The following is a 115,343-nucleotide window of genomic DNA, read 5'->3' as shown; positions in this document are numbered from 1 at the left end:
CGCCTGTGAAGAAGGGGGACGAGTAGACACAGGCCCTGGGGCGTAGCCTCGTCCATGTGTACGTCGAAAGGGCCTCCCGGTTGGACGGGGCGGTGGTGTGGACCAACGCGTCGTCCGGGGGCGGCACCGGGCTCGTGTTGCCCGACGGGTGCATGGATCTGCTCTGGAACGACGGCAGGCTGTTGATCGCCGGGCCCGATACACGCGCGCAGGAACCCGTGGGTTCGCCCAGCTGCTGGGCAGGACTCCGCTTCTACCCGGGTACAGCGCCCGCCTTCCTCGGAGTCCCCGCCCACGAGTTGCGGGACCGGCGTGTGGAGCTGGCGGATCTGTGGCCCGTCTCGCTCGTGCGGCGGCTCACCGCCCGTGTGAACGCGGCCGTCGACCCGGCGAGCGGTCTCGAAGAAGTGGCGCTGGAACGGGCGGACGAGGTCGACGGCCCTGATCCGCTGCTACGGCAGGTCGTCGCCGCCCTCGACGCCGGCCGCCCGGTGGCTGCCACCGCCGATGAACTCGGCCTCGGCGCCCGGCAGTTGCACCGCAGGTCGCTCGCCGCATTCGGGTACGGGCCCAAGACGCTGGCCCGGGTGCTGCGGATGCAGCGGGCGCTCGCCCTGGCCCGTGGCGGTGTGCCGTTCGCCGAGACGGCCGTCCGGGCCGGGTACGCCGACCAGGCCCATCTGGCGCGTGACGTGCGGGAGTTGGCGGGACTGCCGCTCGGTGAGCTACTCGGTGGCGGACGGTAGCGGCGCGAAGAGGTCCACGCCGTTGCCGTCGGGGTCGTGCACCACGGCGTACCGCTGGCCCCACACCGCGTCCCATGGCTTGAGCTCACCGTGGTACCCGGCGGCGACCAACTCCTCGTACACCGCGTCGACTTCGGCGGGACCGTCGCACCGCAGGGCCAGCGAGGCGCCACCGCCCTTCCCCGGCTGGTACTCAGGGAAGAAGGAACGCACGGTCTCCTCGGTGTCGAGCATCAGCCGCAGCCCGCCGGGCAACTCGGCCTCGGCGTGCGGCAGGCTCTCGGCGCCCTCCGGGAAGGCGAAGCCGAGACGGCGGTAGAAGGTGACGGAGGCGGCCATGTCCGAGGCCACCATGCCTATCGCATCGAGTCGTGGAGTCATGCGGCCACCGTAGGCAGGCCCGCGGCGGCCCGTCTTGAAAGAATCGGACACCTCCCTGCCTTGCCCTCTCGTGAAGTGGGAACTCTCGGGAGAACGGACTCTTGGCCTCAGCTGTGGAACAACTGTGCGGCAGGATGGGGGGCATGTTCCGTACCACGCGCGCTCTGCTGCCCCTGGCGCTGCTGCCGCTGCTGCCGCTGCTGCTCACGGCCTGCGGGACCGAGAAGGTCGCGGGCCGTGAGCCCCTGGCACCGCCGCCGGACCGGGCCGAGCTCCAGGCCCGTGCCGAGGCGATGGGCTTCGCCCCCGGGCTCGTCTATGTCACCGAGGCCCCCGGCTTCACGCTCGCCCGGCAGTCGGTCGGCGTGTACGGCGGCGACGGGTTCTCCGCCGCCTACTGGTCCCGGCGGAACAGCGCCCAGCTCCTGCTCCTCGTCGACCGTGGCGTGATGACCGCCGAGAGCTGCCCCGAGCAGCCGCTCGGACAGGGCACGGGCGGCACGGTCACGTGTCAGCGGGACGGGGACGTCTGGTACCGCACCTCGGCGGGGCAGCACGAGTACGCCGTGCCGGAGAAGGACCACGTCGTACGGGTCAGCGCCGTCGCGACCGCCGTCGACCGTGCCGTGCTGCGCTCCGCCGCCCTGGCCGCCCACCGCCCGACCGACGCCGAACTCGCCTACCTCCTCCCACCCCCACACCACGGCAAGCCCTCACCCCCACCCCACGGCATCCCGATCGAACGCGGCGACCTGCCACCGGTGGGGGACGGAGCACCCCGCAACGAGGTGGGAGCCTCGGGCTGAGCCCCTGAGCCCCTGAGCCCCTGAGTCCCTGAGCCCCTGAGTCCCTGAGCCCCTGAGTCCCTGAGTCCCTGAGTCCCTGAGCCCTTGAGCCCTTGAGTCCTGATATCCGAAATTTTCGGTCCTTGGGGTCGGCCCGCTCCCGGAAATAGGCTCGGATCATGCCATCGGCCCGCATCCTCGTGTACTCCCGCACGACCGCCTACCGCCACGACTCCATCCCGGCCGCCGTCGCCGCCGTACGCGCTCTCGACTTCGACGTCGACGCCACCGAGGACCCGGCGGCCTTCGAGGTCCCCCTCGACCCGTACGCGGCGGTCGTCTTCCTCTCCACCAGCGGGGAGGTCCTCACCGACGCCGGGCGCGCCCGGCTGCGGGCGTACGTCGAGGCGGGCGGCGGTTTCGCCGGGGTGCACGCGGCCGCCTGCACCGAGTACGACTGGCCCTACTACGGCGAACTGCTGGGCGCCCGCTTCGCCCGCCACCCCGAGTACCAGCCGGGCAAGGCGATCGTCGAGGACCGCGACCATCTGGCCGTACACCACCTGCCGCCCGTCTGGGAGTTCACCGACGAGTGGTACGACTTCCGCGCCAGCCCTCGCGGTTCGGTGCGCGTGCTAGCCCGCGCCGACGAATCCTCGTACGAGGGCGGCGAGATGGGTGACGACCACCCCCTGGTGTGGTGCAAGGAGCAGGGCGCCGGCCGGGTCTTCTACACCGCCCTCGGACACGCGGCGGAGGCGTACGAGGACCCGGACTTTCTGGCGCACCTGCGGGGCGGGATCAGCTGGACGGCCCGAACGCCGTCATGAAGCGGTCGCGGAACTTGTCCATCCGCCAGACCGGGGTGTCGGCGGCGGGCTTGAGGCCGTCCACCCAGCCCCAGTCGGAGATCTTCTCCAGCACCTCCGGGTCCTGGGCGACGATCGAGATCGGCACGTCGTGGCTCGGGTTGTCGCCGGTGACCGTCTTGTTGGGCTGGTGGTCGCCGAGGAAGATCAGGACGGTGTCCTTCGAACCGTACTTCGCGACGTAGTCGACGAGGCTGGTCACCGAGTACTGGATGGTCTTGCGGTACTCGTCGCGGACGTCCGAGGGGTTCTTCCAGACCTCCTTGGGGTCCTTGCCCTCGGCCTTCTGGAGGGAGTGGTAGACCGAGCCGTCGCCGATCTGCTCCTCGGGGATCGTCCGGGGGATGGGCGCCCACGGGTTGTGGCTGGAGGTCAGGATGATCTCCGCCATCATCGGCCCGCGGCCCTCCTTGCCGTGCTCCAGCTCCTCGAAGGCCTTCAGGGTGTACTGGTCGGGCATCGTCGACCAGCTGAACTTCGGTCCCTGGTAGCCGAGTTCGTCGGAGTCGTAGATGTGGTCCAGGCCGAAGTACTTGCCCTCCGGCCACGCCATCTGGGTGCCCGGCACGATGCCGACCGTGCGCCAGGCCCCGGTACGGCGGAACGCCTCCGTGAGGGTGAGGCGGTCGCTCGCGACGAGGTTGTTGTAACGCGACTGGTTCTTTATCCACAGGCCGGACAGGAACGTGGAGTGCCCGAGCCAGCTGCCGGCGCCGGTGATGGGGGAGCGCAGCCAGCCACTCCGAGCCGCGTACCCGGCCTGCTTCAGCTCCTCCGTCTTCTGGGCGAGCGTCTCGCCCAGCGGCTCACCCAGTTGCGGGTCGTCGATCGCGGAGCGGCCGTAGCTCTCGATGAACGTGATCAGGACGTCCTTGCCCCGCAGTCCCGTCAGCAGCTGGTCCGGCGGTACGTCGGCGAAGGCGTCGACCGCCGACTGCTTCTCGAACGCCTCCTCGTCCTTGAGCCCCGCACGCACCGCCTCGACCCGGTTCTCCACCAGGGTCGCCGCGCTGTGCGAGGCCAGCGGTACGCCGCCGATCTCCAGGGTCAGCGTCGAGCAGGTGATCCAGGCGGTGCCCAGCACCAGCAGCGTACGGCTGGCGGTGTGCCGGTTGCGCACCATCAACCGACTGAGCCGTACGACCGCCAGCGTCATCAGAACCGGCAGGGCGAGCGCCAGCGCGACCACCCCGACCGTGGCGGCCTGCGCGACCGCACCGCCGAGCGAGTCCTTCATGAACGACTGGGCGTCGTCCAGCAGGATCCAGTCCAGCACCAGGTCGAACGGCCGGTCGAGGGTCCAGTACGACCCCATGTCCAGCACCTTGACGATCACCAGCAGCCCGAGCACCACCCCGACCACCACCACCGCCACGCGCCGCGCCCTCGGCGGCAGCACGAGCAGTAGCGCAGCCACGAGGATCCCCTCCGCCGGGATCCGCAGAAAACGACCGAACGTGATCTCGGTGATGTCGCCCGGCACGAGCAACGCGAAGAGGACGAGGAGGAGGGAGAGCCCGGTGACGCTCCAGGCCACCGCCCGCGCGGCCTTGGGGCGCCGGGTACGCCAGCCGGAGGCGGGTGGCGGTTGCTCGGACTCGGACTCGGACTCGGGCTCTGCTTCTGACTCGGGCTCGGGCTCCTTTTCTGCTTCTGCCTTGGCCTCGACCTCGGCCTTCTCCGCTTCCTCGGGGGCCGCTTCCTCGGGGGCCGTTTCCTCGGGGGCCGTTTCCTCGTCCGGTGCCGGTGCCGGTCCCGGAAGCTGCGGAGAGCGTATGTGCGACAACCCGAAGGTCCTTCCCTGTGGAGCATGTGGAGCTCAGTGCTGGTGACACCGCCGGCGCACCCGTACGGCCATTTCTATGCGTACGGTCGCACGCCCCTACCGTTCACCCGAACTCGGGTCCACCACAACCATGTGTACTGGCCCGTTCCACCAGCCGCGTCGACAACTCCGTGCGCGTGCTCTCCGGCCGCTCGCCCTCCATCATCCGTACGAGCAGGCGCAGTGCGGTCGAGGCCATCTCGGAGAGCGGCTGGCGGACCGTGGTCAGGGCCGGTGTCGCCCAGCGGGCCTCGGGAAGGTCGTCGAAACCGACCACGCTGATGTCGTCCGGCACCCTGAGCCCCCGCTCGGCCAGCGCCTCGTACACACCGAGCGCCATCCTGTCCGAGCAGACGAACACGGCGGTCGGTGGCTCGGGCAGGTCGAGCAGCTGGTGCATACGGAGGTGGGCGGTGGTCTCGACGAAGTTGCCGTAGCGGACGTACTCCGGCCGGTACGGGATCCCCGCGGCCGTGAGCGCCGAGCGGTAGCCGGCGACGCGGGCGCTGCTGCACAACTTGCGCCGGGACCCGGCGATCACGGCGACCCGCTCGTGCCCCAGGGCCAGCAGATGCTCGGTGGCGGTCATCCCGCCCTGCCAGTTGGCCGCGCCCACCGAGACCACGCCCGGCGGCGGTTCGAGTACGGGGTCGATCAGCACGAACGGGATGCGGTGCTGGGCGAGCCAGGAGTACTGGGCGGGAGACAGTTCGGCCAGGTTGAACAGCACCCCCGCCGAGCCCCGGGCCGTCAGTTTGTCGAACCAGCCGCGCTCGGGGCGGCCGCCGCGGGTCCGGGTCAGCCCGGCCGAGACCACCAACTCGAGCCCGGCGTCGTGTGCCGCCTGCTCGACACCGTGCAGCACCGCGCCCGACCAGGAACTCTCCAGCGAGTGGACCACCAGGTCGACCATGCGCGACGGCTTCGACGCCTCGAACCTGGGCCTGCGGACATAGCCGAGCCGGTCCAAGGCCTCGGTGACCCGGCGCCTGGTCTCCGGGGCCACGTCCTCGCGGCCGTTGACCACCTTCGAGGCCGTCGGCACGGACACCCCGGCCGCGCGCGCCACCACCGCCAGCGTCGGCCCGGCCGTCGCGCTTCCGCCACGCACCATCGCGACTCCACCTCTCAGGCCCCGTCCCGAGGGCCGGTGAAATTTTCGAATAGCAAGCGCTTCCTACGTTAAGGCCAACTCAAGACGGCGGGAAGAAGCGGTGATTCAAAGGACCGTCCAGGTCAAAACTTTCGAAACCTCGAACAAGAATCGCCCTTCTCGTCCTCACACCTCGGCCGGGCCGAATGTCGCCCGAAAGCCGCTGAAGTCCGCGGTGAACGCCGCGTTGACGAGATCCTGGGCGTGGATGCCCGCGAACGCGCCCGTGAAGCGCAGCTTGGAGCCGTAGTCGTCAGAGAGGCGGCTGAAGTCCAGGACCGGTCCGACATGGGTACGCCGGCCGTCGCGGAGGTACCAGAAGCGGGCCTCGGCGCCGTCGACGGTCGCTCCCAGAGTGATCGGTCGCCCTGGCTCGACCTCGACGACGGCCACCTGCCGGGCGCCCTCCTCGTCGCTCTCGACCAGGCTGAGCACAGTACGGCCGCCGCCCCGCCACTGCTGGCCCCGCTGGGGTTCGCCCTCCGGCTCGGCCCAGGTCAGGTCGAGGGTGAGGTACGAGGTGGTGTTGTACCAGAGCAGCAGACCGGCGGCCTCGGTGAAGGACCGGGGGTTCGCCTCGACCGTCACCTCCACCTCCGCCCGGTGCTCGGTGAGCCGCTGGGCCAACAGGCTCTGGTCCCACAGCGACTCGGGACCCTGCCGCCCACGCAACCGGATCCAGCCGGGCCGGGCGCCGGTGTCGGCCCAGGACGCGTCCGCCTCGGCCCGCAGACTGCTCCACGGCCAGGCCAGGCAGCCGTCGCCATCGGACGGCGTAACTGCGGGCGCCGCGCCCGTGACCGTCGGCACCTCCACCTCGACCGCCGGATGCCAACCCCCCTGCCGCAGCCGGGGCCAGCCGTCGTCGTCCCAGGCCACGGCCTGGACGGCGGTCTCCCGGCCGAGCGGACATCGCATGCCCTGCTCGGTGTGCAGCGGCCGGGCGGTGAGATGGCTGAGGAACCACTCGCCGTCCGGGGTCTCGACCAACTCGGCGTGGCCGGCCTTCTGGAGCGGCACCTTCGGATCGTCCCGGGTCGTCAGCAGAGGCAGATCGTCCAGTTCGTACGGGCCGGTCAGGGCGCGGCTGCGCGCCACGCGCACCCCGTGCTCGAAACCGGTGCCGCCCTCGGCGAGCACCAGGTAGAACCAGCCGTCGCGGACCAGCAGCTTCGGGCCCTCGACCAACTTGCCGTGCTGGAGCAGCAGATGGGTCCTGCCCAGCGGGCGCAGCGTGGCACGGTCCAGCTCCGTCAGGACGATCCCGTCGAACCGCTTGCCGCCCGGGCGGTGGTCGCTCTGCATGTTGAGCAGCCACAGCCGGCCCTCGTGGTGGAAGAGGGCGGGGTCGAAGCCGTGGCTCGCGACCCGCCTCGGCGCGGTCCACTCCGCGTCCACCGCCGAGGCCGTACTGACGTACGTGTCCAGGTCGAAGTACCGCGTGCCGACCGATCGCACGATCGTGTAGACGACCCAGAAACGCTCGCCGTCCCAGCTCAGCGACGGCGCCCAGATGCCCGCCGAGTCGGGGACGCCCGCCAGGGAGCCGCCCGGGACAGCGCCGCGTACATGGCCGGCGTATTCCCAGGTCGCCAGGTCCCTGGAGCGGTGCAGCGGGATCGTCGGGAACCACTCGAACGAGCTGGTGGCGACGTAGTACCAGTCGTCGACGCGGATCAGCGAGGGGTCCGGGGCGAAGCCGCGGATGACGGGGTTGCGCGCCAGGGTCACGTCAACGCTCCCAGACGTCGGTCACTTGAGGGATCCCCAGGGCGGTCACTCGCAGGGCTGCCGGAGCGGCGGTCACTTGAGTGCCCCCATCGTGACGCCCGTCCGCCAGTAGCGGCGCATCGCGACCATCATGATGGCCATCGGGATGATGGACAGCAGCGCGCCGGTCAGGACGAGGCTGGTCAGGTCGATGCCGGACTCCGACCGCTTGCCGGTCCAGTTGTACAGGCCCAGGTTGAGGGTCCAGTTCTCCTGGCCGCGCAGCACGGTCAGGGGGAGGAAGAACGCGTTCCAGGTGTTGACGAAGGCGAGCAGGAACACCGTCGCGCCGCCCGTGGTCATCATCCGCAGCACGATGCTGAAGAAGATCCGCAGCTCACCGGCGCCGTCGATGCGGGCCGCCTCAAGGAGTTCGAACGGAATAGTGGCCTCGGTGTAGACCTTGGCCAGATACACGCTGAACGGGTTGATCAAGCAGGGGATCAGCATGGCCCAGGGGGTGTCGACCAGGCCGATCTTCGAGAACATCAGATACAGCGGCAGTGTGAGCAGGGCGATCGGGATCAGGAAGGAACCCACCACGGCCGCGAAGACCACACCCCGGCCGGGGAAATCGAAGCGGGCCAGGCCGTAGCCGGTCGCGAGGGCGATGAGCGTGCCGCCGAGGGAGCCGACACCGGCGTACAGGAACGAGTTGGCGGTCCAGCGCAGGAAGATGCCGTCCTCGTACGTGAACACCTGCTGCAGGTTCTCCCACAGGTGGAAGTCGGAGAACCACAGGCCGTTGCTCTGGTACAGGCCGACCCGGTCCTTGGTCGCGGCGATGATCAGCCAGTACACCGGGAACAGGCTGTAGGCGCCGGCCAGGACCAGACCGAGGAGGAGGAACCGCTGCCCGCCCCGTGAACGGGCAGCGGGGTCCGGGCGGGTACGCCAGCGGACGGCGCCCCCGCGGGATGGCCCGGCAGCGGTTTCCGCGCCGTTCTTCTTGCCGTTCTTCTCGCCGTTCTCCTTGCGGTTTTCTGTCAGCGCCATCAGTCCGCCTCCCTCGAGGTCAGCCGGTAGAAGAGGAAGGACGCGACACCGAGCATCAGGGCGAGCAGCACAGACAGAGCCGCGGCGTAGTGGTAGTTGGCGGCGTTGAACGCCTGGTTGTAGATGATCATGATCGGGGTGAAGCTGTCGCTGATCGTCTCAGGGGTCACGTTGCGGAACAGCGCGGGCTCGTTGAAGATCTGCAGCATCTGGATGATCGACAGCAGAGCGGTCAGGACGAGCGCGCCGCGCACGAACGGGACCTTGATGCTCAGCGCGATCCGCAGCTCCGAGGCACCGTCAAGGCGCGCGGCCTCGAACAGCTCGCGGGGCACGCCCTGGAGCGCCGAGTAGATGATCACCATGTTGTAGCCGATGCCGTGCCAGGTCAGCAGGTTGCCGATGGCCGGCCACACCATCGAGGGGTCGAAGAAGTTCCAGTCGAACCCGAACAGCTCGCCGAGCGGTGTCAGGGGGCCAACCTCGGGGCTGTACAGGTTGATCCACACGATGGCCGCGACCACGCCGGGGATCATGTACGGGACCAACAGCATGATCCGGAACCGGCCGGCCACCTTCGAGGTGACCGCGTCCAGGAAGAGGGCCAGCACCAGGCTGACGAGCAGCATGAACGGGATCTGGACGCAGGCGAACAGCACCACCCTGAGGATGGAGGTCATGAACGCCGAGTCGGTCAGGCCCTGCTGGTAGTTCTCCAGCCCGACGAACTCCGTGGTCGCGCCGCCGAGCCCCAGCCCGGACTGCTTCTGCAGAAACAGCGACTGGTGGATCGCGTAGCCGATCGGAAGCAGGTAGAGAAAGACGAAGCCGAGCTGGAAGGGCACCGTGAACGCGGCACCCTTCCAGCGCAGTGAGCGAATCATCGGGTCTGCCTCAGCCCTTGACGTTGATGCCGCGCTGCTTCAGGTCGTTGACCGTCCACTCCTGCATGTGCGCGAGGAGGTCGGTGACCTTCTGCTCCTTGCTGACGACCTTGGCCCACTCGTCCTGCATCTGCGTGAACATCGCGGTCCAGTTCGGGCCGAAGGCCCAGTCGCTGGTGACGGTGGACAGGCTGTCCGTCACGACCTTCTTGGCCGGCTCGTAGTTCTCGCCGAGCAGCTTCTCCGAGATCGCCTCGGAGACGTACGACTCGCTGTCGGCCAGCGCCGGCATCACACCGCTGCCGGTCTCCGGGCTCGCCATGGTCTTGACCGCACCGGTGTCGGTCGACATCCACAGCGCCGCCTCGGCGGCCTGCTCCTTGTGCTTGCACTGCTCGCTCACCAGCGTCAGGTTGCCGCTCTGGTTGGTGCCGGCCGGCGTCTTGGGGGCCTCGCCCTTGTACGTCGGCCAGGGGGCGAGCGCCCAGTCGCCGAAGGACTTGGTGAAGTTCTGCACCATGCCGGACATCTGCCAGGTGGAGATCTGCCGGGTCGCGGTGGCGCCGGTGTCGAAGCTGCGCTGCACGGCCGCGTAGTCGGCGAAGGACAACTTGGCGTTCAGGTCGTTGTCGATGATCTCCTGGATCACCTCCGCGGCCTTGAGGCTGCCCTCGTCCTGGAAGTTCACCACCCAGGAGTCGCCCTCGACGGAGTACCAGTGGGCTCCGGCCTGCATGGCGAGCACCTCCAGGGTGCTCGGGTCCTCACCGGCGTAGTTGGTGATCTTGATGTCGTGCTTCTTCAGCACCTTGCCCGCGGCGATGAAGTCGTCCCATGTCTCCGGCGCCTTCAGGCCGTACTTCTCGAAGATGTCGGTGCGGTAGATGGTGAAGGCGGGCGCCGAGGCGGTGGGCACGCCGTAGGCCTTGCCCTGAACCTGGCCGACGGCCCACGAGCCGGGGTTGAACTTGTCCTTGCTGGACTCGACGTACTCCGTGATGTCGGCCAGGGCGCCCTGCGAGACCCAGCTCGTGACGTACTCGCCGGTGTTCTGCAGCAGGCAGGGAGCGTTGCCGGCCTTGACGGCGTTGGTCAGCTGCTTCTGCATGGTCAGCTGGTCGGTGACCTTCGTGTACTTGAGCTGGACGTCCTTGTGGCCGGCGTTGAACGCCTTGACGACGGCTTCCTGGCCGTTGGCCCAGCCCCAGAAGTCGAGGGTGACCGGACCCGAGGAATCGGCAGGGGAGTCGTCAGCGGAGTCGGATCCGCCACACGCGGAGAGCAGACCTGTGAGCGCCAGACCCGCGACAGCGATGCGGGCGAACCTTCTCCGGGGGCTGGTGGAGTTCATCGTACGGTCATCCTTCGAGACGTAGACGAGCGCGGAGGCTGGAAAGAGCGAGGGGCGGCTCGGTGGGGCGACGGCGAGCGAGGCGGACCGTCAGCTCGCGTCTCGGACCCCTGCGGAAGGCGTAGTAAACGGTTGCTGTGAAACGTAGGGTGGCCTGATCGGCTCACGCAAGGGTGCGAAGAGAAATTGTTACGCGGGCTTGTCCCTGGGGTTGCGGGAAGATGCGGGTCGCTGCGTCCGGCGAGGCTGGAGGACGTGCAGGTCAGGGTGGGGATGGGCAGCGCGAAGGCCGCCGCGGGAGCGGGGTTCGCGGCGGCCTTGAAGCCTGAAAACGCTTACGTAACTCTACTCATGGGAGATGACCCACTGCCTCAGCCGACAAGGCGACCCGGACCCCACAGTCGCCGGAGCCGGGCCGGGCTAGCCCGGCCCGGGCCGGGTTGTGGGGGGATTGGCAGATTCGTCTCGCCTTCACCTCGCCCATACGCCGCAAGGCGGACATTTCATCGAGACGAAACTGCCAATTACCGCCTGCCGATTGCCGCCCGCCGAGTGTCGGCTAGTCCCCAGCGCCGGCCCTCACGTCCCACCGCGCCATGTCCCTCAGCCAAGCGTCCGCCGAGCTGTCCGACGGGGCGCGCCAGTCGCCTCGCGGTGACAGGGCGCCGCCGGCCAGGACCTTCGGGCCGTTCGGCATGGCCGAGCGCTTGAACTGGGCGAAGCCGAAGAAGCGGCGGCAGAAGGCGTCCAGCCAGTGCCAGATCTCCGGCAGGTCGTACGCCGTCCGCTCGGCCTCCGGGAACCCCGGAGGCCACGCGCCGGCCTCCTTGTCCCGCCAGGCGTGCCAGGCCAGGAAACCGATCTTCGACGGGCGGAGGCCGTGGCGGAGTACGTGGTAGAGGGTGAAGTCGTGCAGCGCGTACGGGCCGATCTTGGACTCGGTGGACTGCAACTCCTCGCCCGGTACGAGTTCCGGGCTGATCTCCGTGTCGAGGATCGCGGCCAGCGTCTTGTTGGTCTCGTCCCCGAACTGACCGCTGCTGATGACCCAGCGGATGAGGTGCTGGATGAGGGTCTTCGGGACGCCGGAGTTGACGTTGTAGTGGCTCATCTGGTCGCCGACGCCGTACGTGCACCAGCCGAGCGCCAGCTCGGAGAGGTCGCCGGTGCCGAGGACGATGCCGCCGCGCTGGTTGGCCAGGCGGAAGAGGTAGTCCGTGCGCAGGCCGGCCTGGACGTTCTCGAAGGTGACGTCGTACACCGGCTCACCGGACGAGAAGGGGTGGCCCATCTCCTGGAGCATGAGCCGGGCCGTCGGCGTGATGTCCAGCTCGGCCGCCGTCACACCGAGCGAACGCATCAGTTTGTGGGCGTTGCCCTTGGTGTGTTCGCCGGTCGCGAAGCCGGGCAGGGTGAAGGCCAGGATGTCGCTGCGGGGGCGGCCCGCGCGGTCCATGGCCCGGGCCGCGACGATCAGGGCGTGGGTGGAGTCCAGGCCGCCCGAGACGCCGATGACGATCTTCGGGTTGCCGATCGCCGCCAGTCGCTGCTGGAGGGCCGCGACCTGGATGTTGTAGGCCTCGTAGCAGTCCTGGGCGAGGCGTGAGGGGTCGGCGGGTACGAAGGGGAAACGTTCCACCCGGCGGCGCAGGCCGAGGTCGGTCCTGGGCGGGTCGAGCCGGAACGACACCTGGCGGAAGTCGTTGGTGCGCGCGGCGTGGGTACGGCGGTTGTCGTCGAACGTGCCCATGCGGGCGCGGGCCTGGCGCAGCAGGTCGAGGTCGATGTCGGCCACCGCGTACTGGTCGCCCTGCGGGAAGCGGTCGGTCTCGGCCAGGAGGACACCGTCCTCGTAGATCATGGTCTGGCCGTCCCAGGACAGGTCGGTGCTCGACTCGCCCAGTCCGGCCGCCGCGTAGACGTACGCGGCGAGACAGCGCGCGGACGCCGATCGGCACAGCAGCCGCCGGTCCTCGGCCCGGCCGACCGTGATCGGGCTGCCCGAGAGGTTGACCAGGACGGTCGCCCCGGCGAGCGCCGCCTCGGTGCTCGGCGGCACCGGCACCCACATGTCCTCGCAGATCTCCGCGTGCAGGACGAGCCCGGGTACGTCCTCGGCGGCGAAGAGCAGGTTCGTGCCGAACGGTACGGTCGCGCCGCCTATCCGGATCGTCCCGCCGCGTTCGTCGTCGCCCGAGGCGATCTGGCGGCGCTCGTAGAACTCGCGGTAGTTCGGCACGTAGGACTTGGGCGCGATGCCGAGGATCCGCCCCCGGTGCACGACCACCGCGCAGTTGTAGACACGGTTGCGGTGGCGCAGCGGCGCGCCGACGACGAGGACCGTCAGCAGCTCCGCCGAGCCGGCGACGACGGCCTGGAGCGCCTCCTCGACCTCGTCGAGCAGCGTGTCCTGGAGGAGCAGGTCCTCGATCGAGTAGCCGGACAGGCACATCTCGGGGAAGACGGCGACGGCGACCCCGTCCTGCGCGCACTGCCGCCCCTGACGTAGGACCGCCTCCGCGTTGGCGGGCGGGTCGGCGATCGCCGCGTGGCCCGTGCACGCGGCGACTCGCGCGAAGCCGTGCTGATAGATCGACCTGAAGTTCACGATGTGCTGACCGGCCTTTCGAAGAACGTCTCCAGTACCACCGTCGCACGGGTCCCGCTCACGCCGTCGATCGCGTAGAGCCGCCGCAGGACGTCCTGCAACTGCTCCGTGGTGGCCGTGCGCACCTTCACCAGGACCGAGGCGGTGCCCGCGATGACATGGGCCTCCTGAATCTCGGGGACGGCGGCGAAGGACTCACTGGCGTCCCCCAGCCAGGCCGACGACTCGACCATGACGAACGCGAGGACACCCCGCCCGAGAGCGGCCGGGTCGACATCGACGGTCGTGTGCCGGATGACACCGCGCTCACGGAGCTTGCGTACGCGGTCATGTGCCGCGCCGGCCGACAGTCCGACCGCCCTGCCCAGCACCGCGTAGGCCTGAGTGGCGTCCCGCTGAAGCTCCGCGAGCAACGCCCTGTCGATGTCGTCCACGATCCCGTTGACCGTACTCATGCGCTCACCATATACGGTTCGGGTGTGGCGTGATCACTTCGAATAGGGTTCGGCCTATTGGCTCGGTGGGCGCACGGACTGGCGTACGACCACGTGCGTGCCGAGGACCAGATGGTCGGCGTCCCCGACCCGGCGGCGGCCGCTCTCCCGGCGGTCGGCGACGGCGCGCAGGGCGGCGCGGCCCATCTCCTCGTAGGGGACGTGGACGGTGGTGAGCTGCGGCGTGAGCTGGGAGGCGAGAGGAATGTCGTCGTAGCCGACGACGGAGACGTCCTCGGGGACGCGCAGGCCCGCCGCGCGCAGCGCCTGAGCGGCACCGGCGGCGACCACGTCCGTCCCCGCGAGGACCGCCGTGAACGCCGCCCCCTGCCGCAGGCTCTCCTCGACGGCGTCGTACCCGTGCTCGTAGTCGTACGGGCCGTGCCGCACCATTCCGGGATCGAGCGGCACGCCGTACGCCTCGAAGGCTCGCTGGGCACCCTTCAACCGGCCCTGGGCGGTGGTGAGTTCGGCGTGCCCCGGCAGGACGAGGACGCGGCGGTGGCCGGCTGACAGCAGATGGCTCGCCATGGCGTAGGCGCCGCCCTCGTTGTCGTAGTCGACCGTGGTCGCCGGGACCTCGCCCTCCAGCGGGGGCCGGCCCACCAGAACGAGGTGGGAGTCGGCGGCGTCCAGGGAGCGGGCGAAACGGGCCATCCGCAGCTGGTACTCGTCGTAGTCGTACGCGCCGCCGAGCAGGATCACCGCGGCCACGCCCTGCTGGCGCATCAGGTTCACCAGCGCGAGCTCCCGCTCCGGATCGTCCCCGGTGGTGCCGACCAGGGTGAGCCAGCCGCGCAGCGAGGCCGCGCTCTCGACGCCCTTGGCGACATGGGTGAAGGCCGCGCCGGTGATGTTGTTGATGAGGATGGCCACCGTCGGGGTGCCGCCGCCGGCCAGGGAGCGGGCGTGGGCGTTGGTGACGTAGTCCAGGTCCCGGACCACCTTCATCACCCGGCGGCGCAGCTCGTCGGAGACCGGGTAGTTGCCGGACAGGACGCGGGAGACGCTGGCGACCGAGACACCGGCCCGTTGCGCCACATCCCGGATGGTGGCCCGGCCGGAGTCACCCGACGCCTTGCGTTGACTCACCGTGCGGCTCCTTCGGCATCAAGGTTCCCCACCGGGCAGGGGACGAAGCTCGGGCCCGGTGCCGGGCGCTGTAGCAGGCCCGTCCCATGGGTGGGGGAACCGTATCCCATTGTTTCCCGGAGGGTTTCCGGAAGGCGGGGGCGGCGGCGAGGAAGCTCACGGCGGTGGTGCGCCGGGCGGACGACGGGAGGGTCGCGGCGGTGGTGCGTCGGCCGGACCAGGGGGCGCCCGGCTCCACGGCAGCCCGGCCGCCGCGGAGCAGCCCACCGTCACCTCCGCGGCCAGGGGTATCGCCCCTACCACCCACGTCAGCGGCGTGTCCACGCCCCCCGGCACCGCGGCGAGCGACGGCAACGGCGGCAGGGAGGTGGCGGCCGTTGCCGCCATGGCCGAGGGCCCAGCGGTGTGCCCGGCGCCCGGGACGGTCCCCGGGTCGAGTGCCGGGGGTGCGGTTCAGGCGACCCTCGCCAGGTCCGTGTGCCGTACCTGGTGGGCCGGTGGCAGGCCCGCGGCGAGGCGTTCGAGTTCTTCGACGACGGTACGGCCGAGACGCTCCAGCTCGTTGCCGAGTGAGCCCGCGATGTGCGGGGTGAGGAAGACGTTGGGGAGGTGGTAGAGCGGGGATCCGGCGGGCAGCGGCTCGGGTTCGGTGACGTCCAGGATCGCGTTCAGCCGGCCGGAGAGCAGCTCGTCGGTGAGCGCCTCCGGATCGACCAGCGCGCCTCGGGAGGTGTTGATGAGGACGCCGCCGTCCCTGATCAGGGCGAGTCTGCCGCGGTCGAGCATGCGGTACGTCTCCGGGATGTCGGGGGCGTGCAGGCTGACGATGTCGCTGGTCCGCAACAGGTCGTCCAGGGCCATCGGTTGGGCACCGAGCGCGGCGGCACCCGCGGGGTCGACGTACGGGTCGTAGAGCGAGACGGCGAAGTCGAACGGGCGGAGCAGTTCCAGGAGCCGGCGGCCGACACGCGAGGCCCCGATGACGCCCACCCGGCGGCCGACGTTGCCGATGGCCGCGGTCTTGGCGGGGGAGGGGTAGGCGTGCGTCTGCCGGAAGCGCTCGCGGTGGTCGAACGTCTCCTTGCCTGCCAGCAGGATCATCGCGAGCGTGTACTCGGCGACCGGCAGCGCGTTGCCGGCCACCGCGCTGGAGACGGAGATCCCGCCCTTCCACAGCGCCTCGCCGACCAGCGCGCGGACCGAGCCCGCGGCGTGCAGCACGGTGGTCAGCCGGGGCGCCGCCGCCAGGACGTCCGCGTCGAGGTGCGGGCAGCCCCAGCCGGTTATCAGCACCTCGGCCCCGGCCAACGCCGACGCGACGGCGGGATCGGCGAAGTCCCGTACGACGAGCTCGGGATCGATCTCGGCGACCTGCCGCAGCCGCGCCATGAGCGACGGCGGGAACAGCAGGGGGAGGTGCACCGGATCCATGGCGAACACGGCTCGCGGCGACTGGGCGCTGGGCATGACTCTCCTGGGTGCGATGGGTGCGATGGGTGCGATGGGTGCGATGGGTGCGATGGGTCAGGGCCGCGGGGGGTGTGGGAGCAGGCGGCTCGGGAACAGTTTCAGAAAACGTCTTCTACCGTAAGTCGAGGGCCCGGGTGGGTCAATCGTCGTGATCGGACGGCATGTGCGGCTTGACTCGCCCTGTATGGCGCTTTCAAGGCTGGGGGTGGGGTGCGCCGTGTCCCGTAATCGGTTACTCCGTCCTTGAGAAGCCGGTTCCCCCAGAGCAAATCGCCCCACGCCTCGGATGGTGCGCGGAGTTTTCGAAAATTGGCCGAGACTCTTGACGTGGTTTCCGGACAGGAACAAGCTCTGCCTCGTTCCCCCGATAGAAACCGGTTGTTGCGCTGAAGGTGAGGCGTCCAATGCACAGCCCTGCCGGTTCTCCCCCGAGCCGCCGATTCCTGGCCCTCGCCGCGGGCGGTGCCGTGAGCGGTGCCGTGGTGCTGATCGTCACCGCTACCGCGCTGCTCACGTCGTTCGACGCCGAAGGGCTGCCGGACGGCCTCGACGTCGACAAGAAGACGGGCCTGATCTCCGGCGCCCCGAAGGTCCCCGGCACCTACACCGTCACCGTCTCCGCCACGAACACCGTGGGCACGGCGACCAAGTCCCTCACGCTCACCGTGCAGCACCCGTAAGACCAGGAGACACCCGTGCTTCCTCTCAGCCGACGGTCGTTCCTCGGCGCGACGGGACTCACGGCCGTGGCCGGGGCCGGACTGCTGTCCGCCTCCGCCACGGCCGCCTGGGCCCGGACCGCCACCGAAGCGGCCTTCACCTTCAGACACCCCGGCCTCCTGCACTCAAGGGACGACCTGGACCGGATGAAGGCCGCGGTCGCCGCCAAGGAGTCCCCGGTCCACGACGGCTACCTGGCGTTCTCCGCCCACGCCCGGTCGAAGTCGACGTACACGATCCAGAACACCGGCCAGATCACCTCGTGGGGACGGGGCCCCACCAACTTCCAGAACCAGGCCGTCGCCGACTCGGCCGCCGCCTACCAGAACGCCCTCATGTGGTGCGTCACCGGCGACCGCGCCCACGCCGACAAGGCCCGCGACATCCTCAACGTCTGGGCGAGGTCGCTCACCGCGATCACCGGCGCCGACGGCCCGCTCGGCGCCGGACTCCAGGCGTTCAAGTTCGTCAACGCGGCCGAACTGCTCCGCCACACCGGCTACGACGGCTGGACGGCCCACGACATCACACGCTGCGAGCGGTCCTTCCTGGACGTCTGGTATCCGGCGGTCTCCGGTTACATGCTGTACGCCAACGGCAACTGGGACCTGACCGCCATTCAGACGATCCTGGCCATCGGAGTGTTCTGCGAGGAGCCCACCCTCTTCGAGGACGCCCTGCGGTTCACCGCGGCCGGCGCGGGCAACGGCAGCGTCCGGGGCCGTATCGTCACCGCCGGCGGCCAGGGCCAGGAGTCCGGCCGCGACCAGGGCCACGAGCAACTCGCCGTCGGGCTGATGGGCGACGCCGCGCAGGTCGCCTGGAACCAGGGTGTCGACCTGTGGGGCTACGACGGCAACCGCATCCTCGCGAACGCCGAGTACGCCGCCCGCTACAACCTCGGCGGCGACGTCCCCTTCACCCCCGACCTGGACCGCACCGGCAAGTACATCAAGACCACCGTCTCCGCGAAGGTCCGCGGCAACCTGCCGCCGATCTACGAGATGTACTACGCCCACTACGCCGGCGTACGCGGCCTGGACACCCCGTACACCAAGGCCGCCGTCTTCCGTGGCACCGGCGGCGCCCGGGTCGTCGAGGGCAGCAACGACGACCTGCCCAGCTTCGGCACCTTCGCCTACGCCGGGGCCAAGGCCCCCGCGCCGACCGCGCCCACGGCACCGGCGGGCGTCACCGCGGTGGGGGAGGACAAGGCCGTCACCATCGCCTGGCTGCCGTCCGCCTGGGCGGGCGAGTACACCGTCCGGCGGGCCGACCGCCCCGAGGGCCCGTACGACGAGATCGCCTCCGGCGTCGACCGGCCGACGTACACCGACGACGGTGTCCGCCCGGGGCGTACCTATTACTACCAGGTCACCGCCGCCAACTCCCAGGGTGAGAGCGGGAGTTCGGGGTGGGCGTCGGCCACCGCCGGCCTTCCCGAACCCTGGTCGACCCAGGACATCGGGGACGTGAAGCGGGCCGGGTCCGCCGTCTTCGACGGCCGGCGGTTCGTGCTGGAAGCGAGCGGTACGGCGGACACCTACCGGATGGCCCACCTGCCGCTGCACGGCGACGGCACCGTCACCGCGCGGATCGTGTTCCCGCTCAGCTCCCAGTACTCCAAGATCGGTGTCACCCTCCGCGACTCCCTCCACGCGGCCGCCCCGCACGCGTCGATGCTGATCCAGGGCCTGCCGCTGCACACCTGGAGCGGGGTGTGGACGGTACGTCCGTCGGCCGGAGCGGCGATCTCCGCCACCGGCAGCACCCCCGTGCCGCCCACCCAGCAGCAGGCGATCACGACCGCCGCGTCCTTCCCGATCTCCGACCTCGGCGCCCTGCCCGAGTCGGCGACGCCGCTTCAAGCCCCGTATGTCGAGGGCGCGGGCGACGGCTACCGGCTGCGCATGCCGTACTGGGTGCGCGTGACCCGCAGGGGCCGCCGCTGCACCGGCGCGATCTCCCCGGACGGCGTCCGCTGGACCGAGGTCGGCACCACCGAGGTCGACCTGGGGCGCACCGCGTACGCGGGACTCGCCCTGACCTCCTGCCTCGGCGTCGACGAGGAGTACGCCGAGACCGGCACCGGCGCCTTCGACAACGTCACCGTCACCTCGTCGGCCCATGGCGACGTGTGGAGCACCCCGCGCCCCCGGTACACCGCGACCGACCTGCAGGCCTCCGCCGGGCCCGACGCGGTGCGGCTGGCCTGGACAGATCCGGACCTCTCGGGCCGCTACAAGGTGCTGCGGGCCACCGACGCGGACGGCCCGTACGTGACCCTCGCGACCGGCGTCGGCCCGGTCGGGTTCGGCACCCGCATCCGGTACACGGACGCCACGGGCGAGCCCGGCACGACATACCACTACGCCGTCGCCAAGACCGACAGCGGCGGCCGGGGCCCGCTGTCACAGCCCGCCACCGCGACCATGCCGACCCCCTCCGTACCCGAACTCACCTCCACCACCGCTGTGTTCGCCAACATGGGCGTCGCCCTGCGGCACCTGCTGCGGGCCACACACGAGCCCGTACGGTTCACCGCCGACGGACTGCCCGACGGCCTCAGCCTCGACAGACGCACCGGCGTCGTCTCCGGAACCCCCACCCGGAGCGGCGAGTTCACCGTCACCACCACCGCGGGCAACGCCGCCGGGGAAACGACGGGCACTGTGAAGCTCACGGTCGGCGCCCCGCCGCCCGACCCCTGGACGTACGGCGACCTCGGCGACGTGGTCCTCGACGAGCGGGAGTTCGGCACCTTCGGTGTGGTGACCGTCCGTACCCCCGGCAGCACGGCCTACGAGGACGGGACCTTCGTCGTCCGCGGTGCCGGGACCGATCTGACCGTCAACAACCAGGGAATGACAGGGCAGTTCGTACGCCGGCTCGTCACCGGTGACTGCGAGATCACCGCCCGGCTCGACTCCCGCGAGGGCGCGAGCGGCGACCGGGTCGGGCTGCTGATGGCCAAGTCCCTGTCGCCGTTCGACCAGGCGGCCGGGGCGATCGTCACCGGCGGGACCGCCGCCCAGCTCATGCTCCGTACGACCGTGGCGGGACGGTCGGCCTTCACGGGCAACGCCACGGTCACCACCCCCTGCCTGCTGCGGCTGAAGCGCACCGGGACCGCCTTCGCCGCAGCGGTGTCCACCGATGGTGGCGTCACCTTCACCCCCCTCGCCGAGGGACATCTCCCCGGCTTCGGTGACGCCCCCTACCACGTGGGCCTCGTGGTCTGCTCCCGCAGCCCGCTGGTCCACAGCACCACGCGATTCAGCGAGGTGAGCGTCATCCCCATGTAGATCCTCCAGGATTGGAGACGCGCCATGAGCCGCACGTCCCCCCACACCACGCACGGCGACGACGGCGAGCTGAGACGCCGCGGTCTGCTCCGGACCGCCGGCGGCCTCACCGCCGCTCTCGCCCTCGGCAGTGCCTTCGCCGCCTCCACGGCGGACGCCGCCCCCGCCACCTTCACCCACCCGGGCATGCTGCACGCCTACGGCGAACTCAACCGCGCCAAGTTCCACGTCGCCGCCGGTAACAACCCGTGGCTGTCCGGCTGGAACCGCCTGACCGCCAACTCCCACTCCGCGAGCACCTGGACACCGAGGCCACAGGCCACGATCATCCGCGGTGGCACGGGCGAGAACTACACCATCCTGTACAACGACATCCACGCCGCCTACCAGAACGCCCTGCGCTGGCAGATCGCCGGGACCAGGGCGAACGGTGACGCGGCCGTCAGGATCCTCAACGCCTGGTCGTCCACCCTCACCAGCGTCACGGGCAACGCGGACCGCTTCCTGGCCGCCGGGATCTACGGCTACCAGTTCGCCAACGTCGCCGAACTCGTGCGCGGCTACAGGGGGTTCGACCTGGAGCGGTTCAAGAGGATGATGCTCAACGTCTTCTACCCGCTCAACAACCAGTTCCTGAGCAACCACAACGACGCCTGCATCACCAACTACTGGGCCAACTGGGACCTGTGCAACATGAACTCGATCCTCGCGATCGGGATCCTGTGCGACGACGGCGCCAAGTACGACCGGGCCGTGAACTACTTCAAGAACGGCGCCGGCAACGGCGCCATCCGCAAGGCGGTCCCCTTCGTGTACGACAGCGAGGGCCTCGCCCAGTGGCAGGAGTCCGGCCGCGACCAGGGGCACGTCATGATGGGCATGGGCCAGATGGGTGCCTTCTGCGAGATGGCCTGGAACCAGGGCGATGACCTGTACGGCTACGACAACAACAGGTTCATGAAGGCCGCCCAGTACGTCGCGAAGTACAACCTCGGCGAGAACGTGCCCTTCACGACGTACACCTGGGGCAGCGGCCAGAACTGCGCCCAGCAGACCCACACGGTGATCTCCTCCGCGAGCCGGGGACAGCTCCGCCCGGTGTGGGACATCCTCCACTACCACTACGCACGGCGACGGGGTCTGTCCGTCCCGTACATCACCCGCATGGCCGAGCGAGTCCGCCCCGAGGGCGGCGGCGGGGACTACGGCTCCACCAGCGGCGGCTTCGACCAGACGGGCTTCGGCACCCTGCTGTACGCCAAATAGCCGCAGAACCGGAATACCGGGAAGGGATGTGGTGCTGTGGTGTGAACGACGGTTCTCGCGTGGTGTGAGGAGCTGCGCATATGACGGCAGACCGGCAGGGCCCCGTGGTCAGGACGCCGTACGGGGACGTACGCGGCAGCTACGAGGACGGAGAGGCATGTCGGATCGCGGTGTTCCGCGGCATCCCGTACGCGGCGCCGCCCTTCGGTTCCCGCCGGTTCCGGCCGCCGGAGCCGCCCGAGCCCTGGGCGGGGGTGCGGGACGCCGTCGCGTTCGGGCCGACGCCGCCGAAACCGCCGTACTCGGAGGCGTTCGCCCGCTATCTGTCGGACCCCGTCGTGCCGGGTGACGACTGCCTCAACCTCAACGTGTGGACACCGGAGCCGGGCCGAGGGGGCCGGCTCCCCGTCATGGTCTGGATCCACGGCGGCGCGCTCACCCGCGGCTCGTCGGCGGTCCCGGTGTACGACGGCAGCCGCTTCGCACACGACGGCGTGGTCTTCGTCTCCCTCAACTACCGGCTGGGCGTGGAGGGTTACGGCCTCTTCCCGGACGCGCCGCCCAACAACGGACTGAGGGACCAGCTGGCCGCGCTGGAGTGGGTGCGGGAGTCGATCGCCGAGTTCGGCGGTGACCCGGACCGGGTCACGGTCGCCGGCCAGTCGGCGGGTGCCATCAGCATCGGCGCCCTGCTGGCCGCCCCGCGCGCACGCGGGCTGTTCCGGCGGGCCGTGCTGCAGAGCGGGCCGCCGGAGGCCCTGGACCGGGACAAGGTGCGCCGCATGGTGCGCCGGATGGCCACCCGCCTGAAGGTCCCGGCCACCGCCGCGGCCTTCGCCGCCGTGGACCGTTCCGCGCTGGCCGAGGCCCAGGCCGAGGTCGGCCGCCTCAGCAGCCCCGTACTGGGCGGCCCCGCCTTCGGCATCGTCGTCGACGGCGACCTGCTGCCGTACGACCCCCTGGAGGCCCTGGTCGAGCACGGCATGGCCCGGGACATCGACCTCCTCATGGGCTGGACCACCGACGAGCACCGACTCTGGCTGGTCCCCGGCGGCCTCCTCGACCGTTTCGACCGCCTCGGCGCGGTGGCCCTGGCCGGCGCCCGCGCCCGCTGCCACTGCGGCCCCGACGTGCCCCGCGGCTACCGCGAACTCCACCCCGGCAAGGGCACCGCCGACCTCGTCGGCCAACTCGTCACCGACCACCTCCTCCGCGTCCCCCTGCACCGCGTCGCCGACGCCCGCATCGGCCAAGCCCCCTCCTATGTCTACGAGTTCGCCTGGCCCTCCAACCTCCCCGCCCTCGGCTCCTGCCACGCCCTGGAACTCGGTTTCGTCTTCGACACCGGCGACACCCCCGCCGCCGCGAAGCTCGCCGGCGAGGACGCCCCCCACGCCCTCGCCACCGCCATGCACGACGCGTGGGTGCGTTTCGCGACGCACGGTGACCCCGGCTGGGTCCCGTGGGACGCCACCCACCCGGTCCGCGTCTTCGACGCCCCGGCCGACGGCGAGGTCGTGCACGGCCCGTACGACCGCGAACTGGCCCTCTGGGACGCGGACAACAGAAGACCCCGCAGGCCCCAGGGCTCCGGCGCCTTCATCACCTCCGGCGGAACACCCCGCGCGGCCCTGCGCCGCTTCCGCCGCGCCTTGTAGCCCCGGCCCTGAGACCACTGGTCCACACAGGCTGAGGGGCGAAGCCCCAGAAGCCCCAGAAGTCCCCCTGCCCCTACGACCTCACAGCCCCCACGGAATCCCGCACCACCACATGCGTCCCCAGCAAAAGATGCTCGTCGGACGACGACCCGCGCTCCCGCCCCAGTGCGGTCCGCACCGCAAGCCGCCCCAACTCCGCGTACGGCACATGCACCGTGGTGAGCGCCGGATGCAGATCCCGGGCGAACGGAATGTCGTCGTACCCGACCAGTGAAACGTCCCCCGGTACCGTCAACCCGGCCTCGTGCAGCGCGGTCAGCGCGCCGGCCGCGACCATGTCGGTCGCGGCCATCACCGCCGTGAACTCCAGCGCGGCGTCCAGCGCCTGCCGCATCAGCCGGTACCCGGAGTCCCGCGTGAAGTCGCCGGTCAGCCGCAGCGCGGGATCCGTCTCGACGCCCCGCGCCCGATGTGCGGCCAGATAGCCCCGCTCGCGGCCCTGCGCGGTGGTGTGGTCCGGCTTGCCGCCGAGGAACAGGATCCGTCGGTGGCCCTGGGTCAGGACGTGCGAGCACAGGGCGTAGGCGCCGCCCTCGTTGTCGTACTCGATGACCGTGACCGGCGCGCCGGGGTCCAGCGGCGGCCGTCCGCACAGCACGAGCCGTGACCCGGCGGCGGCGAGTGCGTCCGCGACATGGGCGGTACGCGCGCGGTACTCGGGCGTGTCCGCGCCCCCGCCGACCAGGATCACGGCGGCGGCTCGCTGCGCCCGCATCGTCTCGACGAAGTCCAGCTCGTGCTGGGCGTCACCGTCGGTGCTGCACACCAGGCAGAGATGGCCGAGCCGGGTCGCCTCGCGTTCCACGCCGTGCGCCATGAGCGCGAAGGAGGGGCCGGTGATGTCGTCGAGGACGAACCCGAGGGTGGGAGTGCCGACGCCCGCGACCGCCTTGGCCCGGGCGTCGGCGACGTAGTCGAGGTCGCGGACCGCTCGCATGACGCGGGTGCGGGTGGTGGCGCTCACCGGGTAGACGCCGCCGAGCACGCGCGACACCGTCGCCGCAGAGACCCCGGCGCGTGCGGCCACGTCCCGGATCGTGCTGCGGCTGCCGTTGTCGGCGCTCTTCCTCGTCATGGCCCGCCCCTGTCCAGCAACCGGTTTCCCCGCAAGGAGGCTAACAGCGGACCCTGCGCCTTTCGCCCCCGTCGCCCTCATCCGGTTGTCTGAGCGAGGACGGTTTCACGTACCCGATCGCGGAGTACCGGGGGGAGGCGGGGCACCGGGAACTGCGTGGGTCACGTCCGAGGCGCGGGCATCGCGTCGCACGGGGTTGTCGCAGATGTCGCACTGCCCGATGTGGCGGGTGATGCGCTTGCGCATGAGCACGGTCATGGTGCCGTCCCAGCCGTCCAGTATCCGGGCCAGCTCGGCGCAGTCCCTCCGCCCGTGGTGGGCCAGGATCACCGCCGTCACGGCGTTCTCGAACTGTTGCCGTGCTCGGGACAGCAGCGCATGCGCATGGTTGCGCGGTATCCCCAGCGCCGCGGCCACGTCGGCACCGTCCAGATCCTGGCGTACCGACAGTTCCAGCACCTCGCGATCACGCGAGTTGAGCCCTTCGAAGGCCTCCCAGACCAGAGTCCGGATCTCCTCGGCACGCAGGCGCGCACCGAGGTCGACAGCCTCGTCGACCGGCTCGTCGGCTTCTTCGAGCGGGGTGGTGCGGCCCTTGGCGCGCAGCTGGTGCCGGCATTCGTTGCGGGCGATCGCGTAGAGCCATGGGCGTAGCCGCTGAGGGTCTCGCAGCTGGTCGATGCGCTTGCCGGCGAGGACGAAGGTGTCCTGCAAGGCATCGGCGGCGGCGTCGCTGTTGTGAAGGACTGAACGGCAGTAGCCATAGATCTGACCTGCGTAGGCGTCGTATGCCGCTGCCAGCCCCCGGGGGTCCCCGGCCCGGATCGCGGCCACCATCGTGCGGTCGTCCATATAGGCGACAGTAGAACAAAATAGGCATATTTCAAGGAAAAGAGGTGCCGGAAAGGTGTTGGCATGTGCTGCCGTCGCGGCTCTTGTAAGGCGAGCGCGGGGCATCGGGCCCCGCCTGCTGAAGGAGTCCGCATGCATCAGTCGCCTGGCGCCGCCGCCCGGTCGTCCCGTCCAGCCCAGTCGTCACGTCCCGCCCTGTCGTCCCGCGAGCGGCAGATCCTGCGGCACCTGGCAGAGGGATGCACCTATGCCGGAACGGCACGCCGGATCGGTATCTCCGTGCACACCGTTGACGGCTATCTCCGCCGGATCCGCGCCAAGACCGGCGTGCACACCCAGGCGGAACTGATCCGGCTGGCGTTGATGCTCGGGCTGTGACCTCCTGCGGGGCAGCCTCAGGTGCCGGCCGCGAGGAACTGTTCGGCCCAGATGGTCTTGCCGACGGGGTCATGACGGGTACCCCATCGGTGGGCGAGCTGGGCGACCAACAGCAGGCCCCGACCCCCTTCGTCGAACAGCCGGGCGCGCCGCAGGTGCGGGGCGGTGCTGCTGGCGTCGAAAACCTCGCTGATCAGGATGTCGTTGTCGTGAATCAGCCGCAGCTGTATGGGCGGTCGGCCGTAGCGAATGGCGTTGGTGACCAGTTCACTGACGATCAGTTCGGCGATCATGGCGGCGTCGTCCAGTCTCCAGGCGGCCAGTTGCTCGGTGGCATGGTGCCTGGCCTGGGCGACGATCGAGGGGTCGCTGGCCAGGTCCCAGACGGCGACCTGGTCGGCGTGCAGCGCCCGGGTACGGGCGATGAGCAGGGCGATGTCGTCATCGAGGCGGTCGGTCAGCACCGCCGCGAGGACCCTGTCGCAGACCGTCTCCACTCGCGTGGCGGGGCGGGACAGGGCAGTGAACATCCTGTCCAGGGCTTCGTCGATGTCATGGTCGCGGGGCTGGAGCAGACCGTCGGTGAACAGGGCGAGGAGGCTGCCCTCCGGCAGTTCGGTCTCCATGGTCTCGAAGGGCAGACCGCCCAGGCCCAGCGGCGGGCCGGCCGGGACATCGAGGAAGTACACCGTGCCGTCGGGGGTGACCACGGCGGGCGGGGGGTGGCCGGCCCGGGCGAGGGTGCAGCGGCGTGAGACCGGGTCGTAGACCGCGTACAGGCACGTGGTGCCGATGCCTCCGGCGGTCTCGGGGGTGCCTTCCCTGTCGCCCTCCTCGGCGGACAGGTGCAGGACGAGGTCGTCGAGGTGGGTGAGCAGCTCGTCGGGCGGCAGGTCGACATCGGCCAGGGTGCGCACCGCGGTGCGCAGCCGACCCATGGTGGCCGAGGCACGGATGCCGTGGCCGACGACGTCGCCGACGGCGAGGGCCACCCGTGCGCCGGACAGCGGAATCACATCGAACCAGTCGCCCCCCACGCCGGCGCGGGTCGCGGCGGGCAGATAGCGGGAGGCGACCTCCAGAGCCGCCTGCACGGGCAGCGTCCGCGGCAGCAGGCTGCTCTGCAGCGTCATGGTGGTGGTGCGCGGGCGGGGGTGCAGACCGGCTTCGTGGATGCTGACGGCCGCTTGGGCGGTGAGTTCCTCGGCCTGCAGCAGGTCCTCCGGTTCGAAGGGCTCGGGGCGCCGGTTACGGCCGAAGAACGCCACGCCGATGACGGTGCCGTGCGCCCGCATCGGCACCACGATCATCGAGTGTGTTCCGGACCGGCGGATCCATGCGGCTGCCGGGTCCTGCTGGACCCACTGGGCGATACCGGCCTCGGCCGTGTCGTACAGGGCACCGCTGCCCTGGGCCAGGCATCTGGCCGGGGGAGACAGCACCGGGTAGGCGGTCGTCCCCGCCGGCAGTCCCAGGGACTCAGGGCTGTCATCGAGGACCGAGCGCACAGCGACACGACGCACGGTCACCGGCTCCGACGGAGAGAAGGGGAGTGCCTCCACCCGGTAGGGGGCGCCCTGCAGGAGGTCGACGACGGTGAGGTCCGCCAGCCGGGGCACAGCGGTGTCTGCCAGTTCCCGCGCGGTACGGGTGATGTCCGAGCTGGTGCCGATGCGGGTATCGGTGTCGGGGACTGTGTCGTTCGGCAGGAGCGTTCGCGCCTGGGTGAAGTACTCCTGCTCGTGGTGCGCCGTCAGGCACACGGCGCGTACCCGGCCGTCCGGGTCCCTCAACGGGGCAAGCGTGGCCGAACAGTTCTGCCACGCGTTGACACCCACGGGATGAAGACAGGGCTCCACCCGCTGCGACTGGCCGGTTTTCACCACCAGCCGCATTCTCTTCTCGACCTCGTCGTTCTCCGGGCACGGCGCGATCTCCGGCAGACGCAGCCCGAGCATCTGCCGTGCCTCCATGGACAGCGCGCCCTCCATGCCCGCGTTCGCGCGCACCAGCCGCAAGTCGGTGTCGAACACCCCCATGGGGCAAGGGGCTTGAACGAACGTCCACTCCGCCAGCGCCTCACCCCGGAGCGTATGCGCCGGGTCCGCCACCGCGCACAGCACGAGCCACTCGGCTTTCCCGTCGCTCCCCTGTCGGTGGTGCGCGAGCAGCCCCAGCCGCAGCCGGTGGCCGTCGCTGTGCCGCAGCGTCACCGTGCCGTTGAGGCGTTCCTGCCCCGCCGCCGCCCGCCGCACCCGCTCGCCGACGTCATCGGCGAGCAGCCCGGCAGCGGGAGACCCCACCACCTGCGCGGACGCATACCCCAGCAGCCGCCGGGCCTCCTCACTCCACCCCGTCACAAGGCCGTGTTCGTCGATGATGGCCGTGGCCGTGTAGGCCGGCTCCCCAGCGGCCTGTGCCTCGTCAAGCCGCTCCCCGGGATGGGTGCGTCGCTCCATCACCGCTCACCTCACGCCTGCTGATTTCGTATCCGCTTCCCACGGGAACCCGCACGGCCAGCGCCCTCCTCACCAGCATCGACCTGCGGTCCACCGAGCACCAACGCAGCACGTCGACCAGGGGGAACGGCGGGGGACGGGCTCGGGGAGGATGTCAAGCCCCGGCATTACGGGACTACCCCCGCCTCCTCTCCTCACGGAAAGTCGAGTCAACGAATTCGGCATCACCGCCGATTCGGAAAGCCTCCCGATTTCGCGAGGAGTTACCCATGTCCAGAGCAATGTCACATCGTGCCATCGCGAGTGTCCTCGGGACGCTCATGATGGCGACAGCGGTATCGCAAGTGCAGGCGTCTGCGGCACAGCCACAGCCCGTGCCGCTCCCGAATCCGACCAAGCAGGCGACCGCGCAGTGGACACTGAAATTCTCCGGTCCCTCCCATACCAACGTGCCGTTCGCGCTCTACAACCAGCGCGAGAAGGACCATCTCTACTACAAGAAGCGCCCGATAGGGGTCGACCTCAAGTGGAGCAAGTACGCGAAGACCGAGTGGAAGTTCATGAAGTGCGGTAGCCCGGGGACTTCCAGCCCGATCCGCTACGATCAGCAACTCGCCCTCTACAACACTTCGTACAAGCAGTATCTGGTCTACCAGAAGCGGGGTCTTGGGCGCGGCATCAATCTGGGCTGGTCGAAGAAGCTGGACACAAAGACGTGCCAGTGGGTGGTGCACGGCGGCAGGGCTGGAAAGCCCCTGGGCCCATCGCCGGTCAGGAATGTGATGCTCTTCAACACAGTGGAGCGGGACTATCTCATCAACAAGTGGCGCCCGGCAGGGGTCAACCTGCGCTGGTACAGGTACGGCGTCGAGGACCAGATCTGGGACCTGGTCAAGAAGGGAGTCTGCGCGGCGTCGGTCGTGAGCGACAAGGCCAAGGGGGCTTGCGCGGCTCTCAAGGCGCTGGAGGAATTCCAGAAGGCCATGGGGTACTCCCATACGAATCCGAAGCCTCCGTCCACCCCGAAACCGACGTCCACCACGAAGCCGCCGTCCAAGGTGTGACCACCTCGGCGCCCCATTCGGCGACCCAAGAACGCGCCCTCCGGTCCGGCCCGGACCGGAGGGCGCGTTCGCGTAACCGCACGTCACGGCACGGCGGCCGGTGCTGCGCATATGTCTCGCCCGACGTCAAGCCCCGAAGTCTCGGGACTGCACTTCTCGCCTGCTGCCTGTAACGATGGAAAAGTCATCGAAAGGACATGACGAAAATGAAACCTACTTTTCTTCGCCGTTGCGCTCTGCCAACGCTACTTCGACACGGAGAGCAATCCCTGGAGTATCTACACGGAACGGTATTTCCAGCGCGCGAAGGATAAGGACGCGGGACAGCGGAAGGGCCAGGTCTTCGGTCCGCCAGGTCTTATGTCGATCCCGCAAGCGACCGAGACAGGCCGGTCAATGTACATACATGGATGTACGTGAAGTAATCAGAAAGGAGCGAAAATTTGACGGCCGCCATTTCCTTTTCCGGGCTGACCAAGCGCTACGGCCCCTGGACCGCGATCGAGGACGTGACCTTCTCCGTCCAGTTCGGTGAGATCACCGGATTCTTCGGGCCGGATGGCGCCGGGAAGACGACCTGCCTGCGGATACTGGCCGGTCTGGTAGCCCCGGACCGCGGAACAGCTACCGTACTCGGTAAACCCATCGCGGAACTCCCGGGCTCGGCCCGGCGGGTAGGGGTGGCTCTCGACACCGCCGACGCACACCCCGCGCTCACGGGCCGCCGGCACTTGCTGCTGGCCGCCGCCGAGGCGGGTGTCCCGGCTCGGCGGGTGGACGAAGTCCTGGCAGTGACCGACATCGAGGACGTCGCGGGGGAGAGGGTCGGAACGTACTCCCGGTTCGCACGCCATCGCCTGGGCCTCGCCACCGCACTGCTCGGTGACCCGCGCGTTCTCATCCTCGATGAGCCCGCAGCCGGCCTGGACCCGCAAGGCGTCCGTTGGCTGCGGACTCTGCTGCGGGACCTGGCCGATGAGGGATGCGCTGTGCTGTTGTCGAGCCGTGCCCTGGCCGAGGTGGAGCAGACCGCGGACCACGTGATCGTGCTGCGCAAGCGGATCCTCTTCACCGGCCCCGTCGAGGCCCTGCGCCGCCGTTCCTGCCCCGCCGGAGGCGCGCTGCGGGTGCGTACCTCGGACGACGCCCGCATGGCCGCCGAGTTGGCCTCCTCCGCGGGCGACATCCGGTCGGAGACGGCACATGGCGTGCTCGTCCAGGGGACCGGCGCCGAGACGATCCTGGCCACAGCCGCGGCCATCGGTGTCGAGGTGTTCGAACTGGGCGAACCGGTCGCGAGCCTGGAGGAGGAGTTCTGCCGACTCCTCGACGACACCGCTCCCGGACGTGCCCGGTGAACCTCGACTCCCGTCCGACCTGTCAGTTCAACGTCGTCGCGATCGCCGAGATCGCCTCCGGCCCCACCCGACAGCACCCGCCGATCAGCCGGGCGCCGGCTGCCCGCCACCCCTCCACCTGCTCGGTGGTGAAGGTGGAACGCCCGGTCCAGGCTCGGGCCGTCGCGTCCCAGGCCTCCCCGCTGTTCGGGTAGACGACGACCGGCTTGCCGGTGACGCGGGCGGCCGTAACGACCGCGTGGTCCACGTCCTCGGGGGAGCAGCAGTTCACCCCGACGGCGATGACCTCCTCCGCATCGGCCGCGAGGGCGAAGGCATCCTCCAGCGGCTGCCCGGCGCGCGTGCGGTCGCCGGCCACGGTGTACGACAGCCACACCGGCACCCCGAGCCCGCGCACCGCACGCAGCAGCGCTTCGGCCTCGTCGGTGTCCGGGATCGTCTCCAGGGCCAGGGCGTCCGGCCCGACGGCGGCCAGTACCTCAAGACGGGGGCGGTGGAAGGCCTCCAACTCGGCCACGCTCAGCCCGTACCGACCCCGGTACTCGGAGCCGTCCGCGAGCATCGCGCCGTACGGCCCGACCGAGGCTGCCACGTACAGGGGCCGCGTGACGCCCTTCGCCCACGCCTGCTCGGTCGCGTCCAGGGCCAGCTCGACGCTGAGGGCGAGCAGTTCGGCCGCCTTGTCGCGCTTGATGCCACGCTTCGCGAAGCCCTCGAAGGTGGCCTGGTAGCTGGAGGTGATGGCCACGTCCGCGCCCGCCAGGTAGTAGGCGAGATGCGCTTCGGTGATCGCCTCCGGCTGCTCCGCCAGCAGCCGCGCCGACCACAGTTCGTCGCTCAGATCGTGCCCGGCGGATTCGAGTTGGTTGGACATGCCGCCGTCGAGGACCAGGGCGTGTTGCGTCGCGACAAGCCCCGGCGTCCCGGCGGCGAGGGCGTCGGCGAGGAGGGCGTCGGCGAGGAGGGGAGCGGAGAGGCGGGCATCGCTGGTCATGACATGACGCTAGTCGACGGCACCCCTGGACAGCCGAGCGTGTCCACTGTGTGTACAGATTGCCCAGTATGTGGGATGCAGGGTTACGATCACGTGCCCCCTCCCCGCCGCATCTCCCCGGGAACCGCCATGACCGCCCCCAGCACACCCGAACTGGACTCCGGTGGCTCTGGTCACCATGCGTCGATGACCGGCGCGTCGGGCTCGTGCTGCCGCCAGGCCTCGTTGAGGCGCGCGAGCCGGTCCGCGGCGGCGATGCCGCGCAGGGACGCGACCTTGCCGTCGCCGACTTCGAACGCCACGGCGCCCACGACCCGGCCCTCGACCACGGCGAGGACGGCCGGGGAGCCGTTGACCATCGCGATGTGGAACACGGGGGAGCCACCGGCCAGTCGCCGCTTCGCCGGCGTGGGCTTGAAGCCGGCCCGCACGTAGGAGGCGACGCGCTCGCGCGTCGTGTACCGCAGCAGCCGCCTGGCCAGTCCGGCGCCGTCCGAGACCGCCGTCACGTCGTCGGTGAGCAGTGCCACCAGCCGCTCGGTGCGCCCCGACACGGCGGCGGCGAGGAACTCCTCGACGACCCGGCGCGCGGACGCGGGGTCCACCTCGTCGCCGCCGCGGCGCTCGGCGGTGACCCGGCGTCGGGCCCGGTGGACATGCTGCTGGCTCGCGGACTCGGTGATGTCGAGGATCCCGGCGATCTCGGCGTGGGGGTACGAGAAGGCCTCGCGCAGGACGTAAGCGGCCCGCTCGACCGGTGAGAGGCGCTCCATGAGGGTCAGTACGGCCAGGGACACCGATTCGCGCTGCTCGAAGGTGTCGGCCGGGCCGAGCATCGGGTCGCCCTCGAGGAGCGGCTCGGGCAGCCAGGCACCGGCCGCGCGCTCGTGGCGCGCCTGTGCCGAGCGGAGCCGGTCGAGGCAGAGATTGGTGACGACCTTGGTCAGCCACGCCTCCGGCACCTCGATACGTTCCCGGTCCGCGGCCTGCCAGCGCAGGAACGTGTCCTGCACGGCGTCCTCGGCGTCGGCGGCCGAGCCGAGCAGACGGTACGCGAGGGAGGCCAGCCGGCCCCGGCTGGCCTCGAACCGATCGATGGCTGCGCTGTCCATGCGGAACAGCCTAGGCGGCGATCTTCACACCGGCCTGGTCGGACGCGGTGGCCAGGCGGCGCCTGCGCTTCGGCATGCCGAAGGTCGGGTGGGCGATGCCCCACCCGGCCCCCTTGAGCACGCCCGACTTGAGCCGCGCGGCGGTCCGGCCGCCCAGGTACCAGGACTTCGACCGGACGTCCCCGTCCACCATCTGGAAGATCGCGTCCCGCCGCCCGAGGCTGATGTGGTTGCCGTAGTACCTCAGCCCGGTGGTCGGGACCTCGCGGCCCGTCAGGCGCGCGATGATCGCGGCGGTCGCCTGCATGTTGGTGAGGCCGGCCGAGGCGCAGGACATCGGCAGCGGCCTGCCGTTCTCGCCGATCGCGTAGGCGCAGTCACCGGCGGCGTAGACGTCCGGGTGCGAGACCGAGCGCATGGTGCGGTCGACGACGATCTGGCCGGTCTCGGCGACCTCCAGGCCGCAGGCGGCCGCGATGGGGTGCACGGCGAACCCGGCCGACCACACGGTCACGTCGGCCGGGATGGACGGCCCGGCGACACCGCCGGCGATCGCCCGCGTCGGCTCGACGGCTTCGATTCGGGTGTGCTCGTGGACGGTGATGCCGAGCCGGTCGAAGGCCTGGCGCAGGTGGCGGCGGGCCTTCGGGGAGAGCCAGGCACCCAGCTCGCCGCGGGCGGCGAGTGCGACCGAGAGGTCGGGCCGCGACTCGGCGAACTCGGTGGCGGTCTCGATGCCGGTCAGCCCCTCACCGACGACAAGGACGGTGCCGCCCTTACCCAGCCTCGCCAGGCGCTCGCGCAGTCGCAGCGCCGAGGACCGGCCGGTCACATCGAAGGCGTACTCGGCCACGCCGGGGACGCCGTGGTGGGCGACGGAGCTGCCGAGCGCGTAGAGAAGCGTGTCGTACGCGAGCTCGCCGTCGCCGTCCTCGCCGGTCACGGCGACGGTCCTGCGCTCGGGGTCGACGCCGGTGACGCGCGCCAGGCGCAGCCGTACCCCGGTGCCCGCGAACACGTCGGCGAGCTTGCGTACCGCGAGGTCCTGGCCGATCGCGACCTGGTGGAGCCGCATCCGTTCGACGAAGTCGGGCACGGCGTTGACGACGGTGATCTCGATGTCGGCGGGCGAAAGCCGGCGGGCCAGGTTTCCGGCGGCGAAGGCCCCGGCGTATCCGGCGCCGAGGACGACGATGCGGTGCTTCATGGCGTTGCTCCTGTCTCGTTCGCGTGCCCCTTGAACGAGACGGCGCCCCGATTGCTGACAGGAGCCAGGTGTGACGCGGGTCACCGACGGGAGAAAACGACCTCTCACGCACAAGAAGAGGGCGGGCGACCGCTGACCCCCGTACAGCGATCGCCCGCCCGTATCCACCATGTGATACGCCAGGTATCAGCCGGTGGCCGCGTGCCGCCCGCCCCGGCGCCGGTTGTTCCTGTGGCGCCTGGCCACCGGGACGGCGAGGCCGGACAGCATGCCGAGGGCCACGGCGTACGGCCACCAGCCGAGGCCGCTGTCGGACGAGGCGCCGGCGTTCTGGGTGTTGGTGTTCTGGGCGGCGGAGTCGGAGGTGGAGGCGGCGGACTTGGCGGACAGGGAGGAGGCTGCCTTCGCCGCCGTGAGCACGACGTCGTTGCCGTCGCCGCCCTTGTAGGTGATCTTGTACGAGGTGCCGGCGATCTCGAGTGCGGCGCCCTCGCGCAGGCCGCTGAACGTGCCGGTGGTCTTCGCCTTCCCCGTGTGATTGAGGACGGTGACCTTCCGGGCGGGCGCGGTGGCCTTGCTCAGCGCCGAGTGGTCCAGTTTCCCGGCCAGCGCGACCGCGCCGACCACCTTCAACGGCTTGGCGCCCAGCACCAGTCGGCCCTGCTTGGCCTGGGTGTAGCCGCCGGTCACCGTGAGGCCGCCGGTGACCTGGCCCGCGTTGGTCACCGAGCCCTTCACCGTGCCCTTGCCGGACAGCGACTTGGTCACCTTCAGCCCGGCCGTGCCCACGTCGAGCTTGGCCCCGGCCGTGGTGAGCCGGATCGCCTTGCTGCGCGCCAGAGTCGCCCCGCCCCGGAGGGCGAGCGTGCCCTTGGTGACGGTCGTGGTCCCGGTGTACGTCACCGCGCCGCCGGTCAGGGTCGTCGTCGCGGCGCCGGACTGGGTGAGCGAGCCGCTGCCGCCGACCTTCGACAGGGACACGGGCTTCGACACGTTCCGGATCACCAGGGACCCGTTGTTGACCACCTTGTACAGGTCGCCCTTGGTGTACAGCCCGCCGTCCCCACCGGACTTGCCGCTGCCCAGCCGCAGCACGGCGCCCTTCTCGACGGTCGTCGAGCCGTTGTAGTACTGCACGGCGGCGAAGGTGACGTCGTTGCCCTTCGTCCCCTTGATGACGATGTCCCCCGCGCCGGGCCTGGAGAGGGTGTCGTGGAACACCCCGCCGCCGATGGGGGCGCCCAGCGTCACCGGCCCGTTGTAGTTGAACGTGAGCAGTGAACGGAACCGGGCGGCGAGGAGGTTGATGTACACCGTCTCGGCTGTGCCCGGCATGAAGATCTTGTTCGTCGTGCCGTCGCCCCACTGGACGTTGGCACCCTTGATGTTGGTGCCCCGCTTGTTGATGTTCTTCCGCGCGGGCGTCCAGTTCAGGGCGGGATCGCTGAGCGAGGGGTTGGTGTCGCCGCCCTGGTTCGACCAGCTGTACTGGCCGGTGAGGATCACCTTGCTGCCGGGCCGGGACTGGACGTTGACGTCGCTGCCGTACTCGCGCTGGTAGAAGTCCGCGCTCATGGTGACGGTCTGGCCCAGCGGCGTGTCCACGGTCCAGGTGCCCTGGTTGAGGATCTTCCGCACACCCGGCAGCGAGGTCGCGAACTCCGGCGCGCCGCCGTTCACCTGGGTGCCGTTGTCGATCACACCGGTGAAGGGGTGGGTGCCCGACAGATCCCAGGTGGCCCAGAGGAACCTCGGCTGGGTGACGAGACCGGAGCCGCTGATGGTGCCCAGGTTGTACTGGACGGCCTTCAGCGCGAGCCGCAGGGTGCCGTCGACCCGGATGTTGTTCTGGTTGAGCCGGAACGCCGGGGTGTTGTACGGGTAGTGGGCGATCGCACCGGTCGAACCGCTGTCGCCGTACTGGAGGGTCGCGCCCTTCTCGACGGTCACGGCCGGCGGGTCCGGGTTGGTCACGGTGACGTACGGGTGGTTGCCGCCGAGTGTCTTCACCACCTGCCGCTGCCGGGACTTCGGCAGGGTGAAGTCGCTGTCCTTGGTGAGGACGAGCGTCCCGCTGCCGCGCACGGTGAGTGTGCCGGTGCCGCTGAAGACACCGTTGTACTTCGTCGTCCCGGCGGGCACGGTCACCACCGTGTCGCCATTGAGGGTGACGTTCCGGCCGGCCAGTACGTCGGCGGTCACATCGCGGGGGGCGGCGGACGCGGTGGGGGCGCCGAGCATGAGGGCGGTGACCGCCAGCACTCCGGCGGCGGCCGCTGTCTTGTGGGTTTGACTGTGCACGTCGCAGGAGACGGTCCGGGACTCACCCGGATAACAGAAATTTCGCGACCGCCCGGGTTCCACGTGTCAGTTGCCATGTGTCAGTTGGTTCCTGTGAGCCTGTGATCGTCGCGTACGCCCCGTTGACCTCGGCGTAACACACCCTTACCTTTTCGGCGTTCGACATGAACGATCTTGTGCGAAATCTCGAACGATTCTGTTTCTTTCTGTGCCCCACCACCCTTGAGAGGCAGACCGTATGAGCCGCGACAACCTCCTGCCCGAACCCCCCAGCCGCAGGCTGCTCCTGAAGGGCGCCATAGCCGCGGGCGCCCTCACCGCGCTGCCGACGGCCGCCCACGCGGCGAGCTCGCCCGCCGGTCCGGGCGCGGCCGCCCCGTACGTCAACCCGCTGGTCCGTAACCGTGCCGACCCGCACATCCACCGCCACCGCGACGGCTTCTACTACTTCACGGCCACCGCGCCGGAGTACGACCGGATCATCCTGCGCAGATCCCGCACCCTGCGCGGGCTGTCGACCGCGTCCGAGTCGGTCATCTGGCGCAAGCACGCCACCGGCGTCATGGGTGCGCACATCTGGGCGCCGGAGATCCACCACATCGACGGCAAGTGGTACATCTACTTCGCCTCCGCGCCGGCCGAGGACATCTGGGCGATCCGGATCTGGGTCCTGGAGAACTCCCACCCCAACCCGTTCAAGGGCACATGGGTCGAGCGCGGCCAGCTGAAGACCGCCTGGGAGACGTTCTCCCTCGACGCCACCACCTTCACCCACCGCGGCACCCGCTATCTCTCCTGGGCGCAGCACGAGCCCGGCATGAACAACAACACCGCGATCTGGCTGTCGAAGATGGCCGACCCGCTCACCCTGACGGGCCCTCAGGTGCGGCTCTCCACCCCGGAGTTGGACTGGGAGGTCATCGGCTTCAAGGTCAACGAGGGTCCGTCGGTCATCAAGCGCAACGGGCGGCTCTTCATGTCGTACTCGGCGAGTGCGACCGACTCCAACTACTGCATGGGCCTGCTGACGGTCGACGCGGACGCCGATCTGATGAACCCCGCGAACTGGTCGAAGTCGCCGACACCGGTCTTCACCAGCAACGACACCACCAAGCAGTACGGGCCTGGCCACAACACCTTCACGGTCGCCGAGGACGGCTGCACCGACGTCCTCGTCTACCACGCCCGCCAGTACAAGGACATCGTCGGAGACCCGCTCAACGACCCCAACCGCCACACCCGCATCCAGCGCCTCGGCTGGAAGCCCGACGGCACGCCCGACTTCGGCATCCCCGTGGCCGACACACCCGTGAAGGAGAGCTGACATGAGACGCGCCTACGCGATCCTGCTCGCCCTCTGTCTGGCCCTGGTCGGCACGCTCGCGACCGCCGGTCCCGCCCAGGCGGCGCCGCAGACCGTCCCCAACGGCACCCAGTTCACGGACACTTCGGGAGGCGCCCTGCACGCTCATGGCGGCGGGGTCATCAAGGTCGGCTCGTACTACTACTGGTTCGGCGAGAACCGGAACTCCGACAACACCTTCCGGTACGTCTCCGCGTACCGTTCCACGGACCTGAAGAACTGGGAGTTCCGCAACCACGTCCTGACCGAGGCCACCGACCCCGAGCTCGCGACCGCCAACATCGAGCGGCCGAAGGTCATGTACAACGCGTCCACCGGCAAGTTCGTGATGTGGATGCACAAGGAGAACGGCACCGACTACAGCGAGGCGCGTGCCGCCGTCGCCGTCTCCGACACCGTCGACGGGAACTACACCTGGCAGGGCAGCTTCCGTCCGCTCGGCACCCACATGTCCCGTGACATCACCGTCTTCGTGGACACCGACGGCACCGGCTACATGATCTCGGCCGCGCGCGAGAACTACGACCTGCACATCTACCGGCTGACCTCCGACTACACCGGCATCGCCGCCCTCGTCGCCGACCCCTGGCACGGCGGCCACCGCGAGGCCCCGGCCCTGTTCAAGCGGGGCGGCGTCTACTTCATGCTGACCTCGGGCGCGACGGGCTGGTACCCCAACCAGCAGCAGTACGCCACCGCCACCAGCATCGCCGGCCCCTGGACGGCCATGACCAACGTCGGCGACGCGACCACCTTCGGCTCGCAGACCGCGTACGTCCTCCCCGTGCAGGGCACGTCGACCACGTCGTACCTCTACATGGGCGACCGCTGGGGCAACTCCTTCGGCGGCACGGTCAACGACTCCCGCTACGTCTGGCTGCCCCTGACGTTCCCGACCTCCACCACGATGTCCATGTCCTGGTCCCCGGAGATCACCGTCGACACCGCCACCGGCACGATCAGCGGCACCAGCGCCACGTACAACACGCTGATCGCCCGCCACTCCGCCAAGTGCGCCGATGTCACGGATCAGTCGCAGAGCGCGGGCGCCCAGATCAAGCAGTACACCTGCAACGGCGGCAACAACCAGAAGTACTGGTTCAAGTCCGTCGGCAGCGGCTACTACCAACTGATGACCCGTCACAGTTCCCTGTGCGTCCAGGAGAACGCGAGCACGGTCACGCAGCAGAACTGCAACGCGTCGTCCACCGCCCAGCAGTGGTCGCTCACCACGACGGGCGGCCACGTCACCATCAAGTCCCGCGCGACCGGCGAGTGCCTGGACGTGAACGGCGCGTCCACCGCCGACTCGGCCGCCGTCATCACGTACACGTGCAACGGCGGTACGAACCAGCAGTGGACGCACGGCACTTGACCTCGGACGAGTAGGTCGGTCACCGCCAGGAGTCAGGGCCTGTCCAGCGGATCCTGCCGGACAGGCCCCTGGTCCCGAGGAGGGATCAGCGCTTGAGCGTGAAGGTGAAGTCGCCGGAGAGCTTGCCGCTCAGCCGGACTGCCGACACGACCTTCCCCTCCGTGATCAGTCTCTCGACCTCGGCCCGTGACAGACCGCAACCTTCAGCGATCAGCCGCACCGGCCGGACAGGGATCCGCGCCGCAAAGCGGACCGATACATCGATCACCTCGCGGTCCAGGTGATCCGATCCGCCGGTGTCGAGGCGCCAGGCGCCCGCCCAGTCGAGGGCGATGCGATTACGGCGCAACACGACCGGATCCTGGAGCAGCTCAGCTGCCAGCCCAGGGTCGTTGTCATGCATCCGGTCCAGCAGCTCGGGCCGTACGGAGCGCACGTTCATCCGCTCCAGGACCGTGAGCTTTGCCGTGTCCCCGCAAGCGGTACAGAGCACGAGGAGCCAGGCGTCGAGGAGCTTGTGGTTTGCGTTGACACGAAATTTACCGTTTGGCCGGAAACGCTCGGACGCGCACGCGTGGCAACGGCGGAGAACGGTCGGCAGGCAGGTGGGCATGACCACCCAGCTGTTGAGCACAGAAGTACACCGGTTTCAGTGAGAAGTCCGCAGCAAAAAGGAGCGCGGCGCACATGCGCGACGCGCGACAGATCAGCTCTCGGGAGGTCTCACAGGGTGTACAACGGCACGTCCTTGCCTGGATGACTTGGTTCGGCAGCACGGTAACGGCGCACAGCGGCGCCGTTCCACTGGTTTTCGAGCACCGACCCGACACGGCCTAGCCCTTCGAGTCAGGCTTCCAATCCCGGGCGAGGAGCCCGAGCAGCACCTCGTCCAGGAACTCGCCCATCACCCGTGCGCGCCGCGCACGACGAAACCGTAGTGGCACAGCACCGCGACCACGTCGGTGCCGAAGCCCTTGCCGCGCGAGGACGGCAGCAGCCCCAGCCCGATGTGCGCGGACCGGTGGTGATTGTCGATGCCCCACAGCGTCGCGGTGCCGACCAGTGTGCCGCCGTCCATCTCCACCACGGAGAACGGGACGTGCCCCTGCTCCTTGTCGTCCACGACGAGCCGCGGGTCCTTCGAGCCGGGCGTGATCGGCCGCCACGGCCCGCCTTCGGCCCGCGAGGCGTTGACCACGTCGTCGTAGAGCTCGGCCCGCAGGACCGGGATGTCGTCCTCGTGCCGGGTCCTGAGCCCGACCTTGTCGCCCTTCAGCATGCAGGCTTCTTGTACGACCGCGCCGGCCTGCGGCAAACGGGCCCGATGGCCTCAGTGGAGGCAGAAGCAGAACGGATGACCGGCCGGGTCCGCGTAGATGCGCCAGTTGACCCCCGGGCGGAGCTGGTCCGACCGCTCCAGAACGGTCGCACCGAGGGCGAGCGCCCGCTTTTCCTCTCCGTCGAGATCGTCCACGTCGAAGTCCAGGTGTAGCTGCTGCGGGCGTTCCTGGCCGGGCCATTCGGGCGGTCGGTAGCCGTCCACCCGCTGGCAGGCCAGCGGTATGCCCTCGAACCCGTGCACCTCGACCCAGTCGGCATCCTCGGAGTCCGCGACGACCCGGCCGCCGAGCAGCTCAGCGTAGAACTCGGCGAGCCTTACCGGATCAGCGCAGTCCAGCGCGACCATCTGCAGCTTGCGAATCAATTGTGACGCCTCTCAGGCCGGGCCCGCCGCCGATGGGGGTACCTCGACGACGAAGAACAGGAAGCAGGGTTTGGTCGAAAGGTCCAGGAAACCGTCGGGGAACAGTTCACGGGCGGCCGGGTCGGGCTGCGGCTCGCTGATGACGGAAAGGCGGAAGCCGGCGGTGGTGAAGGCATCGGTCATCGCGTGCAACGGCTTGCGCCAGAACCTCATCGGGACGGACTGCCCGTTGATCGTCCAGTCGAAGGTATAGCTGGTGGTCGCGGAGTAGTCGGGCCGGGGATCCTGGAACGTGTAGGCCACGAAAGGGTGATCCACCGACGCGATCAGCCGGCCACCGGGCCTGAGCACGCGCCGCAACTCGGCCAGTGTCGGCCCCCAGTCCTCCAGGTAGTGCAGGACCAGCGACGCGACCACGTCGTCGAACGCGCCGTCGTCGAACGGCAGAGGGTCGCTCAGGTCGACCATGTGCAGGGCCACGTCGTCACCGAGCCGCCGCCTGGCCAGCGCCAGCATCCCGGCGCTGGCGTCGATGCCGGTGACGATGGCGCCGCGGTCGCGCAGTGCGGCGGACAGGGGGCCCGAGCCGCAGCCGGCGTCCAGGATCCGACGGCCGGTCACGTCTCCGGCGAGGGCCAACATCGCGGGCCGCGCGTAGTACGCGTTCACGAGGTTGTTCTCGGTGTCCGCCGCGTACGCCTCGGCGAAACTGTCGTAGTCGTTCACCTGGTCCTGATCCCGGGACCGGGCGAAGCTCGCGGGCACGTCGGTTGCGCGTTCCATTCGTCGCAGCCTAGTAGCCACATGATCCGCCGGAGGAGCCGTTCCGCAATGAGGTAGGAGGTCTGAGTGAACCGTGGGCAGCTCTCCGTGTTCGTCTCCGCTGCGGCTGAGGGCCGGTTCGGCGGTCTTGAGTAAGAGGCCGCGCGGATAGGCGGGAGGCGGATAGGCGGGAGCATGGGGAGGCAACAACTGGTTACGACGGCGTCGGCTCGGCCGGGCGTGACGGGGGACAAGGGCTGGGCATAGTGCGGGGGTGGCTGGTAGATCTGCGGCGGAGTGACGTCAAGGGATCATTTGCCAAGGGATCACTTGCTGTCGACTCCGGCAGCATCGGCTACATGTCTGGTGCTTCGTGCGCGGCTTGTGCCGCGGTGACGAGGACGCTCCGCCAGGGCGTGTTGCGAAAGTCCCGTCGTCCGCCCGGAGGGCGGGCCGAGCGGCGTCATGGGGGTCCCCCCGCTCGAGTGAAGCCGAGAGTGGGGGAGCGTGCCAGGCGTCGGGCGGGAGGCGGGACTTTCGCAACACGCCCTAGCGGCGGGGCGTTCGTTTTACTTTTGTTGAACGTTCTGTCGCTCCGTGGTTGAACCGGAGCGGCACGTTCGTGCCGCTCGGAACTTCTTCTGGGCAACGGAGCACTCGTGGCCCCTCGTCCAGGTCCGCGGCCGTGACCTGGACGAAGCGGGTGATACCGCGACCGGTCAGCCACTGGGTGAAGCCCTTGAGGTAACGGCAGTATGTGACCACGGTGAGGATCGCCGGCCGCGGCATGCCGGGCAGGAAGCCGGTGCCGTCGGCGTCCTTGTCGTTGATCATCAGCCAGACCAGGACCTTTATGCCCGCCGCGCTCCGGCGTCGACGCTCCGGTGTTCGGCAGCTGCGGGGGACTTTCCGCCGAACCCGATGCGTCGACGCCCGCCGTCAGGTGGTCGCGGTACTCAGCCCAGTGCGATTGCGGTCCACGACACCGGCGGCAGTTCGATGGTGAGCACGCCGTCGGCGAGTTTCGCGGTCGTGTTCGCCGCCGGGGTCACGCGGTTCTGCTCCGTGAGTGTGTTCTTCGCGTACACGTCGGGGTCGGCGAGCGTGACCGCCTCGGTGACCTGCGACGAGCCGAGGCCGCGGACGTCGATCGTGACCTGCGCCGCCTCCGCCAGGTCGCGGTTGACCAGGAAGACCGCGGCCCGGTCCTCGTCCACGGTGGCGACGGCGTCGATCACGGATGCCTCGCCGTGGCGCGCCGTCTCGTACACCGGCGCCTCGATCACGGGCCGGATCACCGCACCAGAGGCGAGCCGGCTGGTGATCGAGAACGGGTAGAAGGTCGTCTGCCGCCAGGCCGGGCCGCCGGGCTCGGTCATGATCGGCGCGATCACGTTGACCAGTTGCGCGAGCGAGGCCGAGGTGACGCGGTCGCTGTGCTTGAGCAGCGTCATCAGCAGGTTGCCGACGACGACGGCGTCCGCCACCGAGTAGACGTCCTCCAGCTGCCGGGGGGCGTGCCGCCACTCGTCGTTGACCTCGTCGGACTCCGCGTGCTCCTTTTGGTACCAGACGTTCCACTCGTCGAACGAGATGTTGATCTTCTTCTTGGAGCGTTTCTTGTACCCCACGTGGTCGGCGGTCGCGACGACGGTGTCGATGAAGTAGTCCATGTCGGTCGCCGAGGCGAGGAAGGAGCCGAGGTCGCCGTCGTGCTCCTGGTAGTAGGCGTGGCAGGAGACGTAGTCGACGTGGTCGTAGGTGTGCTCGAGCACCGTGCGCTCCCAGTCGCCGAAGGTCGGCATCCCGGAGTTGGAGGAGCCGCAGACCACGAGTTCGAGGTCCTTGTCGGCCATCTTCATCGCGCCGGCGGTACGGGCGGCGAGCTTGCCGTAGTCGTCGGCCGCAAGGAAGCCGGTCTGCCAGGGGCCGTCCATCTCGTTGCCGAGGCACCACATGCGTACGTCGTGCGGGTCCGGCGTGCCGTTGGCGACACGCAGATCCGACAGCGCCGTACCGGAGGGGTGGTTGGCGTACTCGAGCAGGTCCAGGGCGGGCTGGATGCCCCGCGTGCCGAGGTTCACCGCGAGCATCAGCTCGGAGTCGGTGAGCTTGAGCCAGCGGGCGAACTCGTCCAGGCCGACCTGGTTCGACTCCAGCGAGTGCCAGGCGAGGTCGCGGCGCACCGGGCGCTTGTCTCGGGGGCCGACCGAGTCCTCCCAGCGGAAGCCGGAGACGAAGTTGCCGCCCGGGTAGCGGATGGTCGTGCTGCCGAGCTCCCTGACGAGTGCGACGACGTCCATACGGAACCCTTCGTCGTTCGCGCTCGGGTGTTCCGGCTCGTAGAGCCCGGTGTACACGCAGCGGCCGAGGTGTTCGACGAACGAGCCGAAGGTGCGGCGCCGGACAGGAGCGATGACGGCCTGCTTGTCGAGCTTGATGTGGGCCCGGGGCAATTCAGTGGTCCTTTGCAGTTCAGGACGGGAGTGGGGCAGCGAACGCGTTACTTGACGGCGCCTGCGGTCAGGCCCTTGCGCCAGTACCGCTGGAGGCTGATGAAGGCGACGAGCAGGGGGATCAGCGACAGGAACGCACCGGTGATCGGCAGCAACGGCGGCACTCCGCTGGCGAACTGCGCGCGCCACTGCACGAGGCCCACCGTGACGGGCTGCAGTGAGGGGGTGTTGAGCATGAGCGAGGGCAGCAGGTAGTTGTTCCAGATGCCGACGAACTGGAACAGGAAGACGGTCACCAGTGCCGGGGACATCAGCGGCAGGGCGATCCGGAAGAAGGTGCGCTGTTCGCCTGCTCCGTCGAGCCGTGCGGCCTCGAGGAGTTCGTCCGGGACGGACGCCGCGGCGAAGATCCGGCACAGGTAGACGCCGAACGGGCTGACACAGCTGGGCAGCAGCACCGACCAGTAGGAGTTGGTGATGTCGAGCTTGGCCATGAGCAGGAACAACGGCAGGGCGAACATCGGCGCCGGGATGAGAACCGAGGCGAGGACGACGTTGAACACGCTTTCCCGGCCGCGGAAGCTGAACTTGGACAGCGCGTAGCCGGCCATCGCGGACAGCAGGGTGCCGACGGTGGCGCCGACGAAACTGTACAGCGCGCTGTTGGCGAGCCAGGTGGAGAAGATGCCGCCCTCGAAGCTGAACACGTCCTCGATGTTGGTGACCAGGTCGAAGTGGGAGAACCACAGCGGCGTACCGGTATAGAGGTAGCCCGAGCCCTTGGTCGCGGAGACGAACAGCCACCACAGCGGGATCAGCGTGTACAGGGCCATCAGGCCCAGCATGCCGTTGACGACGACCTTGCTCGCGATGTCGGTGCCGCGGCGGGCCGGTCGGGTCGGGCGGTCGGCCGAGATCACGCTCATGCCATCGCTCCCTTGCGCTGGTTGTACTTGAGAAAGCCGAACGAGAGCACGAGGGTGATCAGCGCGAGCACGACGGACTGGGCGGCGGCCAGGTTCTGGCCGCCCACGTCCATGCCCAGGGTCGCGTTCATGATCGGGGAGAACTTCGGGTCGATGCCCGGGATGCGCGCGCTGACCAGCACCGCCGGCTCGGTGTACAGCTGTGCCGTACCGATGATGGAGAAGATCGTGGTCAGCACCAGCGCGGGACGTACCAGCGGGATCTTCACCGCCCACGCCAGGCGCCATCCGGTGCAGCCGTCGAGCGCGGCGGCCTCCGACACCTCCGCCGGGATCGTCTGCAGCGCGGAGTAGATGATCAGCATGTTGTAGCCGGTCCAGCCCCACGTGATCATGTTCCCGATCGAGAACGGGACCCACGACGGCGACAGGAAGTCGACGTCGATCCCGAGGTGGGACAGCGGTCCGGTGAACGGCGAGAGGTCTTTCGCCAGGAGGAAGGACCACATCAACGCGGCGATCGCACCCGGCAGCGCGTAGGGCAGGAAGAACGTGAGCCGGTAGGTCTTCCGCAGCCGGGCCGAGCGGGAGTCCAGCAGGAGCGCGAGCAGGAGGGCCAGGCCGAGCATGACCGGGACCTGGACGCAGCCCAGCAGCACGACCCGGACGATCGACGCGGTGAAGTCGTGGTCGCCGAAGGCGGCGGCGTAGTTGGACAGTCCCGCGAACTCCGTGGACTGCGCACCGCCGAACAGCCCGGCGCGGCGGACGGTGAAGAAGCTCTGGTAGATCGCGTAACAGATCGGCGCGACCATCATGGTCAGGAAGAGCACCGCGAACGGCGCCAGGAAAGCCGACGCGGTCAACGCGGTACGGCGGCCGGTGCGCCGAGGCCGGCCGGAGGCGGAGCCCCGGGGGGTGCCCGCGGGCACCGGCCGCGGCGGTGACGCGGCCCGGGTGCTGCTGGGACTGCTCATGGAAACCTCGCTGGGCGGTTCGTCGTCAGGGAGCGGGTCCCCGCGGCGCCGGTACGGGCGTCGCGGGGACCCTTCGGGCGGTTGGAGTCCCGCTGACTCAGCCGTTGGTCACGGACAGTCCGAGCTTCTTGATCGCGGCGACCGTCGAGGCCTGGACCTTGGTGACCGCGTCCGGCAGGGTGCCCTTGCCCATGGCGCCGGTGAGGTCCGTCTGGACCTGCTGATAGGTCGGGCCGTTGGTCCAGGTGCTGGGCACCTGCGCGGCGGAGGCCTTGTACAGGTCGCCGACCTTCTGGCCGCCGAAGTACGGGTCACCTGCCGCCAGCGCCGGGTCGTCCTGTCCGGCCTTCGACGCCGGGTACAGCCCGCTTTCGATGCCCGTCTTCACGGCCTGCGGGTCGCTGGACAGGAACGTGGCGAACTGCGCGGCTTCGCGGGGCGACTTGCACCCGGTCATCACCGAGGTGGCCGAGCCGCCGTTGCTGGAGCTCTTGCCGTCGCCGGCCTCCCAGGTCGGCATCGGGGCGACCCTCCACTTGCCGGACAGGTCCTTCAGGTCCGACTTGATGCCGCCGGCGGCCCAGGACGCGTTGACGAACGTCAGCACCTTGCCGGCTGTGGCGGCCTTGTTGAACTTCGGGTCCCAGGCGTTGCCGGACTTCTGCACCAGACCCTTGTCCTGCAGGTCCTGCCAGAATTCGGCGACCTTGCGGGTGCCGGGGTTGTCGATGCTGACGGTCCAGCTGTCTCCCTGGACCGAGTACCAGGACTGGCCGGTCTGCAGGGTGTAGGCCGCCAGATCGTTGCCCTCGCTGGGCGCGTTGCCGAACTTCACGCTCGGATCGGCGGCGGCGACCTTCTTGGCGTCGGCCTTGTACTCGGCCCAGGTGGCCGGCGGCTTGGTGATGCCGTACTTGGCGAACAGGTCCTTGCGGTAGAAGAGGACCATCGGGCCGACGTCCACCGGGACTCCGTAGATCTTGCCGCCGACGCTGGAGGCCGAGACGGCCGACGGGGCGTACTTGGCCATGTCGGCGCTCGCGTACTTCGTGATGTCCATGACCGTGTTCTTCACGAGCATCGACGGGATGGCCTGGTACTCGATCTGGGCCAGACAAGGGCCCTCGCCGGCGGTGATCGCGTTGCTGATCTGGGTGTAGCCGCCCGTGCCGCCCGACGGGATCTTCTTGTAGGTGACCTTGGCGTTCGGGTGGGAGGCGTTCCACTGGTCGACGATCTTCTCGTAGCCGGCCCAGCCCCAGAACTCCATCTTCACCGGCCCGGCCTGGCTCTTCTCGGAGTTGTCGGAGGTGCTCTTGGTGCTGCTGCACGCGCCGAGGCCGGCCACGAGGAGCGCCGCGGTGGTGATCGTCAAAAGTCTGCGGGTGCGTATGGTGGTGCTGTTCATGTGAGGAACCTTCTGTGACAGGGGCGGACTTGCTGGATGGCCGGGGGGCGGGCGGGCAAGGCCCGTCTACCGGCTGGTGCCGAACTCCACGCCGAACGCGGTGGTGACCGCGGCCAGGACGTCCGGTGCCGACGGGCCGGGGCCGCAGGCTGTGCTGCCGAGGCCGTGGTGGGCGTGGTCAAGGTGCAGATGGAGTCTGCCGTCGCGGACCAGGTCGTGCTGGTGGGCCGCGGCGGCCAGGGCTTCGGTGCTCCAGGGGCGCACGGTCAGGTCGATGACCGGGTCGCCGGTGATGAGCAGGGTGCCGCCCGGGGTGGTGATCCTGGCGTGGCGGACTTGGTGGCGGTTGCCGTTCTCCTGCGGGCGGATCTGAGGGATCTGCATCGCCGAGACGGTCGACAGGTGGCGGCCGACGCGGGCCGCGGCGCGGGAGTCGCGGTACGCCTCACCAGGACCGGGACCGAACCACTCGACTTCGGCGTCGGTTCCGGGCAGCGACATCGCGACCCCCAGTCGGGGCAGCGGCACCGACCATGGGCCGTCGGGGGTGACGACGGCTTCCAGCCGGAGCCGGGCCTGGCCCGCGTTCGGTGTGTCGCAGGCCGTCCAGCGGTAGACCACGCCGAGCCCGGAGGAGGACCCGGCGGCGGCCAGCCGGGCGGTGACCGTGAGTCCCGACGCGTCGGGCTCGACACCCAGGACGTCGTGGCGCATCCGGTGCAGTCCGGCGGCGAGCCAAGCGCCGATCTGCGGCTCGCCGAAGGCGCTGAGCAGGTCGTTGTCGATCGGGGCCCGCCAGACGTCCAGTCTCGGACCATCGAGCTCCAGATCGCCGAGCCGTATCAGCACCCCGCTGCGGGCGTCGAACCGCGCGGGACCCAGTGCGATGTACCCGTCGTGGGCGATCGCCGGCGCCGGCGTGAAGGGGACGGGCGAGGCGGCCGGAGCCACGACCAGCCCCTGGGCCCAGGCGATCTCGTGGCCGGCCCCGGCCCAGGTCTCGCCGGCGGCGAGCACCGCGGTCACGGTCAGCCACACCTCGTGGCCGGAGTCGTTCTTGCGGGCCGCGTCGAGTGCGGCGGTAACGTCGGCGGGCCATACGATCGTCGTCGTCGTACCCGGAGCGGTCGCGGGCACGGTCAGGCCGCCGGAGCCCACCGGCTCGCCGCCGTCCTCGACGGTCCACTGGAAGTCCAGGTAGCCGCTGTCGCGGGCGTGGTGCAGGTTGTGCACGCCGATCTGCCGAGTCGCCGGGTCGATGTGGATCCGGACCGGTTCGATGACCTTCTTGTACTCGACCAGGCCCGGCGACGGCGTGCGGTCGGGGAAGAGCAGCCCGTCGGCGACGAAATTGCCGTCGTGGACCTCCTCGCCGAAGTCGCCGCCGTAGGCGTAGAACGAGTGGGGGTCCTCCTGCCCGGTGAGCCGGGCGATCCCGTGGTCGATCCACTCCCAGATGAACCCACCGGCCAGGCGCGGATGTGCCTCGATGACCTGCTGGTACTCGGACAGCCCGCCGGGGCCGGTGCCCATGGCGTGTCCGTACTCGCACAGCACGGCCGGCAGGGCGCGGCGATGTGCGTCGTCGGCCGGATCAGCCGTCGGTGCCTCCTGGCCGCGTCCCACGGTGGCCAGCTCGTCCACCCCGATGTACATGCGGGAGTACAGGTCGACGTACGCGCAGCTCGCGAAGTCGCCCTCGTAGTGGATCAGGCGGCTGTCGTCGCGCTGCCGGATCCACGCGGCCGCGGCGGCCAGGTTGGCTCCGGTGCCGGACTCGTTCCCGAGCGACCAGACGATGACCGAGGGGTGGTTCTTGTCGCGTTCCACCAGCCGCGCGGCCCGGTCCAGGTAGGCCTCGCGCCACGCGGGGTCGTCGCTGGGGTTGCGCTGCCAGCCGCCGGGTTCGAAGCCGTGCGTCTCGAGGTCGCCCTCGCAGAACACCCACAGGCCGTGCTCGTCGCACAGGTCCAGGAAACGGTGGTCGGGTGGGTAGTGGGCGGTGCGCACCGCGTTGATGTTGTGCTGCTTCATGAGCAGCACGTCGGTCAGCATGGTGTCCTCGGTCAGGGTCCGCCCCGTCAGCGGGTGCCACTCGTGGCGGTTGACGCCCCGCAGGGAGATCGGTCTGCCGTTCACGGTCAGGACGCCGTCCACGACGGCCACGGTGCGGAAGCCGATGCGCAGCGGTATCCGTTCCCCGGCTTCGGAGACCAGTTCCCCCGTGTACAGGCGCGGCTGCTCGTCCGACCAGGGCTCTACGCCGTCGATCACGTGCGGGCCGGCCGGATCGGCGCCGGATATGCCGAGCTCGGGCACCGAAAGGGACACCCGGGCAGGGGCGGTGACGTCGACGGCCAGGGTGCCCTGCCCCGTCGTGTGGTCGTAGGCGGTGCGGACGAAGAAGTCCTCGACACCGCGGGCGGCCACGGACACCGACCGGAAGATCCCGGAAAGCCACCACATGTCCTGGTCTTCCAGGTAGCTGCCGGACGACCACTGGTGCACGCGGACCGCGAGTACGTTCCGGCCGGGCCGCAGAGCGGCGGAGACGTCGAACTCGGTGGTCAGCCGGCTGCCCTTGCCGTCGCCGAGCCGGATCCCGTTGAGCCACACCGCGAACGCGGAGTCGACGCCCTCGAACCGGAGCACCGCGGCCGAGGCCGGGAACCCGTCCGGAACGTCGAACTCGCGGCGGTACTCGCCGGTCGGGTTCTGGCGGGGCACCCGCGGCGGGTCGACCGGGAACGGGTACAGGATGTTGGTGTAGGCAGGGGTACCGTAGCGCGGCTCGCCGGGCAGGCCGGTCATCTGCCAGCAGGACGGCACGGCGAGCAGGTCCCAGGCGGTGTCGTCGAAGTCCGGCGCGGCGAAGTCCCCGGTGAGGTCGTCCAGCCCTGACGCCAGCCGGAATCTCCAGTCGCCGTCGAGCGCGATCGTGGGCAGGTCGGAAGCGAACGCGGCGCGCGGCCGCAGCCGTCCGGTGCCCGGCGACCGGTCTTCGACGTAGGCGTTGGGGTCGAGGTCTCTCATCAGTGGAGGTGCTTTCTGTCGCAACTCGTAGCGGTGGCGGGAAGCCGGTCCGGCAGGACCGTTCCGGCCACTCACGGGGGTGACGTGCAGGTCGAGCAGTGCCCGGTGCTATCCGGTCGCCCGGGGCGGGGCGCTGCTGTCCCGGATGGTCAGGGTCGGGCGCAGCAGCGTTAAAACGTTGGTCGGCGGCCGGCCGGAGTCGACGGCGCGCAGCAGCAACTCGACGGCCTGCTGGGCCATCTCCCGCTTCGGGACGGTGACCGTGGTCAGCGCTGGTTGGACCCGACCGACCTGGGCGATGTCGTCGAAGCCGACGACGCTGACGTCGCTGGGGACCCGCCGCCCGGACCGGACCACCGCCTCGACGGCACCGAGGGCCAGGATGTCGTGGGTGGCGAAGATCGCCGTCAGTTCCGGATCCGCCTCCAGTGCCGCACAGCCCGCGTCGAAGCCGCCGGCGGCGTCGTCCCTGGTGCAGGGGAACACCTTGCGGTCGTCGATGGCCAGCCCGTGGTCGGCGAACGCCCGGCGCAACCCGACCACGCGCGGCTCGTGCGCGGGGAGATCGGCGATCACCGCGACGTTCCGGTGGCCGAGATCCCTCAGGTAGCGCCCGGCCAGGAACCCGGCGTGCTCGTAGTCGATGGACACCACCGGCAGCATGGTCGGCGGGTCCCCCTCCCAGGCGAACAGCGCGACCGGGAAAGCGGCCTCGACGAGCATCGGGATCTGCTGTGCGACGCCGTTGTCGCAGGCGACCAGCAGTGCGTCCACCGAGCGCGCGGCGAGGTTCTCCAGGTGGGCCCGGGTGTAGTCGGGATCGTCGCGCGTCGTGGCGAGCAGCAGGTTGTATCCGTGGCCGACCAGGAGGTTCTCCACCTCCTCGACCACCTCCGAATAGAACGGGTTGGCCACCGACGGCACGAACAGCCCCACCGTCGACGTGCTGCCGGTGCGCAGCGAGCGCGCCACCAGGTTCGGCTTGTAGCCGAGGTCGGCGATCGCCTTGTTCACCTTCGCCAGGGTCTCCGGCCGTACCTTCTTGCCCGAAACCACGTTGGAGACGGTCTGCTTGGTGACTCCCGCTCTCGCGGCCACATCCGCCATTGTCACCACGTAGGCCCCCCGAAACTTTTATCGATCCACGAAAGTGGCGTCAGCGTAGGGCGACTGTCGCAGGAGGGCAAGACTTTGCCCCGTGGCCGTGATTCAGCCGTTACGGAGCACGGCGAGGGCGTCATGAGTAGGTCATAACTGTTTCCGCGACTTGAAGTGCGCGGAGCATTGACGGTTCCGGAAATGCGGCAGTAACGTCCCCGCCACGTCGATCTCATGGATCGGTCAATGTGGTGGGTGCCCCCCTGGCCCACCGCGCGCAACAACACTCGATGTCACCTCGCGCTCCCGCCCTAGGTACGTCGGGCTGGTCCTCTCGGCCGCGACGGCCCCCAACGGCTGCGGTCCGGCCGCGGCATCGCGAATGCTCCGCGCCGTCTCCAGCAGGCGGCGAGCGCCTGAACAGACCTGGAGAGGTCTCGTCCTGAGGAGAGACAGACATGATCAGACCGGCCGGCGGCGACGCCGACCCGAACCGCGCCCCGGCGCGGCGCAGTTCGCGCGTGAGACGCATCATCGCGGGCGCTGCCGGCGCCACCATCGCGGTGGCGAGCCTCATGCTCACCGGCGCCGTCCCCGCACAAGCCGCCACCACCGTCCACACGTACGCGCCGACGGGTGTGGGAGGCGGTACGACGACGTCCCCGGACCAGGCGTCCACCAAGTACCAGGTGCAAGTCGCCGGCACGCCCGTCCAGGCTGTGCGGTACACCGCGAACCGCAACAACTTCGACGTCGCGCGCTTCGCGTCGGACTCCCGGACACCGACGATCACGGTCACGCTGCCCAGCACCACGATTGACACGGTGAACGTCTACCCGGCGCGCTACTACCCGCCCGGCAGCGTCTCGGTGAGCGCGGACAAGCACACCCTGACGTTCCAGATGTCAGCCGACGCCGGGTTGAACCAAGCGATCGTGATGGTCAACGGCGACTCGACCAGCGTGACGGGACAGCCCTACCTGGCGGTCATCAACGACCCTCTGGAAGACCCGGCGCGGCGTCCGAACACCACGAGCGCACCGGACGGTTCCGGCGTCAACCTGCAGACCGGTGTCCTCAACTTCCAGGAGTTCGCCGCGAAGTACCTCGCGGCGAACCCGAACAGCACGGCTCAGAAGGCTCCCGCCGCGACGACGAGCTCCATGGCCGGCAAGACCGTCAACGGCACCGCCATCCCCGCCGGTCAGAAGACCTCGCCCGGGACCCTGGTGAGCGCGAGCACCGTCAACGTGCGGTACCCGAATGTGCGGACGATGGCCGCCAACGACGTCACGTACGCCCTGAAGGCCGCCATCGACACCATCAAGGCCAACCCCACGGCGCTCAACACGCTCTACTTCCCGAACGGTACGTACATATCGTCCGGTCTCCTGGTCAACGGTGTGGATGGCAGCAAGCTCAAGGGCGGCAAGCTGAGGATCTACACCGACGAAGGTGCCCTGGTGAAGAACCGCATCCAGGGGTACATGGAGGCGTTCGAGCCGGCGGTCGCAATCGTCAACTCGAACAACATCGAGATCGACGGCCGCGGCATGTTCGACGGCAACGGCGTGGCGAACTACAACGCCCGCAGCGTCGGTGACTCGCACGACGCCTACCGCAGCCAGCACCAGGGCGGCGTCATGGTCATGCACTCGTCGGACATCACGTTCAACGACACCTACCTGCGTGACTCGAAGCAGTGGAACTGGGAGACCCACACCGCCAAGAGGGTGACGTTCAACAACATCAAGGGCCTCACCCCGTACCCCCAGCCGTGGATCGACGGGATCGACTTCGCGAGCGGCCAGGACATCACCGCCAACGGCGTCTTCACCCTCGGCAACGACGACGCGTTCGCCTCCGGCCACTACAACCCCAGCGACGGATTCACCCCGATGGCCGACGGCGTGTGGGGCAACTTCCAGCTCGGCACCTCCACCCCCGACATCCAGGGCTATGCCAACGCGGTGGGCGCCCACGACGCCGTCGCCGACGAGCTCGGGTTCGACAACTACCACTGGGACAACGCGGAGTCGAAGAACATCTCGGTCAGCAACACGCTGAGCTGGTCCTCCGGCGCGGGCAACTCGATCCGCATCGGATGGAGTTCGTGGGGATACAAGCTCAACAACTACACGTTCGACAACTTCAACTCCATCTCGCAGGGGGCCGGCGGCATCTTCACGCAGAACAGCCCCAAGCCGTACCCGCGCATCTCGAGCATCGTGATCAAGAACAGCTCGTTCGACACCTCCCGGTACTCGTCGGGACCGATCAGGCTCAACGGCGGCAACGGATCCATCCAGACCATCACCGCCGCGGACCAGGAGAGGTACGGGTTCGCCCCCAACCCTGACGGGTCGGGCGCCACGTACACGTACACCAAGACCCCGATCAGCACCTTCAAGCTCGACAACGTCTGGTTCTCGCAGCAGAAGGCGAACAGCAGCCCGTTGAACGGTGCCACGAACGTGACGCTGAACAACCTGCGCGTCGCCGGTGAGCTCGTCAGATACTCCAGCCAGTTCCCGCTGGCGCCGAGCGGGATCTCCACGCTGACCAGCACCTACACGGACGCGAACGGCCAGACCCAGAACGTCAAGGCCGGCGCCCTCACCAACGGCGACACCTGGGTGGGTGCGTGGTGGGGCGACCAGACCAAGAACTCCTCCTCGGACCTGACCCTCATCACCCGCAACACCGGGGTCGGCCTGATGGGCGAGCAGTACACCACGGGATCCGGAGACGGAAAGCTCTCCTACATCCAGTTCCCCCTCAACGGCCTCACCAAGGCACCGAGCCAGGCGACACTCCATCTCACCTACGTCGGCCACCGCTATTCGTCGGTCCCGTCGACTGACACCGACCAGTTGCTCGTGCAACCCGTCAGCAACACCACCTGCACCGGCGGCAGCACGTCCTGCCCGATCAACACCATGACCTGGCAGAACCGGCCGAGCTTCACCGCCACGAGCTCCTCCGTGGCGAAGTCGGCCACCTTCACCCTCGGTTCGACCATCGTCCCCGAGGGCGGCGGGACCCACCAGGGCAACGCCATCGACGGCCGCGACATCACCGTCGACATCACCTCCTTCGTCCAGCAGGCCTACGCGGCCAATCAGTCCACGCTCCTGCTCGCCGTCGGCAACGCGGGGGGCACCAACCACGAGCTGCGCTTCGTCAGCTCCGAAGGCGCCACCGGCTCCGGGAAGCTCACCAACGGGACCGCCGAAATGGCGCCCGCGGTGACCGTGACCCCGTAGACACTCGAGGCCGGCCCGTCCCCCGTGGGACGGGCCGGCCTCAGCCGTCCGGTTCTGCCGTCGACGGTCAGTGGCTGGCCGACATCGGCCTCTGACCACAGCACTGCCGGCTCCAGCTGCGGTCCTCGCCCTCGGCGAAGCCGACCTCGGCGGTGAAGCGCTGGTGGGCGCCTGGCAGGGAAATCACGACCTGTTCGTTGTCATCGCAGGCCTGGACCCAGGCGAGGCTCTCGACTCCTGGCCCTTGAGCATCCAGACTTCCTGAACCCGTCATCACCTACCGTGCAACGGCGGAACGAACCAGCAGTGGGGGCAGGATACTTGATTGACCGTCAGGGCCGATGCCTCACGCCAGCAGGTCGATCGCGTCGATCGCCGTGCCGGCGCTGAGGTAGGAGGTCGTCCCCGAACCGCTCACCACGTTGATCTTCAGGATGTTGTACCGGCTCGTGTCCGTCAGCCAGGCGGACGCCGGGACGCTGTAGGTGAACGTGTGGTTGTTGCCCCGGTAGGACCCGTTCGTCAGCGAGCGGGTGTTCGGCTGGGTGGGCGGGGAGGGGATGGCCGAGGTCCAGGTGTCGTTCACGACGACCTGCGGCCGGCCGTTGGCGTAGGCCGTCGTCACGCCGATCCGCAGGGTGTGCGCGGCGGCGGCCTGGGCCGCGGTCAGCCTGAAGTAGACGATCAGACCGCTGTTGACGTCCTTCCAGAGGTAGCAGGGGAAGGCCGAGGTCTCGCTGCCGCTGCCGATCACCACGTTCCCGGTCCAGGACGCGGCCCTGACGTCCGACGGGTGCGCGTACGTCATCAGGTCGGCGTTCTTGAAGCCGCTGGGCGTGCCGTTCCAGTCGTTGATCCGCCAGATCGCGCTCGCGTTGGACGGGTCGTTGGACGACGGGATCGCGATCGAGTTCAGCGTCGTCGTACCGCCCGCACTGACCGACACCGAGGTCGTGTACACGGCCAGCTCGCCCTTGAAGACCGTGAGCGTGTACGTCCCCGGCAGGATCCCCGGGATGGAGAAGTAGCCGTCCGACGCCCGAGCCGAACCCCAGTACTGTGCGGCCGAGTTGGCGAGTCCGACCGTGTACGCGTACGACGTGTTGCGGCCGGTGATGCCGACGCCCGCGACCCGGCCCCGGCCGCTCGCGGGCACGTATCCGGAGATGCCCAGCGAGTCCGCCCACGAGGTGGTCAGCGTGCCCGGGAACAGCGAGGAGGAGGGCGCGCCGCCGTCCGTGAGGGCGATGACGTACGGGCCCTGGAGGCCGAAGCGCTGGGCCTCGGTCTGGTTCTGGCCGTAGTACAGGATCTCGTACAGGCCGCCGCCGTCCGCGCTCTGATGGCGCAGCAGGGAGCGGTAGAAGGGGCCGCCGGAGGCCTTCTCGTGGTTGCTGCGCACGATCCACAGGCCGACGCCGTTCGCCGACCAGCCGACGTAGTTGTAGTCCATGACCCTGAGCTTCGAGAAGTGCTTCGAGCGGGTCTGGCCGTCGGACTTCCTGAACACGTCCGAGGCCTCGATGGTGCTGTTCGTGTACGTGTAGGAGTCGGGCTCGTCGTTGAGGAACAGGCCCGCCCTCACCCGCAGGATGAAGCGGGTCGCCGAGACGGAGGTGTCGGCCTTGTTCGTCCAGACGTAGATGTTGTTCTCGCCGCTGCGGGCCGCGTAGTAGTGCCGAAGCGTGCCGTAGGCGACCGAGACGAGGATCGTCGAACCGGACTGCCGGATCGTCACCGTGGAGTTGCCGAGGCCGGACTCGATGTGCGAGTTCATGCCGCCGTAGCCCTGGTACTCCCTGCCCCGGTAGACGAGCGACGACAGGTCGCCGTTGCTCTTCCTGACCTTGAACACCAGGTTCGCGCCGGTGTCGATGACGTAGTTGGTGCCGTCGTCGGAGTAGCCGAAGGCCGCCGCGCGGGCGGTGCCGGCCAGCGGTCCGGCGAGCGCGGCCCCGGCGGCGGTGGCCGCGGTGCCGACGACGAAGCCGCGACGACCCAGCGCCGGCTGGGACCGCTGGGCCGGTCTGTCGGTGGATTCGGACATGGGGGTCCTCCTCGAAGGGTGTGGGGGGAGTGCGGGTGATTCGGAAGGGTGACAGTTGAATCGATTTCGCGAAAGGGCTTTCGCTGCGGGGAAGTTGGCAATCTGTGAAAACGGTTCAACATCTAGAAAGCGCTTGTCGGACCAGGTACCGTCCTGCCTCCGGGTCTTGCCGTCCCTGTCGTCCTTGTCGAGGAGCCGCAATGAGACGTTTCACCGTCGCCGCGCTGACGGCGGCGACCGTGGGCACCGTCCTCACGGCCGTACCCGCCCAGGCGCACCAGGGTCGGCCCCCCGGGCTGGGCCTGGAGAACTGCACCGCGAACGTCTGCCGCTTCGACGTCGCGCCCGGCACGTACGACGTCACGGTCCGCCTCGGCGGCGACAGCGCGGCGAGCACACGTGTCACCGGTGAGACCCGGCGGTCGCTGCTGCCCGAGACGGCCACCGCGGCCGGGGAGCGGGTGACCCGCAGCTTCACCGTCGACGTACGCACCCCCGAAGGCGAACCGACCGGCGCCGACGGCACCCCCGGACTCGACCTCGTCATCGGCGGCTCGGCGCCCGCGCTGTCCGACATCGGCGTGACCCCGGCCCGACGCGCCCGCCAGATCTTCCTGGTCGGCGACTCCACGGTCTGCGACCAGCCCGGCGACCCCTACTCCGGCTGGGGCCAGCAGCTCCCGCAGTACCTCCGCAAGGGCCTCTCCGTCGCCAACTACGCCGACTCCGGCGAGAGCACCGTGTCGTACCTCGCCGACTCCCGCCTGTGGGCCACCCTCCAGCCGCAGATCCGCCGCGGCGACCTGGTCCTCATCCAGCTGGCCCACAACGACAAGCAGACCGACGAGGCCACCTACCGCGCGAACCTGGAGACCCTGGTCGCGGGCGTCCGCGAGAAGGGCGGCAGGCCGGTCCTGGTCACCCCGATCGTGCGCCGCTGGTTCAACGCGGACGGCACCCTGAACAACAACACGGCCCTGCTGGTCAACGGCCTCGGCGTCGACCACCCGGCGGTCACCCGCTCGGTCGCGGCCGCCCACGACGTCCCGCGCATCGACCTCACCGCCAAGACCAAGGCGCTGGTCGAGTCCCTGGGCACCGAAGACTCCAAGGCGCTCTACCTCTACAACGAGAAGCGCGACAACACCCACACCTCCGTGCACGGCGCCACGGTCTACGCCGACCTCGTCCGCGACGAACTCGTCGCGCAGGGTCTGGTCCCGGAGGGCAGGACCAGGGTGGGATGAGCCCCTGGGGCGCCTCGACCGGAACCGGGGCGCCCCAGGTTCGAACCGCAGCGACGACGAGACAGGAAGCACCACGGCATGCCCCCCGAGGACCGCACCCTCAGCCCGTACACCGGCTACACCCGCGCCCACTGGGAGGCCGCCGCCGACTCGCTGCTGGCGGCGGTGGAGCCGTACGCCACCGAAGACGGCGCCCTGTACCAACTGCCCGGCGACCGCACGAGCTGGTCGGGCAGGCTGTCGGACGGCCTGGAGGGATACGCCCGTACGTTGCTGCTGGCCGCCTTCCGCCGGGACGATAAGGCGCTCGCACGGTACGCGGACGGTCTCGCGGCCGGCGTGTCCGGCGTCTGGCCGCGCATCGAGGACCGCAGCCAGCCCCTGGTGGAGGCCGCGTCCATCGCCTTCGCCCTGCGCCTGACCCGCCCGCTGCTGTGGGACCGCCTCGACGACTCCGTACGGCAGCGCGCCGTGGCATGGCTCGGGGACGCGCTCACCGCCGAACCGTGGCCCTGCAACTGGGAGTTGTTCCCGGTGACCGTCGGCGGCTTCCTCGAAGAGATCGGCCACGAACCGGAGTCGGCGCGCCGGGTGATCGACCACCGCCTCGACCGCATCGAGCAGTGGTACCTGGGCGACGGCTGGTACACCGACGGCGACGGCCGCAAGTTCGACTACTACAACGGCTGGGCGATGCACCTGTACCCGGTGCTGCACGCCTGGCTCGCCAACGACGAGCGGCTGCTGGAGCTGTACGGCGGTCGGCTCTCCCGCCATCTCGAGGACTACGCCCGCCTGTTCGGCGGCGACGGCGCCCCCCTGCACCAGGGCCGCTCCCTGACGTACCGCTTCGCGACGACGGTCCCGCTGTGGCTGGGTGCGCTGACGGGCCGTACCTCTCTGTCTCCGGGGCAGACGCGACGGCTGGCCTCCGGCGCGCTGAAGTACTTCCTCGACCGGGGCGCGGTCGACGACCGGGGCCTGCTCTCACTGGGCTGGCACGGTCCCGACTCGGCTGTTCTGCAAGGCTATTCGGGCCCGGCCTCCCCGTACTGGGCCAGCAAGGGCTTCCTCGGCCTGCTGCTGCCGCCGGACCACGCGGTGTGGACGGCGACGGAGGAGGCGGGGCCGGTGGAACGGGGGGACGAGGTGCGCCCGGTGGGCCCGCCCAACTGGCTCCTCCAGTCGACGAGTTCGGACGGCATCGTCCGCCTCCACAACCACGGCAGCGAGGACGTCCGCTACGACCCGTTCTACACGCGGCTCGCGTACTCGACGGTGACGGAGCCCGTGCCCTTGGCCGAGCCTTCGGGGTCGTACGACAACAGCGTGATCGTCGGCGGCGACGCGAGCCGTACGGACATCGAGCCGCTGGGCGTGGGCGACGGGTGGGCGGCCTCCCGGCACACGGTGGGCGAGGGGGTGCGCGTGACCAGTGTCGTGCTCGCGCGGGGGGCCGTGGAAGTGCGCGCCCATCTGGTCGCGGGGGCGGAGCCGGGGACCGAGGTGCGGGTGACCGGGTGGGCGACGGGGGTCCCACAGGCGCGGGGGAGGGACGGTGTCCGAGCCGACCTCCTGCCGGTCGTCGGCCTCGACGACGACCTCACCGGCGTCACCGCCGACGGCGACACCCTCTTCGTCGCCTTGGCCCGCCTCACCGCCGACCCGGATCCCCGCCCGCTCGCGGACTTGGCGTCCGTGCGTGCGGAGGGGACGGAACTATGTGTGACCTGGGCGGACGGCTCCAAGTCGCGGTTCCGGTGGGAGCGCGCAGAGGGCTGACCGGCCCTCCGGCCGTGGCGGCGTCTCAGGCGCCGCTCGTCGGCCGGAGCAGGAGCAGGGCGATGTCGTCGGTGTGCCCGTTGGCGGGTCGGGTGCGGTGGACGAGGCTGTTGACGAGGTCGTGCAGGGGAAGGTCGCTCGCTTTCCCGAGGTGTTGTGCGAGGTCGTCCGTGGTCCGGCCGATGTCGGTGCCGGGGATCTCCACGAGGCCGTCCGTGTAGAGGGCGAGGAGGGCCCCGTCGGCCAGGGGGAGGGCCGTGAGGGGGTAGGAGGGGGTTCCCACACCGATCCCGAGGGGCGGGCCGGGGTCGAGGTCCACGGTATGGGCCTGGTTGTCGGGGTGGCGCACGAGCGGGGGCGGGTGGCCGGCGCTGGCGAGGGTCACCTGATGGCGGGCGAGGTCGATGTGGGCGTAGAGGCAGGAGACGAAACGACTCGCACGCAGGTCGTTCAGGTCGCGGTCGGTGCGGGCGAGGACCTGGTCGGGCGTGGCGCCGGCGGTGGCGTGGGAGTGGACAGCCGTGCGGACCTGGCCCATGAGGGCTGCGGCTGTCACGTCGTGGCCCTGCACATCGCCGATGATCGCTGCCGCGGTGGTGTCGGTGAGGCGGATGAGGTCGTAGAAGTCGCCGCCGATGTCGATGCCGTGGCTGGCGGGCAGATAGCGGGCGGCGACGTCGAGCCCGGTCACGGCGGGGAGGGCAGGGGGCAGGAGGGTCCGCTGGAGCGCGTGGGCGAGGCTGTGCTTGGCGTCGTAGAGGCGGGCCCGGTCCAGGGCCTGGGCGATCAGCGCGGCGAGCGGAGTGAGGATGGAGCGCTCGGAGGCGGTGAAGCGGTGCGGGCGGTCGTAGGCGAGGACGAAGCAGCCGATGGGGCGCCCGGAGGTGATCAGCGGCAGGAACGCCCAGGCCTGTTTGTCGCTGATCTGGGGCGCCTCGGGGTGGGTGCGGGACAGCTCCGCGCGATCTGCGAAATAGGAAGGCAGGCCGGTGGCCAGAGCACGTCCGGCGGGGGTGAGGTCGGCGTCCGCGGGCAGGCCGTCGAATTGTTCGACCACGTTCGGGTCGTAGCCCTGGTGCCCGATGATCTGTATGCGGTTGGCTTCCACGGTGGACATGATCATGCCGTGGGCGTCGAAGGGCGGAAGGATCTGGTCGGCGACCAGATCGACGACGTCCCGGACGCTTACGGTCTCGGTCAGCGCCGCCGCCAGATAGACCAGCAGGTGGATGCGGTTTCTGCCCGGAGCTCCGGCGAGGGCGTCCCGCGCGTCGGTGGGCTCGGACGGACGGTCGGCGGTGCGGCGCGGGGTGACGAGGATGCTCGTGCCGCTCTCGTCGGTGTGGAGGCGGAGGTCGAGCCACTGCGCCGGCGGGCGCAGGACGGTCAGGGCGAAGGGCTCGCGGCTGGTCACGGCGGCGCGGTAGGCGTCCATGCAGGCGACGGTGTCCAGCCAGGGCAGTGACTCCCACGGCTGGGTGCCCAGCAGCAGCTCCGTGGGCCTGCCCAGCAGCTCCGCGGCAGCGGTGTTGACGAAGGTGATCCGGCCTCCCAGGTCGAGGGCGAGGGCGCCGAGGGGAAGGCGTTCGACCAGGTGGGCCGCGGTGAGCTCCGCGGGCGCCTGCCGTGCGTCGGCGTGGTGCGGGGCGACGAAGCGGGGCCGGTCCGGGATGACCGGTGCCGGAGCGGTCTCGTCCAGGATCCGGGTGATGTGCCGGGCGCCGGAGGTGATGCGTCCCCGCTCGCGGAGGGCGAGCCGGGCCGGACGGCTGGACGGCCACATCAGCAGCAGCGCACCCCAGCGGTGGCGGACACCTCGAAGGGGGGCGACGGCGAACGCCAGTCGGTACGGGGTGACCGCCGCGGCGCGTGGATACCGGCGCGTGAACTCCTCCTGACAGCTCACCCAGACGAGCCGGTCCTCGCGTACCGCGTCCGGCGTCGGACCGGGGGAGGCGAGTCTCACGCGCCACCACGGCCGGAACGTCTCGACCGGCGCGCCGCACATGGCGACCAGGCACAGCACCGAGTCCGCCTGATCCAGCAGATAGAGGCACCCGGCCCGGGCACCCGTGCGGTGCACAGCCGCCGCCAGCGCCTCACCCAGCGGATCAGTCGCAGCCGGCCGACGGTCGGACCCGCTCACTTCGCGCAGCACCTCACGCCCATATCAGGACGGTACGACGGTGAGGCGGTCACGGCATGCGGAGCGTGTCGGCGCGACGGGAGGGGCCCGGCAACCGCCGGACCCCTCCCTTGGCCGTCGTACTGTCTCAGGGCGTGACGCGGGCGATCTTCAGCGTCTTCGTGGTCGGTGACGCCCCGTTGAGGGGGGGCGAGTACGCCGGGGACACAGGGGCGTACGCCCAGGTGAGGGTGCCGTTCTTCAGGACCGCGATGTCGCCGCTGATGCGGGCGTTCACGACCTTGTCCGCGCCCTGGAGCTTGCCGTTCCAGTCGACGAGGCGGACGTGGGTGCCCGTGAAGGTGCCGGTGCAGGTGCCGTTCGCGCACTTGGCGTTCTTCAGGGTCTCGTAGGAGACGAGGAGCCGGTTCTTGCCGTACGGGGCGACGCGGACGTTGACGTGCTCGGTGCCCTTGGCGGAGGTGAGGTAGACCGGTTTGCCGGCAGGCGTGTTGCGGTTCTTGAGGAACGCGATGGCCACCTGGTGGGTGGCGGTCTTCGGCTTGACCGTCCAGCCCCGGCCGCTGGAGTCCTCCGGGTTCTTCTTGGCGGAGGCGGCGCCGCGCGAGGCGAACGCGGTGGCGTAGCGGCCGGTGGCGGACTTCACGATGTCGCCGGTGCGGCCCGCGAAGGTGCCACCGTAGTAGCCGGCCCAGCACTGCTCGCGCTGGACGACGGGCGCGTTGTCCGGGGCGGCGATCCCGGTCGAGACGAAGAGGCCCGAACGCCAGTCGTCGAAGCAGAGGGAGGTGAAGGCGCCGGACGACTCGGCGCGCAGGGCTATGCCCTCGTTGTGCGAGCAGCCCCAGTTCCACCCGCCGTTGAGCTTCTTGCCCATGGGCCCGACGTACGACAGCTTGTCGCCGAAGTGGCCGTCCGCGAAGCCGCCGGCGCCGTGCACGACGAAGTAGGCGCCGTACTTCCTGCCGTTCCAGGCGAGTTGGCCGTCGAGCAGCGGGGCCGTGTCGTTCGAGGAGGTGCCGGTGAGCTTGGTCCGCCAGGCCTGCTTGCCGTTGCTGTAGCGGATCAGGGCGGCGGCGGTCTCCTTCCACTTGTTGCTGTCGGAGACCCGGGTCAGCAGCGCGAACCCGTCGTTGTGCGCGACCAGCCCCCCGACCTCCTTCGTCCCCTTCACGACCGTGTCGGCGCCCGAGCGCCTACCGGCCGCTGTCAGCGGGGTGACGTGGATGCCGTCCGAGGCGGGCCAGGCGACCCGCAGTGTGCCGTTCGGCGCGACGGCCGTCGCCGTCCGCGTCCACTCCCGGCTGTTGTTGTAGCCGGCCGAGAGGTAGGGGAACTTCGCGGGCAGGCTCACGGTCGTGTTGGTGACGGTGAGGCCACCGGCCGCAGCGGTGGTCGTGGGCGCCGCCCCGGCGGTGGCGTACCAGGCGCCGGCCAGCATGGCAGCCGCCGCGAGCGAACCGATGACAGGCTTGCGGAAGACGCGGCGACGACGGTGCGCGGCCGGGGCGGAGGGGGCGGAAGAGGCGGGTGTTGCGGATGCCATGCCCTGTGGTCGCCGTCGGTCGGCGGTGGGTTGCCGCCGACCGGTGACCGGAATGGATCGGGTGCCTTTCCGGTGGGGGAGCCGATGGTTCAAGCGCGGGGCCAGTGCTCCAGCGCCACGTGCAGCGCCTCGACCGCCCGGTCCCAGGACGCCCGTACGTCACGGGGGTGGCCGAAGGCGCCGCTCGACTCCAGGTGGCAGTAGCCGTGGAAGGTGCTCCGCAGCAGGCGTACGGCGTCGGTGAGGTCGGGCTCGTCGAGGCCGTAGGCGCGCAGCATCCCGTAGGTGATCTCGGCGGTGCGGCGCAGGGCGGGGGAGTCGGTGACGAGGTCCTGGTCCACGGGGATCTGGGTGGCCGCGTACCGGCCGGGGTGTGCGAGCGCGTACTCCCGGTAGGCGCCGGCGAACGCGGTAAGCGCGTCCTTCCCGGCCCGGCCGGCCACCGCCTCCGCGATCCGGTCGATCATCTCGCCGCCCGCAAGCAGCGCGACCCGGACCCGCAGTTCCCGCAGATTCCTGACGTGCGAGTAGAGGCTGGCGTCCTTGACGCCGAAGTGCCGGGCCAGCGCGGACAGGGTGACGTTCTCGAAGCCGACCTCGTCGGCGAGATCGGCCGCGGCCTCCACGACCCGGTCGACGGTGAGCCCGGCACGGGCCATGGAGACCACCCTTTTCACGTCTCGAACGCAGAGCCTCAGGCTACCGCCCGGTGATCGGGGAACGGACCGCCTGCCGCGTATCGACGCAGGTCAGCCGATCGGCGCGTACAGCACGCCCAGCTTGTCGATCTCGCTGCCCGCGCGGCCGGTGAAGCCGACGATCTGCCAGCCGGAGGGGGCGGTGAAGGTCTTCGTTTCGGAGGTGGCCGTACCGGCGGCGAGGGTGCGGCCCTTGTCCGTGCCGAACGCGGCGGAGAAGATCCGGGTGTGGCCGTCCTTCTGACCCTGCGTCAGCTTGACCGAGGTGAGGTGCTCACCGGAGGCCAGGGTGAGGGAGGCGGCCGTACCGCCCGTGCCGCCGTGCGTCAGGGTCGTACCGCCGTCGTGCGTGAGCGACACGCCGTCGAGGCGGGAGGCGCCGCGCAGGGTCAGCGTGCGGGGTGAGACCGTCGAGGGGAGGTTGTCCGCGTCGTTGAACGCCGTGCCGTGCGGGCCACCGAAGAAGTCACTGGCCCGGAGCTTCGAGTTCACGGTCCAGGAGAAGTCGACGGTGTGCGGGAAGTGGTCGGAGAGGTTGCCGCCGGCCGAGTCGAGGAACTTCGCCCAGTCGTTGTTGTAGCGGGTGGCGGTCAGGTTCACCACGTTGCTGTCACGGTAGAGGACCTTGTCGACGACCTCGCAGCCGTTGGTCGGGGCCGTCTTGGGGCAGACCAGCGCGTCGCTGCCCTGGGCCGGGGCCGTACCGCCCTTGACCAGGTCCACCCACGGGTCCGTGAGGCCGTTCTCGGTCAGAAGCGTGCGGATGTTGTCGCCGGCGCGTGTGTAACGCGTGTTGGTGTCGCCCATGACGATCACCGCGTTGCCCGCCGAGTTCGCCTTGATGAACTCCGAGAGCTGGGTCACGTTGGCGCGGCGGGCGGCGAGGGCGGCGTCGTCGGAGTCGGCGTTGGTGTGCACGTTGTAGAGGTCGACGAAGACGCCCTCGGCGAGCCGGACCCGAGCCAGCGAGAAGCCCTTCGGGGTCAGGCAGTTGGTGCCGGTGCAGTTGTTCCACTTGACCCGCTGGAAGTCCTCGAAGGCGTAGTCCGAGAGGGTGTTGAGGCCGTCACCGAAGGGCACACCGCCGCTGGTCGCCGTGCGGTACGGGTGGTCGTCGCCCGCGTACAGCGCCGCGTGGTGGTTGAAGTCCTCCTGGACGTTGACGATGTCGTACGCCCCGAGGCGCGGGGAGATCAGCGGGGTGTTCGTCGCCGGTTTGCCGGAGCTCAGCCCCTCCGGCAGGCCCGCGACGTTGTAAGTGAGCACGTTGAACGTGCCGGTGGTGGCGGCCGCGGCGGGGGTCGCACCGGTGGTCGCGAGGCCGGTGACGGCGAGCGCGGCGGCCGCGAGGGTGCCGATCAGTCTTCTCATGGGGGACTCTCCGGGGGCGGGGCGGGGGTGAGGGGAAGATGAGCAGTGTTCAAGTTCAACGTCAACTAGTGTGACGCGCAAGGTAAGTTGGGGAAAGAGTGGGGGACGTGGCGATCCGTCGTATCCGGGGAACCCGGCGGCAACTCCCTGATCGTTCAACGTTCATGTTTCGCTTCGATCCTCCACAGGCGGCGTGGTCGCGTCGCGGAAGGCAGCCGCAGAAGGCAGCGGCATTCAGGAGGCGTTTCATGGGACACGGGCACGCGCACGGCCACGGGCATCACCACCACGGGCACGACCACGAGCACGAGCACGAGACGGCCGCCCTCCCCGCGGCCTTCGACACCTCCGTGCCCGACGAGGCGCTGACCCCCGAGCAGCAGTCCCGACGTGGCCTCCTGCGCCGCGCCGGACTCCTCGGCGCGGGCCTGACCGCCGCGAGCGTCCTCGGCCAGGCGGCGGCCGCCCCCGCGTACGCCACCACGAACAGCCGTAAGCGCGCCGGGTTCCTGTGGCTGGCCGGTGACCACCACATCCACACCCAGTACAGCAACGACGGCAAGTACCGCGTCGTCGACCAGGTCCGCCAGGGCGCCAAGCACGGCATGGACTGGCTGGTCATCACCGACCACGGCAACGAGACCCACGCCAAGATCGGCGTCGAGAAGGTCAACCCGGACATCAAGGAGGCCCGGGCCGCGTACGAGGACACCCTCGTCTTCCAGGGCCTGGAGTGGAACATCCCGGCCGCCGAGCACGGCACGGTCTTCGTGCACCCCGGCAGGAACGAGGTCTCGGTCCTCAAGCAGTTCGAGACCGACTACGACGGCGGTGTGAAGAAGGCGACCGACTCGACGCCCGCCAACGAGGCCCTCGCCATCGCGGGCCTCAACTTCCTTGCGGAGCAGGTCCGTCGGCGCAAGGTCAAGGACATCCTGATGCTCGCCAACCACCCCGCGCGCAAGGGCATCGACTCACCGCACGAGATCCGCGCCTGGCGCGACGCCACGTCCGCGCGCCACCGGATCGCCGTCGGCATGGAGGGCGCGCCCGGCCATCAGGCCGCCGGCATCGAGAAGTCCGTCGGCATGGGTCGCGCCCGCGGTCTCTACGACGGCAGCCCGGGCGCCAACTCCTTCGCCGGTTACCCCCTGGAGAGCTACCGCACCTGGGGCGGCTTCGACTGGATGACCGCCACCGTCGGCGGCCTGTGGGACAGCCTCCTCGCCGAGGGCAAGCCCTGGTGGATCACCGCCAACTCCGACTCCCACAACGTCTACACGGACACCGCCAAGCGCGGCGGCCCCGACAGCGACTACACCGCCAACGGCAAGCACACCGATCCCGTCTACAGCGGCAAGATCGACCTCACCGAGGGCGACTACTGGCCCGGCCAGTACACCCGCACCCACGTCGGCGCCGACGGCTTCACCTACGCCGCCGTCATGGAGGGCATCCGCGCCGGCCGCGTCTGGGTCGACCACGGCCAGCTCATCAGCGGCCTCGACGTCCGCCTCTTGGGCGGCAGCCGCTGGGCCACCCTCGGCGGCGCCCTGCACGTCAAGAAGAGCACCAAGGTCACCCTGAGCGTCGACGTGGCGCTCGCCGACGGCCCCAACTGGGCCGGTTTCGTCCCCAAGCTGGCTCGCGTCGACGTCATCCAGGGCGATGTGACGGGCGCGGCCGCCGACAAGGACACCTTCACCGCGCCGACCGCGAAGGTCGTGAAGTCGTACGAGGTGAACAAGTCCACCGGCAGGGTCCGGCTCACCTACGAACTCGGCCCAGTCGACCGCCCGCTCTACGTCCGCCTGCGCGGCAGCGACGGCAACCGCTCCGCCGTAGGCGCGATGGGCGCGGCCGTCGACCCCGCGGGCCCCGCCATCGACGTCGTCGGCGACGCAGACCCCTGGCGCGACCTGTGGTTCTACTCCAACCCGGTGTGGGTCCTGCCCTCGTGAACGCGATCGTGACGATGGACGCCCTCACCGTGGACACCGGGGTCAGGGACCTGCGCGCGGCCGACCACCTGCTCCACACTCTGGCCGCCGAGCTCGCCCTCCCCGAGGACGCGTTCGGCTGCACGCACCTGGTGCGCGGGGATCGGCCACGCGTCGCCCTGTCCCTCGCATTCCCGTCGGAGCCGCTCCTCCGCACCGCCCAGGAGCGGCTCACGGCCCGGGGGTACGAGGTGACACCCGGCGTCCCTGATCCGATGGGCCGCGCGGTGCTCTACCCGGGCGTCTCCTCCCTCACCGGCACGCTGACGATCGCGGAGCTGCTCTCCCGCTCCGCGATCGCCCGCGTGACCGTCCTGGGCTCGCCCGGCCAACCCGCCCCGGACACCGAACTGGTGACACGGGATCACGTACGCCCCCACTGGCACGACGGCGAACTCGTCCTCACCGCCATGCCCGCCGTCGGCGGCACCCTCGTCCCGTTCGAGGTACCGGACCCGACACCGTGCTGCGCGGACCACTGAGACCCTGTGTCCGGGCGGGAAATGCGTATAAAGGGGTGCCCGAAGGTCGGTGGGAGAACTGTGCAACCATGCTCTCCCTTGTGATCCATGTGAGGACAGGGTGCTTTGTGCCCGCTCCATGGCTTTCATTCCGATTCGGGTGTTTTTTCGGAGCGTTTGAATTGATAACCCTTGACAAGAGCAGGCGTGTTCGCCGGAGTGCGGGCGCACGAAGATCCGGTGCGATGACGCTGCGCAAGGCCGCGGCGATCGCCGTGACCGCGGGCACCGTGCTGCTGGCCACGCCCGTGGCCACGCCCGCGCAGGCGGCCACCGCGCCCACGGTCAGCGCCAAGGGCGCCTTCCTGCTGGACAACGCGACCGGCACCAAGCTGTTCGGCAAGTACGCCGACACCAAGCGGCCGATGGCCAGCACGACCAAGATCATGACCGCCCGTGTGGTCCTCAGCCAGACCGGTCTCGACCTCGACCGCAAGGTCACCATCAGGCAGGCCTACCGCGACTACGTCACGCTCAAGGGCGCGAGCACCGCCGATCTGAGGACGGGCGACCGCGTGACGGTCCGGCAGCTGCTGTACGCGATGATGCTGCCCTCGGGCTGCGATGCCGCGTACGCCCTCGCCGACACCTTCGGCACCGGTGACACCCGATCCGCGCGGGTGAAGTCGTTCATCGGCAAGATGAACAAGAAGGCCGCCGACCTCGGGCTGACCAACACCCACTTCGACTCGTTCGACGGCATCTCGACGACCGGCGAGAACTACACCACCCCGCGGGACCTGGCGAAGCTGGCCCGCAGCGCGATGAAGTACTCGACGTTCCGCGCCGTCGTGAAGACGACGAAGACCGTCCGCTACGCGACCACGAGCACCGGCGGCACCCGTACCTACACCTGGTACAACACCAACCAGCTGCTCGGCTCCTACTCCGGCGCCAACGGCATCAAGACCGGCACCAGCACACCCGCGGGACCGTGTCTGGTCTTCTCCGCCACCCGCGGCGACAAGACCGTCATCGGTGTCGTCCTGAACGCCACCAGCCGCTACAGCGACGCCGCGAAGATGCTGGACTACGGCTTCGGCACCGGCACCGCGTCGACCATGCAACTGCGCCAGCTGCCCGCGGGCGCACAGCGGGACTGACCGGGGCGATCGGTCGGGACGCAGACGGGGCCCGGGAACGGCACGCCGTTCCCGGGCCCCGTGCCGTGCGGGTGCCGACGCCCCCCGTGCGGCTCGCCGTCCTCGAACGCCTGCGGCGACACGGACCGCCACGGTCACGCGACCCATGTCCGCGCGGCGGCATGCCGGTACCGGTGCGGCAGAGGAGGATGCGTGAGCGGGCTGATCTCGCTGGTCGGCGTGGCGGTGGTGCTGATCATCCTGCGGGACGTGTTCCACACCCTGTGGCACCCGACCCGCCACGGAGGACTGAGCCGGATCGTCATGACGGTGCTGTGGCGACCGTCCTCCCGCACCAGTCCCCGTCGACGCGCCGCGGGAGTCCCGTCCGGTGCCCCCTGGAGGCGCTGGTCGGATTCGCGCTGCTGACCGCCACCGTCTCCTGGGTTCTCGGCATCCTTCCCGCACTCGCCCGGCGCCCGGCGCCGGCGCTGCGCGCCCGCGAGGGCCTGGCCCATGTCCTTGGCGATCCGGTGCTGCGGCCTGGCCTCGGCTGCGCGACGACCCCCGACTGCTTCACGTTCGTGTCCAGCAGCGGCCTGGTGGTGCTGTGCGCCGACCGGGTGCTCGAACTCACCCGGCCGCCATCGGGTTGGCGATGGGCATCGGGGCGAGTGGCTCCCTCGTCGGGGCGCTGGCGGCGCCCTGGCTGTCCCGGCGCATCGGCGTGGGGCGGAGCATCGCCGCGCGTCAACCTCAACTCCCTGCAGACCGCGGTGGTCCCGGAGGGCCTGCGCAGCCGCGTGGCGGGCGCATACAGCACCGTCAACTACGGCGTACGCCCCCTCGGAGCCGTCGTCGGCGGGACGCTCGCCACGGCCATCGGTCTCAGGGCGACCCTGGTCACGGCCGCCGTCGGCGGGACGCTGTCGCCGCTGTGGCTGCTGCCGTCGCCGAGATCGGGAGAACGGAGAGGCGGTCGGACCGGAACGGTGGTGAGGGTTCCGGCCGACCTTGCTCCCCCTCACACCACGTTAGGCACGCGCAAGCCGGTCGAGTCTCCGATTCCTGCCCGCGGTGTCGCCGATTTCCGCCACGGAACCGGACAATTGCTCGTTACGTCAACGAGATGAGGTTCTGGCGCACGACGGGCGAAGGGGCAGTTCCTTGAGTGGGGGCGCTGTACATGTGCATGGCATCGATGTCGCCGAGTTACAGGCCGCGGCCTCCTCGATCCTCGCCCCGCTCGCCGTGACGGCACCGGACGCGGATGCGTTCCGGGCCGACATCGACGCGGCGGCGGTGGGGCGTCTGGCCGTGGCCCGGGTCCGTGGCTCGGGGCATCTGGTCTCGCGTACCGGCCGGGCCATCACCTCCTCCGACCCCGAGCTGCTGAAGGTGACGCTGCACCGGTCGCGGCCCGCCGTGGCGGACCAGGGCGGGCGTCAGACCCGAGCGGGCAGCGGCGACTTCGTGGTCTTCGACATGACCCGTCCGTACCGGCTCGAAGTCGTCGACGGGTGCGACGTCATGGCCGTCGGCATCCCGCGCACGGAACTGGGCCGCCACTCCGACACCGTCGCCCGGCAGGCGGCCCGGAGGCTGCCCGCCGACACCGGTGCCCAGGCGGTCCTCTCCGCGTTCCTGCTGGGCCTCGGCCGCCACCTCGACGAACTGACGGGTCCGGCGGACGCCTATGTGGGCGACGCGCTGATCTCCCTGCTGATCGCCGCGTTCACCGAACGTGCGCCCGGCCGGATGGACACGGCCACGGAGCTGGTGGACCGTATACGCGTCTACGCCCTGGCGAACATCTCGGACCCGTCGTTGTGCGTCAGGTCGGTCGCCGCGGCCCATGGCATCTCGGAACGCCGGCTGCACCGCCTGTTCCGTGCCACCGGCATCTCGTTCTCGGCCTGGCTCCGCCACGAACGGTTCGCACGCATCCGCCGGGACCTGCTGGACCCCGCCCACGACGGCCGCACCATCGCGTCCGTGGCCGCCCAGTGGGGCATCCACGACCCACGCCACCTGGGGCGCGGGCTCAGGGAACAGTACGGGCAGACGGCGCGCGAGCTGCGCCAGGGACGCGGTCCGAGCGTCAGGTGAGGCGCACTCAGGCGTTCGGATTGAGGCCGTTCGACAGTCCGGTGTACGCCGGCTTGGCCCCGTACCTCTCGTTGTACGGCAGCGCGGCCGCACTCACCCGAACCCGAACCCGCACCCACACGCCGTGCGCAGCGCGTCCAACGCCGCCCAGGTCGCTTCGTCCCGCTCCCGGTCGAACACCAGCGGAGCGAAGGAGTCGTCCTCGCGGGCGAACACGACGTACGCCTCGGCGAGGAACCACAGGCCGCCCCACTCCTCCCGCCTGTGCGACCGAGCCAGTACCCGGCCGCAGGGCGGGCAGACGATCCACGGGACGAGCTCCGAACACGGGGACGGGGGCTCGGACAGCACCGTCCGCGCGGGGAGCGGGGCCTCGGCATCGTCGTCGAGAACCCGCAGCCGCGCGGGACGTGCGGCATCCTGGACAAGCCCCGCGATCTCCGCCCCGCGCTGGTCCCACACGCCCCACTGCTCGGCCATCACCGCGATCTCGACCCGCGCCGACTCACCCACGGGCAGGCGCAGCTCGGTGAGCCGGTCCACCAGCACGTGCAGCCCCGCCTCCTGTTCCCCGATGTCCCAGCAGCCCTGGACCATGTCGACGTCCTCCGCGTCCGGCAGCAGCGTGGCGAGACGGGACCATATGACGGCTTCGGCGGCATAAGCCCTGAGGCGGTGATCGTTCATCGCCCGAGGGTAGCGGGCTCGCCCGGCATCGCTTTTCCACGATGCGACAGCGGCCGGTCGGCATGATCGCCGACCGGCCGCTGTATCAGCCGACTACCTTCCTACTCCGTCGTCGAGAACACGAACGAGAACTCCGTCGGCTCCGCGAGCAGGTGGTACTGCGGCAGGGCGCCCGGGCCGCAGGACTGGGAGCCGATGCCCATCTGGCCGTGGTCGAGGTTGACCCACACCGTGTCACCGGGCCGGAGGTCCGTCAGATGCTCGGCGGCGTCCAGCTGTTCGGTGGTCCAGCGGCGGGCCGTGAACCAGAACTCCGGGTCGCCGTCGACGCGCAGGCCGCCCAGCTCCGCCCAGCGGACGTCGGGGCGGGCGCCGTTCTCCTGGGGGCGGACGTACGGGGTCTGGAGTTCGTCGACGGTGGAGTGCCAACGTCCCAGCATGGACGCCGACTTGGTGTCCGGGTAGCCCTCGCCGGGGCCGCCTCCGTACCACTTCACGGCATCGGCGGAGGAGAGGCCGAAGCGGATGCCGAGCCGGGGGAGCGGGATGGTCCAGTCGCCTTCCGGGTCCACCGACACGGTCAGCTTCAGGCGCGTGCCGTCCGAGGTCCAGCGGTACGTCGTCCGCAGCCCGATCTCCCAGGCCGCCGGTGCCACCCGGGTCCGTACCGTCAGTGCGTCCTCGCCCAACTCGACGCCGTCCAGGCGGTGTTGCATGCGGTGGAAGCCGTACTTGCGCCACAGCAGGCCGTAGCGTGTGTCGTCCTGCCAGGACGCGCCGTCGTCATTGTCGGTCGGCGCCCGCCACACATCCAGGCGCAGCCCGGTCACGTCGACACCGCCGATGGTCTTCAGCGCGCCCGTGCGGACGTCGAAGGAGGCCGGGCCGAGGTAGATGAGCTTCTCGCTCGCCGTCGGGCCGTCACCGGGCACGACGGTCGGCAACGGCCGTTCCGTGACGGGGAGTTGGGCCCACGCCACCTGGTGGTCCTTCTTGCCCCAGGCCGTGTCCTCGGCCAGCAGCGCCCGTACGGTCCACAGCGCCTCGCCACCCGGTCCACCCGACGGCGGCTGCGGCAGCTTCACCTCGGCCGATTCCCCCGGCGCCAGCGCGGGCACCGGCAGCGGGCCGTGCTCCACCGTCTTGCCGTCGACCTGGTACGACCACTCGAAGGACAGCGAGGAGAGGTCCGCGAAGTCGAACGCGTTGCGGACCCGTACGGTCCCGCCCGCGCCGTCGCCCTCGATGCGGACCGGCTCGATGACCTTCTTGAACTCAAGCAGGCCGGGGGAGGGCGTGCGGTCCGGGAAGATCAGGCCGTCGCAGACGAAGTTGCCGTCGTGCAGCTCCTCGCCGAAGTCGCCGCCGTAGGCGAAGCCCAGCTTCGGGTGCGTGACGCCGTGGTCGATCCACTCCCAGATGAAGCCGCCCTGGAGGCGCTCGTACGCCTCGAAGACGCGCTGGTAGTCGGCGAGGCCGCCGGGGCCGTTGCCCATGGCGTGGCCGTACTCGCACTGGATGAAGGGGAGCGCCCGGCGCTTGTGGGTGCCGCCGTCCAGGCCCTGGCCGATGCGCTCGACCTCGGCGTGTTCGGCGTACATCCGGGAGTAGATGTCGGTGTCGCGGCAGTTCCAGTCACCCTCGTAGTGCACCAGGCGGGAGCTGTCGCGGCCGTGGATCCACTCGGCCATGGCGGTGAGGCCGCGGCCGGTGCCGGCCTCGTTGCCGAGGGACCAGATGACGACCGAGGGGTGGTTCTTGTCCCGCTCGACCATACGGGCCGCGCGGTCCAGCAGGGCCGGGGTCCAGCGGTCGTCGTCGACGGGGTTGTCCCGCCAGTTCTGCTCGGTGAAGCCGTGGGTCTCCAGGTCGCACTCGTCGATCACCCAGAGGCCGTACTCGTCGCACAGGTCGAGGAAGGCGGGGTGCGGCGGGTAGTGCGAGGTGCGTACGGCGTTGATGTTGTGCCGCTTCATCAGCAGCACGTCCTCGCGCATGGTCTCCACGTCGAGGGCGCGGCCCTTGACCGGGTGCCACTCGTGGCGGTTGACGCCCTTGAAGAGGATCGCCTTGCCGTTGACCTTGAGGAGACCGTCCTCCAGGGCGACCGTGCGGAAACCGATGCGCAGGGGGACGCGCTCGCCCGCCGTGACCAGCTCACCGTCGTACAGCTTCGGCGTCTCCGCCGTCCACGGTACGACCGCGACCGTCACCGGCTCACCCGTCGCGACATCGATGTCCAGGGCGGGCACGAGGACCCGGCCGTCGACGTCGGAGTCGACGCGCAGGGTCCCGAGGCTGCCCACATGATCGTAGGAGGCGTGCACGAAGAAGTCCACGGCGCTGCCCACCGGGCGGTGCAGCAGGGTGACGTCACGGAAGATGCCCGGCAGCCACCACTGGTCCTGGTCCTCCAGGTACGAGCCCGCCGACCACTGGTGGACCCGGACCGCGAGGACGTTGTCGGTCGGCTTCAGCAGGTGCCCGACCGTGAACTCGTGCGGCAGCCGGGAGCCCTTGAACTCACCGATCTCCGTGCCGTTCAGCCACACCCGGGCACAGGACTCCACCCCGTCGAAGCGGACCACGGCGCCACCGTCCGCCGGCCAGCCCTCGGGCAGGTCGAAGTACCGCAGATGGTCACCGGTCGGGTTCTCCGTCGGCACCCTCGGCGGGTCCACCGGGAACGGGTACAGGTGGTTGGTGTAGATCGGCGACCCGAAGGCCCCGTCGCCCTGGAGCACCCAGTGGCCGGGGACGGACACCTCGGCCCAGCCCCCGGCGTCGTACCCCTCGGCGGCGAACGAGTCGTCCTCGGCGTCGGCGGTCGGCGACAGCCGGAAGCTCCAGCCGCCGTTCAGCGAGAGGGACTGGGCGTCGGAGGACGCGTACCAGGCGCGGGGCGGCAGGGCCCCGCTGCCCGGTGATACGTCCTCCACGTAGTCGACGGAGGTCGCGGTGGTGCGGAAAGACATCGGTCTCCTTGCTGGTTCCTAGCCCTTGATGCCGGTCTGCGCGATGCCCTGCACCAGCCAGCGCTGGAGGAAGAGGAAGACAAACACCAGGGGCAGGATGGAAATGGCCGTGGCCATGAAGATCAGATGGAAGTTGACGGTCTGGCCGGTCGTGTAGTTCGAGAGCGCGACCTGGACGGTCCACGCGCTCGGGTCCTGGCCGATGACCAGGGGCCACAGGAAGGAGTTCCACCCACTGATGAACGTGATCGTCGCCATCGCGGCGAAGAAGTTCAGCGAGTTGGGTACGACGACCCGCCAGTACGCGCCCAGGTAACCGAGCCCGTCCATCCGCGCCGCCTCCTCCAGCTCCTTGGGGAACCCCAGGAAGTACTGCCGGAACAGGAAGCACGTGAAACCACTGAAGAGCCCCGGAATGATGAGACCCCGGTAGGTGTCGACCCAGCCGAGGGACGACACCAGTACGAAGCTGGGCACGAAGGTCACGGCGGTGGGGACCATCAGGGTGCCGAGGACGACGTAGAAGACCTTGTTGGCGTGCTTGTACGGGATACGGGCGAGGCCGTATCCGGCCAGCGAGCAGACCAGCAGGGTGCCCACCGTGTGCAGGACGCCGACGACCGCCGAGTTCCACAGCGAACGCGCGAAGTCGACCGACGGGTCGTCGAACGGCTCGCTGAAGTTGCCCCACTGGATGTCGGTGGGGAACCACTTCCATTCCTCGCCCGTGATCTCCGGGTCCGTCATCAGGGCGTTGCGGACGATCAGATAGAAGGGGATGAGGAAGAGGATCGCGGCGATGCCGGTGGCGACATAGAGACCGGTCGAGCCGATCACGCTGCCGGTCCGGACGCGACGCGGCTTGGCCGATACGTCGACCCGGTCCGCCGGAGGTGTCGTAGTGGTGGTCACTTGGACTCCTCCCCCCTTCCGAACCCCATGAACTTGCCCTGGAGCAGCGTCACGAGGCAGATCAGTACGGTGAGGATCAGCGCGCCCGCGCTGCCCGCGCCGTAGTCCTGGTTGTCACCGAGGGCCTTGTAGTACAGCTCCATCAGCGGCGGCCGGCCCCAGGTGGTCTTCGCCAGCAGGTTGAAGAACTCGTCGAACGCCTGGTAGGCGGCCACGAGGAGCAGCAGGATCACGGCGGTGGAGGTCGCCCGCAGCTGGGGCAGGGTGATGTGCCAGAACGTCTGCCAGCCGGGCTTCGCGCCGTCGATCGCGGCGGCCTCGTACAGCTCCTGCGGGATGTTCTGCAGGGCCGCGATGAAGAGGATCATGTAGAAGCCGGCCTGGAGCCACAGCCGCACGGTCACGATGACCAGCCAGTACCACGGCGGGTCGGGGTTGGCCAGCCAGGCGGTGTTGTCGATGCCGAACATGTTCAGAAAGGTGTTCGCCATACCGAAGCGGACACCGTTGAAGATGGACATCTTCCAGACGAGCGAGGCGGCGACATAGCTGACCGCCGTCGGCAGGAAGAACACCGAGCGGAAGAACGCCCGCATGAACCGCAGCCGGTTCACCATCAGCGCGAGGCCGAGCGAGGTCGCCCAGGTCAGCGGCACGATGATCGCGGCGAAGACGGTGAAGGTACCGAGGGACCCCATGAAGTCCTCGTCGGTCAGCATGAGGACGTAGTTGTCGAGGCCGATGAACTCGCTCGGCGTGACCGTGAAGCGGGCCTCGAAGAACGACAGGTAGAAGCTCCACAGGATCGGCAGATAGACGAAGATCGCCAGGCCGATCAGGAACGGCCCGGTGAAGAGCCAGAAGTTGAAGGTGGGGGAGCCCCGCAGCCCCCGCCGCGGCTTGGCCGGAGCGGCCTTCGCCGGGGCGGGGTTGGAGACGCCGTCCTTGGTGATGGTCGACATGGTGTGCGTACCTGTCCGCCGGCCTATCCGAAGAGCTTCTTCAGCTCGCGGTTGACTTTGGCGTCGGCCTTGGTGAGCTCCTTGTCCGGGTCGCCGCCCTTGCGGACGCAGTTCGCCATGACGTCCTCCATGGCGGTCCGGCTCGCCTGGGTCCAGCCGATGTTGTCGAAGTTGCCGTACTCGTTGAAGAGCTTCACGCCCTCAGCGGGCAGACCCGACTTCAGCTTGTCGGCGGACTCCGCGATCGAGGTGCGCGGCGGGATGTGGAAGCCGTAGGAGAGCGCCCAGTCCTCCTGGTACTCCTTCTGGTCGATCCACAGCCACTTCACGTATTCCTTGGTCTCTTCGACGTTCTTGCCCTTGGCGTTGACGAACATCGACCAGCCGCCGTTGTAGACCGAGAGCTTGCCCGCGTCGCCGACCTTGGGGAACGGGAAGATGCCGAGGTCGTCGCCGAGGGCCTCCTGCATCTGCGGCATGGCCCACATGCCGCACCACTGCATGGCGGCCAGGCCCTGGTTGAGCGCGGACGGGTCCCAGAAGTCGGTCGGCGCGTCGAGCAGCAGGTCACCGCTGGTGAACAGCTTGCGCAGCTGCTTGAAGCCGTCGACGACCGCGTCCGTGTGGTAGGCGATCTGGTTCTTGTCGTCGAGGTGCTGGGCACCGGCCGACCAGATCAGCGGGTCGATGATCGAGTGCAGCGTGTTGCCGAGGTAGGCGCCCTTGACCTTGTCCGTGGTCAGCTTGGCGGCGGCCGCGACCAGCTCGTCCAGTGTCTGGGGAACCTCGACACCGGCCTTCTCGAACATCGACTTGCGGTAGAAGAAGAACTGTGGGTCGTCGATCATCCGGATGCCGTATATCTTCCCGTCGACCGTGTGCGACTGGATGTCGGCCGGGTTGAAGTCGTCCTTCACCGGGTTGATCAGGTCGCTCAGGTCCGCTACCTGACCGCTCTCGATCAGCTGCAACTGCGGGTGGAACTCGAAGCAGTCGGGGGCCTTGTCCGTGAGCAGCGACGCGAACAGCTTGCTCTCGAAGTTGGAGCCGGTGATCCACTGCGTGGTGACGTTGCCGCCTTTGTAGGCCTTCGCGTACCGCTTGATGGCCTGCTCGGTGCCGGCCTCGCCGTAGGCGTGGAAGTACTGCGTCAGGGCCTTGCCCGAACCGGAGCCGCCGCCTCTGCCGGTGTTGCTGCCGCACGCGGCGAGTCCGCCGGCGGCGGCCAGGCCCATGGCGGCCCGCAGTACGGAGCGGCGGTCCCAGTTGCTGTTGCTCATTGCCGACATGTTGACGTCCTTGTCTCGAGTACGGCTGCGGCCCTGTGCCTCGACGGTTCTGTGGCTCAGATCCAGATGGCTCATGGGCTCAAAGAGGCTTGCGGTGCGGGACGTTAAACCTTTGACTAAGGCTTCGGCAAGGGGTTGGACGAAGTCTGCTCGAAGCGTTGTACTCGGTTCGGGGTCCCGAACGTCCATGCGCTGCACGGGAGTTGGAGCGGAGAGTGAAGGCTGGGGAGAGGGTCGCCGGGTCAGGGTCGGGCGGCCCTCGGCTCATGGGGGAGACCTCCGCCGCGGGTCGACATGCATGCCTTCCGGCCGTGCATTCCTTCCGCCGTCACGAAGGCCGTGCGGTACGGCCCCTGGTGTAGGTGGTGCGTTTGGCAGGTCGTTGACTGATCGAGGAGAGCGCCCCCTCGAGGGCGAAAGTCGCCGCTCCCAGGCACACCGGGTCGGTGGGGATGGGGGACAGGACGATCTCGGCGGCGGCCAGCGGGCGGCGCAGCGCGTGCCGGGCCACGGCCTCCCGCACCTCGGTGAGGAGCGGTTCGCCGAGCGTGGCCGCGACCCAGCTGCTGAGCACGACCACTTCGGGATTGAGCAGATTGACGAGGTCCGCGATACCGGCGCCCAGATAACGGGCCGTGTCGCGGACCACCTTGACGGCGACCGGATCCCGGTCGGCGACTCCCCGGGCCAGCGCATCGATAGTGGCGGTCTGGTCCTCCGGGTGCAGCAGCGTGCTCTGCGGACTCAACTCCCGCAGATGCAGCATGATCCCGGGCGCCCCGACATACGTCTCGACGCACCCGTGGTTGCCGCAGTGGCACAGCCGCCCGTCCAGCACGAGCGTGGTGTGCCCCCACTCGCCGGCGCTGTTGCTGACCCCCCGGTGCAGCCCGCCGCCGAGCACCAGCCCGGCGCCGACACCCGTACCGAGATTGACGACCACGGCGTCGCCGCGGCCCCGGGCCGCACCGAACCACAGCTCGGCGACCGCGCAGGCCCGCAGCGGATTGTCCAGGTACAGCGGATACGCGATGTGCTCGGTGAGCAGATCGAGCAGCGGGACGTCGTGCCAGTCCCAGTTCGGGGCGTACTCCGACACCCCGCCCTCCCGGTCCACCTGACCCGGCACGCTCACCCCGACACCGAGCACCCGGGCGCCCTCGACCCCGGCCTGCGTGACCACCGAGCCGACGGCCGCCGCCACATGCCCGACGACCTGCTCCGGCCGGCTCTCACCGGGGCGCATGTCCTCGTCGGCGCGGGCCAGCACGGTCAGCGCGAGGTCGAAGAGCTCGACACGGACGTACGTCTCCGCGATGTCCACGCCGATCAACGCGCCCCCCGACGTGTTGACGGCCACGAGCCCGCGGGGACGCCCGCCGGCCGAGTCCTCGAACCCGACCTCCGTGATCAGCCGCAGATCGAGCAACTCCCCGACCAGCGTCGCGACCGTCGCCAGACTCAACCCGGTGGCCGCCGCCAGCTCCTGCCGGGACGTGGGCGACTCGGCGATGATCTGGCGCAGCACCTCGTAGCGGTTCGCGGTGCGAATATCGCGTGATGTGCGCTTCACCGGCGACACAGTGCCTCTATCCCTCCAGGACATGGCGAGGCCTTGTTGCCCCGGCGCGGCGCAAGGCTATGGCGCCCAAGTGCTTTCGACAAGGCCTTTCGACAAGGGGTTAGAAAAGGGGCTTTATAAAGTCCCGGCCAGCAGGAGCGCCCCGACAGCGATGTCCGACCGCGGCTCCGCCGCGGGGCGCTCACACGCCGAGCACATCCCGTACGAAGGCATTGCGGAACTTGCCCATCGGATCCACCGCATCGGCCAGCTTCCCGAAATCACCCAGCCGGGGGTACAGCCCACGCAGTGTGCCTGCCGGAACAGTGAACACCTTCCCCCAATGCGGCCGAGCCTCGAACGGCGCCAGCACCTCCTCGACCCGCCCCACCACAGGCAACACCGCCGCCGTGTCCGCGACCCAGGTGAAGTGCAGCGCGACGGTGTCCCGTCCATACGCGGGGCTGAGCCACTGCTCGTCCGCGGCCACCGTACGAACCTCGCAGACCTGCAGCACGGGCGCCACCACCTCCCGTATCCGGTCCAGCTCCCGCAACGCGGCCATGGCGTGAGCCCTTGGCAGCAGGTACTCCGACTGCAACTCGTCCCCGTTGCTCGGCGTGAACTCCGCCCGGAAGTGCGGCAGCCGCTCGTGCCACGGTCCGGGCACCCCGAACTGCTCGGTGCAGTTCACGGCAGGCATGCCCGGCACCGGGTGCATGGCCTCGGTCGCCGGTGCCGCCCACGGGAAGTCGAGCGGCGCCTGGTCGGTCCGCCGCTTGACCCAGACCTGGTCGAACCCGGAGTGCCGCCAGCGGCTGAAGAGGCTCACGCTGTACGCCGACGCGGACATGGCGGCGAAGTCCAGCCTGTCGAGGGGCAGTTGGCCGAACACGTGCTGGCTCACCTGGAACCCCGGCTCCAGATCGAGCGTGAGCGCGGTGACCACGCCCAGGGCGCCGAGTGACGTCACAGCGCCGCCGAAGCGGTCGTCGCCACGGGCCGACGTCAGCGTCGTACCGTCCGCCGTGACCAGTTCGACCTCGCGCACAGCCGCCGCGAGCGGTCCGTTGCCGTCGCCCGACCCATGGGTACCGGTTGCCACCGAGCCCGCCACGGAGATGTGCGGGAGGGAGGCCATGTTGTGCAGGGCGAGGCCGTGGGCGTGGACCGCGCGGGCGAGTTCGGCGTACCGGACACCGCCCCCGACCCGTACCGTACGGGCCGCCGTGTCCACCTCGATCACCGGCGGCAGCGCGGCCAGGGAGAGCAGGACGCCGCCGGCGCCGGGCTCGGCGATCTCGTTGAAGGAGTGCCCGCTGCCGAGCACCCGCACCCTCTCACTGCCCGCGACCAGCGCCCGCAACGCGTCGAGCGAGTGCGGCCGGTGCAGTTTCTTGGCGGTGTACGTGATGTTCCGGGCCCAGTTGGTCAGGGTCTCGGTGGTCATGCGTGGTGTCCCTCCACGATCCGCGATCCGCGCGCGATTGCCGTAGCCGTAGCCGTAGCCGGTGGCTGTCCGGGCCATCCTCCATGGCGGCGTACGTCCCATGGAACGGTCCATTGACCGTCCCACGCGCGCCTGCCTACGGTAGAGACCGGTTGTCGACTGCCAATCCTCCCTGCTGGAAGGCCACTTCCTTGCCCGAGCGTCCCCGCGCGCTGTTCGCGATGACTGCCGAGAACGTTCCCCAGATCTTCCCGCGGGACGTGCTGGACCGGCTGCGGGACGCCGTGGACATCGATCCCGCTCTGGTCGTCGAGAGCACCGAGGATTTCGCCGGCCCCCGGTTCCGGGAGGCTCTCGCCGAGGCCGAGGTACTGGTCACCGGATGGGGGTGCCCCCGGCTGGACGAGGCGGTCCTCGACGCGGCGCCCAAGCTGCGGGCGATCCTGCACTCGGCGGGCTCGGTGAAGGGGTTCGTCGCCCCGGCCGTCTGGGAGCGCGGGATCGCCGTCTCCACGGCGGCCGACGCCAACGCCGTGCCCGTCGCCGAATACACGCTGGCCATGATCCTGCTCGCCGGCAAGGACATCCTCAAATCCCGCGACCGGCTCCGGGCCGAGCGAGTCCACCCCGGCTGGGGATTCGTCCCCGGCATCGGCAACCACGGGCGCCGCGTCGGAGTCATCGGCGCCTCCCGCATCGGCCGCCGCCTCATCGAACTGCTCCGCCCCTTCGACCTGCGCGCGAGCCTCACCGACCCGTACGTCGACGAGGCCGGGGCCGCCGCCCTCGGCGTCCCCCTCCTGCCGTTGGACGACCTCCTCGCCACCTCCGACATCGTGACCGTCCACGCCCCGGACACCCCCGAGACCCACCGCCTCATCGGCCGCCGCGAACTCGCCCTGATGCCCGACGGGTCCGTCCTCATCAACACCGCGCGCGGCGCGCTCGTCGACCACGACGCCCTGATCGACGAACTGCGAGCCGGCCGCCTCAGCGCGATCCTCGACGTCACCGACCCCGAACCGCTGCCCGCCGACTCCCCGCTCCTCGACCTCCCGGGCGCCTTCGTCACCCCCCACCTGGCCGGTTCCCAGGGCAACGAGGTCTCCCGCCTCGGCCTCGCGGTCACCGAAGAGGCCGAACGGCTCGCGGCCGGGCGGCAGTTGGCGTACGCGATCGATCGGGCCACACTGGAACGCATCGCGTAACGAACGCCTCCTTGCGCGGCCGACGCCGCCCACCTGCCGGGACATGACCTCCGAGTCGCAGCGGGCGTACGAGGTGGAGGTGCCGTCCGCCGGGGACCGTGTCCATCATCGGCGCGACCACCGACGGGGCCTGGTACGAGGCCACCCTGCCGAACACCGCCGAGTACCCCTTGCTCCGCCTCCACGACGCCCACAACGGGCGGTGCAACCTGACCGAGGTGGAGTTCTGGTACTACGCCGCGCAGGACTGAGCCGGGCCTTTTCTCGCCCCCGCCGCCCCTACCCGTCCCATCCCCAAGGGCTGCCGCCCCTTCGACCCGTCACGCCTTCCAGCTCGGTCGGGATGGTGCGTCGGCGGGTGCGGGTGATTCGTGGTTGCTCGCGCAGTTCCCCGCGCCTTAAAAGCACCGGGCGCGACCCATGCTGTTAAGGGGCGCGGGGAACTGCGCGACCAGCCCCCACTCACCCGCACCCGCCGACGCACCCCCACCCCCGGGCTCGAAGGCGCCGGCCGGAGGCATACCGTGGGGAGATGCGCGCGGGTGATCCCCGCGCGACGTCGGGAGCGAGGAGAGAACGGGATGGGTGACAGCCGCACCGCGCTGGTGGAGGACCTGATGGAGAGGTTCCCGCACGTGCCTCGGGAAGCCGTCTTCAAGGAGGACCTGCTCAGGGGCGGCGTGGCCTTCGACGCCTCCGCGCTGAGCGACAACGAGAACGGCGAGGTCAAGCCGAAGTCGTACTTCATCTTCTCCTTCGACCACGGCACCCTCCCCGAGCTCGGCGAGGCCGCCCTGCGCCGCCCGCCGGAGGAGATCATCCTCACCGGTGGCCCGTACGACCTGCGGCGCACGGTCGTCTCCGTACGGGTCAATCCGTCGTCGCCGTATCGGGTGGCCGCCGATGAAGAGGGGCTCCTCGGGCTGTACCTCGACGGCCGGCGCATCGCGGACGTCGGCGTTCCGCCCATGCCCGAGTACTACCGGCACACGCTCTCCAACGGGAAGTCCGTGATGGAGGTGGCCCCGACCATTCAGTGGGGCTACCTCATCTACCTCACGGTCTTCCGCGTCTGCCAGTACTTCGGCGCCAAGGAGGAGTGCCAGTACTGCGACATCAACCACAACTGGCGCCAGCACAAGGCGGCGGGACGGCCGTACACCGGGGTCAAGGACGTCGACGAGGTCCTTGAGGCATTGGAGATCATCGACCGGTACGACACGGCGAAGACGTCCACCGCGTACACGCTCACCGGCGGCGCGATCACCAAGACGGTCGCGGGCCGGGACGAGGCCGACTTCTACGGTCACTACGCCAAGGCCATCGAGGAGCGCTTCCCGAACCGCTGGATCGGCAAGGTCGTCGCCCAGGCGCTGCCGCTGGACGACGTCAAGCGGTTCCACGACTACGGCGTGAAGATCTACCACCCGAACTACGAGGTCTGGGACCGCCGCCTGTTCGAGCTGTACTGCCCGGGCAAGGAACGTTACGTCGGCCGCGACGAGTGGCACAGGCGCATCCTGGACTCGGCGGGCGTGTTCGGCGCACGCAATGTGATCCCCAACTTCGTGGCGGGCGTGGAGATGGCCGAGCCGTTCGGGTTCACGACGGTGGACGAGGCCATCGCGTCGACGACGGAGGGGCTGCGCTTCTTCATGTCGCACGGGATCACCCCGCGCTTCACCACCTGGTGCCCGGAGCCCACGACCCCGCTCGGCAAGGCCAACCCGCAGGGCGCGCCCCTGGAGTACCACATCCGCCTGCTGGAGGCGTACCGCGCGACGATGGACGAGTTCGGACTGTCGTCCCCGCCCGGCTACGGCCCGCCCGGGCCCGGCCGCGCGGTGTTCTCCGTCAGCTCCTTCATGGACAGCCTCCCGGCGGCCGAGGACGTCTCCGATGTCACTGAGGAGGTTTCCGTCAAGTAACTCCTGTGACGGGTGAGTCGATTGGGCTCGGCGTACGTATATCTCGGCAGCGCGACCGGCGGTAACCGCATTTGAAGACGTGGCTTGTCAGTTGTGTGGGAACCGTGAAAAGCTCTGGGCTGCCACAAGATGGTCCCCCCAACTCCCTTCAAAAAGGGAGCAGTTGGCCTTCCTGTGAACTCCCCCCTCGTTCTCGCTCTGTGGATGCAGGAGACTCATGCCTGACCTGCCGAAGCCTCAGGACGCCGCCGAAGCCGCGTTGTTCTCGGAGTGCTGGGACGCGGTCCTTTCCTACGCCGATCTGTGCACGTCCGGTTCCATCGCGGCGACACAACTGGCCACCGAGGCCTTCACCAACGGTATGCACGAGGCGCACGCCCTGGAGAACGAGACGGGGACCGGGCGTGCCGCCGGGCGGCGGGCCTTACGGCTGCCCCGCATACCGTTCCTGCTGACCTGGGTCAGAATCAGCGCCGCCGCCTGGGAGGCGGACGGGCAGGGCCACCGGCTCGACCCCGACCTGCGCCTCTGGCTCAACTCGGACAAGGCCGCGCGCTACACCGGTCCGCCGCTGCACCGGCCCCTCGCCCTGCGCGCTCTCAGGGACATGCAGGAGCCCGACGCCGCCCTGCTGTGGCTGGCCGAGGTCGAGTCGCTGCCGCTGTCCTCGGTGGCCCGCCGGCTCGGCCTCGACCCGGCGGTCGCCAAGGCCGAACTCGACCAGGTGCGGACGCTGTTCAGGGACCGGTGCCACCGCAACCAGTTCGACACGCCCGTCGACACCGACTGCCACAGCTACGCCCGGCTGCTGGACGCGATCACCCGTTCGCCCGGCACCGAGACCCCCGATGACCTGTCGCGGCACCTCGCCACGTGCGTGGACTGCGCCGAGGCCGCGGGCTGCCTCGGGCTGCACGGCGGCGGACTGCCCGCCGCCCTCGCCGGCGGTGTGATCGGCTGGGGCGGACTCGCCTACCTGGAGCGCCGCCGTCGCGCGGCCGAGGCGGGCCTCCTCCCCGGGCGCGCCGACTCCACCGGCACCGACCGGGGACTCTCGCCGGGCAGGGAACCGAGGCCGCGGCTCGGCCGCAACGGGCTGCTGGTCGGGGTCGGCCTCGTCTCCGTCCTCGCGCTCGCCGTCTCTCTCATGCCCTTCGGTGACGACGAGACCGTCGCCGAGGGCGCGGCGGCCGGCGAGACGTCGGTGGTGCAGCGGGACTCCTCCGTCCCCTCGGCGCAGCCCTCCCCGTCCGGCGGGTCCTCCGACATGCAGAGCACGTCGCGGCCCGAGGAGACCGGCTCCGACGACGACCGGGGTGACAAGGACGACGACGGCGACTACGGCGACAACAAGCAGCCGCAGGGCGACTCCTCGACCCCGGCCCGGGTCTCGCACGAGCCGGTCGACCCCGGCAGGTCGTCCTCCGCCACCTGCCATGTCCGCTACCAGATCGTGAACCAGTGGCCGGGCGGCTTCCAGGCCGCCGTCACCGTCACCTCCACCGAGGCGCTCGACGGCTGGAGCATCGGCTGGTCCTACGGCGACGGCCAGCGCCTCACCCAGATGTGGGACGGCACGTTCGAACAGGACGGCTCCCGCGTCGTGGCCACCGCCGCCGACTACAACGCGACGATCACCGAGGGCGGCACCTTCGGCGTCGGTTTCCTGGGGGCCTGGGACAACGACGACAACTCGGCACCGGAGGACTTCACGCTGAACGGGCGTGAGTGCGAGACGGCGGATTGATCGGGCGGATCAATCGGTTGACGGGGGGACGTGTGCCCCCGCCAGGGTGAGACCACCGCGCACGGCAGCCCGTCCGGCTGCCGTCGCCAACTGCGAGCGGGACAGGAGGGCAACGGCGCGCCGAGCGATCCCGATGATGCGGACCGCAGACGCTGTCCCGCCCGGGTCGTCAAGACCTGCTCTCGCGGATCGTCCGCAGGACGACCCCCGCCGACGGGCGCTCCAGGCGTCGCAGGGCGGACGGGCCTGGGTGACCCTCGACACGCAGAACCCCGGCGCGCCCTTCGCCTGCCGCGGCGAGACCCGCACCTTCCGGATCACCAACAGCACGGCCTACCGCGCCTATCGGTTGAAGGCAGGGGGTTCGACACGCGCACGCCGCGCATCTTCGTCGACTACCAGCGGGCCCTGGACTTCGTCGAGGGCGTCCATGTCACCCGGTTCGGCACGCCGGAGCGGCGTGTCCTGCGTGAGGCCTTCGCCAGCCGGCCCGCGGACGTCATGGTCTTCCGGTACTCGTGGGACAGCGTTGGCGCCACCACCTTGACTTTGCTGCTCGACGCCCGTACCGACTACAAGCTCGAAGCCGCCGCCGGGTGGCGCGGAGCCGATCCTCACCCGGTCATCGCCAAGGCGCTCGCCAAGGCGGCTGCCCGGTCCTACGACGAACTGACCCTTCCTTCGCGGGCGTGCCGCGTACTCCAGCGCTGCGCGAGCTGGGCGACCAGGAGCAGACCGCGGCCGCCCTGACGATGAGCTCCGCGGGGAAGGCCAGCACAATAGATCCCATGTATGGCAATCCACTCGAACACTGGGTGATCTTTCGGGCTCAGCACGCCTCTAGGAATCACGTGCCTGTTTCCCTGTTTTGGGCGAATCTCGTCTCAGCTATAGACGCGGACACCGTCGTGCTCCTATAAATCCATCCGATGTCTTCTTATGGGGCGACGCGGAGAACGGCCGCCATGACGGCGTTCCGCTCCTGATGCCCTGTCACCCCTCCCCTTGACACATGGAGCCGCACCATGTCCTCTGCTCCCCTCAGCAGACGCTCTCTGATGAAGGCCGCCGCCCTTGCCGGAGGAGTGGCGGCCTTCGGGCTGCCGCAGGCACTGTGGCCCTCCACCGCCGAGGCGTACACCGTCCCCTCGAAGATGGACTGGTGGTACCAGGCCAGGTTCGGGATGTTCATCCACTTCGGGTCCTACTCGCAGCTCGGCCAGGGCGAGTGGGCGTTTGCCCAACAGCGGTGGAGCAAGGCGAGCTACCAGACCCAGGTCAGCCAGAAGTTCAACCCGACCCAGTTCAACGCAGCCACCATCGCCGAACTGGCCAAGAACGCCGGCATGAAGTACCTCGTGATCACCGCCAAGCACCACGAGGGCTACGCGATGTGGAATTCCGACGTGGCGAGCTTCACCGACACCACCGGCAGCAAGCTGTACAACCTGCACGACTACAGCGGCGTCCAGACCGACCTGCTCGGGGACCTCAAGAGGGAGTGCGAGAGCCGGGGGATCAAGTTCTGCCTGTACTACTCGATACTCGACTGGAACCATCCTTCACAGACCGAGCGTCACGAGGGCGGTCTCACCACGATGTCCTCGCAGGCCGCCCGCACCGCCTACATCGCCGACATGAAGGCACAGCTCCAGGAACTGCTGGACCGCTACGACCCGGCGCTGCTGTGGTTCGACGGCGACTGGTCCGGCGAGCCTTCCAGCCCCACCCTGGAGGACTGGTGGCTGAAATCGGACGGCGTCGGCCTCTACAACTGGCTGATCGCCCGCAAGCCCGGCCTCATCGTCAACGAACGGGTCAAGCGGGACCTCGGTCTCGGCGACTACGCGGTCGCGGAGTTCGGGGTACCCGCCAAGCCGATGGACCGGCAGTGGGAGAAGTGCGCCACCATGAACGGCTCCTGGGGTTACAACGCGGGCTTCGAGACCCGCTACAGACCCTTGAAGGACCTCGTCCGGGAACTCGTCACGGTGGTATCCCGGGACGGCAACTATCTGTTGAACATCGGCCCCACGGGTGAGGGCTTGGTCACCGCCGGAACGGAGTCCGTCCTGAACGGCCTGGCCTCATGGATGTCGACGTACAGCGACAGCATTCACGGGACCAGCGGCAGCCCGTTCGCCACCGAACCCGCATGGGGGAAGGTCACCAAGAAGAACGGCAAGCTCTTCGCCCATGTCTTCGCCTGGCCCACGAACGGCCAGCTGCGGATCCCGGCGCTCGACAACCCGATCCGCCGCGTCTATCTGCTGAACAACCCCTCGGCCTCGCTCCCGTACACCGTCAGCGGCGGCACCATCGACGTCACCGTGCCGGCCACCGCGCCGGACGCCAGCGTCTCTGTGGTGTGCGTCGAGGTCCAGGGCATGCCCATCAGGGTTTCCGCGGCGGTGTTCCAGAACGTCAACTACCAAGGCACCAGCGCCGTTCTGCCGTTGGGCGGCTACACCTCCTCCCAGCTGTCCGCCGCCGGCCTGGGGCCCGCCATGGCCTCGTCCATCCTGGTACCCGACGGCTTCCAGGTGACGGGCTACTCCGGCGACAACTTCACCGGCACCGCCTGGACGTTCACCTCGAACACCCCCGACCTTGTGGCGACCGGCAACAACGACGTGATCAGATCCCTCAAGGTGACGTTCAGGCCCGACAAGTACTACCGCCTGACCAATGTCACGAGCCGCTTGGCGCTGGACAGCGGCGGCAATGTCGCCAGCGGCTCGAACCTGAAGCAGTGGGAGCCGATAAACCACACCAATCTCCAGTGGCAGGCAATCGAACTCGGCAACGGGTACTACAGGCTCGTCAACCGCACCAACGGCATGGTCGCCGACGGCTGGGGCGCCACCAGCAACGGTGACCCGGCCCGGCAGAAGGCATGGGACGGCAGTAACACCCAACAGTGGCGGATCACCCACCGCGGCCAAGGCCAGTACTCGATCGCCAACCGCAGCACGGGACTGGTCCTCGACGGCGGTGGAAGAGTCGCCTCAGGGTCCGTGACCAAGCAGTGGACGTGGCAGCAGAGCACCAACCTGCTGTGGACGTTCAGCCCAGTCGACTGACTGGCGCCACCCCGGTGGCATGCCTGAATTCGAGGGTGGCCGACAGGCCGGCCGGCAGCTGTGCACGGCCACCCTCGTTGCCGCCCTGCTGCACAGAAAATAGGCCTCCTGGCTGGGCGTCCCGGCCGCCATCTGGATCTGCGCGCTGCTGTTCGCGGGGGGCGGCAGCGTGCTGGCATGGCTTCGGCACGGCCGCGCGCTGTACGCGATCGGCGGCGACGCGGAGGCCGCCCGCACCGCGGGGATCCCGCGTCGACCGGACCGTCTGGGTGGTGCTGATCACCGGCAGCCTGCTCGCCCCGTTCGCCGGCATCCTCTACAGCGGACACTACGGCTCCATCTCCGCCACCCAGGGCAGCGGCTGGATCTTCCAGGTCTTCGCCGCGACCGTCATCGGCGGGGTCAGCCTCAACGGCGGCAAGGGATCCGTCTTCGGCGCCCTCACCGGCGTCCTCACCCTCCAACTGGTCGTCAACGTCATGACTCTGGCGGGTGTACCGCCCCTGTGGAACCAGTTCCTCAACGGCGCGATCATCATCGTCGCCCTGATCATCTCCCGCTTCGCCTCCGGCGAGAAACAGGAGTAGAGGCCGGCTCGCGGCGGCTCCGCCCGGCGCCCGGACGAGGACCGGGCGGAGCACGACGGCCCCTACGCACCCCCCACACAGAGAGGCACCCTCGTGGCATGGCACTGACGGACGAGGCGATGGCCAAGATCAAGGCGATGATCGTCGCCGGCGAACTCGCACCCGGCTCCCGCCTGCCCAAGGAGGACGTCCTCGCCCGACAACTCGGCCTCTCCCGCAACTCGCTGCGCGAAGCCGTGCGGGCCCTGACCGCCATGCGCATCCTGGTCAGCCGGCAGGGCGACGGCACCTATGTCTCCAGCCTGGAGCCCCACCTTCTCCTCGAAACGCTGTCCTTCGCGGCGGACGTCTCCCAAGGACGTGCCGCCCTGCAGTTGCTCCAAGTACGCAGACTGCTCGAACCCCAGGCGACCGGACTGGCCGCGGCCCTGCTGCGACCGCACGACCTGAAGGAACTCCGCGACATCCTCGACCGGTGCCGCTCCGCCGCCACCGTCGAGGACTTCGTCGCCCACGACATCGCCTTCCACCTGCGCATCGCCGAAGCCGTCGGCAACCCGGTGCTCTCCATGCTCCTGCAGGTGCTCTCCACCCGCACCCAACGGGTACGCATCGTCCGAGGCAGCCGCATCCGTGACGCGCTGGACAGTGCCCACCAGGACCACGAGGACATCCTCCGCGCGCTCCAGACACGCGACGCGCTGCTCGCGGTCTCCGCCGCGACCGTTCACATCACCGCCGTCGAGCAGTGGCTGGCGACAAGCCGCGTCGACGACCCTCTCCGCCCGATCGACGGCTGACCGCCCCCCTCGCCGCCTTGAGCTCTTGGTGTGGCCGCCCGCGATCCGGCCGACAGACCAGGCGGGTTCGTGCGACTTCGCCACGCCGAGGTGCTGCGCTGAAAAATCGCTGGTGCATCGTCGGGCAGGGTGGCTAGGGTCGTGTTCGTTCGAGCGGCTGTTCCGTGCCGCCGCTGTCCGCTGCGTGTGACCTGGGAGGTGTTGACCGATGACTGTCGTTGCGATGGGCGTTGCCCGCATCCGGAAGTTCGTCAAGTCCACCTCTGTGGCCGCCGGCTGACCTCACCTGCTTTCTTCCCGCGTCCGAGTACGCGGTGCCGGGGCCACCCATGTGAAGGGTCACCCCTTGTCTTCCTCTTCTTTTTCGAGTTCGGCTTCGTCACACCCGCTCGCCCCGTATGGCTGGGATGCGGACTGGGAGTCGGAGTTCGCTCCGTACGGCGAGCAGGGTCTCCTGCCAGGCCGTGTCGTCCGGGTCGACCGAGGGCAGTGCGACGTCGTCACCGCCGACGGCGTCCTGCGGGCGGACACCGCGTTCGTCACGCCCCACGATCCGCTGCGCGTCGTCTGCACCGGCGACTGGGTCGCCGTCGAACCCGCGGGCGACCCGCGCTACGTACGCACGTATCTGCCCCGCCGCAGCGCCTTCGTGCGCTCCACCTCCTCCAAACGCGCCGAGGGACAGATCCTCGCGGCCAACGTCGATCACGCGGTCGTCGCCGTATCTCTCGCCGTGGAGCTCGAACTCAACCGAGCCGAACGGTTCCTCGCGCTGGCCTGGGAGTCCGGGGCGCAGCCCGTGGTCGTGCTCACCAAGGCCGATCTCGTGCCGGACGCGGCGACGCTGGCGCATCTTGTCCAGGACGTGGAGACGGTGGCCCCCGGGGTGCCGGTGCTGACCATCAGTTCCGCGCGCGGGGACGGCCTCGATGTCCTCGCCGCGGTGCTCGCCGGCGGCACGTCCGTGCTGCTCGGGCAGTCCGGTGCGGGCAAGTCGACCCTCGCCAACGCGTTGCTCGGCGAGGACGTCATGCACGTCAACGCCACGCGTGACGTCGACGGCAAGGGGCGGCACACCACGACCACACGCAACCTTCTCGCCCTGCCCGGCGGTGGGGTTGTCATCGACACACCCGGCTTGCGGGGGGTCGGCCTCTGGGATGCCGAGACCGGGGTCGGGCAGGTGTTCGCCGAGATCGAGGAGCTGGCGGGGGAGTGCCGGTTCCACGACTGCGGGCATGTGGCCGAGCCGGGATGTGCGGTGCTGGCCGCCGTCGAGTCGGGGGTGTTGCCCGTACGGCGGCTGGAGAGCTACCGGAAGCTGCTGCGGGAGAACCAGCGGATCGTGGCGAAGAGCGACGCCCGGTTGCGGGCGGAGATCCGGAAGGAGTGGAAGCGGAGGGGGGCTGAGGGGAAGGCCGCGATGGAGGCGAAGCGGGGCCACTGGGCGTAGATCGTGGCTTGTCGCGCAGTTCCCCGCGCCCCTTCAGGGGCGCGGGGAACTGCGCGAGCACCCCCCACCCACCCGCACATACGACGGAGCGGACGTCGTGTCCGATTCCCGCCAGCCACACCCCCGGCCGTGGTCGAGACTGGACGTATGGAGGACGAGAACACCAGGTACGAGGCCGTGCGGAGTAGGGACGGGCGGTTCGACGGGGAGTTCTTCTTCGCTGTCGAGACGACGGGGATCTACTGCCGGCCCAGCTGCCCGGCGGTGACGCCGAAGCGGGAGAACGTACGGTTCTACGCCACGGCCGCCGCCGCGCAGGGCGCCGGCTTCCGGGCCTGCCGCCGGTGCCGACCGGACGCCGTTCCGGGCTCGGCCGAGTGGAACGTCCGGGCGGACGCGGTCGGCCGGGCCATGCGGCTGATCGGGGACGGCGTCGTCGACCGGGAGGGTGTCGCGGGCCTGGCCGTCCGGCTGGGCTACAGCGCACGCCAGGTCCAGCGGCAGCTCACCGCCGAGGTCGGCGCCGGCCCCGTCGCACTGGCCCGCGCTCAGCGCGCGCACACCGCGCGCGTGCTGCTGCAGACCACGTCACTGCCGGTCACGGAGATCGCGTTCGCGGCCGGCTTCGCCAGTGTGCGGCAGTTCAACGACACGATCCGGGCGGTGTACGCCAGGACCCCCACCGGCCTGCGCGCCGCCGCCCACCGGCGCGGATCGGCCCCGAGCGCTGCCACGCTGGCCGTCGGCATCCCACTGCGGCTCTCCCACCGGGGGCCGTACCAGGCCACCGCCCTCTTCGACGTCCTCGCCGCCGAGGCGGTCACCGGGATCGAGGAGGTCAGCGGTGACCGAGGCCGCCGCACCTACCGACGCGCCCTGCGACTGCCGTACGGCACCGGAATCGTCGCGGTCGACGAACGGCCGGGCGGCCGACAGCGACCCCACAGCCATTCCGGTGGCTGGCTCGACGCCCGTCTCCGGCTCACCGATCCGCGTGACCTCACCACCGCCGTGCAGCGGCTTCGCCGACTGTTCGACCTCGACGCCGACCCGTACGCCGTGGACGAGCGCCTCGGGGCCGATCCGCGCCTCGCTCCGCTCGTCGCCGCCCGGCCCGGGCTGCGGGTGCCGGGCACGGCCGACCCCGAGGAGTTCGCCGTACGCGCCCTCGTGGGCCGGGAGGAGGCCGAGCGGCTTGTGCGGGCGTACGGCAAGGCGCTGGACGCTCCGGAGGGGACGCTCACGCACCTGTTCCCGGAACCGGCCGCGCTGGCCGGGACGACCGGCCCGCTCGGCGCCCTCGCCACCGCCCTCGCCGACGGCACCCCGAGCCTCGACGTCGGCGCCGACCGGGACGACACCCAGGCGGCACTGCTCGGGCTGCCCGGCATGGACGCCCGTACCGTCGCCGCGATCCGGACCCGGGCCCTCGGCGACCCGGACGTGGCGGCAGCGGGCGAGGACGTCCCGGACACCTGGCGGCCGTGGCGGTCGTACGCCCTCCAACACCTCAGTTCGGCAAACGAGTCGTAGCAAGGAGTCTTGTCGTGAGTACCACGAGGACCTTCACCACCATCAGCAGTCCGCTCGGGGAACTCCTCCTCACCGCTGATGAGTTCGGAGCCCTGACCTCCCTCTCCGTACCGGGGCAGAAGGGCGGTCGTGTTCCGAAGCCGGAGTGGAGACGGGAAGCGATGGCCTTCCGGGAGGTCGAGGAACAGCTCGCCGCCTACTTCGCCGGGGAACTCAAGGAGTTCCGGCTGGAGTTGAGCGGCGAGGGCACCGACTTCCGGCAGCGGGTCTGGGCCGCGCTCGACGACGTTCCGTACGGCGCGACCACCACGTACGGAGCCATCGCCGCCCGTATCGGCGCTCCCAGGGCCGCCGTTCGGGCCGTCGGCGGCGCGATCGGCGCCAACCCGCTGCTCATCGTCCGCCCGTGTCACCGGGTGATCGGCGCGGACGGGTCGCTCACGGGATACGCGGGAGGCCTCGACCGCAAGCGCCGGCTCCTCGGTCTGGAGGGCGTACTCCGGGCCGACTGAGCCGGATGGCCGGGCCTCCCGAGAAGTGGCCCGTCACGTACTCCGGTACACGGCGATCTCCGTCAGCGTCGGTGTGTACCGCTCCGTCGCGATCCGCCCGGTGAGCGCCACCCGGAGCCGGGAGGTCGTGACACTGCCGAAGACCGGTGACGGTGAGATCGTGCCCGATGCCGATGCCGATGCCGATGCCGATGCCGATGCCGATGCCGATGCCGATGCCGATGCCGATGCCGATGCCGATGCCGATGCCGGTGTCGCGGGTCGCGAAGGTGACCCATCGGCCGCTTCCGGCGTCCCACCGCCACAACTCGAACGATGCCGACGCTGCCACCGGCCCACGTCCCGCTCGTCCACCGCGCCGACCTCCTCCCCGGCCTCCGCGCCGTACCGGCCCCGACCACGACCGCCCCGCGCCCCGCCTCCTTCGAGCGACTCGGCCTGGACGCGGGCATGGTCCTGCACACCGCGCACCCCCGCGGCTGGGGGTCCCCCCGGACGAAGTCCGGGGGAGCGTCCAAGACCGTTCGGGGCGTGCGGCTGACTGGGATCACTCCCGCTCAGTCCCCAGGAACGGTGGGAGAGCACGCCGGTCGCACTGCGGGAGTGGTCCGGCACCGAGCTGACCGACGCCATCGCCGCCGGCCCCCCGCTCGCCCGAGCGGGGTTCGCCGTCGCGACGTTCCAGGTCGACACGCCCGCGGACACCTGCTTCGCACTACCGGGGTCCGGCCGCGGCCTCGTCTGGGCCAACGGCTTCCTTCTCGGCCGCCACTGGGAGATCGGCCCACAGGTCACCCTGTACTGCCCGGCACCGCTGCTGCACGCGGGCGAGAACACCGTGACCGTCCTCGAACCGGAACGACTCGGGGGAACCCTGGAGCTGCGGGACCGGCCTGAGCTGGGGCCGGCGCAGGAGTATGTCGAGGCGTTCGACTGAGGGGGTGACGGTGGCGGTGGGGGAGGTTGGCGTGGGACTCCTCAGTTCCCGAGCACCGCTCCCACCCACGCCCCCGCGACCAGCAGACACGCGACCAGTTCCGCCAGCACACTCGAGCCCCCCGAGCGCATCGCCATGCGTACGGCGGCCACCGCCTCGCCGTGTCGGCCGAGCCGCAGCCGCTCGGCGAGGTAGATGCCGCCGACGAAACCGGGAATCGCGCCGAGCACCGGGACGAGGACGAAGCCCAGGACGGCGCCGACACCGGCGTAGACCGCCATTCGGGGGGTGGCGCCGCTCTCCTCCAGCCGTCGGGGAGGCAGACCCCAGCGGACCGCACGCGACAGGAGCAGGACCGAGGTGGTGCCCACGAGTACCCACCAGGCGACCGGCTGGGGCTCCTCCAGGGCCCACCACATGACCGCGGCCCACACGAGCCAGGACCCCGGTACGCCGGGCACCAGTACTCCGCACAGGCCGAGCAGCAGCACCACACCGACCAGCAGGAGTTCCCACGCTCCCATCTGCCCAGAGTGCCGGACGGTGGGAGAACGCGCAGGTCATGCCGGGACACACAGCGGAATCCCAGGAACATGCCCCACACTCGGGGCGACCGGCCGAGGCGCACCGCGCTCCGGTCGCCCCGGCGCCGCCGGGCGGTTTCTCCTGGGGGGTGGCACCGCCCGGCGGTCCTGCACCGCCCGAACCCGGGAGCGTAGAACTCGGAGGAGACCCGGAGGAACCTCCCGTACCTCGACTCCCTTGTGTCGTACCGGAGTTCGACGTGTAGTCCGACACGCCGTGGGGTCGTCGGCTCCGCGGCCCGATTTTCCGGATGCCCCGTTTTCATACGGCTCCTGAGGTGGACAATTAGGGGCATGAGCCAGCAGGGGGAGAGGCCGACCGGTCACGAGGACGACTGGTGGCGGCAGTTGTACGACGACGACAAGGGGGACACGGGCCCCTCGGTCGCGGCCGATTCCCTCGACGACCGCTTCGCCTCGGCGGCGGGCACGGTGGGGAAGCCGCCGAGGACTCCGTCGGAACCACCGGGCAACTGGGGAGCGGCGCCGGAAAGGCCGGGCCCATCGGGTGCGCCGGCCACAGGGGCAGACTTGTCGTCGGGCACCTCCGGCCCCACAGCCGGCGCCTCGGGGCCCCTCGCGGACCGGGTGCCCTCGCAGGGCCCACCCGGTGGAGCCGACGGAGCCGGCCACCCGGGCAGCCCTCCCGACTCCGACCCCGACCCCGATCCCGACTCCGACCCCGACTCCGATTCCGACCCGGACCCGGCATCGGACCGGGACCGGGACCGGAATCCGGACCCGGCATCGGATTCCGCCCCCGACGCGCCCCCCGCCCCCACCACCGACGCCCTCCGACGCAGTGGCCTCACCCCCCAGCCCGCTCCCTGGGAGCCGCCCCCCGCGCATCCGCCCGGCCCCCGCGCCTTCCCGCCCGGGCCGACCCCGCCCGGCTTCCGGGCGGCCGTACCCCAGCGCCGTACACCCACCCAGGCGCCCACGGACCAGGTCCCCGGAGCCCGGCCGCCCAGCGACGCGCCCGCCGATCACACGCCCCCGCCACCCAGGCAGTCCGGCCCGGCACGGCCCTTGGCCCCCTGGGCGCGTCCGGCCACGACGTCGCCGTCCGATGCCGTCCCGTCCGCGCCGAGCCGCTCGGCGGAGCCGCCCTCCGAACTCCCGCCCCCCGCGGACGCTCTGCCAGGCCCCGCCTCCGCAGAACCCTCCGACGCCCGGCCGCCCACCCAGCAGGACCTCCCCATCCTCAAGGCGGAGGAGATCACCCTGGTCACGGGCAGCCAGGAGGTGCGGGTCGACTACGTGGGCTCCGGACCGCCCACCTATGACCCCGAGCCGACCGCGCTGCCCGTGGCGGACCCGGACGACCTCGGTGACCTGGTCGCGGACACCGTGCTGGACGGGGCGCGCTACGGGGCGTGCACACTGCGGGCGGCCTCCCTGCGCGGGGACTCGGCGCGCTACCGGGGCGAGCCGCGCCGGGACTCCCTGCTGACCGCCCGCTTCGGCGCGGGCGAGCAGGCCCTCGTGCTCGTGGCCATGGCGACCGGTGCTCGGGCCACTCCGGGGGCCCATCGCGCGGCGGCCGAGGCGTGCCGCTGGATCGGTGGAGCGATCGGGCGCAGCCACACGCGGCTGGCGGAGGACATCCGGGCGGCCCGGCGCGGCGACCTGAAGTCGGGGCTGCACCGGCTCACCGACCGCAGCCTCGGCAGACTCCGCGCCAGCGCCGTGGAACAGGGCTTCGACCCGGAGGAGTACACGGTGAGCCTGCGCTGTCTGCTGCTCCCGGCCGACCCCCAGTGCCGTACCCGCGTGTTCTTCGGCGTCGGCACTGGCGGACTGTTCCGGCTGCGGGGCGGGGAGTGGCAGGACATAGAGCCACGGGTCGCCGACACGGCGGGCGCCCCGGTGGTCGGCTTCGGCTCGCTGCCGCACGAGACACCCGAGGGCGACCGTCTCACCATGGACCTCGGCATCACGACACCGCCGAGCCCGTACGAACCCGCCCCGGCACCGCCTCGCGAACCCTTCCGCTTCCGGGCGTCCGTGGCCCGCGAGGGCGACGTCCTGCTGCTGTGCACCGGCGGTCTCGCCGAGCCGCTGCGCGCTGAGGCCCCGCTCGCCGAGCACCTGGCGGCGCGCTGGGGGAGCGCGGAGCCCCCCGGACTCGCCGCGTTCCTCGCTGACGCCCAGGTCAGGGTCAAGGGATACGCGGACGACCGTACGGCCGCGGCCGTGTGGGAGGCGTGACCGAACCAGCGACGAGCGTCAACACTTCGCGTCGGCCACGACATTGGCCTGAACCAGCGCGCGATTCAGGCCAATGTCCATCAGCGGCCCGAGTGACCGGTTCGGACCCGTATTGGACACGTGTGGGGCAGGTATGGGGCAGGTATGGGGCAGGTATTTGACTGAGTGACCCGTCCGCTGCGCGATGGCCGTATCCGTTCGGCGGACGTGTCTCCTTGGCGTATGACTTGCGTATGACTTGTATACGGCCGGGTCGGCAGCCCTGTGTGGAGTGTCGGGCCCGGCGGTCGTAGGTCCGGTGCATGACCGCGCAGTGCGGTGCCCGGCACCGGGTGTCCGGGAGGGGAAGCGCTCTCGCAAGGTGCCGGTAGCTGGCTTGACCCTGTGCGTTTGAAAGCGTACGGAGGGTCGTTTGACGATTCGACATGAGTGCCGCGTTCCGGACGGGGCATGGATCCCCGTGTACGTGTTCGAGCAGGAGGGGAATCGTCATCGGCGCGTGGGCGGGGGTCATGAAGAGGCAGGCACGAGAGGGCGGTCCCATGGCGATCGGGGCCTTCTCGGCACAGGAGGCGGAGGAAGCGACCGGCGATGTGACGGATCAGGCCGGTGCCGGGCAGCTCAGGCGCAGACTGGGGCGGGCGGATCTCCGGGCGGTGCCCGAGGCCCGTAGAGCCCTGCGGGAGCTGTTACGGCAATGGGGGCGGCCGGGGAGATCGGAGATGGCGGAGATAGCGGAACTGCTCACCAGTGAGCTGGTCACCAACGCGCTCATCCACACCGACGACGACGCGGTGCTGACCGCCACCGTCTCGCGGCGCGGACTCCACGTGGAGGTACGGGACTTCGTGGGACGCAGGCCCAAGCTCCGGGTGCCGAACGCCGACGACGGCACCAGTGGACGCGGCCTCCTCCTCGTACAGTCCCTCGCCGATGCCTGGGGCGTTCGGGCGCACGGGGTGGGCAAGGCGGTGTGGTTCGACCTGGACGGCGGACTGACGTAGGGGACGTAGAGGAAGTAGATGCGCGAAAGCGATGCGGGCACGGCAACGGACAGGGGCGCGGCATGAGCCGCGCCCCTGTCCAATGGTGTGGTCCGGATCGGTCCGGACCGGACCGGATCAGTCCATCAGCCGAACTGCTGCTCCAGGTCCTTGAGCTTGCGCTCCAGGGAGTCGAGCCGCGGCAGGGCCATGGTGTCGTCCTCCGCGGTCAGATCGACCGTGATGGACTTGTCGGAACCATTGCGTACGGGCTGCAGGGAGGGACGGGTACGTACGGGCAGCTGCTCCGGCGTCGATATGGCAGGCTCCGAGACCGCCTGGGCCGGGACACGCTCCACGGTGGTGTCCACCTGGCGCTGGCCACCGCCACCGCCACCGCCACGACCGGGAAGACCCCGGTGGCCACGGCTGATGGCCTTCAGATGGGCACGCTCCAGGCGCTCCGCCTCCCGCTTGCGCGAGCGGTTCTCCTCCTTGATGCGCTTGTCCTCACGCACCTCGTCGACCGCCTCGTCCAGGCTGCGCACACCCTCCAGCAGCATGAGCGACCAGGCCTTGTACGTCTCGCGCGGGGCCCGCAGCCAGCGGACGACGCGGATCTGCGGCAGTGGACGCGGCACCAGGCCCTGCTCGCGCAGCGCCGCCCGGCGGGTCTGCTTGAGCGCGCGGTCGAAGAGCACCGCGGCGGACAGGGACATGCCGGCGAAGAACTGCGGGGCGCCGTCGTGGCCGATACCCCTGGGCGCGTGCACCCAGTTGAACCACGCCGCCGCACCCGCGAACGTCCACACGAGTATGCGGGAGCCGAGGGCCGCGTCGCCGTGGCTGGCCTCGCGCACCGCGAGCACCGAACAGAACATGGCGGCGCCGTCCAGGCCGAACGGAACCAGGTACTGCCACCCCTTGGTGAGGCCCAGGTTCTGTTCGCCGAAGCCGACCAGGCCGCGGAAGGAGAGCGCGGCGGCGACCGCGGCACAGCAGAAGAGGAGGATGTAGGAGGCGGTGCCGTAGAGGGCCTCTTTGCGTCTGCGGCGCTCCTCACTGCGCTCCCACGAGTCCTCGGTCTTAGCGTGCTCCCCGGAGCGCTTGCCGCGCGCGAGCACCGCCACCGCCGCCAGCATGCCCAGGAGCAGTACGGCGCCCGGAAGCAGCCAGTTCAGCGATATGTCGGTCAATCTCATCAGGGGTCCCTTGCATTGGGATAGGGCGTAACGCCCGCCATAGTGGCCCAATCCTCGCGGCCCTCAGGGGGTTTCGGGGCAAGAGACCGCCAAAGAAGTGCAATGAGTGACGCATGACGGCATTCTGCTCGAACTACCGCGCGAGGGACGGGAGTTGAGTGCGAGTGAGGTTACCCGTTCGAGTGGTTCCACGGAAAGTTCCTGCGGCAAGTGAGGAAGTTGTGAACCACCTGTAACCCGACGAGGTTCCCACCCGGAGTTGATCTTACGGGACATGCCGCGGGCGATCGCCGAGGGGGCGTTCCGCGCGACGCCGTCCGGCCTGACGCCGGGCGGTGTCGCGAGGGACCGTCAACCGGCGGCCGGCGCCGTGAGTCTGGCGATCCGCTCCGCCTCGCAGGTGCGCGGGCAGGTGACGCAGGTGTCCTCCGGGGCCAGCGTGTAGAACATGCAGCAGCTCGCCCGGTCCCGGGTGGGCACCGACTCGCCGCCGGGGCCGGTCAGTTCACGGAAGCCCGCGGCGCCCACGTACGGCTTGGTCGCGCCCGGCAGCAGCAACTCCAGCTCGCCCCGGCATCGCTCCTGCTCGTCGGGGCCGAGGAGTTCGGCGACGTATCAGATGCCCTCGACCACCTCGTCCGTCGCCATGCCCCACAGCGCCCGCCCGCGCCGCCGCATACGCGGTCCGAAACCGCCGAGAACCGGCTCTATGTGCTCGGCGAACGCCGCCCGCACTTCCGCACGCAGTGCCTCCTCGTCCGGCACCACCCTCGCCCCCGGCTCGTCGGCCGCCGGATCGCCCGGCAGGCAGCTGAACGTTTCGCCGCTTACCACCAGGCGGCTCTGCTCACGATGGAACGCGACGTGCTCGACGGGGAACCGCGGCACCCGGCGCTCCAGGAACCAGGGGACCGTGAAGAGCAGACAGGCGTACCAGGAGTACCGGTGCAGTCCGAACGTCGCCACGACGTCCGGGCGCCCCTTCTGGCCGTGGTCCCGGAGGATCTGGGCCTCGTCCCACGCGAGGAACGCGTCCAGCTTCGCGCCGGCCGCCGCGAGTCCGGCGGCGGAGACCCACCCCTCACCTTCGGGCAATGGAGCGGTGGGTGAGAGTTCTGTCACGCTCATCACGGGCAGCACACCTCGGTCAGCCGGTCGTACGCCGCCGTCACGGGCGACGTGCGCGAACCGGGCGCCGGAGCCGGTGCTGAGAGGGGCGTGCCGAGACCGCCGTTTCACCATCACTGCCAAGTAAGGCTTACCTTACCCCTGGTCGTCGAGGTTTGAACTGAAAGCATGTGCGCCTATGGTGCTTTACGACCGGTAACAACCCCAGTAGTGACCTACGCGCCTCCGTGTACTACTCGGCGTACTCGATCTACGACCTGCTTGACCTGCTTGACCTACTCGACATCCGACTCGGCTCGGAGGAGGACCCGTGGACCAGGCCGGACCGCGCCAAGCCGCTGCGGCCTATCGAGTGCCCGCGCAGCCCGGCGCCGCCGACGTGGACCAGGGACGGGGGCGGGGCGTCACCGTGGACGGCAGGGGTGCGGTACGGCGCGACCTGGCCCCCGAGACCGATGCCGACGCCGCGAGGGGTGAGCACACCCACAGCGAGACGCCGATCCCCATGCCCCAGGGGGCTCGGGCGCAGGGGCGGCCGGTCGTGCAGCGGGCCTCCGTGCGCGGTCAGATCCTCGACGCGCTGCGGGCCGCACTCGCCACCGGGGACCTGACACCCGGTGAGGTGTACTCGGCTCCCGCGCTCGGCGAGCGGTTCGGGGTCTCCGCCACGCCGGTCCGTGAGGCCATGCAGCAACTGGCCATCGAGGGCGCGGTCGAGGTCGTGCCCAACCGGGGGTTCCGTGTCGTACGGCGCGGTGCCCGCGAGCTGGCCGAGCTCGCGGAGGTACGGGCGTTGCTCCAGGTGCCGGTGATTCTGCGGCTCGCGCGGACGCTGCCGGCCGACAGCTGGGCCGAGTTGCGGCCGCTCGCCGAGGAGACGGCGCGGGCGGCGTCCGCCGGGTGCCGGGCGACCTACGGTGAGGCCGATCGCGTCTTTCATCGGGGGATTCTCGGGCTGGCGGGCAACGAACAGTTGGTGCAGGTTGCCGATGATCTTCACCGGCGTGCTCAACTGCCGCTCCATGCCGGGCCTGTGAGTGGGGGGCGTGGGGAGTTGATGGCGGATGCGGAGGAGCACATCGCGTTGGTCGATGCGTTGACCGCGGGGGATCTTGAGGCCGTGGAGTTGTTGGTGCAGAAGCATTTCGGGGCGCCGCTGGGGGGTTTGGTTTAGCGCCCTCGGGGCTGTTGTTCGTGGGCGGTCGGCGGTTGTGAGTGGCTGGTCGCGCCCAGGCGGCGGAGCCGCACATCAAGTACAGCCCCGCGCCCCCTGCGGGGCGCTCCTCACGCCGTCGCCGCCGGTGGTGCCAATTGCCTGGCCAGCCAGGTGGGGACGCCGCCCAACAGGCGGAACAGGCGGCGGGCCTCCTCGCGGAGGCGGGAGGCTTCGGGTTCGGACTCCGTGTCGGCGAGGGAGGCCAGGGCGGGGGCCGTGCCGACGAGGTAACCCAACTCCTCGCGGATGCGGAGGGATTCGGCGAAACCATGTCGGGCCTCGGTCAGCTCGCCGTCGCGCAGGGCGAGTCCGGCGAGATGGCGCCAGGTGAAGGACTGCAGGAGCAGGTCGCCGTGGGCGGCGGCGCCGGCATGGGCGCGGCGGTAGGCGGCGCGGGCGGCCTGGGGGGAGTGGGCCAGGTTCTCGGCGAGCAGACCACGGCGGAAGTCGAGCAGGGCCCGGCCGGGCGCGCCGGGGGCGATCAGGGCGGCGGCGCGGCCCAGAGCGGCGCGTGCCTCGTCCGCCCGGTCGCGTACGCCGAGCAGCGTTGACGCGTACGCCAACTGGCCGCGCTCACAGGCCGCCGCGCCCCGCTCGTCGTCACTGCGGGCCTGCGCCTCGGCCGTACGCAGCGCGTCCTCGGCCTCCTCCCAGCCCTGCTCGGTGTAGAGACAGCGCTCGACGAGCAGCGTGGTCCGCTGGAGCGAGGCCTGTGGAGTGTCGGGTTCGAGCAGCGCGGCCGCGTCGGCCCAGCAGGCGCGTGAGCGCAGCCGCCATACCGCGGTCTGGAGTGGATCGTCGCCGGCGGTCGTTCCGTCACCAGACATGGCGGTATGCGCCACGTTGCCCTCCCCAAGGTCCTGTCCTTCGGCTCAGATCGGGGTCGCGGGGCTTGGCACGCACATCTGCGGCGTTGTCGTCGGTTGCCGACGCTCCGCGTCGACGCCCTCCTCCGCCTTGCAGCTGCACGCACCAAGCCCCGCTCACCGGTAGTGGCCAGGCACCGTTCCCCGACTCCGACCTGATCCGAAGGACAGGCCCAGCACACCATTGAGCTTTGAGTGGTGGCCGCATCTCAGCACGAACATCGGGGCCTGGCCAAGGGGGTGTGTGAAAGTTTTCACTTGCGCTGGGGTTCTGCAACCGGCTTGGGAGCCCTGTGAAGGCACGAACCGGGTTGCCCGGGGACACGATTGTGGTTGGTGTTGATCAGGCCGGCGTCACCGAGGTCTCCTCGGTGTGGGGCTCGATCACCGACTCCGCGCCTGCCGCGCGCACCGCCCCCACTACCTCAACTCATCCGCAGTGCCAGGAAGAAGTCCAGCTTGTCCTCCAGGCGGGAGAGGTCTCTGCTCGTCAACTGTTCGATGCGACCCACCCGGTAGCGCAGTGTGTTGACGTGCAGGTGGAGGCGGGAGGCGCAGCGGGTCCAGGAGCCGTCGCACTCCAGGAACGCCTCCAGGGTGGGGATCAGTTCGGCGCGGTGGCGGCGGTCGTAGTCGCGGAGCGGGTCGAGGAGGCGGGCGGTGAAGGCCCGGCGGACGTCGTCGGGGACGAAAGGGAGCAGGAGGACGTGGGAGGCCAGTTCCTGGTGGCCCGCCGCGCAGACCCGGCCCACGCGCGCCGCCGCCACCCGGCGGGCGTGCCGGGCCTCCTCCAGGGCGCCGCGCAGGCCCTCGGCCGAGTGCACTGCCGCGCTGACGCCCAGCGTGAGCCGTCCGTCGTCGTCGAGACCGGCCGTCAGGGGGTCCCGTACGGCGGCGAGCAGGGTGTCGGCGTGGATGCCGGACTCGGAGCCGTCGTGCTCGGTGGAGACCGCGGGAAGGGGGACGAGGGCGATGGCCTCGTCGTCCGTGTGGGCGACGGCGATACGGTCCGAGTGCTCCGGGCCCGTGGACAGCGGGTCCACGAGGATCTCCTCCAGGAGCGCCTGGGCGACCGCGCCGCCGTCGAGCCGCCCGGCTTCCCCGGCCTCGCCGTCGTCCCACTCGACCCGTGCCACGACCACCTGCCAGTGCGGCGCCGCCCCGAGGCCGGGCAGCAGCACCGGCGCGGCGACCCGCAGCCGGGCCGCGATCTCGGCGGGGGCCGCTCCGGCCTGCACCAGCTCCAGGACTTCCTGGGCGAGCCGTCGCCGTACCGTACGTGCCGCGTCGCGGCGGTCCCGCTCGACCGCGATCAGCTGGGTGACGCCGTACAGCAGGTCGAGCCGCTCGGCGGGCCAGTCCCCGGCGTCGGCCTCGACCGCGAGCAGCCAGTCGGAGAGGACGCTCTCGCGCACATCGCGCACATCGCGCACATCGCGCACATCGCGCACATCGCGCGCGGCGCTCGTGCTCGCGGTGCGGCCCGCGCTGCTGATCGGGAAGAGCGAGTAGGTCGTGGTGCCGACGGCCACGCGGTGCGGGCCGCGGCGCCCCGTGCGGGTCGCCGCGAGGTGTTCGGCGGCCAGTCGCGCGCACAGGTCGGGGGGCAGCGGGGGCCCGGAGACCTTCGGGCCCGCGATGAGGCGGCCGGTGGGGGAGAGCACCCAGGCCCGGAGGTCCAGGTCGGAGCCGAGCAGGTCCAGGACGACGTCCGGGCCGCCGCCCGCCGGGCCGGAGGTCATCATCCGGCGGTGCCGGTCCACCACGGCCGCCAGGTCCCCGGCGCGCTCACCCGAGACCTGCCGTACGACGTGCTCGGTGATCGTCGCGAAGGCCACCGACTCGTTGACCGCGAACAGCGGCAGCCGGTGCCGGGCACAGGCCACGACGAGGTCCTCCGGGATGTCGCCCAGCTCGGCCTCGCCGGCGGCCAGGGCGGTGACCCCGGCGCCCGCCAGGATCCGTACGAAGGGCTCGGAGTCGGCGGCGTCGCGGCGCCAGGCCAGACCGGTGAGCACCAGCTCGCCGCCGGAGAGGTAACGGCTGGGGTCCCTGAGGTCGGTGGTCATCACACCGCGCACGGTGCGGTCCAGTTCGTCCTCGCCGCCGAGCAGCCGCAGCCCCAGCGCGTCGGTGTCCAGCAGTGCGCGCAGGCGCATTCTCGTCGCCGCCGTTCCTGTCTCGTACCCGGGATGTGTTCTGGATGTTTCCAGCGAAAAACGCTGAGGTTGCCGATGGCCTCCGTTCATATGAATCTACAAGATGAGCCCCCTGGCCAGCCAACTCCTTCATGCTTTTCGTGACTGACCGGGGCGGAGTACGGCGCTGTGTACTGACGGCAAGCCACGTGAACAGCCCCTGAACGAGTCGGGCCCGCCGCACACGATCTGGCTCAAACGGCACCACTCCGAGATACAGAGACGAAGAAGAGAGCCGGTCAGATGGACTTCCTTCGCCCCGCCAGCTGGGAGGAGGCGCTCGCCGCGAAGGCCGAGCATCCCACCGCTGTGCCGATCGCCGGCGGCACCGATGTGATGGTCGAGATCAACTTTGACCACCGTCGGCCCGAGTATCTGCTCGACCTCAACCGCATCGGCGAGCTCTACGAGTGGGAGGTCGGCGAGGAAACGGTTCGGCTGGGCGCGTCCGTCCCCTACACCCGGATCATGGAGAACCTCCGTCCCGAACTGCCCGGCCTCGCCCTGGCCTCGCACACGGTGGCCTCCCCGCAGATCCGCAACCGTGGCGGCGTCGGCGGCAACCTCGGTACCGCCTCCCCGGCCGGCGACGCCCACCCGGCCCTTCTCGCGGCGGGCGCCGAGGTCGAGGCCGAGTCCGTACGGGGCTCGCGGCTCATCCCCATCGACGACTTCTACACCGGCGTGAAGCGCAACGCCCTCGCGCCGGACGAGCTGATCCGGGCCGTGCACATCAAGAAGGCGGACGGGCCGCAGCAGTACTCCAAGGTCGGCACGCGCAACGCCATGGTGATCGCGGTGTGCGCCTTCGGGCTCGCCCTGCACCCGTCCTCGCGGACCGTCCGCACCGGCATCGGCTCGGCCGCGCCGACCCCCGTCCGGGCCAGGACCGCCGAGGAGTTCCTGAACGCGGCGCTCGACGAGGGCGGCTTCTGGGACAACGGCAAGATCATCACCCCGTCGGTCGCCAAGCGGTTCGCGGACCTGTGCGCCGCCGCCTGCAACCCGATCGACGACGTACGCGGCACCGCGAGCTACCGCCGCCACGCGGTCGGCGTCATGGCCCGCCGCACGCTGATGTGGACCTGGGAGTCGTACCGCGGCACCGCCGCTCGCACGGAGGGAGTCGCCTGATGCGCGTCAACTTCACTGTCAACGGTCGTCCGCAGGAAGCCGACGACGTGTGGGAGGGCGAGTCCCTTCTCTATGTCCTGAGGGAACGGCTCGGGTTGCCGGGGTCGAAGAACGCCTGCGAGCAGGGGGAGTGCGGGTCCTGCACGGTTCGGCTCGACGGTGTGCCGGTTTGTTCGTGTCTGGTCGCAGCGGGGCAGGTGGAGGGACGCGAGGTCGTCACGGTCGAGGGTCTGGCGGACTACGCCAAGCAGCGCGCCGAGCACGGTGGTTGCGGTACGTCTCTTCAGGACGCCCAGCGGTGGCAGGCGAAGGGCACCGACTCCCAGACCGGCGAGGGCACCGGCTCATCCCCGCGCGCCGCGCTCTCTCCGATCCAGCAGGCGTTCATCGACGCCGGAGCCGTCCAGTGCGGCTTCTGCACCCCGGGTCTGCTGGTCGCCGCAGACGAGATGCTGGAGCGGAACCCGAACCCGTCCGACGCGGACATCCGCGAGGCGCTGTCGGGCAACCTGTGCCGCTGCACCGGCTACGAGAAGATCATGGACGCGGTCCGCCTCGCAGCCGCCCGGCAGTCCGAGGGGGTCTGAGCATGGGAACCACCGGCCTGCCCACCAACCTCACCCAGGGCTCCCGCACCAAGGGCGGCATCGGCGAGTCCACGCTCCGCCCGGACGGCACCCTCAAGGTCACCGGCGAGTTCGCGTACTCGTCCGACATGTGGCACGAGGACATGCTCTGGGGCCAGATCCTGCGCTCCCCGGTCGCGCACGCCGAGATCGTCTCCATCGACACGGCCGAGGCCCTCGCCACACCCGGCGTCCACGCCGTCATGACGTACGACGACCTGCCGACCGAAGTGAGGAACTACGGCCTGGAGATCCAGGACACCCCGGTCCTCGCCCATGGCAAGGTCCGCCACCACGGTGAGCCGGTCGCGATCGTCGCCGCCGACCACCCGGAGACCGCGCGCCGCGCCGCCGCCAAGATCAAGGTGGAGTACCGCGAACTGCCGGTCGTCACCGACGAGGCCTCCGCGACCGCGCCGGACGCGGCCCTCGTCCACGAGAACCGCACCGATCTCCCCCAGTCTCAACTGCGTTCGACCGGGGGGACCCCCACCATCGGCCATGTCCCGCACCCGAACATCCTCCACCGCCAGCCGATCATCCGCGGTGACGTTTCCGCGGCGCGGGAGCGCGCGGACGTCGTCGTCGAGGGCGAGTACGTCTTCGGCATGCAGGACCAGGCCTTCCTCGGCCCGGAATCCGGCCTCGCGGTCCCTGCCGAGGACGGCGGCGTCGACCTCTACATCGCCACCCAGTGGCTGCACTCCGACCTGCGCCAGATCGCGCCCGTCCTCGGCCTGCCCGAGGACAAGGTCCGTATGACACTGTCCGGCGTGGGCGGCGCCTTCGGCGGCCGCGAGGATCTGTCGATGCAGATCCACGCCTGCCTCCTCGCCCTGCGCACGGGCAAGCCGGTGAAGATCGTCTACAACCGCTTCGAGTCCTTCTTCGGCCATGTCCATCGCCACCCCGCGAAGCTGTACTACGAGCACGGGGCGACGAAGGACGGCAGGCTCACCCATCTGAAGGCCCGGATCGTCCTGGACGGCGGCGCGTACGCCTCCGCCTCCCCGGCCGTCGTCGGCAACGCCGCCTCCCTCGGCGCGGGCCCGTACGTCATCGACGACGTCGACATCGAGGCCCTCGCCCTCTACACCAACAACCCGCCCTGCGGTGCCATGCGCGGCTTCGGCGCGGTCCAGGCATGCTTCGCCTACGAGGCGCAGATGGACAAGCTGGCCGCGAGACTGGGCATGGACCCGGTGGAGTTCCGGCAGATCAACGCCATGGAACAGGGCACCGCCCTGCCGACCGGCCAGATCGTCGACTCCCCGGCCCCGGTCGCCGAACTCCTGCGCCGCGTCAAGGCGATGCCCCTGCCGCCCGAGCAGCAGTGGCTCACGGCCGGCGAGGCGGCGGACGTACGGCAGCTGCCGGGCGGCCTGTCCAACACCACGCACGGCGAGGGCGTCGTACGCGGCATCGGCTACGCGGTCGGCATCAAGAACGTCGGCTTCTCCGAGGGCTTCGACGACTACTCGACCGCCCGTGTCCGTATGGAGGTCGTCGGAGGTGAGCCCGTCGCCACCGTCCACACGGCCATGGCGGAGGTCGGCCAGGGCGGTATCACCGTCCACGCGCAGATCGCCCGCACCGAGCTGGGCGTCACCCACGTGACGATCAACCCGGCGGACACACGGGTGGGTTCGGCCGGTTCGACGTCCGCGTCGCGCCAGACGTACGTCACCGGTGGCGCCGTGAAACACTCCTGCGAGCTCGTCCGGGAGAAGGTCCTGGAGATCGGCCGCCGCAAGTTCGGCTCGTACCACCCCGCTTGGGCGACCGCCGAACTGCTCCTGGAGGGCGGCAAGGTCGTCACCGACGGCGGCGAGGTGCTGGCCGACCTGGTCGACGTACTGGGCGACGAGGCCGTCGAGGTCGAGGAGGAGTGGCGGCACCGGCCGACCGAACCCTTCGACCTGCGCACCGGCCAGGGCTTCGGCCACGTCCAGTACTCCTTCGCCGCGCACCGGGCGGTCGTCGAGGTCGACACCGAGCTGGGCATGGTCAAGGTCGTCGAACTGGCCTGCGCCCAGGACGTCGGCAAGGCCCTCAACCCGCTCTCCGTCCTCGGCCAGATCCAGGGCGGCACGACCCAGGGCCTCGGCATCGCCGTCATGGAGGAGATCGTCGTGGACCCGAAGACCGCGAAGGTCAAGAACCCTTCCTTCACGGACTACCTGATCCCCACGATCCTCGACACCCCGACCATCCCGGTCGACGTGCTCGAACTGGCCGACGACCACGCGCCGTACGGGCTGCGAGGCGTCGGTGAGGCGCCGACCTTGTCGTCGACTCCCGCTGTGCTGGCGGCGATTCGGAACGCGACGGGGCTGGAACTGAACAGGACACCGGTACGCCCGGAACACCTGACGGGCACGGCGTAGCCGCAACCGTCGCCGGTAAGGAGATCGAGAGATGCTGGACATCGCCGAAGAACTGCACCGGTGGGTCGAGCAGGGACGTGACTTCGCCGTGGCCACCGTGGTGGCCGTCGGCGGCAGCGCGCCCCGCCTGCCCGGCGCCGCCCTCGCGGTGGACGCCGACGGCACGGTGATCGGCTCCGTCTCCGGCGGTTGTGTGGAGGGCGCCGTCTACGACCTGTGCGGGCAGGCGCTGGCGGACGGTGAGCCGGTCCTCGAACGCTTCGGCTACAGCGACGAGGAGGCCTTCGCCGTGGGCCTGACCTGCGGCGGAATCATCGACATCCTCGTCACGCCGGTACGGGTGGGCGACCCTGTCCGCCCGGTTGTCGCGGCCGCGCTGGCCGCCGCCGCGAGCGGTGAGGCGGCCGCGGTCGCCCGGATCGTCTCCGGCCCGGCGGAACTGCGCGGCCGAGCCCTCCTGACCCGCCCCGACGGCTCGTACGACGGCGGATTCGGCGCCCACCCCGAACTCGAGCGCACGGTCGCCGCCGAGGCCCGTGCCTTCCTGGACGCCGGCCGCACCGGCACCCTGGAGTTGGGAGAGCAGGGCTCACGCTGTGGAGCGCCGCTCACGGTTCTGGTCGAGTCCTCCGTACCCGCGCCCCGGATGATCGTCTTCGGCGCCATCGACTTCGCGTCGGCACTGGTCCGCATCGGCAAGTTCCTCGGCTACCACGTGACGGTGTGCGACGCGCGCCCGGTCTTCACGACGAAGGCCCGATTCCCGGAGGCCGACGAGATCGTCGTCGAGTGGCCCCACAAGTACCTGGAACGGACGTCGGTGGACGCCCGCACGGTCCTCTGCGTCCTCACCCACGACGCCAAGTTCGACGTACCGCTGCTGAAACTGGCGCTGCGCCTGCCCGTCGCCTATGTAGGCGCCATGGGCTCCCGCCGAACCCACCTCGACCGCAACGCCCGCCTCCGCCAAGCAGGCGTCACCGAACTGGAGTTGGCCCGCCTCCGCTCCCCCATCGGCCTCGACCTCGGCGCCCGCACCCCGGAGGAGACGGCCCTGTCCATCGCCGCCGAGATCGTCGCCGACCGGCGCGGCGGAAGCGGGGTCTCACTGACGGGGGCACACACACCGATCCACCACGACGGCCACGGCGGCACGCCCACCGTCACCGATCTGCCGAGGTCGAGCCGGATGGTTTCCTGACCCTGTACCTTGACCGACGGAGACGGAGGGGTGACCGTCTGTATACGGCGACAACAGCGCATCGGGGGACGGACAGTTGAGCGCGGTGAACATCGAGCAGGGTGCGGGCGAGGGCGACGGCGTGGACGAGCGCCCGGACGGCGGTACGGGCCCGGATGTGGGCGACGGGGGCGAGGGGCCGGGCGCGGATGACGGCGGCGCTGCGGGCTCGGGCGTGGAGGACGGGACGACCGGGGCCAAAAGCGCCGGCACCCGTGACAGGAGGCGGCTGTCGACCGCGGCGACGACCGTCCTGGGCCTCTTCCTCCTGGTCGACGTCGTCTTCGTGTGCGGCGCCCTGGTGAGCCTCTGGCCGGTGGTGCTCGCGACGGTGGAACCCGGGGCGGACGCCACGGCACCCACCGCGCGATGGGCGCCCTTCGGCCTCGGTGACTGGGCGCTGACCGCCGACACCGCGATGCTGCTCGCCGTGGTGGTGTGCAGCGCGCTCGGCAGCTTCGTCCACGCGGCCACGTCGTTCGCGACGTACGTCGGCAACCGGCGGCTCTATGCGAGCTGGCTGTGGTGGTACCTCCTGCGGGCCGGAATCGGTGTGGCGCTGGCGTTGCTGGTGTACATGCTGCTCCGCGGCGGCCTGTTCGCCGGTAGTTCCGGTGCCGGGGCGACCAATCCGTACGGCTTCTCCGGCATCGCGGGGCTCTGTGGGCTGTTCTCCAAGCAGGCCACCGACAAGCTCCGCGAGATCTGCGACACCCTCCTCAGTACGACGGGCGACGGTGACCGCGACCGCCGCGACGGCCTGGCCGCCGCCCGCAACGGGGACCCGGAGCCGGGCGCCCACAGCGGGGACCCGGAGCCGGGCGCCCACAGCGGGGACCCGGAGCCGGGCAGGTCCTGACGCCGACGGTCACGTCAGGCGGGCTTGCGTGCCAGCACATACGCCTGCGGGGTCTTCTGCTTCTCGCCCTCCGGCTCCCGCACCAGCCGGGCGGCTTCGACCAGACCGGCGTCGGTGAGCAGCCCGGCGATCCGGTCCGGTGGGTAGCGGTAGACGTCGAGATCGAGATCGTGGCCGTACGCGTGCGACAGGTGGACGGACTCGTCGCCGGCCTTGAACGCCATCAGCAGCAGGCCGCCGGGAGCGAGGACCCGGCGGAACTCCCGGAAGACGACGGGGAGTTCGGCCGGTGGGGTGTGGACCGTGGAGTACCAGGAGACGGCGCCGGCGAGCGAGTCGTCCTGGAGGTCGAGCGCGGTCATCGTGCCGACGTCGAAGCGGAGCCGGGGATGGGCCCAGCGGGCCACGGTCACCATCTCCGGGGAGAGATCGATGCCGAAGACGTCGAGCCCGAGCCCGGCCAGATGCCCGGTGATCCGCCCCGGCCCGCAGCCCAGATCCGCGACGGGCCCGCCTCCGCCGCCCAGCACCCGCTCGGCGAACACCCCCAACATGGCTCTGTCGAACGGGCTGTTCGCCAACTCCTCCCTGAGGAGCCTCTCGTAGTCGGCGGCGACGGTGTCGTAGGACGCTCGGGTGGTGTGGAGGTGATCGGTCATGCTTCGGACAGTAGACGGAGGGTCTGACAGTGGCCCCGATCGTCAGTCGCCGGCCCCGGTCACCGAGTCTCCGGTCCCTTCAACAGCCCGTCCACCGCTCGCCCGAACATCCGCCGCGCCAACCACCCCAGCGCTCGGTCGAAGATCCCCGGCAGCCACCGCACCCGCAGATCCTCACGCCACAGCACACGTGATGTCCCCTCGCCGTACAGCTGGACCTCGATCTCCGCCCACCCCATGACGAACGAACCGCGCTTGGCGAGGCGGCAGACACCTGGCTCCCCGCCCTCCGGCGGGCGCCAGACCACCACTTCCATCGGGTCGTCGAACGCGAGCGCCCCCACCCCACTGCGGGCCACGAACACCGTCCGCTCGCCGGTCGGCGGAGGGGTCCGTACGGTGACGCGGGTCAGCGGGACGACGTCGGCGTGCCGGGGCCAGTCGGTGAGCCGGCGCCAGGCGGCGTCGGCGGGGAGTGGGGTGAGGCGTTCCAGGGTGAAGAGGACCACGCGGTTGATCGTAGGTGAACAATCAAGGACACGAAGGGCGCAGCGGACGGTCGTCGCTCTACCATTTCCCGCACAGGGGCGAGCAAAGTGGCCGTCCTGCGGGGGAGTTGGTCGACATGCCACTGAAGTCGTACGGCGTACTGATCGCGCGAGCGGTCGACACCCGTCGGGAGGGTGCCGATGACACGCCGCACTACCAGATCCACCTGACCGACGAGGGCGGCACGCACTACCGAGCCTCGGTGAACGTGAAGTCGCAGGAGAGCCCGTCCGAGCTGCTGTATCTCGTCGAGGAGGACTTCCGGCACCCGGTCACCGCTCGCCTCACGGGTCTCGCGAGCGGCTGGAACACGCTGCCGTCGGGTCCCGGTGGACCCAACCTCGACTTCGTACGAGGCAACCTCTTCGATCCGTCGAGGATGCGGGCCCTGCCGCCGCATGTCGAGGGCCCGGACAACGACCTCGCCGACGTCCTCGACCACTACGTACGGCGCGCGGTCGAGGACCCCACCGCCAGGCTCTACGTGTTCGGCGAGCGCTGGGGTCCCGAGGCCGGCGTCAAGGACAAGATCTTCGGCTTCCTGCCCGGCAACGGCGTCCACGACGTCCACATGAACCAGGGGAACAGCGCCAGGTTCCGCAAGGACGACGGGGTGTGGCAGGACGGTGGTCTGCTGATCCACTTCCCCGAGCAGGAGCGCTGGGTGGCCGTCTTCCTCGCCTTCCAGAGCCAGAAGTGGAAGACGGACGACGTCACCGGACATGCCCTCGCCGGTGACAGTCCCCGCCCCGAAGCGGGCAGCCAGGCGGTGCGGATCGTCGCCGCCCCGGTCAACCGTTCCTAGAGACTGAGCGGGAGTGAGTCCTGTTGCCAGGAGTCATGCTCAGCCGAACGCCCCGAACGGTGTTGGGCGTTCTGGTCGCCCGCGTTCGCTCCGCGTCCGGGCGGCACGCATCGTGTGCGTGGTCCGGGAATGCGGGGGCGGGGTCCCTCACGCCCGAGGGCTCCTGGTCCGGCCTGGACGGTCCGATGCCCACGACGATCGCTCTGGTCGTCGTGGGGCGGTGTCGTCCGTCGCCGGACCGGGTGCCCTTGGGCGCGTCGTCCGATCGCCACGGCGGCAGCCTCGTGGCGAGTGGTCTTCCTGTGGTCGTGGGTGAGGGGCTTCTGCCCGTGCTGGGCGCCCCACTTCGAGGTATAGGCCGGGTCGACTGCGATGATGGCGATTGCGGTCGCGCCGACGGGACGAAGGCGCACGGCGTGTCGTACACCGCCGAGGCGGCCGGACGCGAGGGCTGGACCGTGGTGTTCTGACCGGCCTCGCGAAACGAAACGGAACGAAACGTAGCCGGGCCGAGCAAGCCAGGCCCGGCTACGACGGCATGCTCAGCCGCCTGCTCCGCCGTAGGCGATCTCTCCGTGCACGCCGACCTCCTGGCGGCGCTCGGCGTCCCCCACCCAGAGCGCGGGCAAGTACAGGCGTCGGTCGTAGAAGGCGCGCCGGTCGCGGCGGCGACGCCGAACGCGCCGGTCACCAGCTCGGCCGGACCGCTGAGACGATCGCGAGGTTCTTCCTGGCCGGCTTCGACGGACTGACGATGCAGCACCTCTCCCTGCCGGACGAGGAAGCCGAGCGCGTCTGCCAGCGGGCCTTGGTCTCGGCCGTCCTGGCCATGGCCTGAGGTCGCCCCCGACACGACGCCGCACCGCGGCTCCGTCCCCAGTGGGGCTTCACGGCCGGCGCAGCGGCTGGCGGGGGAGAGGGGGAGCCACGGTCGCGAGGGCCCAACGCAGGGATCCTGTCGTGACCCGGACCGGACAACCGACCATGCCCCCATCGGCTGCTCAAACAAAAGGCCTGTTCAGGTTTCAATAAATGTCCGCTTATACTCACCGACGTCAGCCGTCGCTGTGGTGAAGCTTGCCAGGCCCAGCCGCAGTTCGGGACGGGCGGGACCCCCTGTGTTGAACGGAGAGCATTCGCATGCCCGAACCAGCCGCAGCAGTTCTGGCCCGGTTCAGTGAACAGGTGCTGGGTCTCCCCCTGCCCGTGGGAATCCGCCTCTGGGACGGCAGCACGGCCGGCCCCAAGGACGGGCCGTCCTTCGTCCTGCGCGACCGCGAAGCCCTGCGGCGTCTGCTGTGGCGGCCCGGCGAACTGGGGCTCGCCCGCGCCTGGGTGGCCGGAGACCTCGAAGTCGACGGCGACCTGTACGAACTGCTGAAGCGGATCTCGACGCTGCTGTGGGAACGGGACGAGCCCGGCAGCCGCACGGCGGCGCTCCGCAGAGCGCTGAGCGTGCTGACCACACCCGGCAGCCTGCGTACGGTGAGCCGGGCGCTCGGCCTCGCGGAGATCGGGCTCCCGCCGGCACCGCCCGCCGAAGAGGTGGTGCGCCGTCGCGGTCCCGCGCACAGCATGCGCCGTGACAAGGCGGCCATCAGTCACCACTACGACGTGGGCAACGACTTCTACGCCCTGGTTCTGGGCCCCTCGCTCGTCTACTCCTGTGCCTACTGGCAGGGCGACCCGTCCTCCGGCACCGGCGACACTCTGGAGCAGGCCCAGGAGGCCAAACTGGACCTGGTCTGCCGCAAGCTCGCCCTGCGCGAGGGGCAGCGGCTGCTGGACGTGGGCTGCGGCTGGGGCTCGCTGGCCATGCATGCGGCCGAACACTACGGCGTACAGGTCCTAGGGGTCACCATCTCGGTCGAGCAGGCGGCACTGGCGCGCGAGCGTGTCGCCGCGGCGGGGCTTGAGCACC

At 70.1% G+C, this 115,343-nt stretch carries 87 protein-coding genes and 7 pseudogenes (2 of these 94 cut by a window edge); 45 read left to right on the top strand and 49 right to left on the bottom strand.

What is annotated here, in order from left to right:
- Together CES90_RS06390 and CES90_RS06385 are read left to right on the top strand one after the other, a co-directional pair.
- A protein-coding gene (locus tag CES90_RS06390) for a YihY/virulence factor BrkB family protein (protein ID WP_189780381.1) crosses the window boundary here: on the top strand, positions 1–26 show its final stretch. The gene continues 1,099 nt to the left of window position 1, outside the view; the window shows 26 of its 1,125 coding nt (coding positions 1,100–1,125); its start codon lies off the left edge, out of view; it ends in the stop codon at positions 24–26.
- A gap of 30 nt (positions 27–56) precedes the next feature.
- The gene (locus CES90_RS06385; protein WP_189780380.1) at positions 57–746 is read left to right on the top strand and encodes a helix-turn-helix domain-containing protein; all 690 of its coding nucleotides are present in this window, start codon (positions 57–59) and stop codon (positions 744–746) included.
- Here CES90_RS06385 and CES90_RS06380 read toward each other — a convergent pair.
- Positions 726–1,127 carry a VOC family protein gene (locus CES90_RS06380; protein ID WP_229913524.1) on the bottom strand — a complete coding sequence of 134 codons (402 nt, stop codon included), beginning with the start codon at positions 1,125–1,127 and terminating at the stop codon, positions 726–728. The genes CES90_RS06385 and CES90_RS06380 overlap by 21 nt on opposite strands.
- A 143-nt stretch (positions 1,128–1,270) precedes the next feature.
- Here CES90_RS06380 and CES90_RS06375 point away from each other — a divergent pair, with 143 nt between their 5' ends.
- Together CES90_RS06375 and CES90_RS06370 are read left to right on the top strand one after the other, a co-directional pair.
- Complete coding sequence (locus tag CES90_RS06375; protein WP_189780378.1) at positions 1,271–1,933, top strand: hypothetical protein; 663 nt, start codon at positions 1,271–1,273, stop codon at positions 1,931–1,933.
- A 158-nt stretch (positions 1,934–2,091) separates the two neighbouring features.
- Entirely contained in the window at positions 2,092–2,742 is a 651-nt protein-coding gene (locus CES90_RS06370) for a ThuA domain-containing protein (RefSeq protein WP_189780377.1), read from the top strand.
- Here CES90_RS06370 and CES90_RS06365 read toward each other — a convergent pair.
- The 10 genes from CES90_RS06365 to CES90_RS06320 form a co-directional block, all read right to left on the bottom strand.
- Positions 2,714–4,567 (bottom strand): alkaline phosphatase family protein, encoded by a 1,854-nt coding sequence (locus CES90_RS06365; protein WP_189780376.1) that lies wholly within the window; start codon positions 4,565–4,567, stop codon positions 2,714–2,716. The genes CES90_RS06370 and CES90_RS06365 overlap by 29 nt on opposite strands.
- A gap of 103 nt (positions 4,568–4,670) precedes the next feature.
- Complete coding sequence (locus CES90_RS06360) at positions 4,671–5,720, bottom strand: LacI family DNA-binding transcriptional regulator (protein ID WP_189780375.1); 1,050 nt, start codon at positions 5,718–5,720, stop codon at positions 4,671–4,673.
- A gap of 165 nt (positions 5,721–5,885) precedes the next feature.
- Complete coding sequence (locus CES90_RS06355) at positions 5,886–7,490, bottom strand: family 43 glycosylhydrolase (protein ID WP_189780374.1); 1,605 nt, start codon at positions 7,488–7,490, stop codon at positions 5,886–5,888.
- 72 nt (positions 7,491–7,562) lie between these two features.
- On the bottom strand, positions 7,563–8,525 hold the full coding sequence (locus CES90_RS06350) for a carbohydrate ABC transporter permease (RefSeq protein WP_189780373.1): 963 nt from the start codon (positions 8,523–8,525) through the stop codon (positions 7,563–7,565).
- Positions 8,525–9,409: a carbohydrate ABC transporter permease gene (locus CES90_RS06345; protein WP_189780372.1), complete on the bottom strand. Its 885-nt coding sequence runs from the start codon at positions 9,407–9,409 to the stop codon at positions 8,525–8,527. Before CES90_RS06345 ends, CES90_RS06350 begins: the two co-directional genes overlap by 1 nt.
- Before the next feature lie 10 nt (positions 9,410–9,419).
- On the bottom strand, positions 9,420–10,760 hold the full coding sequence (locus tag CES90_RS06340; RefSeq protein WP_189780371.1) for an ABC transporter substrate-binding protein: 1,341 nt from the start codon (positions 10,758–10,760) through the stop codon (positions 9,420–9,422).
- Positions 10,761–11,319: 559 nt separating this feature from the next.
- Complete coding sequence (locus CES90_RS06335; RefSeq protein WP_189780370.1) at positions 11,320–13,368, bottom strand: NAD(+) synthase; 2,049 nt, start codon at positions 13,366–13,368, stop codon at positions 11,320–11,322.
- Positions 13,365–13,802, bottom strand: a complete 438-nt coding sequence (locus CES90_RS06330; RefSeq protein WP_189780694.1) for an Lrp/AsnC family transcriptional regulator — start codon at positions 13,800–13,802, stop codon at positions 13,365–13,367. The genes CES90_RS06335 and CES90_RS06330 overlap by 4 nt, the downstream gene beginning before the upstream one ends.
- A gap of 75 nt (positions 13,803–13,877) precedes the next feature.
- Positions 13,878–14,954: a LacI family DNA-binding transcriptional regulator gene (locus tag CES90_RS06325; protein WP_189780369.1), complete on the bottom strand. Its 1,077-nt coding sequence runs from the start codon at positions 14,952–14,954 to the stop codon at positions 13,878–13,880.
- 453 nt (positions 14,955–15,407) lie between these two features.
- Entirely contained in the window at positions 15,408–16,421 is a 1,014-nt protein-coding gene (locus CES90_RS06320) for a hydroxyacid dehydrogenase (RefSeq protein WP_189780368.1), read from the bottom strand.
- Positions 16,422–16,828: 407 nt separating this feature from the next.
- On the opposite strand from CES90_RS06320, the gene CES90_RS06315 reads away from it, so the two are divergent.
- The 4 genes from CES90_RS06315 (at position 16,829) to CES90_RS06300 (ending at position 23,373) form a co-directional block, all read left to right on the top strand.
- A complete protein-coding gene (locus CES90_RS06315; RefSeq protein WP_189780367.1) occupies positions 16,829–17,104 on the top strand; it encodes a putative Ig domain-containing protein in 276 nt (91 codons plus the stop codon).
- Positions 17,105–17,119: 15 nt separating this feature from the next.
- On the top strand, positions 17,120–20,449 hold the full coding sequence (locus CES90_RS06310; RefSeq protein WP_189780366.1) for an alginate lyase family protein: 3,330 nt from the start codon (positions 17,120–17,122) through the stop codon (positions 20,447–20,449).
- Between the two features lie 24 nt (positions 20,450–20,473).
- Complete coding sequence (locus tag CES90_RS06305) at positions 20,474–21,715, top strand: alginate lyase family protein (RefSeq protein WP_189780365.1); 1,242 nt, start codon at positions 20,474–20,476, stop codon at positions 21,713–21,715.
- An 80-nt stretch (positions 21,716–21,795) separates the two neighbouring features.
- On the top strand, positions 21,796–23,373 hold the full coding sequence (locus CES90_RS06300) for a carboxylesterase/lipase family protein (RefSeq protein WP_189780364.1): 1,578 nt from the start codon (positions 21,796–21,798) through the stop codon (positions 23,371–23,373).
- Positions 23,374–23,446: 73 nt separating this feature from the next.
- Here CES90_RS06300 and CES90_RS06295 read toward each other — a convergent pair whose 3' ends face one another.
- Together CES90_RS06295 and CES90_RS06290 are read right to left on the bottom strand one after the other, a co-directional pair.
- Positions 23,447–24,508: a LacI family DNA-binding transcriptional regulator gene (locus CES90_RS06295; protein WP_189780363.1), complete on the bottom strand. Its 1,062-nt coding sequence runs from the start codon at positions 24,506–24,508 to the stop codon at positions 23,447–23,449.
- 105 nt (positions 24,509–24,613) lie between these two features.
- Entirely contained in the window at positions 24,614–25,360 is a 747-nt protein-coding gene (locus tag CES90_RS06290; protein ID WP_189780362.1) for an RNA polymerase sigma factor, read from the bottom strand.
- Between the two features lie 132 nt (positions 25,361–25,492).
- Between CES90_RS06290 and CES90_RS06285 the strand changes: the two genes are divergently transcribed.
- Positions 25,493–25,738 (top strand): response regulator transcription factor, encoded by a 246-nt coding sequence (locus CES90_RS06285; RefSeq protein WP_189780361.1) that lies wholly within the window; start codon positions 25,493–25,495, stop codon positions 25,736–25,738.
- Positions 25,739–25,755: 17 nt separating this feature from the next.
- Here the strand turns inward: CES90_RS06285 and CES90_RS06280 are convergent, their stop codons facing one another.
- Positions 25,756–28,197 (bottom strand): SpoIIE family protein phosphatase, encoded by a 2,442-nt coding sequence (locus tag CES90_RS06280; protein ID WP_189780360.1) that lies wholly within the window; start codon positions 28,195–28,197, stop codon positions 25,756–25,758.
- Positions 28,198–28,571: 374 nt separating this feature from the next.
- Here CES90_RS06280 and CES90_RS06275 point away from each other — a divergent pair, with 374 nt between their 5' ends.
- Both CES90_RS06275 and CES90_RS06270 read left to right on the top strand, forming a co-directional pair.
- Positions 28,572–29,261, top strand: coding sequence for a hypothetical protein (locus CES90_RS06275; protein WP_189780359.1), 690 nt, complete (start codon positions 28,572–28,574; stop codon positions 29,259–29,261).
- Between the two features lie 443 nt (positions 29,262–29,704).
- Complete coding sequence (locus tag CES90_RS06270) at positions 29,705–30,619, top strand: ABC transporter ATP-binding protein (protein WP_189780358.1); 915 nt, start codon at positions 29,705–29,707, stop codon at positions 30,617–30,619.
- Between the two features lie 22 nt (positions 30,620–30,641).
- On the opposite strand, the gene mmuM is transcribed toward CES90_RS06270, so the two are convergent.
- The 4 genes from mmuM to CES90_RS06250 all read right to left on the bottom strand — a co-directional run bounded on the left by mmuM (position 30,642) and on the right by CES90_RS06250 (position 36,233).
- Entirely contained in the window at positions 30,642–31,613 is a 972-nt protein-coding gene (mmuM, locus tag CES90_RS06265; protein WP_189780357.1) for a homocysteine S-methyltransferase, read from the bottom strand.
- 173 nt (positions 31,614–31,786) lie between these two features.
- Positions 31,787–32,725 (bottom strand): sigma-70 family RNA polymerase sigma factor, encoded by a 939-nt coding sequence (locus CES90_RS06260; RefSeq protein WP_189780356.1) that lies wholly within the window; start codon positions 32,723–32,725, stop codon positions 31,787–31,789.
- 10 nt (positions 32,726–32,735) lie between these two features.
- Positions 32,736–33,932, bottom strand: a complete 1,197-nt coding sequence (locus tag CES90_RS06255) for an NAD(P)/FAD-dependent oxidoreductase (RefSeq protein WP_189780355.1) — start codon at positions 33,930–33,932, stop codon at positions 32,736–32,738.
- Between the two features lie 186 nt (positions 33,933–34,118).
- Complete coding sequence (locus tag CES90_RS06250) at positions 34,119–36,233, bottom strand: autotransporter (protein WP_189780354.1); 2,115 nt, start codon at positions 36,231–36,233, stop codon at positions 34,119–34,121.
- A gap of 238 nt (positions 36,234–36,471) precedes the next feature.
- Here CES90_RS06250 and CES90_RS06245 point away from each other — a divergent pair, with 238 nt between their 5' ends.
- Complete coding sequence (locus tag CES90_RS06245; RefSeq protein ID WP_189780353.1) at positions 36,472–37,557, top strand: glycoside hydrolase family 43 protein; 1,086 nt, start codon at positions 36,472–36,474, stop codon at positions 37,555–37,557.
- A gap of 1 nt (position 37,558) precedes the next feature.
- On the top strand, positions 37,559–38,971 hold the full coding sequence (locus tag CES90_RS06240) for an RICIN domain-containing protein (protein ID WP_189780352.1): 1,413 nt from the start codon (positions 37,559–37,561) through the stop codon (positions 38,969–38,971).
- 85 nt (positions 38,972–39,056) lie between these two features.
- On the opposite strand, the gene CES90_RS06235 is transcribed toward CES90_RS06240, so the two are convergent.
- The 11 genes and pseudogenes from CES90_RS06235 to CES90_RS06185 all read right to left on the bottom strand — a co-directional run bounded on the left by CES90_RS06235 (position 39,057) and on the right by CES90_RS06185 (position 51,345).
- A complete protein-coding gene (locus CES90_RS06235; protein ID WP_189780351.1) occupies positions 39,057–39,605 on the bottom strand; it encodes a DUF1062 domain-containing protein in 549 nt (182 codons plus the stop codon).
- Between the two features lie 199 nt (positions 39,606–39,804).
- Positions 39,805–40,250, bottom strand: a pseudogene (locus CES90_RS06230) (GNAT family N-acetyltransferase).
- A 51-nt stretch (positions 40,251–40,301) separates the two neighbouring features.
- Positions 40,302–40,676 (bottom strand): VOC family protein, encoded by a 375-nt coding sequence (locus tag CES90_RS06225; protein WP_189780350.1) that lies wholly within the window; start codon positions 40,674–40,676, stop codon positions 40,302–40,304.
- A gap of 12 nt (positions 40,677–40,688) precedes the next feature.
- On the bottom strand, positions 40,689–41,459 hold the full coding sequence (locus CES90_RS06220; protein ID WP_189780349.1) for a class I SAM-dependent methyltransferase: 771 nt from the start codon (positions 41,457–41,459) through the stop codon (positions 40,689–40,691).
- Between the two features lie 528 nt (positions 41,460–41,987).
- Positions 41,988–42,272: a hypothetical protein gene (locus tag CES90_RS06215; protein WP_189780348.1), complete on the bottom strand. Its 285-nt coding sequence runs from the start codon at positions 42,270–42,272 to the stop codon at positions 41,988–41,990.
- 122 nt (positions 42,273–42,394) lie between these two features.
- Positions 42,395–43,894: an arabinosylfuranosidase ArfA gene (gene arfA, locus CES90_RS06210; RefSeq protein WP_189780347.1), complete on the bottom strand. Its 1,500-nt coding sequence runs from the start codon at positions 43,892–43,894 to the stop codon at positions 42,395–42,397.
- A gap of 47 nt (positions 43,895–43,941) precedes the next feature.
- Positions 43,942–44,820, bottom strand: coding sequence for a carbohydrate ABC transporter permease (locus tag CES90_RS06205; RefSeq protein WP_189780346.1), 879 nt, complete (start codon positions 44,818–44,820; stop codon positions 43,942–43,944).
- Positions 44,817–45,797: a carbohydrate ABC transporter permease gene (locus CES90_RS06200; RefSeq protein WP_189780345.1), complete on the bottom strand. Its 981-nt coding sequence runs from the start codon at positions 45,795–45,797 to the stop codon at positions 44,817–44,819. The genes CES90_RS06205 and CES90_RS06200 overlap by 4 nt, the downstream gene beginning before the upstream one ends.
- A gap of 97 nt (positions 45,798–45,894) precedes the next feature.
- Positions 45,895–47,205 carry an ABC transporter substrate-binding protein gene (locus tag CES90_RS06195; protein WP_189780344.1) on the bottom strand — a complete coding sequence of 437 codons (1,311 nt, stop codon included), beginning with the start codon at positions 47,203–47,205 and terminating at the stop codon, positions 45,895–45,897.
- A 66-nt stretch (positions 47,206–47,271) separates the two neighbouring features.
- The gene (locus CES90_RS06190; RefSeq protein ID WP_189780343.1) at positions 47,272–50,238 is read right to left on the bottom strand and encodes a glycoside hydrolase family 2 TIM barrel-domain containing protein; all 2,967 of its coding nucleotides are present in this window, start codon (positions 50,236–50,238) and stop codon (positions 47,272–47,274) included.
- A gap of 108 nt (positions 50,239–50,346) precedes the next feature.
- Positions 50,347–51,345: a LacI family DNA-binding transcriptional regulator gene (locus tag CES90_RS06185; RefSeq protein WP_229913563.1), complete on the bottom strand. Its 999-nt coding sequence runs from the start codon at positions 51,343–51,345 to the stop codon at positions 50,347–50,349.
- A 449-nt stretch (positions 51,346–51,794) separates the two neighbouring features.
- Here CES90_RS06185 and CES90_RS06180 point away from each other — a divergent pair, with 449 nt between their 5' ends.
- On the top strand, positions 51,795–54,602 hold the full coding sequence (locus tag CES90_RS06180; protein WP_189780341.1) for a DNRLRE domain-containing protein: 2,808 nt from the start codon (positions 51,795–51,797) through the stop codon (positions 54,600–54,602).
- A gap of 346 nt (positions 54,603–54,948) precedes the next feature.
- Here CES90_RS06180 and CES90_RS06175 read toward each other — a convergent pair whose 3' ends face one another.
- Positions 54,949–56,649 (bottom strand): rhamnogalacturonan lyase B N-terminal domain-containing protein, encoded by a 1,701-nt coding sequence (locus CES90_RS06175; protein ID WP_189780340.1) that lies wholly within the window; start codon positions 56,647–56,649, stop codon positions 54,949–54,951.
- A gap of 200 nt (positions 56,650–56,849) precedes the next feature.
- Between CES90_RS06175 and CES90_RS06170 the strand changes: the two genes are divergently transcribed.
- On the top strand, positions 56,850–57,896 hold the full coding sequence (locus CES90_RS06170; protein WP_189780339.1) for a rhamnogalacturonan acetylesterase: 1,047 nt from the start codon (positions 56,850–56,852) through the stop codon (positions 57,894–57,896).
- Between the two features lie 78 nt (positions 57,897–57,974).
- Entirely contained in the window at positions 57,975–59,678 is a 1,704-nt protein-coding gene (locus CES90_RS06165) for a DUF2264 domain-containing protein (protein ID WP_189780338.1), read from the top strand.
- Positions 59,679–59,703: 25 nt separating this feature from the next.
- On the opposite strand, the gene CES90_RS06160 is transcribed toward CES90_RS06165, so the two are convergent.
- From CES90_RS06160 to CES90_RS06145, 4 genes are all read right to left on the bottom strand, one after another.
- On the bottom strand, positions 59,704–61,824 hold the full coding sequence (locus tag CES90_RS06160) for a SpoIIE family protein phosphatase (protein ID WP_189780337.1): 2,121 nt from the start codon (positions 61,822–61,824) through the stop codon (positions 59,704–59,706).
- 127 nt (positions 61,825–61,951) lie between these two features.
- On the bottom strand, positions 61,952–63,370 hold the full coding sequence (locus CES90_RS06155) for a hypothetical protein (RefSeq protein ID WP_189780336.1): 1,419 nt from the start codon (positions 63,368–63,370) through the stop codon (positions 61,952–61,954).
- Positions 63,371–63,459: 89 nt separating this feature from the next.
- Positions 63,460–64,029, bottom strand: coding sequence for a TetR/AcrR family transcriptional regulator (locus CES90_RS06150; protein WP_189780335.1), 570 nt, complete (start codon positions 64,027–64,029; stop codon positions 63,460–63,462).
- 90 nt (positions 64,030–64,119) lie between these two features.
- Complete coding sequence (locus CES90_RS06145) at positions 64,120–65,439, bottom strand: jacalin-like lectin (RefSeq protein ID WP_189780334.1); 1,320 nt, start codon at positions 65,437–65,439, stop codon at positions 64,120–64,122.
- Between the two features lie 248 nt (positions 65,440–65,687).
- Between CES90_RS06145 and CES90_RS06140 the strand changes: the two genes are divergently transcribed.
- The 5 genes from CES90_RS06140 (at position 65,688) to CES90_RS06120 (ending at position 71,151) form a co-directional block, all read left to right on the top strand.
- A complete protein-coding gene (locus tag CES90_RS06140; protein ID WP_189780333.1) occupies positions 65,688–67,400 on the top strand; it encodes a PHP domain-containing protein in 1,713 nt (570 codons plus the stop codon).
- 14 nt (positions 67,401–67,414) lie between these two features.
- Positions 67,415–67,921 carry a hypothetical protein gene (locus CES90_RS06135; RefSeq protein ID WP_189780693.1) on the top strand — a complete coding sequence of 169 codons (507 nt, stop codon included), beginning with the start codon at positions 67,415–67,417 and terminating at the stop codon, positions 67,919–67,921.
- Positions 67,922–68,145: 224 nt separating this feature from the next.
- On the top strand, positions 68,146–69,063 hold the full coding sequence (locus CES90_RS06130) for a D-alanyl-D-alanine carboxypeptidase family protein (RefSeq protein WP_189780332.1): 918 nt from the start codon (positions 68,146–68,148) through the stop codon (positions 69,061–69,063).
- 314 nt (positions 69,064–69,377) lie between these two features.
- A complete protein-coding gene (locus CES90_RS51570) occupies positions 69,378–70,175 on the top strand; it encodes a hypothetical protein (RefSeq protein ID WP_189780331.1) in 798 nt (265 codons plus the stop codon).
- Positions 70,176–70,230: 55 nt separating this feature from the next.
- Positions 70,231–71,151 carry an AraC-like ligand-binding domain-containing protein gene (locus CES90_RS06120; protein WP_189780330.1) on the top strand — a complete coding sequence of 307 codons (921 nt, stop codon included), beginning with the start codon at positions 70,231–70,233 and terminating at the stop codon, positions 71,149–71,151.
- 93 nt (positions 71,152–71,244) lie between these two features.
- On the opposite strand, the gene CES90_RS06115 is transcribed toward CES90_RS06120, so the two are convergent.
- The 7 genes from CES90_RS06115 to CES90_RS06085 form a co-directional block, all read right to left on the bottom strand.
- Positions 71,245–71,838, bottom strand: a complete 594-nt coding sequence (locus CES90_RS06115) for a hypothetical protein (RefSeq protein ID WP_189780329.1) — start codon at positions 71,836–71,838, stop codon at positions 71,245–71,247.
- 101 nt (positions 71,839–71,939) lie between these two features.
- Complete coding sequence (locus CES90_RS06110) at positions 71,940–74,813, bottom strand: glycoside hydrolase family 2 TIM barrel-domain containing protein (protein ID WP_189780328.1); 2,874 nt, start codon at positions 74,811–74,813, stop codon at positions 71,940–71,942.
- Positions 74,814–74,831: 18 nt separating this feature from the next.
- Positions 74,832–75,725, bottom strand: a complete 894-nt coding sequence (locus CES90_RS06105; protein WP_189780327.1) for a carbohydrate ABC transporter permease — start codon at positions 75,723–75,725, stop codon at positions 74,832–74,834.
- A complete protein-coding gene (locus tag CES90_RS06100; protein WP_189780326.1) occupies positions 75,722–76,687 on the bottom strand; it encodes a carbohydrate ABC transporter permease in 966 nt (321 codons plus the stop codon). The genes CES90_RS06105 and CES90_RS06100 overlap by 4 nt, the downstream gene beginning before the upstream one ends.
- Before the next feature lie 23 nt (positions 76,688–76,710).
- On the bottom strand, positions 76,711–77,976 hold the full coding sequence (locus CES90_RS06095; RefSeq protein ID WP_189780325.1) for an ABC transporter substrate-binding protein: 1,266 nt from the start codon (positions 77,974–77,976) through the stop codon (positions 76,711–76,713).
- 328 nt (positions 77,977–78,304) lie between these two features.
- Positions 78,305–79,582 carry an ROK family transcriptional regulator gene (locus tag CES90_RS06090; protein WP_189780324.1) on the bottom strand — a complete coding sequence of 426 codons (1,278 nt, stop codon included), beginning with the start codon at positions 79,580–79,582 and terminating at the stop codon, positions 78,305–78,307.
- 157 nt (positions 79,583–79,739) lie between these two features.
- Positions 79,740–80,987, bottom strand: coding sequence for an FAD-binding protein (locus tag CES90_RS06085; protein WP_189780323.1), 1,248 nt, complete (start codon positions 80,985–80,987; stop codon positions 79,740–79,742).
- A 191-nt stretch (positions 80,988–81,178) separates the two neighbouring features.
- On the opposite strand from CES90_RS06085, the gene CES90_RS06080 reads away from it, so the two are divergent.
- The 13 genes and pseudogenes from CES90_RS06080 to CES90_RS51565 form a co-directional block, all read left to right on the top strand.
- Positions 81,179–82,195, top strand: coding sequence for a hydroxyacid dehydrogenase (locus CES90_RS06080; RefSeq protein WP_189780322.1), 1,017 nt, complete (start codon positions 81,179–81,181; stop codon positions 82,193–82,195).
- A 98-nt stretch (positions 82,196–82,293) separates the two neighbouring features.
- Positions 82,294–82,446: a hypothetical protein gene (locus CES90_RS06075; protein ID WP_189780321.1), complete on the top strand. Its 153-nt coding sequence runs from the start codon at positions 82,294–82,296 to the stop codon at positions 82,444–82,446.
- Between the two features lie 330 nt (positions 82,447–82,776).
- Positions 82,777–84,123 (top strand): radical SAM protein, encoded by a 1,347-nt coding sequence (locus CES90_RS06070; protein WP_189780320.1) that lies wholly within the window; start codon positions 82,777–82,779, stop codon positions 84,121–84,123.
- A gap of 217 nt (positions 84,124–84,340) precedes the next feature.
- A complete protein-coding gene (locus CES90_RS06065; protein ID WP_189780319.1) occupies positions 84,341–85,870 on the top strand; it encodes a cellulose-binding domain-containing protein in 1,530 nt (509 codons plus the stop codon).
- Positions 85,871–85,900: 30 nt separating this feature from the next.
- A pseudogene (locus CES90_RS06060) lies at positions 85,901–86,383 on the top strand (glycoside hydrolase N-terminal domain-containing protein); the annotation flags it as partial.
- A 30-nt stretch (positions 86,384–86,413) separates the two neighbouring features.
- Entirely contained in the window at positions 86,414–86,620 is a 207-nt protein-coding gene (locus CES90_RS49335) for a hypothetical protein (protein ID WP_229913569.1), read from the top strand.
- Between the two features lie 275 nt (positions 86,621–86,895).
- A complete protein-coding gene (locus tag CES90_RS06055) occupies positions 86,896–88,953 on the top strand; it encodes an alpha-L-fucosidase (protein ID WP_189780318.1) in 2,058 nt (685 codons plus the stop codon).
- Positions 88,954–89,056: 103 nt separating this feature from the next.
- Positions 89,057–89,540 (top strand): annotated as a pseudogene (locus CES90_RS06050) (ABC transporter permease); the annotation flags it as partial.
- Positions 89,541–89,638: 98 nt separating this feature from the next.
- Positions 89,639–90,340 carry a FadR/GntR family transcriptional regulator gene (locus CES90_RS06045; protein ID WP_189780317.1) on the top strand — a complete coding sequence of 234 codons (702 nt, stop codon included), beginning with the start codon at positions 89,639–89,641 and terminating at the stop codon, positions 90,338–90,340.
- A gap of 346 nt (positions 90,341–90,686) precedes the next feature.
- Positions 90,687–91,793 (top strand): ribosome small subunit-dependent GTPase A, encoded by a 1,107-nt coding sequence (rsgA, locus tag CES90_RS06040; RefSeq protein ID WP_189780316.1) that lies wholly within the window; start codon positions 90,687–90,689, stop codon positions 91,791–91,793.
- 147 nt (positions 91,794–91,940) lie between these two features.
- The gene (locus CES90_RS06035) at positions 91,941–93,326 is read left to right on the top strand and encodes a DNA-3-methyladenine glycosylase 2 family protein (RefSeq protein ID WP_189780315.1); all 1,386 of its coding nucleotides are present in this window, start codon (positions 91,941–91,943) and stop codon (positions 93,324–93,326) included.
- Between the two features lie 14 nt (positions 93,327–93,340).
- Positions 93,341–93,838 (top strand): methylated-DNA--[protein]-cysteine S-methyltransferase, encoded by a 498-nt coding sequence (locus CES90_RS06030; RefSeq protein ID WP_189780314.1) that lies wholly within the window; start codon positions 93,341–93,343, stop codon positions 93,836–93,838.
- Positions 93,839–94,379: 541 nt separating this feature from the next.
- Positions 94,380–94,613: pseudogene (locus tag CES90_RS51565) on the top strand (hypothetical protein); the annotation flags it as partial.
- A gap of 203 nt (positions 94,614–94,816) precedes the next feature.
- Here CES90_RS51565 and CES90_RS06020 read toward each other — a convergent pair.
- Positions 94,817–95,299, bottom strand: a complete 483-nt coding sequence (locus CES90_RS06020) for a DUF456 domain-containing protein (RefSeq protein WP_189780312.1) — start codon at positions 95,297–95,299, stop codon at positions 94,817–94,819.
- 354 nt (positions 95,300–95,653) lie between these two features.
- On the opposite strand from CES90_RS06020, the gene CES90_RS06015 reads away from it, so the two are divergent.
- Positions 95,654–97,570 carry a protein phosphatase 2C domain-containing protein gene (locus CES90_RS06015; protein WP_189780311.1) on the top strand — a complete coding sequence of 639 codons (1,917 nt, stop codon included), beginning with the start codon at positions 95,654–95,656 and terminating at the stop codon, positions 97,568–97,570.
- 542 nt (positions 97,571–98,112) lie between these two features.
- Positions 98,113–98,574: an ATP-binding protein gene (locus tag CES90_RS06010; protein ID WP_189780310.1), complete on the top strand. Its 462-nt coding sequence runs from the start codon at positions 98,113–98,115 to the stop codon at positions 98,572–98,574.
- 125 nt (positions 98,575–98,699) lie between these two features.
- Here CES90_RS06010 and CES90_RS06005 read toward each other — a convergent pair whose 3' ends face one another.
- Both CES90_RS06005 and CES90_RS06000 read right to left on the bottom strand, forming a co-directional pair.
- Positions 98,700–99,755, bottom strand: a complete 1,056-nt coding sequence (locus CES90_RS06005; protein WP_189780309.1) for a DUF2637 domain-containing protein — start codon at positions 99,753–99,755, stop codon at positions 98,700–98,702.
- A 351-nt stretch (positions 99,756–100,106) separates the two neighbouring features.
- A pseudogene (locus CES90_RS06000) lies at positions 100,107–100,927 on the bottom strand ((2Fe-2S)-binding protein).
- Positions 100,928–101,193: 266 nt separating this feature from the next.
- Between CES90_RS06000 and CES90_RS05995 the strand changes: the two are divergent.
- Entirely contained in the window at positions 101,194–102,057 is an 864-nt protein-coding gene (locus CES90_RS05995; RefSeq protein ID WP_229913522.1) for a GntR family transcriptional regulator, read from the top strand.
- Positions 102,058–102,167: 110 nt separating this feature from the next.
- On the opposite strand, the gene CES90_RS05990 is transcribed toward CES90_RS05995, so the two are convergent.
- A complete protein-coding gene (locus tag CES90_RS05990) occupies positions 102,168–102,941 on the bottom strand; it encodes a hypothetical protein (protein ID WP_189780308.1) in 774 nt (257 codons plus the stop codon).
- A gap of 449 nt (positions 102,942–103,390) precedes the next feature.
- Positions 103,391–105,124 carry a PucR family transcriptional regulator ligand-binding domain-containing protein gene (locus tag CES90_RS05985; protein WP_189780307.1) on the bottom strand — a complete coding sequence of 578 codons (1,734 nt, stop codon included), beginning with the start codon at positions 105,122–105,124 and terminating at the stop codon, positions 103,391–103,393.
- A 282-nt stretch (positions 105,125–105,406) separates the two neighbouring features.
- On the opposite strand from CES90_RS05985, the gene CES90_RS05980 reads away from it, so the two are divergent.
- The 5 genes from CES90_RS05980 (at position 105,407) to CES90_RS05960 (ending at position 111,409) form a co-directional block, all read left to right on the top strand.
- Entirely contained in the window at positions 105,407–106,297 is an 891-nt protein-coding gene (locus tag CES90_RS05980; RefSeq protein ID WP_189780306.1) for an FAD binding domain-containing protein, read from the top strand.
- On the top strand, positions 106,297–106,884 hold the full coding sequence (locus CES90_RS05975; protein ID WP_189780305.1) for a (2Fe-2S)-binding protein: 588 nt from the start codon (positions 106,297–106,299) through the stop codon (positions 106,882–106,884). Before CES90_RS05980 ends, CES90_RS05975 begins: the two co-directional genes overlap by 1 nt.
- Positions 106,885–106,886: 2 nt before the next feature.
- Positions 106,887–109,310 (top strand): xanthine dehydrogenase family protein molybdopterin-binding subunit, encoded by a 2,424-nt coding sequence (locus CES90_RS05970; RefSeq protein ID WP_189780304.1) that lies wholly within the window; start codon positions 106,887–106,889, stop codon positions 109,308–109,310.
- A 31-nt stretch (positions 109,311–109,341) separates the two neighbouring features.
- Positions 109,342–110,511: an XdhC family protein gene (locus CES90_RS05965; protein WP_189780303.1), complete on the top strand. Its 1,170-nt coding sequence runs from the start codon at positions 109,342–109,344 to the stop codon at positions 110,509–110,511.
- Positions 110,512–110,596: 85 nt separating this feature from the next.
- Positions 110,597–111,409, top strand: coding sequence for a hypothetical protein (locus CES90_RS05960; RefSeq protein WP_229913521.1), 813 nt, complete (start codon positions 110,597–110,599; stop codon positions 111,407–111,409).
- A 14-nt stretch (positions 111,410–111,423) separates the two neighbouring features.
- Here CES90_RS05960 and CES90_RS05955 read toward each other — a convergent pair whose 3' ends face one another.
- Complete coding sequence (locus CES90_RS05955) at positions 111,424–112,068, bottom strand: class I SAM-dependent DNA methyltransferase (protein ID WP_189780302.1); 645 nt, start codon at positions 112,066–112,068, stop codon at positions 111,424–111,426.
- Between the two features lie 59 nt (positions 112,069–112,127).
- Positions 112,128–112,577, bottom strand: coding sequence for an SRPBCC family protein (locus CES90_RS05950; protein WP_189780301.1), 450 nt, complete (start codon positions 112,575–112,577; stop codon positions 112,128–112,130).
- Positions 112,578–112,693: 116 nt separating this feature from the next.
- Between CES90_RS05950 and CES90_RS05945 the strand changes: the two genes are divergently transcribed.
- A complete protein-coding gene (locus CES90_RS05945) occupies positions 112,694–113,422 on the top strand; it encodes a DUF2278 family protein (RefSeq protein WP_208921405.1) in 729 nt (242 codons plus the stop codon).
- Here the strand turns inward: CES90_RS05945 and CES90_RS49330 are convergent.
- Positions 113,419–113,805, bottom strand: a pseudogene (locus CES90_RS49330) (IS200/IS605 family accessory protein TnpB-related protein); the annotation flags it as partial. The gene CES90_RS05945 and the pseudogene CES90_RS49330 sit on opposite strands and share 4 nt — an antisense overlap.
- A gap of 290 nt (positions 113,806–114,095) precedes the next feature.
- On the opposite strand from CES90_RS49330, the pseudogene CES90_RS49325 reads away from it, so the two are divergent.
- Positions 114,096–114,260, top strand: a pseudogene (locus tag CES90_RS49325) (TetR/AcrR family transcriptional regulator); the annotation flags it as partial.
- Positions 114,261–114,562: 302 nt separating this feature from the next.
- A protein-coding gene (locus tag CES90_RS05935) for an SAM-dependent methyltransferase (RefSeq protein ID WP_189780300.1) crosses the window boundary here: on the top strand, positions 114,563–115,343 show its 5' portion. Its footprint extends 557 nt past the window's final position; 781 of the gene's 1,338 nt are visible here — the first part of the coding sequence; its start codon is at positions 114,563–114,565; its stop codon lies beyond the right edge, outside the window.

Origin of the sequence: Streptomyces capitiformicae, from assembly GCF_002214185.1 — a bacterium.
Lineage (GTDB): Bacteria > Actinomycetota > Actinomycetes > Streptomycetales > Streptomycetaceae > Streptomyces > Streptomyces capitiformicae.
Note: the sequence above shows the minus strand (reverse complement) of the source record. Positions and strands in the feature narration are given on the sequence as shown.

Coding starts and splice junctions, on each gene's coding strand:
- CES90_RS06340 (WP_189780371.1), bottom strand. CDS start 10,760: ATGAACTCCACCAGCCCCCGGAGAAGGTTCGCCCGCATCGCTGTCGCG.
- CES90_RS06165 (WP_189780338.1), top strand. CDS start 57,975: ATGCCCCCCGAGGACCGCACCCTCAGCCCGTACACCGGCTACACCCGC.
- CES90_RS06100 (WP_189780326.1), bottom strand. CDS start 76,687: ATGTCGACCATCACCAAGGACGGCGTCTCCAACCCCGCCCCGGCGAAG.
- CES90_RS06140 (WP_189780333.1), top strand. CDS start 65,688: ATGGGACACGGGCACGCGCACGGCCACGGGCATCACCACCACGGGCAC.
- CES90_RS06245 (WP_189780353.1), top strand. CDS start 36,472: ATGAGCCGCGACAACCTCCTGCCCGAACCCCCCAGCCGCAGGCTGCTC.
- CES90_RS06350 (WP_189780373.1), bottom strand. CDS start 8,525: ATGGCGCTGACAGAAAACCGCAAGGAGAACGGCGAGAAGAACGGCAAG.
- CES90_RS06065 (WP_189780319.1), top strand. CDS start 84,341: ATGCCTGACCTGCCGAAGCCTCAGGACGCCGCCGAAGCCGCGTTGTTC.
- CES90_RS05970 (WP_189780304.1), top strand. CDS start 106,887: ATGGGAACCACCGGCCTGCCCACCAACCTCACCCAGGGCTCCCGCACC.
- mmuM (WP_189780357.1), bottom strand. CDS start 31,613: ATGACCAGCGATGCCCGCCTCTCCGCTCCCCTCCTCGCCGACGCCCTC.
- CES90_RS06110 (WP_189780328.1), bottom strand. CDS start 74,813: ATGTCTTTCCGCACCACCGCGACCTCCGTCGACTACGTGGAGGACGTA.
- CES90_RS06180 (WP_189780341.1), top strand. CDS start 51,795: ATGATCAGACCGGCCGGCGGCGACGCCGACCCGAACCGCGCCCCGGCG.
- CES90_RS06370 (WP_189780377.1), top strand. CDS start 2,092: ATGCCATCGGCCCGCATCCTCGTGTACTCCCGCACGACCGCCTACCGC.
- CES90_RS06010 (WP_189780310.1), top strand. CDS start 98,113: ATGGCGATCGGGGCCTTCTCGGCACAGGAGGCGGAGGAAGCGACCGGC.
- CES90_RS06175 (WP_189780340.1), bottom strand. CDS start 56,649: ATGTCCGAATCCACCGACAGACCGGCCCAGCGGTCCCAGCCGGCGCTG.
- CES90_RS06150 (WP_189780335.1), bottom strand. CDS start 64,029: ATGGCCCGTGCCGGGCTCACCGTCGACCGGGTCGTGGAGGCCGCGGCC.
- CES90_RS06015 (WP_189780311.1), top strand. CDS start 95,654: ATGAGCCAGCAGGGGGAGAGGCCGACCGGTCACGAGGACGACTGGTGG.
- CES90_RS05985 (WP_189780307.1), bottom strand. CDS start 105,124: ATGCGCCTGCGCGCACTGCTGGACACCGACGCGCTGGGGCTGCGGCTG.
- CES90_RS06200 (WP_189780345.1), bottom strand. CDS start 45,797: ATGAGCAGTCCCAGCAGCACCCGGGCCGCGTCACCGCCGCGGCCGGTG.
- CES90_RS06095 (WP_189780325.1), bottom strand. CDS start 77,976: ATGTCGGCAATGAGCAACAGCAACTGGGACCGCCGCTCCGTACTGCGG.
- CES90_RS06135 (WP_189780693.1), top strand. CDS start 67,415: ATGGACGCCCTCACCGTGGACACCGGGGTCAGGGACCTGCGCGCGGCC.
- CES90_RS06305 (WP_189780365.1), top strand. CDS start 20,474: ATGAGCCGCACGTCCCCCCACACCACGCACGGCGACGACGGCGAGCTG.
- CES90_RS06255 (WP_189780355.1), bottom strand. CDS start 33,932: ATGAAGCACCGCATCGTCGTCCTCGGCGCCGGATACGCCGGGGCCTTC.
- CES90_RS06360 (WP_189780375.1), bottom strand. CDS start 5,720: ATGGTGCGTGGCGGAAGCGCGACGGCCGGGCCGACGCTGGCGGTGGTG.
- CES90_RS06055 (WP_189780318.1), top strand. CDS start 86,896: ATGTCCTCTGCTCCCCTCAGCAGACGCTCTCTGATGAAGGCCGCCGCC.
- CES90_RS05975 (WP_189780305.1), top strand. CDS start 106,297: ATGCGCGTCAACTTCACTGTCAACGGTCGTCCGCAGGAAGCCGACGAC.
- CES90_RS06300 (WP_189780364.1), top strand. CDS start 21,796: ATGACGGCAGACCGGCAGGGCCCCGTGGTCAGGACGCCGTACGGGGAC.
- CES90_RS06315 (WP_189780367.1), top strand. CDS start 16,829: ATGCACAGCCCTGCCGGTTCTCCCCCGAGCCGCCGATTCCTGGCCCTC.
- CES90_RS06170 (WP_189780339.1), top strand. CDS start 56,850: ATGAGACGTTTCACCGTCGCCGCGCTGACGGCGGCGACCGTGGGCACC.
- CES90_RS05955 (WP_189780302.1), bottom strand. CDS start 112,068: ATGACCGATCACCTCCACACCACCCGAGCGTCCTACGACACCGTCGCC.
- CES90_RS06240 (WP_189780352.1), top strand. CDS start 37,559: ATGAGACGCGCCTACGCGATCCTGCTCGCCCTCTGTCTGGCCCTGGTC.
- CES90_RS06020 (WP_189780312.1), bottom strand. CDS start 95,299: ATGGGAGCGTGGGAACTCCTGCTGGTCGGTGTGGTGCTGCTGCTCGGC.
- CES90_RS06215 (WP_189780348.1), bottom strand. CDS start 42,272: ATGATCAACGACAAGGACGCCGACGGCACCGGCTTCCTGCCCGGCATG.
- CES90_RS06090 (WP_189780324.1), bottom strand. CDS start 79,582: ATGTCCTGGAGGGATAGAGGCACTGTGTCGCCGGTGAAGCGCACATCA.
- CES90_RS06185 (WP_229913563.1), bottom strand. CDS start 51,345: ATGGCGGATGTGGCCGCGAGAGCGGGAGTCACCAAGCAGACCGTCTCC.
- CES90_RS06035 (WP_189780315.1), top strand. CDS start 91,941: ATGGAGGACGAGAACACCAGGTACGAGGCCGTGCGGAGTAGGGACGGG.
- CES90_RS06085 (WP_189780323.1), bottom strand. CDS start 80,987: ATGACCACCGAGACCCTGACCAACTGGGCCCGGAACATCACGTACACC.
- CES90_RS06260 (WP_189780356.1), bottom strand. CDS start 32,725: ATGGACAGCGCAGCCATCGATCGGTTCGAGGCCAGCCGGGGCCGGCTG.
- CES90_RS05965 (WP_189780303.1), top strand. CDS start 109,342: ATGCTGGACATCGCCGAAGAACTGCACCGGTGGGTCGAGCAGGGACGT.
- CES90_RS05945 (WP_208921405.1), top strand. CDS start 112,694: ATGCCACTGAAGTCGTACGGCGTACTGATCGCGCGAGCGGTCGACACC.
- CES90_RS06005 (WP_189780309.1), bottom strand. CDS start 99,755: ATGAGATTGACCGACATATCGCTGAACTGGCTGCTTCCGGGCGCCGTA.
- CES90_RS06280 (WP_189780360.1), bottom strand. CDS start 28,197: ATGGAGCGACGCACCCATCCCGGGGAGCGGCTTGACGAGGCACAGGCC.
- CES90_RS06070 (WP_189780320.1), top strand. CDS start 82,777: ATGGGTGACAGCCGCACCGCGCTGGTGGAGGACCTGATGGAGAGGTTC.
- CES90_RS06145 (WP_189780334.1), bottom strand. CDS start 65,439: ATGAGAAGACTGATCGGCACCCTCGCGGCCGCCGCGCTCGCCGTCACC.
- CES90_RS05980 (WP_189780306.1), top strand. CDS start 105,407: ATGGACTTCCTTCGCCCCGCCAGCTGGGAGGAGGCGCTCGCCGCGAAG.
- CES90_RS06190 (WP_189780343.1), bottom strand. CDS start 50,238: ATGAGAGACCTCGACCCCAACGCCTACGTCGAAGACCGGTCGCCGGGC.
- CES90_RS06195 (WP_189780344.1), bottom strand. CDS start 47,205: ATGAACAGCACCACCATACGCACCCGCAGACTTTTGACGATCACCACC.
- CES90_RS06220 (WP_189780349.1), bottom strand. CDS start 41,459: ATGGAACGCGCAACCGACGTGCCCGCGAGCTTCGCCCGGTCCCGGGAT.
- CES90_RS06045 (WP_189780317.1), top strand. CDS start 89,639: ATGGCACTGACGGACGAGGCGATGGCCAAGATCAAGGCGATGATCGTC.
- CES90_RS06285 (WP_189780361.1), top strand. CDS start 25,493: ATGCATCAGTCGCCTGGCGCCGCCGCCCGGTCGTCCCGTCCAGCCCAG.
- CES90_RS06155 (WP_189780336.1), bottom strand. CDS start 63,370: ATGGCATCCGCAACACCCGCCTCTTCCGCCCCCTCCGCCCCGGCCGCG.
- CES90_RS06115 (WP_189780329.1), bottom strand. CDS start 71,838: ATGAACGATCACCGCCTCAGGGCTTATGCCGCCGAAGCCGTCATATGG.
- CES90_RS06290 (WP_189780362.1), bottom strand. CDS start 25,360: ATGGACGACCGCACGATGGTGGCCGCGATCCGGGCCGGGGACCCCCGG.
- CES90_RS06380 (WP_229913524.1), bottom strand. CDS start 1,127: ATGACTCCACGACTCGATGCGATAGGCATGGTGGCCTCGGACATGGCC.
- CES90_RS06130 (WP_189780332.1), top strand. CDS start 68,146: ATGACGCTGCGCAAGGCCGCGGCGATCGCCGTGACCGCGGGCACCGTG.
- CES90_RS06345 (WP_189780372.1), bottom strand. CDS start 9,409: ATGATTCGCTCACTGCGCTGGAAGGGTGCCGCGTTCACGGTGCCCTTC.
- CES90_RS06205 (WP_189780346.1), bottom strand. CDS start 44,820: ATGAGCGTGATCTCGGCCGACCGCCCGACCCGACCGGCCCGCCGCGGC.
- CES90_RS06320 (WP_189780368.1), bottom strand. CDS start 16,421: ATGCCCAGCGCCCAGTCGCCGCGAGCCGTGTTCGCCATGGATCCGGTG.
- CES90_RS06375 (WP_189780378.1), top strand. CDS start 1,271: ATGTTCCGTACCACGCGCGCTCTGCTGCCCCTGGCGCTGCTGCCGCTG.
- CES90_RS06295 (WP_189780363.1), bottom strand. CDS start 24,508: ATGACGAGGAAGAGCGCCGACAACGGCAGCCGCAGCACGATCCGGGAC.